Origin of the sequence: Blastococcus sp. TBT05-19, from assembly GCF_003319095.1 — a bacterium.
Classification (GTDB): Bacteria; Actinomycetota; Actinomycetes; order Mycobacteriales; family Geodermatophilaceae; genus Blastococcus.
Window position 1 is genome coordinate 228424 of record NZ_QOHI01000001.1, and the last position, 110380, is coordinate 338803.

Annotated in this window: 112 protein-coding genes, 3 tRNA genes, 1 other RNA gene and 2 pseudogenes (2 of these 118 running past the window's edge); 75 read left to right on the forward strand and 43 right to left on the reverse strand. The window is 74.2% G+C overall.

Features of this window, described 5'->3' with window-relative positions; translation table 11 throughout:
* Positions 1-45: transfer RNA gene (locus DQ244_RS01070), tRNA-Ser, on the forward strand; it begins 40 nt to the left of the window's first position.
* Positions 46-99: 54 nt separating this feature from the next.
* Here the strand turns inward: DQ244_RS01070 and DQ244_RS01075 are convergent.
* Positions 100-1026 carry a DMT family transporter gene (locus DQ244_RS01075; protein ID WP_113809640.1) on the reverse strand — a complete coding sequence of 309 codons (927 nt, stop codon included), beginning with the start codon at positions 1024-1026 and terminating at the stop codon, positions 100-102.
* A 97-nt stretch (positions 1027-1123) separates the two neighbouring features.
* Here DQ244_RS01075 and ffs point away from each other — a divergent pair.
* The 9 genes from ffs (at position 1124) to DQ244_RS01120 (ending at position 10929) form a co-directional block, all read left to right on the forward strand.
* Positions 1124-1219, forward strand: an RNA gene (gene ffs, locus DQ244_RS01080) — signal recognition particle sRNA small type.
* Positions 1220-1382: 163 nt separating this feature from the next.
* Positions 1383-3665 carry a DNA polymerase III subunit gamma and tau gene (locus DQ244_RS01085; protein ID WP_113809641.1) on the forward strand — a complete coding sequence of 761 codons (2283 nt, stop codon included), beginning with the start codon at positions 1383-1385 and terminating at the stop codon, positions 3663-3665.
* A gap of 100 nt (positions 3666-3765) precedes the next feature.
* A complete protein-coding gene (locus DQ244_RS01090) occupies positions 3766-4110 on the forward strand; it encodes a YbaB/EbfC family nucleoid-associated protein (RefSeq protein WP_113809642.1) in 345 nt (114 codons plus the stop codon).
* A gap of 43 nt (positions 4111-4153) precedes the next feature.
* The gene (gene recR, locus DQ244_RS01095; protein WP_113809643.1) at positions 4154-4753 is read left to right on the forward strand and encodes a recombination mediator RecR; all 600 of its coding nucleotides are present in this window, start codon (positions 4154-4156) and stop codon (positions 4751-4753) included.
* 241 nt (positions 4754-4994) lie between these two features.
* Entirely contained in the window at positions 4995-6701 is a 1707-nt protein-coding gene (locus tag DQ244_RS01100) for an ABC transporter substrate-binding protein (protein ID WP_113809644.1), read from the forward strand.
* 88 nt (positions 6702-6789) lie between these two features.
* A complete protein-coding gene (locus DQ244_RS01105) occupies positions 6790-7794 on the forward strand; it encodes an ABC transporter permease (protein WP_113809645.1) in 1005 nt (334 codons plus the stop codon).
* On the forward strand, positions 7791-8732 hold the full coding sequence (locus DQ244_RS01110) for an ABC transporter permease (protein WP_113809646.1): 942 nt from the start codon (positions 7791-7793) through the stop codon (positions 8730-8732). The genes DQ244_RS01105 and DQ244_RS01110 overlap by 4 nt, the downstream gene beginning before the upstream one ends.
* A gap of 5 nt (positions 8733-8737) precedes the next feature.
* Positions 8738-9790: an ABC transporter ATP-binding protein gene (locus DQ244_RS01115; protein ID WP_233491094.1), complete on the forward strand. Its 1053-nt coding sequence runs from the start codon at positions 8738-8740 to the stop codon at positions 9788-9790.
* Positions 9787-10929, forward strand: coding sequence for an ABC transporter ATP-binding protein (locus DQ244_RS01120; protein WP_113809648.1), 1143 nt, complete (start codon positions 9787-9789; stop codon positions 10927-10929). The genes DQ244_RS01115 and DQ244_RS01120 overlap by 4 nt, the downstream gene beginning before the upstream one ends.
* A 105-nt stretch (positions 10930-11034) precedes the next feature.
* On the opposite strand, the gene DQ244_RS01125 is transcribed toward DQ244_RS01120, so the two are convergent.
* Complete coding sequence (locus DQ244_RS01125; RefSeq protein WP_113809649.1) at positions 11035-11409, reverse strand: Rieske 2Fe-2S domain-containing protein; 375 nt, start codon at positions 11407-11409, stop codon at positions 11035-11037.
* 109 nt (positions 11410-11518) lie between these two features.
* Here DQ244_RS01125 and DQ244_RS20110 point away from each other — a divergent pair, with 109 nt between their 5' ends.
* Both DQ244_RS20110 and DQ244_RS01135 read left to right on the forward strand, forming a co-directional pair.
* Positions 11519-13549: a TPM domain-containing protein gene (locus DQ244_RS20110; RefSeq protein ID WP_304556507.1), complete on the forward strand. Its 2031-nt coding sequence runs from the start codon at positions 11519-11521 to the stop codon at positions 13547-13549.
* An 84-nt stretch (positions 13550-13633) separates the two neighbouring features.
* On the forward strand, positions 13634-14389 hold the full coding sequence (locus DQ244_RS01135; protein ID WP_113809651.1) for a VOC family protein: 756 nt from the start codon (positions 13634-13636) through the stop codon (positions 14387-14389).
* A gap of 7 nt (positions 14390-14396) precedes the next feature.
* On the opposite strand, the gene DQ244_RS01140 is transcribed toward DQ244_RS01135, so the two are convergent.
* From DQ244_RS01140 to DQ244_RS01150, 3 genes are read right to left on the reverse strand one after another with little or no spacing between them, the layout of a single operon-like run.
* Positions 14397-14819, reverse strand: coding sequence for a PPOX class F420-dependent oxidoreductase (locus DQ244_RS01140; protein WP_113809652.1), 423 nt, complete (start codon positions 14817-14819; stop codon positions 14397-14399).
* Entirely contained in the window at positions 14819-15787 is a 969-nt protein-coding gene (locus tag DQ244_RS01145) for a pirin family protein (RefSeq protein ID WP_113809653.1), read from the reverse strand. The genes DQ244_RS01140 and DQ244_RS01145 overlap by 1 nt, the downstream gene beginning before the upstream one ends.
* Before the next feature lie 39 nt (positions 15788-15826).
* A complete protein-coding gene (locus DQ244_RS01150) occupies positions 15827-16822 on the reverse strand; it encodes a pirin family protein (protein WP_113809654.1) in 996 nt (331 codons plus the stop codon).
* Between the two features lie 142 nt (positions 16823-16964).
* Between DQ244_RS01150 and DQ244_RS01155 the strand changes: the two genes are divergently transcribed.
* The 9 genes from DQ244_RS01155 (at position 16965) to mnhG (ending at position 27409) form a co-directional block, all read left to right on the forward strand.
* The gene (locus tag DQ244_RS01155; RefSeq protein WP_158544441.1) at positions 16965-17564 is read left to right on the forward strand and encodes a helix-turn-helix domain-containing protein; all 600 of its coding nucleotides are present in this window, start codon (positions 16965-16967) and stop codon (positions 17562-17564) included.
* Complete coding sequence (locus DQ244_RS01160; RefSeq protein ID WP_147251443.1) at positions 17561-18847, forward strand: MFS transporter; 1287 nt, start codon at positions 17561-17563, stop codon at positions 18845-18847. Before DQ244_RS01155 ends, DQ244_RS01160 begins: the two co-directional genes overlap by 4 nt.
* 27 nt (positions 18848-18874) lie before the next feature.
* Positions 18875-20692, forward strand: coding sequence for an ABC-F family ATP-binding cassette domain-containing protein (locus tag DQ244_RS01165; RefSeq protein ID WP_113809657.1), 1818 nt, complete (start codon positions 18875-18877; stop codon positions 20690-20692).
* A 200-nt stretch (positions 20693-20892) separates the two neighbouring features.
* Positions 20893-23778 (forward strand): Na+/H+ antiporter subunit A, encoded by a 2886-nt coding sequence (locus DQ244_RS01170; RefSeq protein ID WP_113809658.1) that lies wholly within the window; start codon positions 20893-20895, stop codon positions 23776-23778.
* Positions 23775-24302 carry a Na(+)/H(+) antiporter subunit C gene (locus tag DQ244_RS01175; RefSeq protein WP_113809659.1) on the forward strand — a complete coding sequence of 176 codons (528 nt, stop codon included), beginning with the start codon at positions 23775-23777 and terminating at the stop codon, positions 24300-24302. Before DQ244_RS01170 ends, DQ244_RS01175 begins: the two co-directional genes overlap by 4 nt.
* Positions 24299-26035 carry a Na+/H+ antiporter subunit D gene (locus DQ244_RS01180; protein ID WP_199580093.1) on the forward strand — a complete coding sequence of 579 codons (1737 nt, stop codon included), beginning with the start codon at positions 24299-24301 and terminating at the stop codon, positions 26033-26035. Before DQ244_RS01175 ends, DQ244_RS01180 begins: the two co-directional genes overlap by 4 nt.
* Positions 26032-26607: a Na+/H+ antiporter subunit E gene (locus DQ244_RS01185; RefSeq protein WP_113809660.1), complete on the forward strand. Its 576-nt coding sequence runs from the start codon at positions 26032-26034 to the stop codon at positions 26605-26607. Before DQ244_RS01180 ends, DQ244_RS01185 begins: the two co-directional genes overlap by 4 nt.
* Positions 26604-26945 (forward strand): monovalent cation/H+ antiporter complex subunit F, encoded by a 342-nt coding sequence (locus DQ244_RS01190; protein ID WP_113809661.1) that lies wholly within the window; start codon positions 26604-26606, stop codon positions 26943-26945. Before DQ244_RS01185 ends, DQ244_RS01190 begins: the two co-directional genes overlap by 4 nt.
* On the forward strand, positions 26942-27409 hold the full coding sequence (gene mnhG, locus DQ244_RS01195; protein WP_113809662.1) for a monovalent cation/H(+) antiporter subunit G: 468 nt from the start codon (positions 26942-26944) through the stop codon (positions 27407-27409). The genes DQ244_RS01190 and mnhG overlap by 4 nt, the downstream gene beginning before the upstream one ends.
* A gap of 16 nt (positions 27410-27425) precedes the next feature.
* On the opposite strand, the gene leuA is transcribed toward mnhG, so the two are convergent.
* On the reverse strand, positions 27426-29159 hold the full coding sequence (leuA, locus tag DQ244_RS01200; RefSeq protein WP_113809663.1) for a 2-isopropylmalate synthase: 1734 nt from the start codon (positions 29157-29159) through the stop codon (positions 27426-27428).
* A 171-nt stretch (positions 29160-29330) separates the two neighbouring features.
* Positions 29331-29972 carry a helix-turn-helix transcriptional regulator gene (locus DQ244_RS01205; RefSeq protein ID WP_113809664.1) on the reverse strand — a complete coding sequence of 214 codons (642 nt, stop codon included), beginning with the start codon at positions 29970-29972 and terminating at the stop codon, positions 29331-29333.
* 167 nt (positions 29973-30139) lie between these two features.
* Here DQ244_RS01205 and DQ244_RS01210 point away from each other — a divergent pair, with 167 nt between their 5' ends.
* Positions 30140-30781: a hypothetical protein gene (locus DQ244_RS01210; protein ID WP_113809665.1), complete on the forward strand. Its 642-nt coding sequence runs from the start codon at positions 30140-30142 to the stop codon at positions 30779-30781.
* Between the two features lie 12 nt (positions 30782-30793).
* Here DQ244_RS01210 and DQ244_RS01215 read toward each other — a convergent pair whose 3' ends face one another.
* The 3 genes from DQ244_RS01215 to DQ244_RS01225 all read right to left on the reverse strand — a co-directional run bounded on the left by DQ244_RS01215 (position 30794) and on the right by DQ244_RS01225 (position 34963).
* Positions 30794-31582 carry a carbon-nitrogen hydrolase family protein gene (locus DQ244_RS01215; RefSeq protein WP_199580094.1) on the reverse strand — a complete coding sequence of 263 codons (789 nt, stop codon included), beginning with the start codon at positions 31580-31582 and terminating at the stop codon, positions 30794-30796.
* Entirely contained in the window at positions 31579-33261 is a 1683-nt protein-coding gene (locus tag DQ244_RS01220) for an NAD(P)/FAD-dependent oxidoreductase (RefSeq protein ID WP_113809666.1), read from the reverse strand. The genes DQ244_RS01215 and DQ244_RS01220 overlap by 4 nt, the downstream gene beginning before the upstream one ends.
* Before the next feature lie 109 nt (positions 33262-33370).
* On the reverse strand, positions 33371-34963 hold the full coding sequence (locus DQ244_RS01225) for a phospholipase D-like domain-containing protein (RefSeq protein WP_113809667.1): 1593 nt from the start codon (positions 34961-34963) through the stop codon (positions 33371-33373).
* A gap of 75 nt (positions 34964-35038) precedes the next feature.
* Here DQ244_RS01225 and DQ244_RS01230 point away from each other — a divergent pair, with 75 nt between their 5' ends.
* The 3 genes from DQ244_RS01230 to DQ244_RS01240 are packed head-to-tail and all read left to right on the forward strand — an operon-like array spanning position 35039 to position 37843.
* On the forward strand, positions 35039-36304 hold the full coding sequence (locus tag DQ244_RS01230) for an aspartate kinase (protein ID WP_113809668.1): 1266 nt from the start codon (positions 35039-35041) through the stop codon (positions 36302-36304).
* On the forward strand, positions 36301-37332 hold the full coding sequence (locus DQ244_RS01235) for an aspartate-semialdehyde dehydrogenase (protein WP_113809669.1): 1032 nt from the start codon (positions 36301-36303) through the stop codon (positions 37330-37332). The genes DQ244_RS01230 and DQ244_RS01235 overlap by 4 nt, the downstream gene beginning before the upstream one ends.
* 22 nt (positions 37333-37354) lie before the next feature.
* Positions 37355-37843 (forward strand): hypothetical protein, encoded by a 489-nt coding sequence (locus DQ244_RS01240; RefSeq protein WP_113809670.1) that lies wholly within the window; start codon positions 37355-37357, stop codon positions 37841-37843.
* A 28-nt stretch (positions 37844-37871) separates the two neighbouring features.
* Here DQ244_RS01240 and DQ244_RS01245 read toward each other — a convergent pair whose 3' ends face one another.
* Positions 37872-39668: a prolyl oligopeptidase family serine peptidase gene (locus DQ244_RS01245; protein WP_233491095.1), complete on the reverse strand. Its 1797-nt coding sequence runs from the start codon at positions 39666-39668 to the stop codon at positions 37872-37874.
* A gap of 182 nt (positions 39669-39850) precedes the next feature.
* Between DQ244_RS01245 and DQ244_RS01250 the strand changes: the two genes are divergently transcribed.
* Positions 39851-41122 (forward strand): MFS transporter, encoded by a 1272-nt coding sequence (locus DQ244_RS01250; protein ID WP_113809672.1) that lies wholly within the window; start codon positions 39851-39853, stop codon positions 41120-41122.
* 40 nt (positions 41123-41162) lie between these two features.
* On the opposite strand, the gene DQ244_RS01255 is transcribed toward DQ244_RS01250, so the two are convergent.
* From DQ244_RS01255 to DQ244_RS01270, 4 genes are all read right to left on the reverse strand, one after another.
* Positions 41163-42257 (reverse strand): hemolysin family protein, encoded by a 1095-nt coding sequence (locus tag DQ244_RS01255; RefSeq protein WP_113809673.1) that lies wholly within the window; start codon positions 42255-42257, stop codon positions 41163-41165.
* A complete protein-coding gene (locus tag DQ244_RS01260; protein ID WP_113809674.1) occupies positions 42254-43603 on the reverse strand; it encodes a hemolysin family protein in 1350 nt (449 codons plus the stop codon). Before DQ244_RS01260 ends, DQ244_RS01255 begins: the two co-directional genes overlap by 4 nt.
* Positions 43604-43688: 85 nt before the next feature.
* A tRNA-Pro gene (locus DQ244_RS01265) sits at positions 43689-43762 on the reverse strand.
* Positions 43763-43810: 48 nt separating this feature from the next.
* Complete coding sequence (locus DQ244_RS01270; RefSeq protein ID WP_199580095.1) at positions 43811-44722, reverse strand: metallophosphoesterase; 912 nt, start codon at positions 44720-44722, stop codon at positions 43811-43813.
* A 53-nt stretch (positions 44723-44775) separates the two neighbouring features.
* Here DQ244_RS01270 and DQ244_RS01275 point away from each other — a divergent pair, with 53 nt between their 5' ends.
* Entirely contained in the window at positions 44776-45228 is a 453-nt protein-coding gene (locus DQ244_RS01275) for a GatB/YqeY domain-containing protein (RefSeq protein WP_113809676.1), read from the forward strand.
* Positions 45229-45273: 45 nt separating this feature from the next.
* Here the strand turns inward: DQ244_RS01275 and DQ244_RS01280 are convergent, their stop codons facing one another.
* From DQ244_RS01280 to DQ244_RS01290, 3 genes are read right to left on the reverse strand one after another with little or no spacing between them, the layout of a single operon-like run.
* On the reverse strand, positions 45274-47502 hold the full coding sequence (locus DQ244_RS01280) for a transglycosylase domain-containing protein (protein ID WP_113809677.1): 2229 nt from the start codon (positions 47500-47502) through the stop codon (positions 45274-45276).
* 40 nt (positions 47503-47542) lie between these two features.
* Complete coding sequence (locus DQ244_RS01285) at positions 47543-48757, reverse strand: ArsA family ATPase (RefSeq protein ID WP_199580096.1); 1215 nt, start codon at positions 48755-48757, stop codon at positions 47543-47545.
* Positions 48757-49827, reverse strand: coding sequence for an ArsA-related P-loop ATPase (locus DQ244_RS01290; protein WP_199580097.1), 1071 nt, complete (start codon positions 49825-49827; stop codon positions 48757-48759). Before DQ244_RS01290 ends, DQ244_RS01285 begins: the two co-directional genes overlap by 1 nt.
* 94 nt (positions 49828-49921) lie before the next feature.
* Here DQ244_RS01290 and DQ244_RS19520 point away from each other — a divergent pair, with 94 nt between their 5' ends.
* Genes DQ244_RS19520 through DQ244_RS01300 form a run of 3 tightly spaced genes read left to right on the forward strand, consistent with a single transcriptional unit; the run spans position 49922 to position 51374 of the window.
* A complete protein-coding gene (locus DQ244_RS19520) occupies positions 49922-50089 on the forward strand; it encodes a hypothetical protein (protein WP_199580098.1) in 168 nt (55 codons plus the stop codon).
* The gene (locus DQ244_RS01295; protein ID WP_113809679.1) at positions 50086-50565 is read left to right on the forward strand and encodes a RidA family protein; all 480 of its coding nucleotides are present in this window, start codon (positions 50086-50088) and stop codon (positions 50563-50565) included. Before DQ244_RS19520 ends, DQ244_RS01295 begins: the two co-directional genes overlap by 4 nt.
* On the forward strand, positions 50562-51374 hold the full coding sequence (locus DQ244_RS01300; RefSeq protein WP_113809680.1) for an NUDIX domain-containing protein: 813 nt from the start codon (positions 50562-50564) through the stop codon (positions 51372-51374). Before DQ244_RS01295 ends, DQ244_RS01300 begins: the two co-directional genes overlap by 4 nt.
* A gap of 65 nt (positions 51375-51439) precedes the next feature.
* On the opposite strand, the gene DQ244_RS01305 is transcribed toward DQ244_RS01300, so the two are convergent.
* On the reverse strand, positions 51440-52114 hold the full coding sequence (locus DQ244_RS01305; protein ID WP_113809681.1) for a Crp/Fnr family transcriptional regulator: 675 nt from the start codon (positions 52112-52114) through the stop codon (positions 51440-51442).
* A gap of 141 nt (positions 52115-52255) precedes the next feature.
* Complete coding sequence (locus DQ244_RS01310) at positions 52256-52495, reverse strand: hypothetical protein (RefSeq protein WP_113809682.1); 240 nt, start codon at positions 52493-52495, stop codon at positions 52256-52258.
* Positions 52496-52595: 100 nt separating this feature from the next.
* Between DQ244_RS01310 and nth the strand changes: the two genes are divergently transcribed.
* Genes nth through DQ244_RS01335 form a run of 5 tightly spaced genes read left to right on the forward strand, consistent with a single transcriptional unit; the run spans position 52596 to position 56336 of the window.
* A complete protein-coding gene (gene nth / locus DQ244_RS01315; protein ID WP_113809683.1) occupies positions 52596-53396 on the forward strand; it encodes an endonuclease III in 801 nt (266 codons plus the stop codon).
* Complete coding sequence (locus DQ244_RS01320; RefSeq protein WP_113810570.1) at positions 53396-53962, forward strand: TlpA disulfide reductase family protein; 567 nt, start codon at positions 53396-53398, stop codon at positions 53960-53962. The genes nth and DQ244_RS01320 overlap by 1 nt, the downstream gene beginning before the upstream one ends.
* The gene (locus DQ244_RS01325; protein ID WP_233491096.1) at positions 53959-54711 is read left to right on the forward strand and encodes a CoA pyrophosphatase; all 753 of its coding nucleotides are present in this window, start codon (positions 53959-53961) and stop codon (positions 54709-54711) included. The genes DQ244_RS01320 and DQ244_RS01325 overlap by 4 nt, the downstream gene beginning before the upstream one ends.
* Complete coding sequence (locus DQ244_RS01330; protein WP_233491097.1) at positions 54708-55151, forward strand: cupredoxin domain-containing protein; 444 nt, start codon at positions 54708-54710, stop codon at positions 55149-55151. The genes DQ244_RS01325 and DQ244_RS01330 overlap by 4 nt, the downstream gene beginning before the upstream one ends.
* 3 nt (positions 55152-55154) lie before the next feature.
* On the forward strand, positions 55155-56336 hold the full coding sequence (locus tag DQ244_RS01335; RefSeq protein WP_113809684.1) for a MarP family serine protease: 1182 nt from the start codon (positions 55155-55157) through the stop codon (positions 56334-56336).
* 75 nt (positions 56337-56411) lie between these two features.
* Here the strand turns inward: DQ244_RS01335 and DQ244_RS01340 are convergent, their stop codons facing one another.
* The 3 genes from DQ244_RS01340 to acs all read right to left on the reverse strand — a co-directional run bounded on the left by DQ244_RS01340 (position 56412) and on the right by acs (position 59919).
* Positions 56412-57356 (reverse strand): alpha/beta fold hydrolase, encoded by a 945-nt coding sequence (locus DQ244_RS01340; RefSeq protein WP_113809685.1) that lies wholly within the window; start codon positions 57354-57356, stop codon positions 56412-56414.
* A gap of 4 nt (positions 57357-57360) precedes the next feature.
* The gene (locus DQ244_RS01345; protein ID WP_113809686.1) at positions 57361-57861 is read right to left on the reverse strand and encodes a phage holin family protein; all 501 of its coding nucleotides are present in this window, start codon (positions 57859-57861) and stop codon (positions 57361-57363) included.
* A 108-nt stretch (positions 57862-57969) separates the two neighbouring features.
* Positions 57970-59919 (reverse strand): acetate--CoA ligase, encoded by a 1950-nt coding sequence (gene acs / locus DQ244_RS01350; RefSeq protein WP_113809687.1) that lies wholly within the window; start codon positions 59917-59919, stop codon positions 57970-57972.
* Positions 59920-60058: 139 nt separating this feature from the next.
* Here acs and DQ244_RS01355 point away from each other — a divergent pair, with 139 nt between their 5' ends.
* Both DQ244_RS01355 and ygiD read left to right on the forward strand, forming a co-directional pair.
* Positions 60059-60769 carry a (2Fe-2S)-binding protein gene (locus DQ244_RS01355; protein ID WP_233491098.1) on the forward strand — a complete coding sequence of 237 codons (711 nt, stop codon included), beginning with the start codon at positions 60059-60061 and terminating at the stop codon, positions 60767-60769.
* Between the two features lie 60 nt (positions 60770-60829).
* Positions 60830-61681, forward strand: a complete 852-nt coding sequence (gene ygiD, locus DQ244_RS01360) for a 4,5-DOPA dioxygenase extradiol (protein WP_113809689.1) — start codon at positions 60830-60832, stop codon at positions 61679-61681.
* Positions 61682-61694: 13 nt separating this feature from the next.
* Here the strand turns inward: ygiD and cobA are convergent, their stop codons facing one another.
* Both cobA and cobC read right to left on the reverse strand, forming a co-directional pair.
* A complete protein-coding gene (gene cobA / locus DQ244_RS01365; RefSeq protein ID WP_113809690.1) occupies positions 61695-62927 on the reverse strand; it encodes a uroporphyrinogen-III C-methyltransferase in 1233 nt (410 codons plus the stop codon).
* Entirely contained in the window at positions 62924-63988 is a 1065-nt protein-coding gene (cobC, locus tag DQ244_RS01370) for an Rv2231c family pyridoxal phosphate-dependent protein CobC (RefSeq protein ID WP_113809691.1), read from the reverse strand. The genes cobA and cobC overlap by 4 nt, the downstream gene beginning before the upstream one ends.
* 82 nt (positions 63989-64070) lie before the next feature.
* On the opposite strand from cobC, the gene DQ244_RS01375 reads away from it, so the two are divergent.
* From DQ244_RS01375 to DQ244_RS01385, 3 genes and pseudogenes are all read left to right on the forward strand, one after another.
* Positions 64071-64535 (forward strand): hypothetical protein, encoded by a 465-nt coding sequence (locus DQ244_RS01375; protein ID WP_113809692.1) that lies wholly within the window; start codon positions 64071-64073, stop codon positions 64533-64535.
* Positions 64532-64825: a transcriptional regulator gene (locus DQ244_RS01380; protein ID WP_113809693.1), complete on the forward strand. Its 294-nt coding sequence runs from the start codon at positions 64532-64534 to the stop codon at positions 64823-64825. The genes DQ244_RS01375 and DQ244_RS01380 overlap by 4 nt, the downstream gene beginning before the upstream one ends.
* Before the next feature lie 71 nt (positions 64826-64896).
* Positions 64897-65958: pseudogene (locus DQ244_RS01385) on the forward strand (AbrB family transcriptional regulator).
* Here the strand turns inward: DQ244_RS01385 and DQ244_RS01390 are convergent.
* Positions 65944-66474, reverse strand: a complete 531-nt coding sequence (locus tag DQ244_RS01390) for an AAA family ATPase (RefSeq protein WP_199580099.1) — start codon at positions 66472-66474, stop codon at positions 65944-65946. The pseudogene DQ244_RS01385 and the gene DQ244_RS01390 overlap by 15 nt on opposite strands.
* Before the next feature lie 56 nt (positions 66475-66530).
* Here DQ244_RS01390 and DQ244_RS01395 point away from each other — a divergent pair, with 56 nt between their 5' ends.
* Entirely contained in the window at positions 66531-66869 is a 339-nt protein-coding gene (locus DQ244_RS01395) for a hypothetical protein (protein ID WP_233491099.1), read from the forward strand.
* A 9-nt stretch (positions 66870-66878) separates the two neighbouring features.
* Here DQ244_RS01395 and DQ244_RS01400 read toward each other — a convergent pair whose 3' ends face one another.
* Positions 66879-67367 carry a type II toxin-antitoxin system PemK/MazF family toxin gene (locus tag DQ244_RS01400; RefSeq protein WP_113809694.1) on the reverse strand — a complete coding sequence of 163 codons (489 nt, stop codon included), beginning with the start codon at positions 67365-67367 and terminating at the stop codon, positions 66879-66881.
* A gap of 221 nt (positions 67368-67588) precedes the next feature.
* Here DQ244_RS01400 and DQ244_RS19250 point away from each other — a divergent pair, with 221 nt between their 5' ends.
* On the forward strand, positions 67589-67726 hold the full coding sequence (locus DQ244_RS19250; protein WP_158544442.1) for a hypothetical protein: 138 nt from the start codon (positions 67589-67591) through the stop codon (positions 67724-67726).
* Positions 67727-67778: 52 nt separating this feature from the next.
* Here the strand turns inward: DQ244_RS19250 and DQ244_RS01410 are convergent, their stop codons facing one another.
* Positions 67779-68387 (reverse strand): MSMEG_1061 family FMN-dependent PPOX-type flavoprotein, encoded by a 609-nt coding sequence (locus tag DQ244_RS01410; RefSeq protein WP_113809696.1) that lies wholly within the window; start codon positions 68385-68387, stop codon positions 67779-67781.
* Positions 68388-68427: 40 nt separating this feature from the next.
* Between DQ244_RS01410 and DQ244_RS01415 the strand changes: the two genes are divergently transcribed.
* A complete protein-coding gene (locus DQ244_RS01415) occupies positions 68428-68817 on the forward strand; it encodes a thioesterase family protein (RefSeq protein ID WP_113809697.1) in 390 nt (129 codons plus the stop codon).
* On the opposite strand, the gene DQ244_RS01420 is transcribed toward DQ244_RS01415, so the two are convergent.
* The 4 genes from DQ244_RS01420 to DQ244_RS01435 all read right to left on the reverse strand — a co-directional run bounded on the left by DQ244_RS01420 (position 68804) and on the right by DQ244_RS01435 (position 72838).
* The gene (locus DQ244_RS01420; RefSeq protein ID WP_113809698.1) at positions 68804-70309 is read right to left on the reverse strand and encodes a cobyric acid synthase; all 1506 of its coding nucleotides are present in this window, start codon (positions 70307-70309) and stop codon (positions 68804-68806) included. The two genes, DQ244_RS01415 and DQ244_RS01420, sit on opposite strands and share 14 nt — an antisense overlap.
* Positions 70306-70971, reverse strand: coding sequence for a 1-acyl-sn-glycerol-3-phosphate acyltransferase (locus DQ244_RS01425; protein ID WP_113809699.1), 666 nt, complete (start codon positions 70969-70971; stop codon positions 70306-70308). Before DQ244_RS01425 ends, DQ244_RS01420 begins: the two co-directional genes overlap by 4 nt.
* Before the next feature lie 98 nt (positions 70972-71069).
* Positions 71070-71759: a PAS and ANTAR domain-containing protein gene (locus tag DQ244_RS01430; protein WP_113809700.1), complete on the reverse strand. Its 690-nt coding sequence runs from the start codon at positions 71757-71759 to the stop codon at positions 71070-71072.
* A gap of 110 nt (positions 71760-71869) precedes the next feature.
* A complete protein-coding gene (locus tag DQ244_RS01435; protein ID WP_233491100.1) occupies positions 71870-72838 on the reverse strand; it encodes a cobalamin biosynthesis protein in 969 nt (322 codons plus the stop codon).
* Positions 72839-72887: 49 nt separating this feature from the next.
* On the opposite strand from DQ244_RS01435, the gene def reads away from it, so the two are divergent.
* Genes def through DQ244_RS01455 form a run of 4 tightly spaced genes read left to right on the forward strand, consistent with a single transcriptional unit; the run spans position 72888 to position 75579 of the window.
* A complete protein-coding gene (gene def / locus DQ244_RS01440; protein WP_113809702.1) occupies positions 72888-73445 on the forward strand; it encodes a peptide deformylase in 558 nt (185 codons plus the stop codon).
* 36 nt (positions 73446-73481) lie between these two features.
* Positions 73482-74657, forward strand: a complete 1176-nt coding sequence (locus DQ244_RS01445) for a glucose-1-phosphate adenylyltransferase family protein (protein ID WP_113809703.1) — start codon at positions 73482-73484, stop codon at positions 74655-74657.
* Between the two features lie 40 nt (positions 74658-74697).
* Complete coding sequence (locus DQ244_RS01450) at positions 74698-75027, forward strand: tetratricopeptide repeat protein (protein WP_113809704.1); 330 nt, start codon at positions 74698-74700, stop codon at positions 75025-75027.
* Positions 75028-75057: 30 nt separating this feature from the next.
* Positions 75058-75579: an FKBP-type peptidyl-prolyl cis-trans isomerase gene (locus DQ244_RS01455; protein WP_113809705.1), complete on the forward strand. Its 522-nt coding sequence runs from the start codon at positions 75058-75060 to the stop codon at positions 75577-75579.
* Between the two features lie 296 nt (positions 75580-75875).
* Here the strand turns inward: DQ244_RS01455 and DQ244_RS01465 are convergent, their stop codons facing one another.
* Complete coding sequence (locus tag DQ244_RS01465) at positions 75876-76427, reverse strand: histidine phosphatase family protein (protein WP_113809707.1); 552 nt, start codon at positions 76425-76427, stop codon at positions 75876-75878.
* Positions 76428-76490: 63 nt separating this feature from the next.
* Here DQ244_RS01465 and DQ244_RS01470 point away from each other — a divergent pair, with 63 nt between their 5' ends.
* Entirely contained in the window at positions 76491-77282 is a 792-nt protein-coding gene (locus DQ244_RS01470) for an oxidoreductase (protein ID WP_113809708.1), read from the forward strand.
* Between the two features lie 4 nt (positions 77283-77286).
* Here the strand turns inward: DQ244_RS01470 and DQ244_RS01475 are convergent, their stop codons facing one another.
* Both DQ244_RS01475 and DQ244_RS01480 read right to left on the reverse strand, forming a co-directional pair.
* Entirely contained in the window at positions 77287-77553 is a 267-nt protein-coding gene (locus DQ244_RS01475; protein WP_113809709.1) for a hypothetical protein, read from the reverse strand.
* A gap of 14 nt (positions 77554-77567) precedes the next feature.
* Entirely contained in the window at positions 77568-78416 is an 849-nt protein-coding gene (locus DQ244_RS01480) for an HAD family phosphatase (protein ID WP_113809710.1), read from the reverse strand.
* Between the two features lie 126 nt (positions 78417-78542).
* Here DQ244_RS01480 and ssd point away from each other — a divergent pair, with 126 nt between their 5' ends.
* The 7 genes from ssd to DQ244_RS01515 all read left to right on the forward strand — a co-directional run bounded on the left by ssd (position 78543) and on the right by DQ244_RS01515 (position 83337).
* The gene (gene ssd, locus DQ244_RS01485) at positions 78543-79604 is read left to right on the forward strand and encodes a septum site-determining protein Ssd (protein WP_113809711.1); all 1062 of its coding nucleotides are present in this window, start codon (positions 78543-78545) and stop codon (positions 79602-79604) included.
* Positions 79601-80740, forward strand: coding sequence for a TadA family conjugal transfer-associated ATPase (locus DQ244_RS01490; protein ID WP_113809712.1), 1140 nt, complete (start codon positions 79601-79603; stop codon positions 80738-80740). The genes ssd and DQ244_RS01490 overlap by 4 nt, the downstream gene beginning before the upstream one ends.
* On the forward strand, positions 80737-81528 hold the full coding sequence (locus DQ244_RS01495) for a type II secretion system F family protein (RefSeq protein ID WP_113809713.1): 792 nt from the start codon (positions 80737-80739) through the stop codon (positions 81526-81528). Before DQ244_RS01490 ends, DQ244_RS01495 begins: the two co-directional genes overlap by 4 nt.
* Complete coding sequence (locus tag DQ244_RS01500) at positions 81525-82244, forward strand: type II secretion system F family protein (RefSeq protein WP_113809714.1); 720 nt, start codon at positions 81525-81527, stop codon at positions 82242-82244. The genes DQ244_RS01495 and DQ244_RS01500 overlap by 4 nt, the downstream gene beginning before the upstream one ends.
* A 113-nt stretch (positions 82245-82357) precedes the next feature.
* Positions 82358-82597, forward strand: a complete 240-nt coding sequence (locus tag DQ244_RS01505; RefSeq protein WP_113809715.1) for a DUF4244 domain-containing protein — start codon at positions 82358-82360, stop codon at positions 82595-82597.
* 3 nt (positions 82598-82600) lie between these two features.
* Entirely contained in the window at positions 82601-82990 is a 390-nt protein-coding gene (locus tag DQ244_RS01510) for a TadE family type IV pilus minor pilin (RefSeq protein ID WP_233491101.1), read from the forward strand.
* Positions 82987-83337, forward strand: coding sequence for an Rv3654c family TadE-like protein (locus DQ244_RS01515; protein WP_113809716.1), 351 nt, complete (start codon positions 82987-82989; stop codon positions 83335-83337). The genes DQ244_RS01510 and DQ244_RS01515 overlap by 4 nt, the downstream gene beginning before the upstream one ends.
* Before the next feature lie 5 nt (positions 83338-83342).
* On the opposite strand, the gene DQ244_RS01520 is transcribed toward DQ244_RS01515, so the two are convergent.
* A complete protein-coding gene (locus DQ244_RS01520; protein ID WP_233491102.1) occupies positions 83343-85820 on the reverse strand; it encodes a DEAD/DEAH box helicase in 2478 nt (825 codons plus the stop codon).
* Between the two features lie 203 nt (positions 85821-86023).
* Between DQ244_RS01520 and DQ244_RS01525 the strand changes: the two genes are divergently transcribed.
* The 3 genes from DQ244_RS01525 (at position 86024) to topA (ending at position 91755) form a co-directional block, all read left to right on the forward strand.
* Positions 86024-88291 (forward strand): sodium-translocating pyrophosphatase, encoded by a 2268-nt coding sequence (locus tag DQ244_RS01525; protein ID WP_113809717.1) that lies wholly within the window; start codon positions 86024-86026, stop codon positions 88289-88291.
* Between the two features lie 22 nt (positions 88292-88313).
* Positions 88314-88592 carry a hypothetical protein gene (locus DQ244_RS19255; protein WP_158544443.1) on the forward strand — a complete coding sequence of 93 codons (279 nt, stop codon included), beginning with the start codon at positions 88314-88316 and terminating at the stop codon, positions 88590-88592.
* A gap of 325 nt (positions 88593-88917) precedes the next feature.
* Positions 88918-91755, forward strand: coding sequence for a type I DNA topoisomerase (gene topA, locus DQ244_RS01535; protein WP_113809719.1), 2838 nt, complete (start codon positions 88918-88920; stop codon positions 91753-91755).
* A gap of 54 nt (positions 91756-91809) precedes the next feature.
* Here the strand turns inward: topA and DQ244_RS01540 are convergent, their stop codons facing one another.
* Positions 91810-92610, reverse strand: a complete 801-nt coding sequence (locus DQ244_RS01540; RefSeq protein ID WP_113809720.1) for a trans-aconitate 2-methyltransferase — start codon at positions 92608-92610, stop codon at positions 91810-91812.
* A 218-nt stretch (positions 92611-92828) separates the two neighbouring features.
* On the opposite strand from DQ244_RS01540, the gene tmk reads away from it, so the two are divergent.
* The 3 genes from tmk (at position 92829) to DQ244_RS01555 (ending at position 96378) form a co-directional block, all read left to right on the forward strand.
* A complete protein-coding gene (tmk, locus tag DQ244_RS01545) occupies positions 92829-95072 on the forward strand; it encodes a dTMP kinase (RefSeq protein WP_113809721.1) in 2244 nt (747 codons plus the stop codon).
* Positions 95069-96247 carry a DNA polymerase III subunit delta' gene (locus tag DQ244_RS01550; RefSeq protein ID WP_113809722.1) on the forward strand — a complete coding sequence of 393 codons (1179 nt, stop codon included), beginning with the start codon at positions 95069-95071 and terminating at the stop codon, positions 96245-96247. The genes tmk and DQ244_RS01550 overlap by 4 nt, the downstream gene beginning before the upstream one ends.
* Positions 96248-96305: 58 nt before the next feature.
* A tRNA-Thr gene (locus DQ244_RS01555) sits at positions 96306-96378 on the forward strand.
* Between the two features lie 263 nt (positions 96379-96641).
* Here the strand turns inward: DQ244_RS01555 and DQ244_RS20190 are convergent.
* Both DQ244_RS20190 and DQ244_RS01570 read right to left on the reverse strand, forming a co-directional pair.
* Positions 96642-97712: pseudogene (locus tag DQ244_RS20190) on the reverse strand (tyrosine-type recombinase/integrase); the annotation flags it as partial.
* On the reverse strand, positions 97709-98374 hold the full coding sequence (locus tag DQ244_RS01570) for a helix-turn-helix transcriptional regulator (protein WP_113809723.1): 666 nt from the start codon (positions 98372-98374) through the stop codon (positions 97709-97711). The gene DQ244_RS01570 and the pseudogene DQ244_RS20190, both read right to left, overlap by 4 nt.
* An 85-nt stretch (positions 98375-98459) precedes the next feature.
* On the opposite strand from DQ244_RS01570, the gene DQ244_RS20195 reads away from it, so the two are divergent.
* The 14 genes from DQ244_RS20195 to DQ244_RS01640 all read left to right on the forward strand — a co-directional run bounded on the left by DQ244_RS20195 (position 98460) and on the right by DQ244_RS01640 (position 108159).
* Positions 98460-98648 (forward strand): AlpA family phage regulatory protein, encoded by a 189-nt coding sequence (locus DQ244_RS20195; protein ID WP_199580100.1) that lies wholly within the window; start codon positions 98460-98462, stop codon positions 98646-98648.
* Positions 98645-98905 carry a DNA-binding protein gene (locus DQ244_RS01580; RefSeq protein WP_113809724.1) on the forward strand — a complete coding sequence of 87 codons (261 nt, stop codon included), beginning with the start codon at positions 98645-98647 and terminating at the stop codon, positions 98903-98905. Before DQ244_RS20195 ends, DQ244_RS01580 begins: the two co-directional genes overlap by 4 nt.
* A 73-nt stretch (positions 98906-98978) precedes the next feature.
* A complete protein-coding gene (locus DQ244_RS01585; protein WP_147251444.1) occupies positions 98979-99401 on the forward strand; it encodes a hypothetical protein in 423 nt (140 codons plus the stop codon).
* Positions 99308-100549, forward strand: a complete 1242-nt coding sequence (locus DQ244_RS01590; RefSeq protein ID WP_113809726.1) for an AAA family ATPase — start codon at positions 99308-99310, stop codon at positions 100547-100549. The genes DQ244_RS01585 and DQ244_RS01590 overlap by 94 nt, the downstream gene beginning before the upstream one ends.
* 409 nt (positions 100550-100958) lie before the next feature.
* Complete coding sequence (locus DQ244_RS01595) at positions 100959-101405, forward strand: hypothetical protein (RefSeq protein WP_147251445.1); 447 nt, start codon at positions 100959-100961, stop codon at positions 101403-101405.
* Positions 101402-102157: a terminase large subunit domain-containing protein gene (locus DQ244_RS01600; protein WP_113809728.1), complete on the forward strand. Its 756-nt coding sequence runs from the start codon at positions 101402-101404 to the stop codon at positions 102155-102157. Before DQ244_RS01595 ends, DQ244_RS01600 begins: the two co-directional genes overlap by 4 nt.
* A 1-nt stretch (position 102158) precedes the next feature.
* Positions 102159-102875, forward strand: a complete 717-nt coding sequence (locus tag DQ244_RS01605) for a hypothetical protein (protein WP_113809729.1) — start codon at positions 102159-102161, stop codon at positions 102873-102875.
* Positions 102872-103156, forward strand: a complete 285-nt coding sequence (locus DQ244_RS01610) for a WhiB family transcriptional regulator (protein ID WP_369832082.1) — start codon at positions 102872-102874, stop codon at positions 103154-103156. The genes DQ244_RS01605 and DQ244_RS01610 overlap by 4 nt, the downstream gene beginning before the upstream one ends.
* Entirely contained in the window at positions 103153-103530 is a 378-nt protein-coding gene (locus DQ244_RS01615; RefSeq protein ID WP_113809730.1) for a hypothetical protein, read from the forward strand. Before DQ244_RS01610 ends, DQ244_RS01615 begins: the two co-directional genes overlap by 4 nt.
* Positions 103527-104012, forward strand: a complete 486-nt coding sequence (locus DQ244_RS01620; RefSeq protein ID WP_113809731.1) for a hypothetical protein — start codon at positions 103527-103529, stop codon at positions 104010-104012. The genes DQ244_RS01615 and DQ244_RS01620 overlap by 4 nt, the downstream gene beginning before the upstream one ends.
* Positions 104009-104782: a hypothetical protein gene (locus DQ244_RS01625; RefSeq protein ID WP_113809732.1), complete on the forward strand. Its 774-nt coding sequence runs from the start codon at positions 104009-104011 to the stop codon at positions 104780-104782. Before DQ244_RS01620 ends, DQ244_RS01625 begins: the two co-directional genes overlap by 4 nt.
* Positions 104782-105102 (forward strand): hypothetical protein, encoded by a 321-nt coding sequence (locus DQ244_RS01630; protein WP_113809733.1) that lies wholly within the window; start codon positions 104782-104784, stop codon positions 105100-105102. Before DQ244_RS01625 ends, DQ244_RS01630 begins: the two co-directional genes overlap by 1 nt.
* A gap of 4 nt (positions 105103-105106) precedes the next feature.
* Positions 105107-107359 (forward strand): phage tail tape measure protein, encoded by a 2253-nt coding sequence (locus DQ244_RS01635; RefSeq protein ID WP_113809734.1) that lies wholly within the window; start codon positions 105107-105109, stop codon positions 107357-107359.
* Between the two features lie 5 nt (positions 107360-107364).
* Positions 107365-108159 (forward strand): hypothetical protein, encoded by a 795-nt coding sequence (locus tag DQ244_RS01640; protein ID WP_158544445.1) that lies wholly within the window; start codon positions 107365-107367, stop codon positions 108157-108159.
* A 187-nt stretch (positions 108160-108346) separates the two neighbouring features.
* Here DQ244_RS01640 and DQ244_RS19260 read toward each other — a convergent pair whose 3' ends face one another.
* The 4 genes from DQ244_RS19260 to DQ244_RS01655 all read right to left on the reverse strand — a co-directional run.
* Positions 108347-108523 (reverse strand): hypothetical protein, encoded by a 177-nt coding sequence (locus tag DQ244_RS19260; protein ID WP_158544446.1) that lies wholly within the window; start codon positions 108521-108523, stop codon positions 108347-108349.
* 417 nt (positions 108524-108940) lie between these two features.
* Complete coding sequence (locus tag DQ244_RS01645) at positions 108941-109147, reverse strand: hypothetical protein (protein WP_113809736.1); 207 nt, start codon at positions 109145-109147, stop codon at positions 108941-108943.
* A gap of 795 nt (positions 109148-109942) precedes the next feature.
* Positions 109943-110215 (reverse strand): hypothetical protein, encoded by a 273-nt coding sequence (locus tag DQ244_RS01650; protein WP_113809737.1) that lies wholly within the window; start codon positions 110213-110215, stop codon positions 109943-109945.
* On the reverse strand, positions 110212-110380 hold the 3' portion of the coding sequence (locus DQ244_RS01655) for a hypothetical protein (protein ID WP_147251448.1). It continues 152 nt past the right edge of the window; the window shows 169 of its 321 coding nt (coding positions 153-321); the start codon falls outside the window, past its right edge — the gene reads right to left on this strand; the stop codon is at positions 110212-110214. Before DQ244_RS01655 ends, DQ244_RS01650 begins: the two co-directional genes overlap by 4 nt.

The following is a 110380-nucleotide window of genomic DNA, read 5'->3' on the forward strand; positions in this document are numbered from 1 at the left end:
CGGGTTGGGGGCAACCCCTCGGGAGTTCGAATCTCCCATCCTCCGCAGGTCGACGGGCCCCCGGCAGCACGCCGGGGGCCCGTCGCGTTCCCGGCGGGGTCAGGCGCCCGCGGTCGGGACCGGCTGCCGCAGCCGGTGCGCGTACAGCCCGGCGACGGCGGCCAGCACCAGCACGCCTCCGGCCAGCGCGCCGGGGGAGAGCCGCTCGCCCAGGAACGCCGTCGCCAGCACCGTGGCGGACAGCGGCTCCAGGAGCGTGACGATCGAGGCCACCGCACCCGGCACCGTCCGCAGCCCGGTGAAGAACATCGCGTACGCCAGCGCGCTGGGCACGACGCCCAGGTAGAGCAGCACCCCCAGGGCCACCGGGTCGGCGGTGAACCGGAGCCCGACGGCCAGTGCCACCGGGGTGAGCAGCAGCGCGCCGCCGGCGAAGCCGACCAGCGTCACCGGGATGCCGGCCGGCACGCCGCCGCCGGCCAGGGTGACGACCGCGTAGCCGAGCGCCGAGCCCACTGCGGTGAGGGCGCCGAGCACGACCGCCGTCCCGGTGTCGGCGCCGGCCGAGACGCCCACCAGCAGGACCAGCCCGACCAGGGCGGCGACGAGGGCGACGACGGTGGCGCGGTCGGGCCGACCGTGCCCGAGCGCGGTGGCGCCGAGGGCGATGAGCAGCGGGGCGAGGCCGAGGGCGACCAGCGTGGCGATGCTGACCCCGGCGGTGGCGACGGCGGCGAAGTAGGCGAGTTGGTAGGCAGCGAGGCCGGCGGCGACCAGCCCGAGACGCGCCGCCGTGCCCCGGGTGAGCGGCGGCACCGCGTCGCTTCGCCGTCGCCTGCTGAGGGCGAACCCGGCGAGCAGGACGACGGCGCCGATCGCCATGCGGTGCCAGGCGATGTCGAGGGGCCCGAGGTCGCTGTAGCGGGCCACGACGCTGCCGCTGAAGCCCGAGGTGCCCCAGCAGAGGGCGGCGAGGACCACGAGGGCGAAGCCGCGGCGCGAGGCAGCGGGGCTCGGGGTGGTCATGACGCTCCAGGTGCGGGTTTCCGGCGGCGCGAACGGAGCGCGGCGGGAGCCTAGCGGGGGAGTCGTCCGGGCCCCGAGGTGTTTCCTCTACAGTGGTGCCGACCCCTCGTGTGGCGTCATCCTGTGAACCTCCCCAGGGCCGGAAGGCAGCAAGGATAAGCGGGCTCTGGCGGGTGCGCGGGGGGTCCTCGTCTTCTGCGGGCCTCCGGCCGACACCGCGGCCAGGTGCCGTCCCCCTGGCGCGGTGAGCCGCTGCCCGTGTCTCCGTCGGGAGGCCGTCCGGGCCCCCGCAACGGGTGCACTTCGCCGTCGGCCGGGTGCACCTGCCTGTCACCGTTGCCACGTAACCTGCCGACGTGGCACTGGCTCTCTACCGCAAGTACCGCCCGGCGACCTTCGCCGAGGTGGTCGGGCAGGAGCACGTCACCGCGCCGCTGGTGAACGCGGTCGACGGCGGCCGGATCAACCACGCCTACCTGTTCAGCGGCCCGCGCGGCTGCGGCAAGACGTCGTCGGCGCGGATCCTCGCCCGCTCGCTGAACTGCGAGCAGGGGCCGACGTCCACGCCGTGCGGCGTCTGCGGCTCCTGCGTGGCGCTCGCGCCCGACGGCCCCGGCTCGCTCGACGTCATCGAGATCGACGCGGCCAGCCACGGCGGTGTCGACGACGCCCGCGACCTGCGCGAACGCGCCTTCTTCGCCCCGGTGAACAGCCGCTACAAGGTCTACATCGTCGACGAGGCGCACATGGTGACCACGCAGGGCTTCAACGCCCTGCTCAAGGTCGTCGAGGAGCCGCCGGAGTTCCTGGTCTTCGTCTTCGCGACGACGGAGCCGGAGAAGGTGCTGCCGACCATCCGGTCGCGCACGCACCACTACCCGTTCCGGCTGGTGCCGCCGACGACGCTGCGCTCGCTGCTGGAGAGGACCTGCGTCGCCGAGGGCGTCCAGGTCGAGGCGACCGTCTTCCCGCTGGTGGTGCGCGCCGGCGGCGGCTCGGTCCGCGACTCGCTGTCGATCCTCGACCAGCTGCTGGCCGGTGCCGGACCGGAGGGCGTCACCTACAAGAGCGCCGTCGGGCTGCTCGGCGTCACCGACGACGCCCTGCTCGACGAGACGATCGACGCGATGGCCGCGCACGACGCCCCGGGGGTGTTCCGCGCCGTCGACCGCGTGGTGGAGGCCGGGCACGACCCGCGCCGGTTCGCCACCGACCTGCTCGACCGGCTCCGCGACCTGATCGTCCTCGATGCCGTTCCCGACGCCGGCGGCAACGGGCTGCTGGACTGCCCGCCCGACCGGCTGGACCTGATGACCTCGCAGGCCCAGGCGCTCGGTTCGGCCACGCTCTCCCGGATGGCCGACACCGTGCACGAGGGCCTCACCGAGATGCGCGGGACGACGGCGCCGCGGCTGCTCCTCGAGCTGGTCTGCGCCCGCATGCTCCTGCCGGCCACCGACGGCTCGGCCGTGGCCACGCTGCAGCGGCTGGAGCGGCTCGAGCGCCGGATGTCGATCGCCGGTGAGCACGCGGGCCGGGACGTCGGGCACGCCGAGGCGCCCGTGCGCCAGGCCGCGCCCACGCAGGTCCGCGAGGCGCCGCGCCCCGCGGCGGCCGCTCCTGCGCCTGCCCCGGCGCCTGCCGCTACCCCGCCCGCGCCCGCCCAGCAGCAGCCCCCGGCAGCTGCGGGCGCGCGCAAGGAGTACGTGCGCCCGTCCCAGCGCAGCGAGGCCCCGCAGCGCGGTCCGGCACCCGCGGCGGCGCCGTCCGCACCCGCGCCGGCCGCCGACTGGCCGGAGACCGCCAGGCCGGGGGAGAAGCCGCGGCCCGCAGCCGACGACTGGCCGGAGACCGCCCAGCCGGGGAGCCGCCCGAGGCCTGCGCAGGCCCCGCAGCCCGCGCCGTCCGCCCCCGCCGCCGCGGCACCGGCCCGGCAGCCTCGGGTGGCCACGGGCGAGCCCGACATCCCGCTCCCGCCCGAGCCGACCGACGACGAGGACTGGCCGCACGCCGCCCAGCCGGCCGCGGTCCAGGCCGCCGCCGCGCGGGTCGAGCAGCCCCGCCCGCCGGCCTCCCCACCGCGGGCCGCGGCCGAGTCCGCGCCCGCGCCGCGCGGCGGCGAGCCGACTCCCGTGGTGTCGGCCAACCCGCCCGAGGCCGCGGGGGGCGACGGCGAGCTCACCACCGCCGACGTCCGCCGGGTGTGGCCCGAGCTGCTGTCGGTGGTCAAGAAGCACAAGCGCACGACCGAGGCGCTGCTCAAGAACGCCCAGGTGCACCAGCTGGCCAACGGCGTCCTGACCCTGTCGACCTCCTCGCCGGCGTTGGCACGGCGGCTGGGCGACGACCTGAACAAGGACGTCCTCCGGGAGGCGCTCAACGAGCTGCTGGGCGTGCGCTGGCGCGTCGACGCCGTCGTCGAGGGGGCCGGGGGCGGCTCCTCCGCCGGGCCGGCCGTCTCCCCCGAGGTGGCGCGCGAGGCGGCGCGCCAGGCGGAGGCCGCGGAGGCCGTCGAGCTCATGGCCGAGCGCGCCGCGGAGACCGGCGGCGAGCGCGAGCCCGAGCCGGCGGTCGACCAGGAGCAGGCCGCGCTGCAGCTGCTGAGGGCCCAGCTGGGCGCGCGTCCGGTCGACAGCTGAGGTCTGCGCTGCCGGGCATTTCCGGGCGTTGCGGACGCGATCGCGGCGGCATCGCCGGGAAACGACCGGCAAGGTCGGACCCGCGGCCTACTCTCGTGGCATGTTCCCCGGAGGCCAGCCCGACCTGTCGCAGCTGATGAAGCAGGCGCAGGAGATGCAGCAGCAGCTCGTCAGCGCCCAGGAGGAGCTGGCCGCCGCGGAGGTCACCGGCACCGCCGGCGGCGGCATGGTCTCCGCGACGATGACCGGCGACGGCGAGCTCACCGCGCTCACCATCGCCCCCGCCGCCGTCGACCCGAGCGACATCGAGACGCTGCAGGACCTCGTCGTCGCCGCGGTCCGCGACGCCAAGCGCGCGGCCGACGACCTGGCGGCCAGCCGCATGGGCCCGCTCGCCGGCGGCCTGGGTGGCCCCGGCGGCGGCCTGGGCCTGCCCGGCTTCTGACCGGCCGCACCGGCCCGAACCCCTACCCCTACCGAGGAGCCCCGTGTACGAGGGTGCCGTCCAGGACCTGATCGACGAGCTCGGTCGCCTGCCCGGCGTGGGCCCCAAGAGCGCCCAGCGCATCGCCTTCCACCTGCTGTCGTCCGAGTCCGCCGACGTCAGCCGGCTGGTGGCGGCGCTGACCCGCGTCCAGGAGTCGGTGCGCTTCTGCGTGACGTGCTTCAACGTCGCCGAGGCCGAGCAGTGCCGCATCTGCCGCGACCCGCGCCGGACCGAGGACGTGCTGTGCGTCGTCGAGGAGCCCAAGGACGTCGTCGCGATCGAGCGCACCCGTGAGTTCCGCGGCCGCTACCACGTGCTCGGCGGCGCGATCAGCCCGATCGACGGCGTCGGCCCCGACGACCTGCGGGTCAAGGAGCTCATGACGCGGCTGATGGACGGCTCCGTCAAGGAGATGATCATCGCCACCGACCCGAACCTCGAGGGCGAGGCGACGGCGGCGTACCTGGCCCGGCTGGTCGGTCCGATGGGGCTGGCGGTCTCCCGGCTGGCGAGCGGCCTGCCGGTGGGGGGCGACCTGGAGTACGCCGACGAGGTGACCCTGGGCCGGGCGTTCGAGGGCCGCCGCCGCATCGACGCCTGAAGGACCCCGCCGCCCGCCACTCGGAAGCGCGGCGGGCAACGAGCCCGGCGGGTCCGCACACGCCCGTGACCTGCGCGTCGTCGATCAAGGTCACGGGTTGGTGTCGATGGACGCGAGGGCCTCACCGCGAGCGACGACTGCCGCCTAGGGTCCGGGAACGTCTGTGGACTCTTTCCCGCCCGCAGCGCCCCCGTCCGGAACTCGTCCGGCTCGCGAGAGCCGGGAAGGCAGGTCTTCCGCGATGACACGTCGTCGTACCACCCGAGCGCTCGCCGCCTCCGCGGCCGCGCTCACCGCAGTCACTCTGTCGGCCTGCGCGTCCAGCGACCGGGACTCCGCTGAGGGCGGCGAGGGAGGCGGTGAGTCCGGCGGCACGCTGGTCTTCGGCGCCGCTGGTGACCCCGCCATGCTCGACCCCGCGTTCGGCAGCGACGGCGAGACGTTCCGCGTCTCCCGCCAGATCTTCGAGGGCCTCCTGGGCAACGAGCTCGGCGGCACGGACCCCGTGCCCGAGCTCGCCACCGACTGGGAGGTCAGCGAGGACGGCCTCGAGTACACCTTCTCGCTCCAGGAGGGCGTGAAGTTCCACGACGGCACCGACTTCAACGCCGACGCGGTCTGCTTCAACTTCGACCGCTGGTACAACTTCGAGGGCCTGGCCACCAGCCCGAGCGCCTCGTACTACTACCAGGCGGTCTTCGGCGGCTTCGCCAGCACGCCGGACACCCCCAGCATCTACGAGAGCTGCGAGGCGCCCGACGAGAACACCGCGGTCATCAACCTCACCCAGGTGACCTCGAAGTTCCCCTCCGCCCTCGCGCTGCCGTCCTTCTCCATCCAGAGCCCCACCGCCCTGGAGGAGTACGACGCGGACAACCTGAGCGGCAGCGAGGACTCGCTGACCTACTCCGAGTACGCGATGGAGCACCCGGTCGGCACCGGCCCCTTCAAGTTCGACAGCTGGGACCGGGGCAACGGCGAGGTCACCATCGTCCGCAACGACGACTACTGGGGCGAGAAGGCCAAGCTCGACGAGGTCATCTTCCGCACCATCTCCGACGGCAACACCCGCCGGCAGGAGCTGCAGGCCGGCTCGATCGACGGCTACGACTTCGTCGCTCCCGCCGACTACGACAGCCTCGAGGGCGAGGGTGCCCAGGTCCTGGTCCGCGACCCGTTCAACATCCTCTACCTGGGCATGAACGGCGGGAACGTCCCGGACTCGGGCGCCAACCCGGCCCTCAAGGACGTGCGGGTCCGCCAGGCGATCGCCCACGCGATCGACCGGGAGACCATCGTCAACTCGCTGCTCCCCGACGGTGCCGAGGCGGCCACGCAGTTCATGCCGCCGACGGTCGACGGCTGGGCCGACGACGTGACGACCTACGAGTACGACGTCGAGAAGGCCAAGTCGCTGCTCGCCGAGGCCGGGGCCACCGGCACGACGCTGCGGTTCTTCTACCCGACCGACGTCAGCCGGCCCTACCTGCCGGACCCGGCCGCGATGTTCCAGGTCATCAGCCAGAACCTGACCGACGCCGGCTTCACCGTCCAGCCCACGGCGCTGCCGTGGAACCCGGACTACCTGAACGCCGTCCAGGCCGGTGGCGCCGACATCCACCTGCTCGGCTGGACCGGTGACTACAACGACGCCTACAACTTCATCGGGACGTTCTTCGCCGAGGCGTCGAACAACCAGGCGTCCGCGGAGTTCGGTGCCTTCAGCGCTCCGGAGATCTTCGCCGCGCTGGCCGAGGCCGACCAGGAGCCGGACCCGGCCAACCGGACCGAGCAGTACCAGGAGGCGAACCGCCTGATCATGGACTACCTGCCGGGTGTCCCGATCTCGCACTCGCCGCCGGCCCTCGTCGTCTCCGAGCGGGTCGAGGGCCTCGAGCCCAGCCCCCTCACCGCCGAGGTCTTCTCGACGGTCTCGCTGAACGACTGATCCGGTTCCCGGCCGCGCCGGTGGTGGACAGCTGTCCACCGCCGGCGCGGCCGGCCCGCTTCCTCGCCAGGAAGGTTGACCCCCGCACGTGCTCCGCTTCATCGTCCGGCGGCTCCTGCAGCTGATCCCGATCCTGCTGGGCCTGTCGGTGCTGCTCTTCGCCTGGCTGCGCGCCCTGCCCGGCGGTCCGGCCCAGGCCGCGCTCGGCGAGCGCGCCACCCCCGAGGCCATCGCCCGCTACAACGAGCTCTTCGGCCTGGACGAGCCGATCCTCGTCCAGTACCTGCGCTTCCTCGGCCGCGCCGTCCGGCTCGACTTCGGCACCTCCGCCCGCACCGGCCGTGCCGTCACCACCGAGTTCTTCGAGCGGATGCCCGGCACGGTCGAGCTGACGGTCTTCGCGCTGATCTTCGCCGTCGGCGTGGGCATCCCGCTGGGCTACCTGGCCGCCCGCCGGCACGGCAGCTGGCTGGACTCGACGTCGGTCATCGGCTCGCTGCTGGGCGTAGCGATCCCGGTGTTCTTCCTCGCCTACCTGCTCCGGCTGCTGTTCGCCGTCGAGCTGGGCTGGCTGCCCGGGTCCGGGCGCCAGGACGTGCGCATGGACGCCACCCGCATCACGAACTTCTACGTGCTCGACGGGCTGATGACCCGGGAGTGGGACGCCGCCTGGGACGCCGTCCTGCACCTGATCCTGCCCGCGATCGCGCTCGGCACCATCCCGCTGGCGATCATCGTCCGCATCACCCGCGCGTCGGTCCTCGACGTCGTCAACGAGGACTACGTCCGGACGGCGAACGCCAAGGGGCTGGCCATGTCGACCGTGCGGCGCCGGCACATCATCCGCAACGCCCTGCTCCCGGTGTCGACGACGATCGGCCTGCAGGCCGGGCTGCTGCTGTCGGGCGCCGTCCTCACCGAGACGGTGTTCGCCTTCGGCGGCGTCGGCTCGGCGATCTACGACGCGCTCTTCGCGCGCGACTTCGCCCTGCTGCAGGGCTTCATCCTCATGCTCGCGGTGGTGTACGTGCTCGTGAACCTGCTGGTCGACATCTCCTACGGCCTCCTCGACCCGCGGGTGCGTGCCCGATGACCGCCATGGGCGACGTCCGCCGCCGGCGGATCGACGAGCTGGCCGCGCGCGCCGGTGCCGTGCCCGAGGGCGAGGGTGGGGTCTCGCTGACCCGCAGCGCCTTCCGCCGCCTCCGGCGCAACCCGGTGGCGATCATCGGCGCGGTCATCGTCGTGGTGTTCCTCGTGGTGGCGGCGTTCGCGCCGCTGCTGGCCCCGCGCGACCCGCTGGCGCAGTCGCTGCTGTCGCAGATCCGGCCGGGCTTCATCCCCGGCGCGCAGGAGGGCTTCCCGCTCGGCGTCGACAACCTCGGCCGCGACCTGCTGTCGCGGCTCATCTGGGGCTCGCGGCAGTCGCTGATGATCGGCGTGATCTCCACGGTGCTCGGCGTCGCCGTCGGCATGGCCCTCGGCGTGCTGGCGGGCGGTCTCGGCGGCTGGGTGGACACCGTCGTCATGCGCTTCGTGGACATCGTGCTGTCCATCCCGAGCCTGCTGATGGCGATCAGCATCTCGGTGCTGCTGGGCCAGAACCAGTACGCGCTGATGATCGCGATCGCGGTGACCCAGGTGCCGATCTTCGCCCGCCTGCTGCGCGGGTCGATGCTGGCCCAGCGCAACAGCGACTACGCCCTCGCCGCGACGGCGCTGGGGGTGAAGAAGGGCCGGATCGTCTTCGGGCACGTGCTGCCCAACTCGCTCTCCCCGGTGATCGTCCAGGGCACCCTGTCGCTGGCGACGGCGATCATCGAGGCCGCTGCCCTCTCGTTCCTGGGCCTGGGCGACCCCGACCTGGCCCGGCCCGAGTGGGGCGCCATGCTGGCCAACGCCCAGGCGTTCCTCTCCGTCCGGCCGGAGCTCGCCGTCTACCCGGCGCTGTGCATCATCGTCGTCGCGCTCGGCTTCACCCTGCTCGGTGAGTCGCTGCGCGAGGCCCTCGACCCGAAGTTCCGGAGGTGAGCACCGTGCAGCCCTTGAGCGCCATGCCGGCCGAGCCGGTGCTGGAGGTCGAGGAGCTCGCCGTGCGGTTCACCCGCCGCGGCGAGCAGCCCACCCGCGCCGTCGACGGCGTCAGCTTCACCGTCGCGCCGGGGGAGACCGTCGGCCTCGTCGGTGAGTCCGGCTGCGGCAAGTCGGTCACCTCGCTGGCCGTCATGGGCCTGCTGCCCCGGCGGGGCGTCGAGGTGAGCGGCTCGGTGCGCTTCCAGGGGCAGGAGCTGGTCGGCGCCCCGGACGCCACGCTGCGCCGCCTCCGCGGGGCGGACATGGCGATGGTGTTCCAGGACCCGCTCTCCTCGCTGAACCCCACCGTGCCGATCGGCACCCAGGTCACCGAGGTGCTCCTCGAGCACCGCGACCTGAGCCGCAAGGAGGCGACCGACGAGGCCACCGGGCTGCTGGACAAGGTCGGCATCCCCGACCCCCGCCGCCGGCTCAAGGAGTACCCGCACCAGCTCTCCGGCGGGATGCGCCAGCGCGCGCTCATCGCCATGGCGCTGGCGTGCTCCCCGCGGCTGCTCATCGCCGACGAGCCGACCACGGCCCTCGACGTCACCATCCAGGCGCAGATCCTCGAGCTGCTGCGCGAGCTCGTCGTCGACACCGGGACGGCGCTGGTGATGATCACCCACGACCTCGGCGTCGTCGCGGGGCTCTGCGACCGCGTGCACGTCATGTACGCCGGCAAGATCATCGAGACGGCGGACCGGCACGACCTGTTCGCCCGCCCGCGCCAGCCCTACACCGGCGGGCTGCTGGCCTCGGTGCCGCGTCTCGACGGCGGCCGCGGCGCACCGCTGACCCCGATCCGCGGCTCGGCCCGGGACACCATCCCGTGGGCCGAGGGCTGCGCCTTCGCGCCCCGCTGCGACAACGCCCAGGACGACTGCCTGACCGAGGTCGCCGGCAGCACGGTGTCGCTCGAGCCCGACGGCCCCGGCCGCGAGCTGCGCTGCCGGCACCCGATCCAGTACCCGCCGTCCCCGGCCGGCGCCACCGCTCTCGGAGCCGCCCGATGACCGCCGTCCCCGCCGCCGAGCCGCTGCTGCGCGTGCAGGGGCTCGAGGTCCACTTCCCGATCAAGCGGGGCGTCTTCTTCGACCGCACCGTCGGGCACGTGCGCGCCGTCGACGGCGTCGACCTCTCCATCGACCGCGGCACCACCTACGGGCTGGTGGGCGAGTCCGGCTGCGGCAAGTCCACGCTGGGCCGGGCGGTCCTGCGCCTGGTCGAGCCCACGGCCGGTCAGGTGGTCTTCGACGGCACCGACGTCGCCGCGCTCAAGGGCGAGCCGCTGCGGCAGATGCGCCGGCGCATGCAGATGGTCTTCCAGGACCCGCTGGGCAGCCTGGACCCGCGGCAGAACGTGGAGTCGCTGCTGTCCGAGCCGCTCAAGGCGCACGGGCTGGGCGGTGGGACGGCGGGCATCGCGGCCCGGATCCGGGAGCTGCTGGACTCCGTCGGCCTGCCGGCCGCGGCCCTGCGCCGGTACCCGCACGAGTTCTCCGGCGGTCAGCGGCAGCGCATCGGCATCGCGCGGGCGCTCACCCTGGAGCCGGACCTGCTGATCGCCGACGAGCCGGTCTCGGCGCTCGACGTCTCGGTGCAGGCGCAGGTCGTCAACCTGCTCGAGGAGCTGCAGGAGCGGCTCGGCCTCACCTACCTGGTCATCGCGCACGACCTCGCCGTCGTCCGGCACATCAGCGACGTCGTCGGCGTCATGTACCTCGGCTCGCTGGTGGAGCAGGCCCCGGCCGACGACCTCTACGAGCAGCCGCTGCACCCCTACACGCGGGCGCTGATGAGCGCGGTGCCGGTGCCCGACCCGGTGGTCGAGGCCGGCCGCGAGCGGATCCTGCTCGCCGGTGACCTGCCCTCGCCGGCGAACCCGCCCAGCGGCTGCCGCTTCCACACGCGGTGCCCGTGGCGGCAGGAGACCCGCTGCGACGACGAGGTGCCGGTGCTGCGCGAGCTGGCCCCCGGCCGGCTGGTGAGCTGCCACTGGGCCGAGGAGGTCCGCGACGGCGTGCTGCGACCCAAGTCGCCGGAGGAGGTCGCGGCCACCCAGGGCGTCTCGGTGGGCCGGACCGGGGTCGAGACGGCGCTGGAGAGCGACGCGCTCGTGCAGGGCGTGGACCAGCCCATCGAGCGCACGTAGCACCGCGATCCTCCGGATCGCACCGCGACCACGAGCCGCCCCCCGGTGGGCGGAGCGTGTCCCTCGCACCTGCGCGGACCCCTCGGGGGCCCGCTCGGTGCGACCTCAGTCGAGGACGACGTCGTCGCCCCGGCGGGTGGCCCGGCGCACGCGCAGCCGGGCCAGCGAGCCGACCAGCCGCACCAGCTGGGTGTAGAGCGGGGTCGGCCCGTGGTAGCCGAGGAAGCCCCGCGGCCCCTCCACCATCTCGCCGGTGCGGACGTCGTAGCGGCTCTGGTGCCACGGGCAGACGAGGCAGCCGTCGGCGTCCACGGTGCCCTCGGAGAGGTCGGCGAGCTGGTGCCGGCACACCCGGGACACCGCGAAGTAGCGGTCGTCGCCGTCGGGTCCGGGCCCGCGGTTGCCCACCGCCCAGTCGCCCACCCGGCGCACGGTCCCCTCGGGGAGATCGGCGGCGGGCACGGAGTCGCGGTCGGGCACAGATCCTCCTGGGTCGATGGGTCTCGCACCCCTACCCACGGCGACCGGGCCGGACCCCTCGGCCGTCGGTAGGGTCGTCGGGGTCCCACCCACCGTCGCGGAGGTCTTCGTGCGCCGCTCGTGCGTCGTCCTGGGCGTGCTCGCCCTGCTCCTCCTCACCGGCGGCCCGGCGTACGCGGTGCCGCCCTTCCGGCTCACCGACCAGGTCACCGACGAGGTGGGCGCGCTGCGCGGCCGCGAGGACGAGGTCGACGCCGCCGTCGACGAGCTGCGGCGGGCCAACGGGATCCAGCTGTTCGTGGTGTTCGTCGCGAGCTTCGACGGGGCGCAGGCCGAGGACTGGGCCAGCGCCACGGCGGAGCTCAGCCAGCTGGGCCGCAACGACGCCCTGCTGGCGGTCGCCGTCGAGGACCGGGCGTACGGCTTCTCCCGTCCGCCGGCCTCCCCGCTGTCGCAGGTCGAGCTGGAGGAGCGCGCGGCCGAGGAGGTCGAGCCCTACCTGGGCGAGGACGACTGGGCCGGCGGGGTGGGCGCGTTCGCCGAACTGCTGAGCGGAGGGGGGACCGCGGCTGGTGACCCGGGCGACGGCTCCTCCGGCGGCGGGGGCTCGGCGCTGCTGGTGCTGGGCGGCATCGCGGTCGTCGGCGGTGGTGCCTACCTGGTGAGCCGTTCGCGCCGGAACCGCCGCGGAGGTGCGCTGCCTCCCGGTGGGCGACGCGAGCGCGACCCGCACGAGGGGGTGCCGACCGACCAGCTGCAGGGACGCGCCAGCGAAGCGCTGCTGGAGCTCGACGAGGCGGTGAAGACCTCGCAGCTCGACCTCGACTTCGCCCGCGTGCAGTACGGGGAGCAGGCGGTGGCGGGCTTCGGTGCCGCGCTGGACCAGTCGAGGGCCGAGCTCGCCCGGGCCTTCACCCGCCGGCAGGAGCTGGACGACGAGATCCCGGAGGACGAGCCGACGACCCGCCGGATGCTGGCCGAGATCCTGTCGCTGACCAGCGCCGCCGATGCGCGCCTGGACGAGCAGAGCGCGGCCTTCCAGCAGCTGCGCGACCTGGAGAAGAACGCCCCGCAGGTGCTGGACGCGCTCGGGCCCCGGATCGCGGCCCTGCGCGCCCGGCTGCCGCAGGAGGACCAGCGGCTCGCCGGGCTGCGGCAGCGCTTCGCGGGCTCGGCCGTGGCGGCCGTCGTCGACAACGTGGCGCAGGCCGGGGCGCGCCTGGACGCGGCCGACCAGGAGATCCGGGAGGCCCGCGAGGCGCTCCAGGCCGGCAGGGGAGGGGACGCCGTCGGCGACCTCCGGGCCGCCGAGGACGCCGTGGCCCAGACGGAGACGCTGCTGGACGCCGTGGGCCGGCTGGCCGCCGACCTGGAGGCCGCCGCCGGCCGCGTCCCCGCCGCGCGCGCGGAGACCGAGAAGGACCTCGCCGAGGCCCGCGCCCTCGTGCGTGGAGGCGACCGGAGCGGGCTGGAGCCGCAGATCGCCCGTGCCGAGTCGGCGCTCGCGGCAGCCGACACCGCGCTGCGGCCGGCCGACGGATCGCCCGGTGACCCCCTCGCGGCGCTGCGGCAGCTGGAGGACGCCGACGAGGCGCTCGAGCAGGCGCTCGGCGCGGCGCGGGACGCGCAGACCCAGGCCCGCCGCGCGGCCGCCGCGCTGGACCAGGCGCTGCTCACCGCCCGCTCCACGGTGGCCGCGGCCACCGACTTCATCGACACCCGCCGCGGCGCGGTGGGCCCCGAGGCGCGCACCCGGCTCGCGGAGGCCAGGCGCCACCTGGAGGCCGCGGTCGACCGGAGCGCCACCGATCCGGTGCAGGCCCTGCGGTCGGCGCACCAGGCCGGCCTGCTCGCCCGGCACGCCCTCGACCTGGCGCAGGACGACGTCGGCCGCTGGAGCTCCGGCAGCGGCTACGGACCGGGGATGCCCGGCGGGTTCGGCGGCGGCTACCGCCGGGGCGGCGTCGACCTGGGCAGCCTGGTGCTCGGCGGCATCCTGCTGGGCGGCCGGTCCTCCGGCGGGTTCGGCGGTGGCTTCGGCGGCGGGTTCGGGGGCGGCGGTGGCTTCGGCGGCCGCAGCTCCGGGGGCGGCTCGTTCGGCGGCGGCGGTGGCCGCAGCTCGGGAGGCGGCCGCTTCTGATGCGGCGGTCGCGCGACGACCCCTGGGAACTGTCGGTGGCCGGTGCCACGGTGGTCCTCCCCGCACCTCGAGGAGGAGGACCCCATGCCCACTCGGAACACGGCCTGGCCGGCCGGGACGCCGTGCTGGATCGACTACGGCGCCGGTGACGTGCCGGCCGCCCAGGCCTTCTACGCCGACGTGTTCGGCTGGAGCTGGACCGATCCCGACCCCGAGTACGGCGGCTACCTCAACGCCCTGCTCGGCGGCGAGCCGGTCGCGGGCTTCGGGCCGAGCATGGAGGCCGACCCCAACGGCTGGACCACCTACTTCGCCACGGACGACGCGGCCGCCGCGGTCGCCGCGATCCGGGAGGCCGGCGGCACGGTCGTGGTCGAGCCCATGCAGATCGGGCCGCTGGGCAGCATGACGATCGCCCTCGACCCGCAGGGCAACGGCTTCGGGCTGTGGCAGTCCGGCGAGCACACCGGCGTGCGGCGGTACGGCGAGCCGGGCTCGCTCGCCTGGAACGAGGCCGCGGTGGAGGACACCGAGCGGGCCCGGGCGTTCTACACCGCGGTCTTCGGCTACCGCTGGGAGCCGATCGACGACGAGATGGACTACACCACCTTCGCCACCACCGGCGACCCGCTCGGCGGGCTCGGTGGGCTCGGGACCGGAGGGCCGAAGGGCTGGTCGGTCTGCTTCGCGGTCGCCTCGACCGACGACGCCGTCAGCCGGGTGGGACGCGGCGGGGGCACCGTGACGATGGCCCCCATGGACAGCCCCTACGGGCGGTTCGCCGTCGTCCAGGACCCCTGGGGCGCCGCGTTCTCGGTCATGGAGGTGACCGCCGGCTGACCGGCCGTCAGCCGGAGAGCTGCCCGTACGCGTGGTCGGGGCGGAAGCGGACGACCAGGCGGCGGTCGGCGACCATCGCCGCCCGGTACTCGTCCCAGTCCTCGTGCTCGCCGGACACCCCGCGGTAGTAGGCGACCAGCTCCTCGACGGTGGCGTCGTGCGGGTCCTGCGCGATCGGGGTGAGGTCTGCGGTGCCGTCCACGGCGACCCAGCTCCAGAAGTCCGGCGAGGAGACGTGCAGGGTCACCCGCGGGTCCCGCTGCAGGTTGCGGGTCTTGGCGCGGTCCGCGGTGACCGAGACGCGGATCAGGCCGTCGTCCCAGGCGTAGCCGACATTGGACAGCTGGGGCCGGCCGTCGCGCCGCAGGGTGGCCAGCACGCCCCAGCGCTGGCCGGCGACGAACCGGAGCAGGTCCGGGTCGGCGGTCATCAGCGGACCCGCCCGCGAGCCCGGAGCGGCACGGGGGGCAGCGGCGGTGCGGACAGCCGGTCGCCGTCGTACCCGACGACGACGCCGAACCTGTCGTCCTCGGCGTTCCACTGCTCGGCGTAGCTCGCGATCTCCTCGCCGGAGCGGCCCACGAAGTTCCACCACATGACCAGCCGCTCCTCGAAGGGCTCGCCGCCCAGCAGGAGCAGCCGTGCCGCCTCGGGCGCGCGCAGCCGCAGCGAGCGGCGCCCGGTGCCCAGGTAGAGCATCGCGCCGCGCTCGAGCACCACGTCCTCGACCGAGGCGGAGCCCGAGGAGGCCAGCAGGGCGTACTCGAAGTCCGGCTCGAGCGGGATCTCCACGTCGGCGCCGGCGGTCAGGTCGAGGTCGGCGCCCATCAGCGGGGTGTAGGCGCGGCCGGGCGAGGTGGTGCCGGCGAGGCCGCCCATCAGGACCGTGGCGCGCAGGCCGTCGGAGGTGAAGCCCGGCAGCGTGTCGTGGTGCTCGAAGTGCGGCGCCACCTCGCGGTCGGCGTCGGGCAGCGCGACCCAGAGCTGGGCGCCGTGCAGGAACCGGGGGTGGGTGGCGGGGGACTGCTCGGAGTGGGCGATGCCGTGGCCGGCGGTCATCAGGGCGAGCTCGCCGGGGCGCACCAGCACGTCGCTGCCCAGGGAGTCGCGGTGGTGCACCTCGCCGTCGAGCAGCCAGGAGACGGTCTGCAGGCCGGTGTGCGGGTGCGGCGCCACCTGCATGCCGGGGGCGGTGGCGATGTCGTCGGGGCCGTAGTGGTCGACGAACGCCCACGCGCCCACCATGCGCCGGCCCAGGGTCGGCAGCAGCCGGCGCACCCGCGTGGACTCGCCCAGCAGGACCTCCTTGGCCGGCAGCAGGTCCAGCGCCGGCCCGGTGGAGGTCTGCTGCAGGCCACCCAGCTCGCGGGCGGCCGGGCGGCGATCGAGGTTGCTCATGACAGCTCCTACCTCAGGGCCAATATGGCCATTTTGGCCCTATTCGGGCTGATCGGTGCCGCCCCGGACGTCGCTGTGCGGAACGTACTGGGCGGGGATGGATCCGAGGCGGCCCGCGGAGAAGTCGGCGAACGCGTCCTGGACCTCCTGCCGGGTGTTCATGACGAACGGCCCGTACATGGCGATCGGCTCGCGGATCGGCAGCCCGCCCAGGATGACGACGTCCAGCGCGGGCGTGCGCGACTCCTGGCGCACCGCTCCGTTGACCGTCACGGTGTCGCCGGGGCCGAGCACCGCCAGCTGGCCGGTGCTGACCGGTGCGCCGTCGATGCCGACCGACCCGGAGCCGGAGAGCACGTAGACCAGCGCGTTGAAGTCCGGCCGCCACGGCAGGTCGAGGGTGGCGCCGGGGGCGACGGTGGCGTGCACCATCGCCATGGGCGTGTAGGTGGAGCCCGGGCCGGTGTGGCCCGCCACGTCACCGGCGATCACCCGGAGGAAGGCACCGGCGTCCGGGCTGGCCAGCAGGACCGACGAGTCCGCCCGCAGGTCCTGGTAGCGCGGCTCGACCCACTTCTGCGCGCGGGGCAGGTTCACCCAGAGCTGCAACCCGTGGAACAGGCCGCCGCTGACGACGAGGTGCTCCGGCGGCCGCTCGATGTGCAGGACGCCGCCGCCGGCGGTCATCCACTGCGTGTCGCCGTTGCTGATCGTGCCGCCGCCACCGTGGGAGTCGGCGTGCTCGAAGACGCCGTCGATGATGTAGGTGACGGTCTCGAAGCCGCGGTGCGGGTGCCAGCTGGTGCCCTTGGGCTCGCCGGGCGCGTACTCGACCTCGCCCATCTGGTCCATGTGGATGAACGGGTCCAGGGCCCGCAGGTCGACGCCGGCGAACGCGCGGCGGACCGGGAAGCCCTCGCCCTCGAAGCCCGACGGCGCCGTCGTCACCGACCGGGTGCGACGGCGGACGGTGCGGGGAGCCGGCAGCGGGACCCGCGGCAGGGTGGTGGTGTCCTCGACGGTCACTGCAGGCATGCCGACCTCCTCGTTGAGAGTTCAACTACTGGCGACTGTAGCGCTGCTCGCCCCTCCGGTGTTCCTTCTGTACCGGACGCCCGAGCGGATGCATGCAAAGGGTCCGTTGCAAAGGAAGCTTTGCAGGCTCTACGGTGACCGCGTGCCCACCGATCCGATGCCGCCGGAACCCGCCGTCGAGGTGACCGATGTCCGCGCCCTGCGCGCGCTCGCCCACCCGCTGCGCACGCGGCTGCTGGGCCGGCTGCGGCTGCACGGCCCCGCCACGGCCAGCCGGCTGGGTCGGGACATCGGGGAGAGCAGCGGCTCGACCAGCTACCACCTGCGCCAGCTCGCGGCGTACGGCTTCGTCGAGGAGGTCGAGGGCGAGGGCACGGCGCGCGAGCGCTGGTGGCGCGCCCGGCACCGGCTGACCAGCTGGCGGCCCGGTGACCTCTTGGCCCAGGAGGGCGGCGCCGAGGTGCAGGAGGAGATCACCCGGCTGGAGATCGACCAGCACGCCCGGGTGCTCGACGCCTGGTTCGAGCAGAAAGGGCAGTTCGACCCGGAGTGGACCGACGCCGCCTCGCTCAGCGACTACCCGTTGCGGCTGACGCCCGGGCAGGCGCGCGAGCTGGCCGACGAGCTGCACGCGACCGTCGGGCGCTGGATGGCCGAGCACCCGGTCGAGGAGCCGGCCGACGGCACCGAGCAGGTCTGCGTGCTGGTCGACGTCGTCCCGCTGCGTGAGTGGCCGTCGTGAGCGCGCCGGTCACCGTCCGCGCCGCCACCCGCCGGCTGGTCGGGCTGACCGCCCTGCGCTGGCTCCCGGTGGGCCTGACGACGCCGATCATGGTGCTCCTGGCGCAGTCGCGCGGGCTGACCCTCGCCGAGATCGGTCTGCTGTTCACCGTGCACGGCGCGGTGGTGATCCTGCTCGAGCTGCCCACCGGCGGGCTCGCCGACGTCCTCGGCCGCCGCCCGGTCGTGATCGCCGGCGCCGTCCTGCACCTCGTCTCCTGCGTCGTCTACGCCACGGCCACGAGCACCGCCGGGTTCCTCGTCGGCGTCCTTCTCCTCGGCCTGGGTCGGGTGCTCGACTCCGGGCCGGTCGAGGCCTGGTACGTCGACACCGTCCACGCGCTCGACCCGGACGCCGACGTCGCGCCCGGGCTCGCGAAGCACTCCGCGGCCGACGGCGGGGGGCTCGCGCTCGGCGCCGTCGTCGGGGGGTTCCTCCCCGGCCTGCTCGGCGGGGGGAACGCCCTCGCGGTGCCCTACCTCGCCGCCGCCGTGCTGGACCTCGTGTTCATCGCCGCCGTCCTCCGGCTGCTGACCGAGGACCGGCCGCCGCGCGAGGGCAGCGCCCGCGCCGCGCTGGCCGGCGGGCTGCGCGCGCTGCCGTCGACCGTGGGCGGGGCCGTGCGGCTGTCGGTCACCGACGGCCCGATGCGGCTGGTGCTGCTGCTCACCGCCCTGGGCGGGGTCGGCCTGGTGGCGTGCGAGCTGCTCGGTCCGGTGCGGTTCAGCGAGCTGGCCGGCGACCGGGACGACGGGGCCGCGGTCTACGGCGTCGTCCTCGCCGTCTCGTTCGCCGCGGCCGCCGTCGGGGCGGTGGCCGCGCCGGCGATGCGCCGGCTGCTGCGCGGCTCCACCCGGGCCGCCTGCGCGGTGCTGTCGGTGCTGGGCGGTCTGTCCCTGGCCGTGCTGGCCGGCCCGGACCTGCTGCTGGTCGCCGCCACCGGGTTCGTCCTGCACTACGTGGCGCACGGGGCGGCGTGGCCGCTGCTCAGCGCGGTCCTGCACACGCGGGTGACCGCCGCCCACCGCGCGACCGCCGTCTCGGCGATGTCCCTGGCCATGGCGCTGGGCGGCATCATCGGCAACCTCGCCGTGCCGCCGCTGGTCGCGCACAGCGGGCTGGACGCCGGGTTCCTCGCCGTCGCGGTCGTCGTGGGGCTGGGCGCGATCGCCTGCCTGTGGCTGCCGCGGACGACCGTCCGCGAGCCCGCCGTCGTCACCGGCAGGGCGGAGGTCGGATACTGAAGCCCTCATGACGTATCCGAGCAGCCGATGAGCGCGCCCCTCAACCTGGTCAACCTCGAGCGGGTGCACAAGGCCCACGGGACGACCGTGATCCTCGACGACGTCTCCCTGGGCGTCGCCGCGGGCGAGCGGATCGGCGTCGTCGGGCGCAACGGCGGGGGCAAGAGCACGCTGCTGTCGCTGCTCACCGGTGCCGACGAGCCCGACTCCGGCCGGGTCACCCGCCGCGGCGACCTGGCGATGGGCGTCCTCGACCAGACCGGCACGCTGCCGACCGGGACGACGGTGCGCGACGTCGTCCTCCCCTCCTCGATGTTCGCCGCGGAGCACGAGTGGGCCGGTGACCCCGCCGTGCGCTCGGTGCTCACCGGGCTGGAGCTCGACCGCCTGGGCCTCGACGCCCCGGTCGCCCCGATGTCCGGTGGCGAGCGCCGCCGCGTCGCGCTGGCCGCCCAGCTCATCCGGCCGCTGGACCTGCTGATCCTCGACGAGCCGACCAACCACCTCGACGTCGAGGGCGTGGCCTGGCTCGCGGAGTACGTGAAGGCCCGCCAGGGCGGGATGGTCGTCGTCACCCACGACCGGTGGTTCCTCGACGAGGTCTGCACCACCACGTGGGAGGTCGCCGACGGAAGCGTGCACTCCTACGACGGCGGCTACTCGGCGTACACGCTGGCCCGGGCGGAGCGGGCCCGGATCGCCTCGGTCACCGAGGAGCGCCGGCTGAACCTGGTCCGCAAGGAGCTGGCCTGGCTGCGCCGGGGCCCGCCGGCGCGCACCAGCAAGCCGAAGTTCCGCATCGAGGCCGCGCAGGCGCTGATCGCCGACGAGCCCCCCGCCCGGGACTCGATGGCCCTCAAGGGCTTCGCCGCCAAGCGGCTCGGCAAGACCGTCTACGACGTCGAGGACGTCGACTACGCCGTCCCGACCGAGGACGGCCCGCGCACGCTGTTCAAGGACCTGACCTGGAACGTCGGGCCCGGCGACCGGATCGGCATCGTGGGCGTCAACGGCGCGGGCAAGACCTCGCTGCTGAAGCTGCTGGTGGGGGAGACGAAGCCGGACGCGGGCAGGATCGTCGTCGGCCAGACCGTGGCGCCGGCATACCTCTCGCAGCACGTCACCGAGCTGCCGCCGAAGGCGCGGGTGCTGGAGGCGGTGCAGGACGTCGCCCGGCTGGCCCGCATCGGCAACCAGGAGATCTCCGCCTCGACGCTCGCCGAGCGGTTCGGGTTCGCGGCCAACCGGCAGTGGACGCCGGTCGGTGACCTCTCCGGCGGCGAGCGCCGGCGGCTGCAGCTGCTGCGCCTGCTCATGGCCGAGCCGAACGTGCTGGTGCTCGACGAGCCCACCAACGACCTGGACATCGACACGCTCACCGCGCTGGAGGACCTGCTCGACGGGTTCCCCGGCACGGTGCTGGTGGTCAGCCACGACCGGTACTTCGTCGACCGGGTGTGCGACAAGGTGGTCGCGCTGCTCGGCGACGGCAGCCTGGCCGAGCTCCCGGGCGGGGTGGACGAGTACCTCCGGCGCCGGGCCGCGGGTGGCGCGCCGCTGACCTCGGCCGGCGACGGCGGCACCCGCGCAGTCGGAGCGCCGTCGACGGCGGCCCCGGCGGTCTCGGCCGCCGAGTCGCGGGCGGCCAAGAAGGAGGCGTCGAAGCTCGAGCGCCGGATGCTCAAGCTCGACGCCGACGAGAAGAAGCTGCACGACCAGCTCGCCGCGGCGGCCACCGACTACGCGAAGGCGGCCGAGCTCGACGCGCAGCTCAGGGCGCTGCAGACGGAGAAGGCCGAGGTGGAGGAGGCCTGGCTGGTGGCCTCCGAGCTCGCCGAGGGCTGACCGCCTCCCGCCGCGTCCTCCCTCACCGTTCGGGGTCCTCCCTCACCGTCGACCACGAGGGAGGACCCGGAACGATCAGGTCTCCTGATCGTCGTTCCGGCCGGTGGTGGGTGGCCGGGGGCCGGTAGTCTGGCTCTCAACCGCCGGCCGTCGACCGACGTCAGTGGTGTCCGAGAAGCCCTCTGACCTCCCGGAGACCCGTGCTCGCACTCCTGCTCCTCCACCTGCTCGCGGCCGTGCTCGCGCCGGTCCTCCTGCGCTGGTGGGGGCGGAACGCCTTCCTCGTGCTCGCCCTGGTGCCCGCGGCCGGCTTCGCGTGGGTCCTGACCCGGATCGGGCGCGTCAGCGACGGTGGCGACCTGCGCGAGACCGTGCCCTGGGTGCCGCAGCTGGACCTGGAGATCGCGCTCCGGCTCGACGCGCTGTCGCTGACGTTCGCGCTGCTGGTCACCGGCGTCGGCGCGCTGGTGCTCCTCTACTGCGCCCGCTACTTCGAGCCCGGGGACGAGGGCAGCGCCCGGTTCGCGGGCACGCTCACCGCGTTCGCCGGGTCGATGCTCGGCCTCGTCCTCGCCGACGACCTGTTCCTGCTCTACGTGTTCTGGGAGCTCACCACCGTCTTCTCCTACCTGCTCATCGGTGGCGCGGGCACCAAGCTGGCGGCCCGCCGCGCGGCCAGCCAGGCGCTGGTCCTCACCACCGCCGGCGGGCTGGCGATGCTCATCGGCCTGATCATGCTGGGCGAGACCAGCGGCAGCTACCTGCTGTCGGAGGTCGTCGCGGACCCGGGCAGCGGCCCGCTGCTGGTGGCCGGCACGGTGCTCGTGCTCGCCGGGGCCGTCACGAAGTCGGCGATGGTCCCGTTCCACTTCTGGCTGCCCGCCGCGATGGAGGCGCCGACGCCGGTCAGCGCCTACCTGCACGCCGCGGCGATGGTGAAGGCCGGCATCTACCTGGTCGCGCGGCTGGCCCCGGGGTTCGCCGACGTGCCGGGCTGGCGGCCGCTGGTGCTCGGTCTGGGCCTGGCCACGATGCTGGTCGGCGGCTACCGGGCGCTGCGGCAGAACGACCTCAAGCTGCTGCTGGCCTTCGGCACGGTGAGCCAGCTGGGCTTCCTGATGGTCCTGGTCGGCGGTGGCAGCCGGGAGCTGGCGGCCGCCGGTCTGGCGATGACGCTGGCGCACGCGCTGTTCAAGTCCACCCTCTTCCTCACCGTCGGCGTCATCGACCACTCGACCGGGGTGCGCGACCTGCGTCGGCTCTCGGGGCTGGGCCGACGGCTGCCCGCGCTGGCCGTGATCGGCACCCTGGCCGCGGCCTCGATGGCCGGCCTGCCCCCGCTGCTCGGCTTCGTGGGGAAGGAGGCCGCCTTCACGGCGCTGTGGGACGGCGGGCTGCCCGACCGACCGGCCGCCGTCGTCGTGCTGACCGGCCTGGTGCTGGGCTCGGTGCTCACCGCGGCCTACACGGCCCGCTTCGTGTGGGGTGCCTTCGCGCGCAAGCCCGATCTCCCGGAGACCGAGCCGGCCGAGCTGGTCCACCCGCCCAGCGCACTGTTCCTCGCCGCACCCGCTTCGCTCGCGCTGACCGGGCTGGTGCTCGGGCCGGCCAGCCCGCTGCTGGAGCCGCTGGTCGCCGGCTACGCCGACGAGCTCCCGCTGGTGGCGGAGAAGGCGGAGGAGCTGGCGCTGTGGCACGGCCTCCAGCCGGCGCTGCTGCTGTCCGCGGTCACCGTCGTGGGTGGTGCGCTGCTGTTCCTCGCCCGCAGCGCCGTCTTCCGCGCGCAGCGCCGGGTGGCCGTCGGGGCCTCGGCCGACGAGGGCTACTGGAACACCCTGCAGGCGGTCGACCGCGTCGCCGTCCTGGTCACCGGGACGACGCAGCGCGGCTCGCTGCCGGCCTACCTCGGCACCATCCTGGTCGTCGTCCTGGCCCTGCCCGGCTCGGTGCTGCTGTTCCGGGCGCCGTGGCCGGAGGAGTGGCGGGCCTGGGACACGCCCGTCCAGGCGCTGGTCGGGGCGGTCGTGGTCATCGCCGCCCTGCTGGCGCTGCGGATCCGGCAGCGGCTCTCGGCCGTCCTGGTCGTCGGCGTGACCGGCTACGGCCTCGCGGTGCTCTTCGCGCTGCAGGGCGCCCCGGACCTGGCGCTCACCCAGTTCCTGGTCGAGACGCTGACCCTGGTCGTCTTCGTGCTGGTGCTGCGCAAGCTCCCCAAGGACATCACCGAGCGGCACCGGCCCCGCGAGCGGCTCGGCCGCGGCGTGATCGCCGTCGGCATCGGCGCGCTGATGGCCGCGGCCGGCGCCGTGGTCATGAGCGCGCGCACCGCGACCCCGGTGTCGGTGGACTACCCGGAGGCCGCGTACGGGTTCGGCGGCGGGCAGAACATCGTCAACGTGACCCTGGTCGACATCCGCGCCTGGGACACCCTCGGCGAGATCTCGCTGCTCGTCGTCGCCGCCACCGGCGTGGCCAGCCTGGTGTTCCTCCGGCGACGCACCGGCGCCGTCGACCGGCTGGACCCGGTGGAGCTGGCCCGGCAGGAGCGCAGCTCCCGGCGGGCGCCCCGCGGCCAGTGGCTGGCCGCCACGGCGACCCTGGCGCCGGAGCGGCGCTCGGTCATCCTCGAGGTCATCACCCGGGTGCTCTTCCACCCGATCCTGGTCTTCTCCCTGTTCCTGCTGTTCAGCGGGCACAACGAGCCCGGCGGTGGCTTCGCGGGCGGGCTGGTCGCCGGGCTCGCGCTGGTGCTGCGCTACCTGGCCGGCGGCCGCTACGAGCTCGGCGAGGCCGCGCCGGTGGACCCGGGCCTGCTGCTCGGCGTGGGTCTGCTGTTCTCCGGCACGACCGGCGTCGTCGGGCTGATGCTGGGCGCCGACGTCCTGCAGACGGCGATCCTGGAGACGACGCTGCCGGTGCTCGGCGACGTCAAGCTCGTCACGTCGCTGTTCTTCGACATCGGCGTCTACCTGATCGTGGTGGGCCTGGTGCTCGACATCCTGCGCAGCCTCGGGGCGGAGCTCGACCGCCAGGTCGACGAGCACGACCCCATCGACGTCGTGCCCGGAGAGGTGATCCTGCGATGACCCCCACCGTCGTCCTGCCCGTCACGATCGGCGTCCTGTACGCGGCCGGCGTCTACCTGCTGCTCGACCGCAGCCTGACCCGCGTCCTCCTGGGCTTCCTGCTGCTGGGCAACGCCACCAACCTGCTGCTGCTCTCGACCGGCGGGCCGTCGGGCCTCGCGCCGATCCTCGGGTACGCCGAGCCCGAGGAGATGAGCGATCCGCTGCCGCAGGCCCTGATCCTGACCGCGATCGTGATCACCTTCGGCATCGCGGCGTTCGTGCTGGCGATCATCTACCGGTCCTGGCGCCTGGTGCGCCAGGAGGCGATCGAGGTCGACGAGGAGGACCGCCGGGTGGCCCGCCGGTCGGGCACCGACGCCGACGAGATCGACCCCGACGACCTCGCGCCCGAGGACCGGCCGGCCATGCACGCCGACACCTTCGCGGCGGACAACGAGGTGGAGGCGACGCTGGCCCGGCACTACGCCGGCATCGCCTCCGACGACGTCGACCTCCCGCCGACCGATCGGCACCTGCGGTGATCCGCGTCCTCACCCCGCTGCCGGTCCTGCTGCCGCTGCTGGGGGCCGCGGCCGCCCTGCTGGTCGGCGGCCGGCACCCGCGGATGCAGCGGACGCTGAGCGTCGCGGTGCTCACCGCCGTGCTCGCCGTCTCCGTCGCCCTGCTGCTGCTCGCCGACGCGGAAGGAGCCGCGGCGCTCTCGGTCGGCGGGTGGCCGGTGCCGCTGGGCGTCGTGCTCGTCGTCGACCGGCTCTCGGCCCTCATGCTCGTGGTCGCCGCGACCGTCGCCCTCGGGGTCCTCGTCTTCGCGGTCGGCCAGGGCGCGGCCGACGGCGACGAGGAGACGCCGATCTCGATCTTCCACCCGACGTTCCTGGTGCTGATCGCGGGCGTGGACAACGCCTTCCTGGCCGGTGACCTGTTCAACCTCTACGTCGGCTTCGAGATCCTGCTGACCGCCAGCTACGTGCTGCTGACCCTCGGCGGCTCGGCCGCGCGCATCCGGGCCGGCATCACCTACATCATCGTGAGCCTGCTGAGCTCGGTGCTGTTCCTGGCCGCGATCGCGCTGGTCTACGCGGCGACGGGCACGGTGAACATGGCCCAGCTCGCCGGGCGCCTGGCCGAGCTGCCCGAGGGCACCCAGCTGCTGCTGCAGTCGATGCTGCTGATCGCCTTCTGCATCAAGGCGGCGGTGTTCCCGCTGTCGGCCTGGCTGCCCGACAGCTACCCGACCGCGCCCGCACCGGTCACCGCGGTGTTCGCCGGGCTGCTGACCAAGGTCGGCGTCTACGCGGTCATCCGCACCCAGACGCTGCTGTTCCCCGGCGGCGCGCTGGACGAGGTGCTGATGTGGGCCGCCCTCGCCACGATGGTCGTCGGCATCCTCGGCGCGGTGGCGCAGACCGACATCCGCCGGATCCTGTCCTTCACGCTGGTCAGCCACATCGGCTACATGGTGTTCGGGATCTCGCTGGCGTCCACGGCGGGGCTGGCCGGCGCGATCTTCTACGTCGTCCACCACATCGCCATCCAGACGACGCTGTTCCTCGTCGCGGGGCTGATCGAGCGCCAGGGCGGCTCGACGGGCGTGGACCGGCTCGGCGGGCTGGCGACGGCGTCCCCGCTGCTGGCGATCCTGTACTTCGTCCCGGCGATGAACCTGGCCGGCATCCCGCCGTTCTCCGGATTCATCGGGAAGCTGGGGCTGCTCGAGGCGGGGATCGCCGACGGCGGGTGGCTGCCGATCGTCCTGGTCGCCGGCGGGGCCGTGACCAGCCTGCTGACCCTGCTGGCCATCTCGCGCGTGTGGAGCCGCGCCTTCTGGCGGCTCCCGGCGCAGTCGCCGGCGGCGGACACCTTCGACGCCGCGGCCGCCGACGCCGGCCCGGACCTCTCGCCGGACCCGCTGCCCGGCCCCGAGGAGGAGCAGGAGCCGGCGGGGGAGAAGCTGCCGGCCGCCTCCGCGCGCGCCGACCGGGCCGAGGCGCGGCGGGCCGCGTGGGAGCGGCACACGGCGGTGGCCACCGCGAGCGCGCCGGCCACGGACGGCCCTGGCGACGACGAGGGTCGGGAGCGGCCGCTGCGGCCGCTCCCGCAGGTGATGGTCGCCTCCACCGCGGCGATGGTCACGGTCACCGTCGCGCTCACCGCGCTGGCCGGTCCGCTCTACGGGATCGCCGACCGGGCGGCCGCGGACCTCCTCGACCGCACCCCCTACATCTCCTCGGTGTTCGGCGGGGACATGCCGTGACCACTGACACCACCGACACCGCCGGCCCGGTCGCGCACCGGTTCCGCCACCAGCTGCCCCTGCTCATCTGGCTGGTGCTGGTCTGGAACCTGCTGTGGGGCACCTGGTCCTGGGCGAACCTGCTCAGCGGGCTCGCGGTCGCCCTCGCGGTGACCGTCCTGCTGCCCCTGCCGCCGGTGACCGGCGGCTCCCGGCTGCGCCCGCTGCCGACGCTGTCGTTCCTGGGCTGGTTCGTCGTCGACCTGATCAGCTCCGGAGCCCTCGTGGCCTGGCAGACGATCCGGCCCAGCGGCATCGACCGGAGCGCGATCATCACCGTCCAGCTGCGGACCGACTCCGACCTGCTCCTCACCATCGTGGCCGAGTCGCTGTCCCTGGTGCCCGGCTCGATGGTCATCGACATGGACCGCGAGCGGCGCACGCTCGCGCTGCACGTCCTGCACGTGCGCGACGACGCCGACGTCGAGCGGCAACGGCAATCGGTGCTGACCCAGGAGCGCCGGGTGGTGCGCGCGTTCGGCTCCCCGGCGGAGGTCGCGGCGCTGGGTACTGCAGGGAGGAGCGCGGCGTGACGGTCGTGTACTGGGCCGCCTACGGGATGCTCGGCGTCGGAGCGCTGCTGGCGCTCGTCCGCCTGGGCCTGGGCCCCTCGCTGCTGGACCGCGTGGTCGCCACCGACACCCTGCTGGTCATCATCGCCGCGGGTCTGGCCGTGCACGCCGGGCTGGAGCGCGACCCCACCGTCGTGCCCGTTCTCGTCGTCGTCTCGCTGCTGGCCTTCGTCGGCTCGGTGTCGGTGGCCCGGTACATCGGCGGCATGCTGCTCAGCTCCGCCGACGACGGGCAGGACGTCGGCCTCCCGGAAGCCGCCGAGGAACGGGCCGCCCGGGCGGGGGAGGAGGCGCGGTGAGCGCCCTGGAGGTGGCGCGCGACGCGCTGGCGGTCGTCCTGCTGCTCTCGGGCGCTCTCCTGTGCCTGACCGCGGGGCTGGGGCTGCTGCGCTTCCCCGACGTCCTCACCCGGATGCACGCGGGCACGAAGCCGCAGGTGCTCGGCGTGCTGCTGATCATGGTGGGCGCGGCCATCCGGCTCCAGGGCTGGTCGGCGACCTGGATGCTGCTGCTGGTCGCGGTGTTCCAGATGCTCACCGCACCGGTCAGCGCGCACATGGTGAGCCGGGTGGCCTACCGCCGCCGGCACGTGCGGCGGGACCGCCTGCTGGTCGACGAGCTGCACACCGGCGCGGGCGTGGGCGACCGGGTCTACCGGGGTGACGAGCCCGCGGACGCGCCGCCGGAAGAGCCCGGTGCCGCGCTGCGGGAGAGCCGGCGGGAGGGCCGGCGGGAGGGCCGGCGCGAGGACGGGGCGGGTTGAGCCCGCCCCGCCCCGATCAGCGCTGAGCCCGGTTGACCGCGGAGACGACGGCGCGCAGCGAGGCGCTGACGATGTTCGGGTCGATCCCCACGCCCCAGAGCACGCGGTCACCCACGGCGCACTCCACGTAGGCCGCGGCCCGCGCGTCGCCGCCGGCGGACATCGCGTGCTCGGCGTAGTCGAGCACGCGGACGTCGACGTCCAGGCTGTGCAGCGCGTCGACGAACGCAGCGATCGGGCCGTTGCCCCGGCCCTCGACGGTCACCGGGACGCCGGAGTCGACCAGCTCCACGATCATCTCGTCGACCTGGTCGCCGTGCGCGGTGTGCCGGTGGCCGGTGAGCGAGAACCGGCCCCAGGGCGCCGCCGCGTCGGGCAGGTACTCGCTGCTGAAGGCGGTCCACATCTGCTCGGCGGTCACCTCGCCGCCCTCGTCGTCGGTGTGCCGCTGGATGACCGCGGAGAACTCGATCTGGAGCCGGCGGGGCAGGTCGAGGTGGTTCTCGGTCTTCATGATGTAGGCGACGCCGCCCTTGCCGGACTGGCTGTTCACCCGGATCACGGCCTCGTAGCTGCGCCCGACGTCCTTGGGGTCGATCGGCAGGTAGGGCACGGCCCAGGCCTGCTGCTCGACGGGGACCCCGGCGGCCTCGGCGTCGGCGGCCAGCGCCTTGAAGCCCTTGTTGATCGCGTCCTGGTGCGAGCCGGAGAACGCGGTGTAGACCAGGTCGCCGCCGTAGGGGTGCCGCTCGTGCACGCCCAGCTGGTTGCAGTACTCGACGGTGCGGCGGATCTCGTCGATGTCGGAGAAGTCGATCTCCGGGTCGATGCCCTGGCTGAAGAGGTTCAGCCCCAGGGTCACCAGGTCGACGTTGCCGGTGCGCTCGCCGTTGCCGAACAGGCAGCCCTCGATGCGGTCGGCGCCGGCGCGGTAGCCGAGCTCGGCGGCGGCGACGGCGGTGCCGCGGTCGTTGTGCGGGTGCAGGCTCAGGACCACCGAGTCGCGGCGGGCCAGGTTCCGGTGCACCCACTCGATCTGGTCGGCGTAGACGCTCGGCTCGGCCATCTCCACCGTCGCCGGGAGGTTCAGGATGGTCGGCCGGTCGGGGGTGGGCTCCCAGACGTCGGTGACGGCGTTGCAGACCTCGACGGCGAAGTCGAGCTCGGTGCCGGTGAAGGACTCGGGGGAGTACTCGAAGCGGATGTCGGTGTCGCCCATCTGCTCGGCCAGCTTGCGCACCACCTGCGCGCCGTGGACGGCGATGTCGACGATGCCGGCGCGGTCGGAGCCGAAGACGACCCGGCGCTGCAGCGTGCTGGTCGAGTTGTAGAGGTGCACGATCGCCTGCTTCGCGCCGCGCAGGGACTCGAAGGTGCGCTCGATCAGCTCGTCGCGGGCCTGGGTCAGCACCTGGATGGTGACGTCACCGGGGATGAGGTCGTCGTCGATCAGCTGCCGGACGAAGTCGTAGTCGGTCTGGCTCGCCGCGGGGAACCCGACCTCGATCTCCTTGTAGCCCATGCGGACCAGGAGCTCGAACATCCGCCGCTTGCGGTCGGGCGTCATTGGGTCGATCAGCGCCTGGTTGCCGTCGCGCAGGTCGACCGCGCACCAGCGCGGGGCCTTCGTCGTCACCGTCTCCGGCCACGTGCGGTCGGGCAGGGCTACGGGGGTGAACGGCGCGTAGCGGTGGATCGGCATCCCCGAGGGCTGCTGGGGATGGCGGGCGTGCGGATGGGTGTCGTTCATGAGGAGGCTCCTGGTGCGGGCTGCCGTGCGCGGAGTGCGCACGGGCTCCGGAACGGTCAGCGGACGCCGGGAGACGCCAGAACCCCGCGGCGAGGAAGCCGACCTAGGAGAGGGCCTCGCCGCGGCGGGTAAGCAGGAGGCTGCCGCGCACGTTCCCACGGTAGCAGCGGGTCAACCGATGTCGCAGGCGCACGCGCAGTCCTCGGCGTGGACGGGCTTGCCGGACCAGTCGTCCAGCTCGTCGCACCCAGGCGGGCAGCGGCAGCACCATCCGTCGTCCAGGGGGAGCAGCCGGCTCGCTTCCCACCGCCGCTGCCGGTCCTCTGCCGACCGGCGCCGGGCCTCCGCGCGCCTGGCGGCCGCACGTTCCCAGGGCGCGTCGCCGGGCTGCGGCAGGAGGTGGTCGTCGGGCCGGTCGCGAGTTCGCTCGGCCCTGTCGTCCCCCGGCCGCCGGCGGTCGAAGGTGTACGTCGGCCGGGGGAGGTGCGGCCGGATCTCCCACCGCCACGCGCGGTCATCGCTGAGCACCGTGTCGAGGTGGGCGGGAAGGTGGCGGCCGGCGCCGTCGCGCACGGTATCTGCCGCCATCCCGTGCACTTCGCGGCCGTCGGTGTCCAGGAGTGCCAGTCGGAGACCGGCCACCGCCGCGCACCCGGCCAGCGCTCGCGCGTCCAAACCCCGGGATCGGCTCTCCGCGGCGGCGATCACGGACTTGGGGAGGCCCGTGCGGTCAGCGAGCTCCCGCTGGGAGAGGTCGGCTCGCCGTCGGATGCGCCGCAGCAGCCCGGACAGATCGAAGAGGACATCGAGCACCGGGCGATGGTGGACCGACTCCCCTCGGGCCAGGCGGCAACGTGACCTCCTGTGGACAGTCGGCCTCTGCCCACAGAGGTGGGCAGAGACCGACTCTCGCGGGGGAGCAAGGTGCGCGGCTGGGTAGCGTGCCGTCGGCGGAGTCCGAGCGAGCAGGGAGGACGGTCATGGCCCGCGGAGGCGCCAAGGAACCCCGGGCCGAGCGGGTCCTGCGCGGCGTCTGCGTCGGGGCGGTCGTGCTCTCGCTGATGCTCGGCGTGTTCGTGATCCCGATCCAGTTCATCGACGGCCGGCTCACCCGCATGGTCGAGGCCATCGAGAGCTCCGATCCCGCTCCGCACCCGGCGCTGACGCTGCGGCAGCGGGTGGAGGAGGACCGGTACGGCTACGGCGTGGACGAGCTGCTGGCGACCTACCGGGGCGACGGCGGGGAGGTCCGCACCGCGCGGCTGCACTACTACGGCCAGCTCCGCGTCGTCCGCGAGCAGGAGGGCTGGCACGAGATGCCGGTCGGGGCCGGAGCGGAGATCCACCTGACCCCCGACGGCCGGGACGGCTTCCTCGCGGAGGACTACCGGGAGCGGCTGCGGAACGAGGACGACGTCCTCTACCGCGTCGCCGATGCGTGGATCGCGGGCTGGGCCGGGCTCGGCCTGGTCGCACTCGGCGCCCGCTCGGCCCTCCGGCTCCGCCGCGGCGTCGTCGGCACCCGCGGGGCGGTCCTGCCCGCGGTCCTCTACGGCGTCGGCGCCGTGGCGCTGGTGGCGGTGGGCTGGGCGGTCTCGTTCCCGCTCGGCGACGGCTTCTGACCCCGGCCCGACCTAGGGGGAGGCCTCGCCGAAGAGGTCCGGACGACGGTCGGCGAGGTAGCCCATGCTGCCGGTCCCGACCAGCTCGACGACGTCCAGCTGCTCGTCCCGCCCGGCCAGGGCCAGGACGGTGCCGTCCGGCGCGCAGACGGTGCTCAGACCGCCGTACTCGAGCCCGCCCTCGGTGCCGGTGTAGTTGGCGTACACGAGGAAGACGCCGTTCTCGAAGGCGCGCGCCCGCACCAGCACGGTGGGGACGAGGTCGTAGTCCGCCATGTTCGCCGTCGGCACGAGGACCGTCCCGGCTCCGGCCAGGGCCAGCGAACGCGTCGCCTCCGGGAACTCGACGTCGTAGCAGAGGAGCAGACCCACCGGGTGCCCGCGGAGGTCGGCGACCCGCGGCCGCTCCTGCCCGGGGGTGAACCGGTCGCGGTCGAGGTCGCCGAAGAGGTGCAGCTTGCGGTGGCTGCTCCGGACCGCGCCGTCGTCGACGAGCTGGGCGGCGTTGTAGACCTCCCCCGCGGACCCGAGCTCGGGATAGCCGTAGACCACCGCGACCCCGGTCCGCCGGGTCGTCTCCGCTACCGCCCGGGCGATCGGGCCGTCGGCGGGCTCGGCGAGGCGGAAGGTCTCGTCGCGGCCGATGTCGTAACCGGTCGTGAACATCTCCGGGGTCACCAGGACGTCCGCCCGGCCGGCCACTGAGCGGCAGGCTGCGTCGAGGCGTTCGAGGTTGCCCGCGACGTCCAACGGGGCGGAGGTGCACTGCAGCACCGCCACCCGCAGGGCGGCCGCGCTCATCCGGGCAGCTCGACCGGGGCGAGCTCGTCGAAGAGGTCGCCGGGGCCGGGGTTGTCGGGGTGGGTCGAGCCGCCGAGGTGGTGCATCACGCCCCACACCGCGTTCAGCGCGGTCTGCACCGCGCCCTCGGCCCAGGCCGGGGCGAACGACACGTCGTCGCCGGCGATGAAGATGCCGCGCTGCTCCGGCGGCAGGTCCCGCTGCACGAAGTGCGTGTACATCCGGTGGTTGTAGCGGTAGTGCCCCGGCAGCGCGCCCTTGAAGGCGCCCAGGAAGTAGGGGTCGTCCTCCCAGGAGACGGTGGCCGGGTCGCCCACGATGTGGCTCCGGATGTCGACGTCGGGATAGATCTTGGCCAGGGCGCCGAGCGCCAGCTCGACCCGGCGGTCCACCGAGTGCGGCAGCATCTTGAGCGAGTCCGACATCCACGAGTACGACAGGCAGATGACCGCCGGGACCCCGGGCCCGTTGTCGAACAGGTACGTGCCGCGGGTGAGCCGGTCGGTGAGCGTCATGCTCATCGTGTCGCGGCCGGTGTCGGTGCGGACGTCCTTCCAGAACGGCCGGTCGACCATGACGAAGGTCTTGGTCGACTGCATGTAGCGGGTGCGGTCCAGCGCCATCCACATGTCCTGCGAGAACAGGGCCTCGTCGCAGTCGATCTGCGTGGTGAGCAACCAGCTCTGGCAGGTCGCCACGACGGCGTCGTGCCGTCGGCTGACGCCCCAGCGGTCGCGGACGGAGAAGCTGCCGTCGTCGTTCCGGGCGATCGCCGAGACGGCCGGCCGGGTGGCACCGCCGTGCAGCGAGGCCAGCGTCGTCCCCTCCGGCCACGGGCTCCCCGCACGGACCGGCAGGGTCCACAGGCCACGGGGGAGCTGCTCGGCGCCGCCGACGACGAGGCGCTGGTCGGTGTCGCAGTCGGTCAGGACGACGCGCAGGATCTCCAGCATCGAGTTGGGGAAGTCCGAGTCCCAGCCGCCGGTGCCGAACCCGACGACGCCGAACAGCTCCCGGTAGCGGAACGGCAGCCCGGCGAAGGCCTTCGCGCCGGCGACGAAGTCGTAGAACGTGCGGTCGTCCCACGTCGCCACCAGCTCGTCCCACAGCGCCTTGATCCGCGGCACGTCCCGACGGCGGATCGCGTCCTGGAGCTCGGTGAAGCCGATCTCCTCCAGGGCCTCGTCCCAGGCCTGCGACATGGTCGAGAAGAGCTCGGGCAGGTCCTCGATCGAGCGGCCGTAGTACGTCTCACCACCGATGTCGATGACGGTGCTGCCGGCGGCCGGGGTCAGCGGGTTGGGGAAGGGGCGGTTCTCCAGGCCGACGGCGTCGGCGTAGTGGAAGAACGACGTGCCCGACACCGGGAAGCGCATGCCGCCCATCTCCGCTGTGACGCCGTCGGCGCCCTCGAACCGGTGGGTCCGCAACCGGCCACCGATGCGGGTGGCCTCGTAGATGACCGGCGTGAGCCCGAGGCTCATCAGCTCGTACGCCGCGACCATCCCGGACAGCCCGGCGCCCACGATCGCGACCTCCCGGCCGCGCGCCTCCTCCGGCACCGAGCCCAGACCCCGGGGGGAGGCGATCCAGTCGTCGAAGGCGAACGGGAAGTCCGGCCCGAAGATGGTCACCGGCCCCGCGGAGCGGTCCGTCTCGGGGGAGGGCAGGACGGTCATCGACAGGTGTTCCTCTCGGGTCGGTCGGGGTCGGCGGGGCGCGGTACCGGCACGGCCGAAGCATGCCGCCGCGCCTCGGCGCCGTGCGGGAGGTGCGGGGGGCGGGTGCTCAGAAGTCCTTCTTCAGCCGCATCCGCAGCGGGCGGCCGTCGGGGTCGTCGAGCAGGCGGTACACCGGCGTCGCCCACAGGCGGGTGAACCAGGGCAGCTTCTCCGCCTGGTGCCGGCGCACCCGGCCCGGCGGGCGCGGGCCCTGACGGCCGCCGGCGTGCCAGGCGTCCAGGGCGGCGGCCCGCTCCTCGAGGACCTCGACGAAGCGCCCCGGGTCGAGGACCAGCTCGTCCTCGCCGCCGTCGGGGTCCAGGTCCAGGTGCTCGCGGGCCAGGGCCAGCCGCAGGTCCCGGGCGAAGGTGCGGGCGCCGTCCCCGGTCCCCGCCGGGTCGCGGGGTTCCCGCGGGTCCAGCGTGCTGTCGAGGACCGTGCTGGACAGCTCGCTGTCGTGGGTCCAGGAGCGCCGGTTGAAGTTGTCGCTGCCGACGCTGGCCCAGGTGTCGTCGACGACGCAGACCTTCGCGTGCACGTACACCGGCGTCCCGGCGTGGTTCTCCACGTCGTAGACGTGCACCCGCCCCTGGCCGGCCCGCTGGCACATCTCGATCGCCTGCCAGCGGCCCACGTACTGCGGGCGCTCGGCGAACGCGCCGTCCTGGTCCGGGACCCGCGGCACGACGACCACCAGGTGCAGGTCGGGGTGGTCGGCCAGCGCCTCGGCGAACAGCCGGGCCACCTCCCCCGACCACATGTACTGGTCCTCGAGGTAGATCAGCCGGCGCGCCCGCTTGATCGCCTTGGTGTAGCCCCGGGCGACCGACCGCTCGCCCCGGGGCGCGAAGTCGTACGGCGGCCGGATCGCCGGATACGTCCGGAGGTTCTGCACGGCGTGCGGCCCGCACTCCGGGGGCGGCGGCAGCTGCGGCGGCAAGGGGTCGGCGTGCAGCCGGGCTCGGTGCAGCTTGTCGTGGACCCAGGCGAGGGGGTGGTCCTCGTCGGGGCTGTTCGGATCGTCCCAGCGCTCGCGGAAGATCGTGTCGAGCACGTGCACCGCCGGGCCGCGGACCTGCAGCTGGACGTCGTGCCACGGCGGGGTGTCCCCGTACGCGGCGGCCATGCGCAGGGCCTGCGGGTCCCCACCGTGGTCGGCGTCGTCGCGCCGGGAGTAGCAGAGGTCGATGCCGCCGACGAACGCGATGTCCTGGGACGGGTCCTCGTCGTGCCGGAGCACCACCATCTTCTGGTGGTGGCTGCCCATGCGGCGGATCCGCTGGTCCAGGATCACCTCGCCTCCGCCGTGCTCGATCTCCGCGTCGAGGGCACGGTTGGACTCCTTGTTCATCGTCAACTGCTCCGCGTGCGACCTCCAGACGAGCCCGCGCACGCAGACGCCGCGCTTCACCGCCTCGGTGAACAGCTCGGCCACCGTCGGCCCCCCGTCGCGCAGCAGCTCGTCGGGGTCACCGCGCCAGTCGGTGAAGAACAGGTGGTCGCCGGCGTCCAGCGCGCGGACCTCCTCGACCAGCCGCTCGAAGTAGGTCGCACCGTGCAGCAGCGGCTCGGCGAGGTTCCCCTCGGTCCAGCCAGGGATCGCGGTGGCGGCGTTCCCGCGCTCCTCGGCGCTGAGCAGCCACTGCTCCGGTGAGTCCATCCGTCGATCTCATCCTGCGGGAACGCGCGGACGCAACCGCCGGTCGCGCGCGGTACGTCGGTAGCCTTGTGCCTCGTGGCCCTCGTCGTCCAGAAGTACGGCGGTTCCTCCGTCGCCTCTCCCACGCACATGAAGCGCGTCGCGGAGCGGATCGTCGCCGCCAAGAAGAACGGTGACGACGTCGTCGTCGTCGTCTCCGCCATGGGCGACACGACCGACGAGCTGCTCGACCAGGCCAGCCAGATCACCGACGACCCGCCCGGTCGCGAGCTCGACATGCTGCTCACGGCCGGCGAGCGGATCTCGATGGCGCTGCTCGCGATCGCCATCTCCACGCACGGCTACGAGGCGCGGTCCTTCACCGGCTCGCAGGCCGGCGTCATCACCACCGGCAGCCACGGCAAGGCCCGGATCATCGACGTCACGCCCGGCCGGCTCCGGTCGGCGCTGGACGAGGGGTCCATCGTGATCGTCGCCGGCTTCCAGGGCGTCAGCCAGGACACCAAGGACATCACCACGCTGGGCCGCGGCGGGTCCGACACCACGGCCGTCGCCGTCGCCGCCGCGCTCCGGGCCGACGTCTGCGAGATCTACACCGACGTCGACGGCGTCTTCACCGCCGACCCGCGCATCGTCCCGAACGCCAAGCGGCTGGACACCGTCACCTACGAGGAGATGCTCGAGCTCGCCGCGTCCGGCGCCAAGGTGCTCATGCTCCGCTGCGTCGAGTACGCCCGCCGCTACGGCATCCCCGTGCACGTCCGCAGCTCCTACTCACAGCTCCCCGGCACGACGGTTGCCGGCTCGATGGAGGACCTCCCGGTGGAACAGGCGATCATCACGGGCGTCGCGCACGACCGCTCCGAAGGCAAGATCACCGTCTACGGGGTGCCGGACCGGCCCGGCGAGGCCGCGCAGCTCTTCCGCGTGCTGGCCGACGCCGAGGTCAACATCGACATGATCGTGCAGAACGTGTCGGCCGGGGCCAGCAAGCTCGCCGACATCTCGTTCACCCTCCCCAAGAGCGACGGGCCGACCGCCCTGGCCGCGCTGGAGAAGGTCAGGAACACCGTCGGCTACACCGACGTGCAGTTCGACCAGCACATCGGCAAGGTGTCGCTGGTGGGCGCCGGCATGCGCTCGCACCCGGGCGTCTCGGCCAAGTTCTTCGGCGCGCTCGCCGACGCCGGCGTGAACCTGGAGCTGATCAGCACCTCGGAGATCCGCATCTCCGTGGTCTGCCGCGACACCGAAGTCGACATCGCCGTCCGCGCGGTGCACGACGCCTTCGACCTCGGCTCCGACGTCGAGGCCGTCGTCTACGGAGGGACCGGACGATGAGCATGCGCCCGCTGAACGTCGGCATCGTCGGCGCCACCGGCCAGGTCGGGGCCGCGATGCGCTCGATCCTCGCCGAGCGCGACCTCCCGATCGCCTCGATCCGCTTCTTCGCCTCAGCCCGCTCGGCCGGCACCACGCTGCCGTGGGGCGACGGCGAGATCACCGTCGAGGACGCCGCCACCGCCGACCCCAGCGGGCTGGACGTGGCGCTCTTCTCCGCCGGCGCCACCACCTCGCGCGCGCAGGCGCCCCGGTACGCCGAGGCCGGCGTCATCGTGATCGACAACAGCTCCGCGTTCCGCCGCGACCCGGAGATCCCGCTGGTGTGCAGCGAGGTGAACCCGGGCGACATCGCCAAGGCATCGGGCCGGATCATCGCCAACCCGAACTGCACCACGATGGCCGCGATGCCGGTGCTCAAGCCGCTGCACGACGAGGCCGGGCTGGTCCGCATCGTCGCCAGCACCTACCAGGCCGTGTCGGGCTCGGGCATCGCCGGCGTCCAGGAGCTGCACTCGCAGGCGAAGGCCGTCGTCGACAAGGCCGACGAGCTCGCCTACGACGGGTCCGCCGTCGAGTTCCCCGCCCCGGCGAAGTACGTCGCGCCGATCGCCTTCAACGTGCTGCCGATGGCGGGTTCCGTCGTCGACGACGGCTCGTTCGAGACCGACGAGGAGCAGAAGCTCCGCAACGAGAGCCGCAAGATCCTGGGCATCCCCGACCTCCGGGTCTCGGGCACCTGCGTGCGGGTGCCGGTCTTCACCGGGCACTCGCTGTCGCTGAACGTCGAGTTCGACCGGCCGATCTCCGTCGAGCGCGCCACCGAGCTGCTGTCGTCGGCGCCCGGGGTCCAGCTGGTCGACGTGCCGACCCCGCTGCAGGCGGCCGGCAAGGACCCGAGCTACGTGGGCCGCATCCGCCAGGACGGCGAGAACGGCCTCGTGCTGTTCGTGAGCAACGACAACCTGCGCAAGGGTGCCGCGCTCAACACCGTCCAGATCGCGGAGCTCATCGCCGCCCAGGGGTGACCCGGCGGGGCATCATCACGCGGTGACGACCCACGAGCCGGAGCCCGACGAGCTGCCCGACGTCCCGCAGCCCGGCTGGCCCGGGCCCGACCGCTACACCCTGCTCGCCATGGTGGAGCTCGACGAGGCCCTGGACGCCGACGTGCGGGTGGACGCCGCCCACGCCGTCGTCAGCGACGGGGTCGTCCGGGCGTTCGGTCCGCGGTGGAACGAGTGGCTCGCCCAGGCGCTGGCGGCCGAGGGCGTGGACCCCGGGGACCTCGCCGCCCTGCTGCGCGACGACGAGCTCGCCGAGCGCGTGGTGCGGCGCATGCGGGACCGGATGCGTGCGGACGACGACGCGCCGGACCTGCCGGACGAGGAGTTCGGCTGGTACGCCTACGCACCCGGCGACCCGGCCGGCTCCCGGGAGGCGTTCCGCCGCGCGGTCAGGCGGCGGGCGCAGACCGCCCGGCACGCGCTGCTGGCGCCCCGCCGGCCGCGGGTGGCCGGCCGGCGGGACGAGCGCTGACCTCGACCGCTCACCCGAGCCGAGGGGGCTACGGCTGCACGTGGCGCAGGGCGAAGGAGAGCGCGACCTCGACCTGGCGGATGGTCTCCTCGATCACCAGCGAGCCGTGGCCGGCGTCGAACCGGTACACCTCGTGCGGCTTCTCCAGCCGCTCGAGCTCGCCCAGGTAGTTGTCGATCTGCCGGATGGGGCAGCGCGGGTCGTTCGCGCCCGCGACCACCAGCACCGGCGCGGCGACGGCGTCGACGTAGGTGATGGGGGAGGAGCGCACGTAGACGTCGCGCTTCTGCTCCGGTGAGCCGCCGAACAGCGCGCGGTCGTAGGCCCGCAGGCCCTCCATCTCGTCCTCGTAGGCGGCCAGGTAGTCCGCCACCGGCACCTCGGCGATGCCGGCCGCCCAGCGCTCGGGCTGCGTGCCGAGGCCGAGGAGCGTGAGGAAGCCGCCCCAGGAGCCACCGGTCAGGATCGCCCGCCGCGGGTCCACGACCCCCTCGGCGACCAGCGCGTCGTACACCGCGCCGATGTCCTCCAGCTCGGTGAGCCCCGGCCGGCCGGTCAGCGCGTCGCGCCAGGTCGAGCCGTAGCCGGTGGAGCCGCGGTAGTTCACGTGCACGACGGCGTAGCCCGCGTCGACGTAGGCGGCGCGACGGGCGCGGTAGGAGTCGTCGTCGGCAGCCTCCGGACCGCCGTGGACCAGGAAGGCGGTGGCGTGCGGCCCGTCGCCGGCCGGGCGCACCAGCAGCGCGTGCACGTCCCCGCCCGGGCCGGGCACCCAGCGGTCCTCGACCGGGTAGGCCGGAGGCGGCTCCTCGTCGGACGCCGAGAGCACCACCGGGCCGTCGGCGCGGCGGATCACCGGGGGCAGCTCGGAGTTCGACCAGGCCAGCTCGACGGTGCCGTCGGGGCGGGCGGTGGCGCCGCGGACCACACCCGGCGGGGTGTCCAGCTTCTCCAGCGTGCCGGTGGCCAGGTCGTAGCGGTAGACCTCGCTGCGCGCGGCGTGGTCGTGGCCCACCAGCAGCGCGGAGCCGTCGGGGTACCAGCCGGCGGTCACGTCACCGGGCAGGTCGAGCACGAGCTCGGTCTCGGTGCCGGCCTCGACGTCCCAGATCAGGAGCTCCTCGCGGCCGCGGCGCTCGTGCCCGACCAGCAGGCGCCGGTCGCCGGGCAGCGGCGCGAACTCCAGCGCGTGCAGGCCCAGGCCCTCGCCGTCCCACTTCTCGGCCACCACCGAGTCGTCGGCGGTGCGGAGCACGCGGAGGGCCGGGTAGCGCGGGTCGCCGTTCTCCGAGTGCGAGAGGACGAGCAGCTCGTCGTCGTGGGTCAGGGCGTCGACCGACGCCGGGTCGGCGTGCCGGTAGACGACCCGCGGCGTCCCGCCGTGCGGCGCCAGCCAGAGCTCGCTGCCGTCGTCGGTGCTGCGGCCGATGGCGACCAGCGAGCGGCCGACCTCCAGGCCCGCCGGGTAGGCGGCCCCGACCTCGGCGACGGCCACCGTGTCCTCGCCGCCGGCGAACGGCTGGGTCATCCAGACGCCGAACTCGTCGCCGTCGGTGTCGGCGAACCACCAGATCGTCTCGCCGTCGGGGCTCAGCGTGCCGATGAGCGTGCCGTTGGGCCGGTCGGTGGCCTGCCGGTGGGTGTCGGTCTCCCGGTCCCAGGCATACTGCTCGACGACGCCGCTGACGTCGGAGGAGTACAGGTTGCGGTGCGGCGCGTCCTCGGCCCAGTCCGGGAGCGAGACCCGCGGTGCCCGGAACCGGGCCTGCCAGCGGGCGGTGACCTCGGGGGACAGGGCAGGGACGGTGCTGGGCTCGACGCTCACCGCTCCATCTTGCCTCGCGGGCCGGCCAGAGCCCTCCAGAACGGCGTGCGCGGCCATGCGTCCGCCGTCATTTGACGCACGAACAGGCCTTGACGGCGCTTTGTGTGATCCGGACCATACGTACACCGGACTTCTGTCCGCTTGACGGACACCCCACTCGATCGACCACGTCAGGAGCGGCCATGTCAGTACCCACCACGAGCGCACCCGAGCCGGTGCGCGTCGACCAGGACGCGCGGAAGGGCGCCGCGGCCGTGGCGATCGGCTTCGCCGTGCTCTGCCTCTCCTACATGCTCAACGCGATGGACCGGCAGGTCTTCTACCCGCTCCTGCCGCAGATCCGCGAGGAGTACGGGTTCTCGCTCGACCAGTCGGGTCTCCTGGCCACCGGGTTCACGCTCGGCATCGCGCTGACCGGGCTCCCGGCCGGGTACCTGCTCGACCGGCTCTCCCGCAAGATGATCATCGTCGTCAGCGTCGTCGTGTACTCGCTCGGCACGCTGGCGATCCCGCTCTCCGCGGGCTTCGGCGACATGGCGGTCTACCGGCTGGTCTCCGGCGTCGGCGAGGGCGTGCAGGCCACCGCGATCTACGCCGTGATCGGCGCCTACTTCTTCCACAAGCGCGCACTGGCCGCGGGCTTCATCGGCGTCGCGTTCGGTCTCGGTGTCTTCCTCGGCCCGATCATCGGGCAGGCCTTCGCCGAGTCGGCCGACTCGTGGCGGGCGCCGTTCGTCGTCTTCGGCGTCGCCGGGCTGGTCATGGCCGTCATCCTGTTCGTCACCGTGCCCCGCTGGATGAGCGAGGCGGTCGCCGGACGCTCCGGGACGGCCGACACGGCGTCCTACGAGCACATCCCCGCCAGCCCCTGGAACCGCGGCACCCTCGGCATCGGGATCGCCTCGGCCATCTCCGGGCTGGTCTTCTACGGGTTCCTCGGGCTCTACCCGACGTTCCTGCGCGAGGAGCTGGCCTTCGAGCCGGCCCAGATCGCGCTGGCCGCCTCGCTCGTGGGCTTCGGTGCGATGACCGCCCTCCCGGTGGGCTACCTGGCCGACCGCTACGACCAGCGGCTGCTGCTGGCGGTGGGCTTCGTCGGCTCGTCGCTGACCGCGCTGGCGGCCTACCGGTTCGCCGACGGTGTGACGGCGCAGTACCTGCTTGCCTTCCTGATGGGCGCCTTCGCCAGCGGCGTGCTGTTCACCAACTGCACGACGGCGATGCAGCGCGCGGTCCGTCCCGAGCAGGTCGGGCGGGGCGCGGGCCTCTTCATGCTCACGTACTACGTGGCGGCGGCCTTCTCCGGGCTGCTGTTCGCCCGGCTGGTCGGGAGCATGGGCTGGGACGGCGCGGGCCTGGTCCAGCTGACGCTGCTGCCGCTCGTCGGCATCGCGGCCCTGGCGCTGGTCGACCCGCGGCGGATGAACGTGCCGCCCAAGGTCGCCCGCGCCTGACGCGGCACCCCGGCGGTGACCGGCCCTCGCCGAGGGCCGGTCACCGCCCTCCCGCGCCCGCGCCGGACACCGCGGCGGAGGTGCGGTCCTGGCGCTCGTCCACCCGGCGGCGCTCGGCGGCGGCGTCGCGGACGTCGCCGATCAGCTGCTCCAGCACGTCCTCGAGCGCCACCACCCCGCCGGCCCCGCCCTCCACCAGGCCCAGGTGCGCCCCGGCCTTGCGCATGGCGGCCAGCACCTCCGGCAGGGCCTCGTCGGCACGCAGCTCGACGAAGGGCAGCACGTCCCGGTCGGGGACCGGTGAGTCGCGGCGGTCGGCCGGCACGTCGAGCACGTCCTTCACGTGCACGAAGCCCACCAGCGCGCCGTCCTCCGCGCGCACCGGGTACCGGCTGAAGCCGAACTCGGCCACCGTGGCCTCGAGCTCCCGCGGCGTGATGCTGCGGGGCACGGTGACCAGCTTGTCCACCGGCAGCAGCACCGACGACAGGTCGGTCTGCTCGAAGGAGAGCGCCCCGGCGGCCAGCTCGCCCATCTCCGTCCCGAGGATCCCCTCGCGCTGGGACTGCGTGACCATCGAGCGGATCTCGGTCTCGTCGAAGCTGGCCGCGACCTCGTCGGTCGGCTGCACCCCGAACAGCCGCACGAAGCCGTTCGCGATGGTGTTGAAGAACCAGATGAACGGCTTGAGCAGGCGCACCATCACCGCCAGCGGGGGGCCGAGGACCAACGCCGCCCGGTCGGGACCGGCGAGCGTGATGTTCTTGGGCACCATCTCGCCGAGCACCATGTGCAGCACGGTGACCAGCGAGAGCGCGATCGCCAGCGAGATCGGGTGCAGCAGCGCGTCGGGCACGTGCGCAGCGTGCAGCGGGACCTCGATCAGGTGGGCCACGGCGGGCTCGCCGACGGCGCCCAGACCCAGCGAGCACAGCGTGATGCCCAGCTGGGCGCCGGCCATCATCTGCGAGACGTTCCGCATCGCGGCGAGCGTCTTGACCGCCCGCGGCGACCCGTCCGCGGCCCGCGCCTCGATCTGGGCGGCGCGGGCGGAGACCAGGGCGAACTCCGCGGCCACGAAGAAGGCGTTGCCCAGCAGCAGGACGACCAGGATCAGCAGGCTCACGACGTTCATGCCGCCACCTCCTCGCGGGTGGCAGGGGCGTCGGCGGCGTCGTCGTCCGGCGGATCGGGCACCCGGCGGGCCACGACGCGGGCGACCCGGCGTCCCTGCACCGTCTCGACGGTGAGCTCGACGCCGTCGACGGGGACGACGTCCCCTTCCTGCGGCAGCCGCTGGAGCCGGTCGGTGAGGAAGCCGGCCAGCGTCTCGTACCGGCCCTCGGGAACGGCGATGCCCGTTCGTTCCTGCACCTCGTCGGGGCGCAGCAGCCCGGAGAGCACCCAGGTGTCGGCGTCCACCCGCCGCAGCGCGCGCAGCGGCCGGTCGGTCTCGTCCGCGATCTCCCCGACGAGCTCCTCCACGATGTCCTCCAGGGTGACCACGCCGTGGGTGGCGCCCCACTCGTCGACCACCAGGGCCAGCTGGAGGCCCTGGTCCCGCAGCAGGTCCAGCAGCCGCTCCAGCTGCATCGACGACGGGACGGCGAGCACCGGCGCGGCCAGCTCGCCGGCGGTGCGCACGCCCCGCTCGGCCTCCGGGACGGCGACCGCGTGCTTCACGTGCACGACGCCGGTGACCTCGTCCAGGTCGGAGCCGTAGACCGGGAAGCGGGAGTTGCCCGACTCCACCGCGGCGGCGATGACGTCGGCCGCGGTGGCGCTGGCCCGCAGCGTCCACAGCTGCGTGCGCGGCGTCATCACGTCGGTGGCGAACTTGGCGCCGAGCTTGAGCGAGCGCTGCAGCAGGCGGGCGGCCACGGGGGAGAGGTCGCCCTCCTCCGCCGAGCGGCGGGCGACGGCGGCGAGCTCGTCGGCGTCGCGTGCGGTGTCCAGCTCCTCGCGCGGCTCGAAGCCCAGCCGCCGGACGATCGCGTTGGCCAGCCGCTGCAGCGACCCCACCACCGGCCGGGTGACCCGGGTGAACGCCCGCATCCCGGGCGCGATGACGCCGGCGACGGCCAGCGGGTTGGCGATCGCCAGGTTCTTGGGCCCCAGCTCGCCCAGCAGCATCTGCAGGGTGGTCGCCAGCGCGATGGCCAGCCCGTAGGAGACCGCGGTGACCGACCCGCCGGTGAGACCCGCCGACTCCAGCGGTCCGCGCAGCAGCTGGCCGATGGCCGGCTCGGCGAGGTAGCCCACGACCAGGGTGGTGATCGTGATGCCGAACTGCGCGGCGGACAGCTGGGTGGACAGCGACGACAGCGCGCGGACGACGCTGCGGCCCCGGCGGTCACCGGAGGCGGCGGCCTGCTCGGCCCGCCCCCGGTCCACGGTCGTGAGGGAGAACTCCGCCGCGACGAAGAACCCGGTGAACACCGTCAGGAGGACGGCGGCGAGGAGGAGCAGCCATTCGGTCATCGCGGCAGACGGTGCCCCTGCCGCGACCTGTCCAACCCCGGGAACGACTCAGGGGCCGCCTTCCGGCGGCCCCTGAGTGCGAGGGTCGGGGTGACAGGATTTGAACCTGCGGCCTCGTCGTCCCGAACGACGCGCGCTACCAAGCTGCGCCACACCCCGAGGTGCCCGACGAGTCTAGCGCTCCTCCCACCGCCGCCCGGCGGCGGGTCAGGACGGTCGCGGCGTCAGCGTGAGCAGCGTCGCCTCGGGCGGGCAGGCGAAGCGCACCGGGGCATAGGGGCTGGTGCCGAGGCCGGCCGAGATGTGCAGCCAGGTGCCGGCCGGACGGGCCGGGGTCGGCGCGCTCCACCGGTGCAGCCAGCGGACCCGGGCGCGGTCGATGCCGCAGTTGGTCACGAGCGCGCCGTAGAACGGGATGCGCAGCTGGCCGCCGTGCGTGTGCCCGCAGAGCAGCAGGTCGTAGCCGTCGGCGGCGAACCGGTCGAGCACCCGGGGCTCCGGCGAGTGCGCCAGCCCCAGCCGGAGGTCCGCCGCCGGATCGGCCGGCCCCGCGACCACGTCGTAGCGGTCCCGCTTCAGGTGCGAGTCGTCCACACCGGCGAGCACGATCCGCCGTCCGCCGACGGTCAGCTCCCCGGCGGCGTTGGTGAGGTCGAGCCAGCCGCGCGCCGCCATCCCGTCGCGCAGGTCGCGCCACGGCAGCTCGTCGCCGTGCACCCGCTTGTGCTCGGTGCGGAAGTACTTCAGGGGGTTCTTCGGCCGCGGGGCGTAGTAGTCGTTGCTGGCCAGCACGAAGGCCCCGGGCAGGTCCATGAGCGGGTCCAGCGCGCGCAGCGTCCCCGGGACGGCGTCGTGGCCGGCCAGGTTGTCGCCGGTGTTGATCACCAGGTCCGGCTCGAGCCCGGCGAGGCCGGCGACCCACTCCTGCTTGCTGCGCTGCCCGGCGGTCATGTGCAGGTCGGAGATCTGGAGGATCCGCAGCGGTGCGGAGCCCGGGGCGAGCACCGGGACGTCGAACCGGCGCAGCGTCCAGCGGGTGCGCTCGTACAGGCTCGCGTAGGCGGTCACGGCCGCGCCGGAGGCGACGGCGGCGGTGGGGACGGCGGTGTACCAGCGCACGCGGGAGAGCCTACGGGCGCGGGGCGCGGCGGCGGCGTGCAAGGCTGGAGCACGTGTCCGACCTGAAGGTGAAGCTGCGCGCCGACCTGACCACCGCCATGAAGGCCCGTGACGAGCTGCGCACCGCCACGCTGCGCATGGTGCTCGCCGCGGTCAGCGCCGAGGAGGTGGCGGGCAAGGAGGCCCGCGAGCTCAGCGACGACGAGGTGCAGGCGGTGCTCCGCCGGGAGGCGAAGAAGCGCCGCGAGGCCGCCGAGGCGTTCGGCTCCGCGGGCCGGGCCGAGCAGGCCGCCCGCGAGCAGGCGGAGGGGGAGGTCCTCGCGGCCTACCTCCCGGCCCAGCTCGAGGACGCCGACCTGGCCGCGATCGTGGCCGACGTCATCACCCGCACCGGCGCCTCCGGCATGAAGGACATGGGCAAGGTCATGGGCGCGGCCAACGGGGCCGTCGCCGGCCGGGCCGAGGGCTCACGGGTGGCGGCGGAGGTGCGCCGCCAGCTGGGCTGAGCCCGCTCGCCGCCGGCGGACGGCCCCGGCTCCCGGGACGGGCCGTCAGCCCCCGGGCGCGGGCGTCGGGGGCGGCGCGGGTGCCGGCTCAGGCGCGGGCACCGGCTCCGGCGCGGGGACCGGTTCCGGCGCGGGTGCCGGCTCCGGCGCGGTGCCCGTGTCCGGGGCGGGCCTCGGCTCCGGTTGCGGGGCCGGACGCGGGGCGGGTCGGCCGCCGTTCAGCAGCCCCGGGTCGGCGGGCGGGAACGCGGACGTCTGCTTGTCGGCCAGGAAGGGCGCCATGGCGTTCCGCCAGATCGTGGCCGGGATGTTGCCGCCGAAGCCCCGGACCGTCTCCTTCTCCTTCGGGTTGAACACCATCACGCTGGCCGCGTACTCGGGCATGAACCCGACGAAGGCGACCGACTGGTTCTCCTGGGCGGTGCCGGTCTTGCCGGCGATCTGGTGGCCCGCGATCGCCGCGCGGGTACCGGTTCCGGCCGGCGTGGAGATGTCACCCACCAGGATCTGGCTCAGCGTGTTCGCGATGTCCGGGGACACGGCCTCCGGGGTGCAGTTGTCACCCGGGCTCACCGGCTGACCGTCCGGACCCGGGAGCGGCTGACCCGTGCGGTCGAGCACCTGCACCACCGGCAGGGGGGTGCAACGGGTGCCCTCGGCGCCGAGCGTGGCGTAGGCGTTGGCCAGGTCCAGCGGGCTGGTGGCCTCCGAGCCGAGGGTGAACGAGCCGAAGTTCCCCTCGACGATCTCGTCCGCCGACTTCTGGGTGGGGCGGTCGAACCTCATGCCGAGCCGTTCGGCCATCCGCACGGGTCCCTCCACGCTCCCGAGCCGGTCCTCCAGGGCGACGAAGTACGTGTTCGAGGAGCGGACCAGCGCGCCGACCATGTCGAGCGTGTCGGGGTAGTCGCCGACGTTCTCCACGCAGTACATGCCGCGCTCGTTGGTGCCGTTGCGGTCGGAGGCGCCGCAGGACGGGCCCCGGAACACCCGGGACGTGTAGCGGTCGCCCGGCGTGGTGATCGTGGTCCCGGCGCCGATGCCCGCCTCGAGCGCCGCGGCCGCGGTGAACGTCTTGTAGGTGGATCCGGCGCCCTTGCTCGCCGCGTCGTTGAGCACGACGGACTCGCACTCCGGGCCGTCGCAGCCGTAGCGGCGGTTCACGCTCATCGCCAGCACGTGGCCGGTGCCCGGCTCGATCGCGGTGAACATGCCGGCGAGGCTGTCCCCGAGCGGCAACGAGTCGAGCACCGCCTGGTCGCCGGTCAGCTGGAGCTGGGGGTTCAGCGTCGTCTGGATGGTCAGGCCACCGTTGTCGATGTCGTACTGCGACACCTTCAGCGTCCCGGTGACGTACTGCATCGCGTAGGCGCAGAAGAAGCCGCCCAGGGCGGCGTCGATGCAGCCGTTGGCCGGCGCCAGGCCCGGAGCGACCTGGACCGGCTGGGCGGAGATCTCGGTGAACTCCTGCTCGCTGATGTGGCCGAGGTCGAACATCCGCTGCAGGACCTGGTTGCGCCGGATCTGCGCGTTCTCCGGGTTGTTGATCGGCTCGTCGTAGAACGGGCTCTGCACCAGTCCGGCCAGCATGGCGGCCTGCGGCAGCGTCAGGTCCGCCGCGTTCACGCTGAAGTACCGCTGCGCCGCGGCCTGGATCCCGTAGGCGCCCTGGCCGAAGTACACGAGGTTCAGGTAGCGGGTGAGGATCTCGTCCTTGTCGTAGGTCTCCTCGAGCGCCATCGCCAGGCGGGCCTCGCGCAGCTTGCGCGCCACGCCCTCGACGCCCTCCTGCTCGACCGCCGCGTCGCGCTCGGCCTGGGTGTCGGCGGTCTCGAGCAGGGTCTGCTTCACCAGCTGCTGGGTGATCGTCGAGCCGCCCTCGCGCACGCTGCCCGCCGCCAGGTTCGTCACCAGCGCGCGCATCGTGCCCTGGACGTCGAGGCCGTTGTGGTCGTAGAAGCGGGAGTCCTCGATGTCGACCAGCGCCTGCTTCATGACGTCGGCGATCTGCTCCGAGGTGACCGGGGTGCGGTTCTGCTCGTAGAAGTTCGTGATCAGCGAACCGTCGGCCGCGAGCACGCGGGTGGGGCCGGTCGGCGCCTGGTCGGTGAGGGCGACGGGCAGCTCGTCGAGCAGCGACGCGGAGTTGCGGGCGATGACGCCCGTCCCCCCGACCCAGGGCAGCAGGAGGCCCGCCAGGAGCACGCCTGCGACGACGATCGTCATGGCGAGCTTGGCGAGCACACGGGTCCGGACGCGCGCGTTCTCCGACATCGCGGCCAGGGTATTACGCGCGCGCCCGTCGCCGGTGCGGTCAGCCGCGGCGCGCGGGGAGGATCCGCGTCCGGGGGGTCCCCGTCGGCGTGTCGTCGTCCGCACCGGTCAGCGCCTCGGCCATCACGCGGAGCCCGTCCAGGTCGTGGACGTCGCCCGCGGCCGCCGGCACGGTGCGCACGGCGACCTCCGGGTGGGCGCTGGTGAAGCGGTCGGCGAGGTGCTGCTCGCGGGCGGCCACCTGCATCCGGCCGGCGTGCACGCGCAGCGCCGCGGCGGTGAGCTCGGCGGCCTCCCCGCCGGTCTCGGCGACCGCCTCGGCGGCGCCCTCGGCCCGGGTCGCCGACAGCGCCGTCGTCGCCGGCGGGTGCGTGCGGTTGACCACGAGACCGGCCAGGGGCATGCCCTCGGCGGAGAGCCGGTCGACGAAGTAGGAGGCCTCCCGCAGCGCGTCGGGCTCGGGCGCGGCCACCACGAGGAACCAGGTGCCGGGGCGGCGCAGCAGCTCGTAGGTCGCCGTCGCGCGCTCGCGGAACCCGCCGAACATCGTGTCCAGGGCGGCCACGAACGCGGAGATGTCGCGCAGCAGCTGGCCGCCGAGGATCTTGCTGACGATCCGGCTGAAGAGCAGGAAGCCGGCGCTGGCGAACTTGAAGCCGGCCCGGCTCGGGGCCATCAGCAGCCGGATCATCGTGCCGTCGAGGAAGCGGCCCATCCGGTTGGGGGCGTCCAGGAAGTCCAGCGCGGACCGCGACGGCGGGGTGTCCACGATGATCAGGTCCCACTGGTCGCTGGCCCGCAGCTGGCCCAGCTTCTCCATCGCCATGTACTCCTGCGTGCCGGAGAAGGACGACGACAGCGCCTGGTAGAAGGGGTTCTCCAGGATCTGCTCCGCCCGCTCGGGCGTGGAGTGCGCGGACACGACGTCGTCGAACGTCCGCTTCATGTCCAGCATCATCGCGTGCAGCTCGCCCGGTGCCCCGGGGACGTCGACCCGCCGCGGCTCGTTGTCCAGCTCCTCCAGCCCGAGCGACTGGGCCAGCCGCCGGGCGGGGTCGATGGTGAGGACGACGACGGTGCGGCCGGCCTCCGCGGCGGCCAGGGCGAGGGCAGCGGAGCTGGTCGTCTTGCCCACGCCGCCGGCGCCGCAGCACACGACGATGCGGGTCGCGGGATCGGTGATGAGCTGCTGGAGGTCCATGGCCGGCGCCTGGCGCGGCGGCCGCGCCCCGTTCGGCGAGGTCTGAGCGGCCATCAGCGGGCCACGTCCCCGGTCGCTCCCGCGGGGCGCTCCGCTCCTCGCTCGTCCCTCGCTGCGATGCTCACGCCCCTGTCCGCTCCCACCGCCGGGGCGAGGTGGTCCTCGAGCCGGCCGGCCAGCTCGAACAGGCAGCCGACGTCGACGGCTCCGGGGAGCAGCGGCAGCTCCAGCGTCGGGCGGCCCAGCGCCTCCACCTCGGCCCGCAGCGCGTCCTGCGAGGCCCACCGCCGGGCGTGCTCGACCACCTCGGCGGCCAGCGCGTCGGCGATCTGCTCGGCGCCGGACAGGTGGGCGGCGGTCAGCGCGGGCGCGAGGTCCGCGCCGGTCAGCTCGCCGGCCGCGGCCCGGGACAGCGCGGCGGGGGGCAGCACCGGCTCGGCGGCCATGTTCACGACCACGGAGCCCACCGGCATCCCGGCCGCGGTCAGCTCGGCGATCGCGTCGGCGGTCTCCTGCACGGGCATGTCCTCGAGCAGCGTCACCAGGTGGACCGCGGTCTGCGGCGAGCGGAGGACGGCCATCACGCCGTCGCTCTGGGTCTTGATGGGCCCGGACCGGGCCAGCTGCGACATCTCGCCGGTGACGCCGAGGAACCGGGTGATCCGGCCGGTCGGCGGGGCGTCGACGACGACGGCGTCGTAGACCTGGCGGCCGTCGTGCCGGCGGGTGACCGCCTCCTTGATCTTCCCCGTGATCAGCACGTCGCGGAGGCCCGGCGCGATGGCGGTGGCGAAGTCGATGGCGCCCATCTTGCGCAGCGCCCGCCCGGCCCGGCGCAGGTTGTAGAACATGTCGAGGTAGTCCAGGAGCGCCTCCTCGACGTCGATCGCCAGCGCCTTGACCTCGCCGCCGCCGCGGGCCACGGCCACGCGCCGCTCCTCGTAGGGCAGCGGCGGGGTTTCGAAGAGCTGGGCGATGCCCTGCCGCCCCTCGGTCTCGACCAGGAGCACCGAGCGGCCGTCGGCGGCCAGCGCCAGCGCGAGGGCGGCCGCGACGGTGGTCTTGCCCGTCCCGCCCTTGCCGGTGACCACGTGCAGGCGCGGGGAGGAGGGATCGGGGCTCACCCGCACCAGCGTAGGAGCTGGTGAGCGGGTCGGCCCGCCCGCAGCGGGCGGCGTGACCGTGATCGCAGCCGACCGCTGCAGTAGCGTCGCGCCCATGAGCGACACGGCACGCCAGAAGTGGGAGTACGCGACCATCCCGCTGCTCATCCACAACACCAAGGCCATCCTCGACTCCTGGGGTGTCGACGGGTGGGAACTCGTGACCGTGCTCCCGGGGCCGAACGGCGACCAGCTGGTGGCCTACCTCAAGCGCCCGGCATGACCACCCCCGCCGCTCCGGCGCAGAGCTGGCACGCGCGGCTGGCCGAGCTCGGCATCCGGCTGCCCGCCGTCGCCTCGCCGGTCGCCGCCTACGTCCCGGCCGTGCGCGCCGGCTCGCTGGTCTTCACCTCGGGCCAGCTGCCGTTCGTCGACGGCGGGCTGCGCCGCACCGGCAAGGTCGGCGGCTCGGTCGACGTCGAGGCCGCCGCGGCCGACGCCAAGCTGTGCGCGCTGAACGCGCTCGCCGCGATCGACGAGCTGGTGGGTCTGGACTCGGTCGCCCGCGTCGTCCGGGTGGTGGGTTACGTGGCCAGCGCCGAGGGCTTCACCGGTCAGCCGCGGGTCGTCAACGGCGCCAGCGAGCTGCTCGGCCGGATCTTCGGCGAGGCGGGTCAGCACGCCCGCAGCGCCGTCGGCGTGGCCGAGCTGCCGCTCGGCGCTCCCGTCGAGGTCGAGCTCACCGTCGAACTCCGGTGAGCGGAGCCGCGGGCGGCGCACCGGCCGAGCCGAAGCAGGCCGCCACCGTGCTGCTGCTCCGCGACTCCGCCCACGGGCTCGAGGTCTACCTGCTGCGGCGCACCAAGGGGATGCCGTTCGCCGGAGGGATGACCGCCTACCCGGGCGGGGGCGTCGACCCGCGGGACGGCGACACCGAGATCGGCTGGTCCGGTCCGTCCCCGGCGGACTGGGCGGCGGCCTTCGGCTGCGACGAGCGGACCGCCCGGCAACTGGTCTGCGCCGCCGTCCGGGAGACCTTCGAGGAGGCCGGCGTCCTGCTCGCCGGGCTGCCCGACGGCTCGGTCGTGCCCGACGTCTCCGGGGACGACTGGGAGGCGCAGCGGCAGGCGCTCCTGTCGCGGGAGCTGTCGCTGGCCGAGCTGCTGGCCGGCCGCGGCCTGGTGCTCCGCTCGGACCTGCTGCGCCCGTTCGCGCACTGGATCACCCCGCCGGTCGAGCCGCGCCGCTACGACACCAAGTTCTTCGCGGCGGCGCTGCCGGTCGGCCAGGAGGCGCGCGACGTCTCCGGCGAGGCGGACGAGGCGTCCTGGCTGACACCGGAGGACGCGCTGGCCGAGATGCACGCGGGCAGCCGGCCGATGCTGCCGCCGACCTCGCACACCCTGGACCAGCTGCGGGCCTTCGCGGACGTCGCGGGGGCGGTCGCGGGATCGCCCCCGGCGCCGCTGGAGCCGATCAGCCCCACGTTCGAGGAGACCCCCGAGGGCAAGTGGGCGGTGCTCCCCGACGGCACCCGCGTCAGGCTCGTGGTCCCGCTCCCCTCCTGATGCGGTGAACGCGAGAGGCCCAGGACCATCCCGGTCCTGGGCCTCTCGCGTTCAACGGACGGGCGTCACCGCGCGCGGCGGCGCAGGCGCTCCTCGTCGAGGACGACGACCGACTTGCCCTGCAGCTGGATCCAGCCGCGGTGCACGAAGTCGGCGAGCGCCTTGTTCACCGTCTCGCGGGAGGCGCCGACCAGCTGGGCCAGCTCCTCCTGCGTGAGGTCGTGCTTCACGCGCAGGCCGTCGCTGTCGCGGCTGCCGAAGCGGTCGGCCATCTGCAGCAGCGCCTTGGCCACGCGGCCGGGCACGTCGGTGAAGATCAGGTCGGCGACCGAGTCGTTGGTGCGCCGCAGGCGGCGGGCCAGCACGCGGAGCAGCTGCTCGCCGATCTCCGGGTGCGCCTCGATCCACGGCAGCAGGACGCTCTGCGGCATCCGCGCCAGCTTCACGTCGGTGACGGCGGTCGCCGTCGCGGTGCGCGGGCCCGGGTCGAAGACGGACAGCTCGCCGAACTGGTCGGAGGGGCCCATGACCGCGAGCACGTTCTCCCGGCCGTCGGGCGACCGACGGGAGAGCTTGATCTTGCCGGTCATGACGATGTAGAGGCTGTCGCCGGGCTCGCCCTCGTTGAAGACCACCCGGCCCCGGGGCAGGGTCAGCGTCTCGAGACGGCTGATGACGGGGTCCACCGCGTCCTCGGAGAGCCCCTGGAAGAGCCCCGACTGGGCCAGCACCTCGTCCACTGCACGTCCTCTCACACTGTCTGCGGACACAGGGATGCCCGTGTCAGCAGCGAGTCTAGGCGGCTGTGCACTCCGTCACCCGTTCGGTGCCCGTCCGGATACCCCGATGGGGCGAGAGACCGCCGACACACCGTTTCGCCGTCAGACGAGCGGCGGGTTCGTGCTGCCGCGGTTCCGCCGGCGGCGGCGCCGCCAGCGGAAGAGCGCGCGGCGGATGCCGGAGGTGGCCAGCGTGTCGACCTCACCCGGGGTCGCCGTGTTGAGGAACTCGTCGACCTCGCGCGGACCGGCCGGCCGGCGGAGGGGCTCCTCGACGCGTTCCATGACCAGCAGGAAGGCGATGAGCAGCGGCGGGAAGAGGATCACGCTGAGGGCGACCATCCCGTCCTCCTCTGCGTCGACGTCGGTCCGGGGGGAAGCGGTCCGTCCTCGATGATGGCACGGCAGGAGAGCGTCGGCAGGGCCGCCTACGCTCGACCGCGTGTCCGCACCCGCGTCCTCCCCGGCCTACGCGCGCCCGGCCCGTGCCCGCCGCCCGACCCGCGCCGCCCTGACCGGGGCGTCGCCGTTCGACCCGGACGAGTCGCCGCTGGGCCGCACGCGGCGGGCGCGCCGGATGGCCCGCGAGCTCGCCGTCATCCATCCCGACGCGCACTGCGAGCTCGACTTCACCACCGCCTTCGAGCTGCTCGTCGCCACCGTCCTGTCCGCGCAGACGACGGACAAGACGGTGAACAAGGTGACGCCGGTCCTCTTCGCGCGCTACCCGGACGCGGTGGCGCTGGCCGCGGCCGACCGGGCCGACCTCGAGGAGATCCTCAAGCCCACCGGGTTCTTCCGGGCCAAGGCGAACTCGGCGCTGGGCCTGGCCCAGGCGCTCGTCGAGCGCTTCGACGGCGAGGTGCCCGGGCGCATGGCGGACCTGGTGACCCTGCCGGGCGTGGGCCGCAAGACCGCCAACGTCGTCCTGGGCAACGCGTTCGGCGTCCCCGGGCTGACCGTCGACACGCACTTCGGGCGGCTGGTCCGCCGGTTCGGCTGGACCGAGGAGGAGGACCCGGTCAAGGTCGAGGCCGAGATCGCGCAGCTGGTCCCGAAGAAGGAGTGGACCGACTTCAGCCACCGGGTGATCTTCCACGGGCGGCGGGTCTGCCACGCCAAGAAGGCGGCCTGCGGGGCCTGCGGTCTGGCGCAGTGGTGCCCGTCGTTCGGCATCGGCCCGGTCGACCCCGAGGTGGCGGGCAAGCTCGTGAAGACCCCGGCCGCGTCGGACACCGAGTGATGCGCCGCCTCGCCCTGGCCGCCACCGCACTGCTCGCCCTGGCCGCCTGCAGCTCCGAGGAGCCCGACGCCGGCGCGGCCCCGCCCGAGCCGGCCGCCGTGGAGACCGACCTGCCGCCCTGCCCGGACCAGGAGGGCGCCGCCGCGGCCGCCGGCACCATCGACCTCGCCTTCGACTGCCTCGGCGGCGGGACGCTCGACCTCGCGCTGGCGCCCGGGGTGCCGACGGTCCTCAACCTCTGGGCCAGCTGGTGCGGGCCCTGCCGCGAGGAGCTGCCGCTGTTCCAGCAGCTGTCCGAGAGCGCCGGTGAGCAGCTGCGCGTGCTCGGCGTCGACTCGCAGGACGGCCGGCCGCAGGGCGTCTCCTTCGCCGCCGACGCCGGCCTGACGTTCCCGAGCGCCTTCGACGGCGAGGGGGAGCTGGCCGCCGAGCTCGGCCTGCGCGGGCTGCCGCAGTCGGTGTTCCTCGCCGCCGACGGGTCGATCGCGCACATCGAGGCCGGTGAGATCAGCTCCTACGACGAGCTGCGCGGACTGGTGGCCGAGCACCTGGGAGTGCAGCTGTGACCGGCACGGACGGGCTGCCGGACTACCTCCGGCGGTTGGTGGACCGGGCCGATGCGCTCCCGCTGCGCCACCGGATGCCGCAGGCCACCGCCACCGCCCGCCGCTCCGCCGTCCTCATCCTGTTCGGCGAGGGTCCCGAGGGCCCCGACGTCCTCCTGATCGAGAAGTCCCCGCACCTGCGCAGCCACGCCGGGCAGCCGGCGTTCCCCGGCGGCGGCGTGGACCCCGGCGACGACTTCCCGGTCGGGACGGCGCTGCGCGAGGCGCAGGAGGAGGCCGGGGTCGACCCGGACAGCGTGCGGGTGCTGACCACCCTGCAGGAGCTCTTCCTCCCGCCGTCGAACCGGCTGGTCGTCCCGGTCGTCGGGTGGTGGGACGACGGCGACGAGGTCAGCGTGGGCGACCCGGCCGAGGTGGCGCGCGTGGCCCGCGTGCCGCTCGCCGAGCTCGCCGACCCGGCCAACCGGTACCGGCTGCGCCATCCGGTGGGCTACGTCGGACCGGCCTTCTGCGTCGCCGACATGGAGGTGTGGGGCTTCACCGCGGGCCTTCTCGACGCCATCCTCGAGGCGGCCGGCCTGGCCCGGCCCTGGGACCGCGACGACGTGCGGCCGCTCCCGGACTCGGCCATCCGGCCCTACACGCTGCCCGGCTCCGGCGACGACGACCCCGCGGGCGACGCCGCCGCGCCGACGGTCGCCGATCCCGCGCCGGACGGGCCTCCGACGCGTACGGTTCGGCCCCGATGACGGAAAGGACCTCCTCGCCCCCCGCCAAGAAGGCCGCGGTGATCGCCGCTGCGATGGTCGTGCTGGTGGGTTGTGAGGGCGAGGAACCGCCGCCACCGGCGTCGACGCCCGAGGGGCTGGGCGAGGTGACCATCGGTGCCGACGGCGTCCAGGAGGTCACCCTGCAGACCCAGGACGACTACCTGTTCACCCCGGCCACGTTCACCGTGGCGCCCGGGCCGGTCCGCCTCACCCTGGTCAACGTCGCCGAGCAGATGACGCACAACCTCGAGTTCACCGACGACGAGCTCCCGCAGCCCGTCGACGCCGGCATCCCCGTGCTGGCCCCCGGGGAGGAGAAGACCATCGAGTTCGAGGCGACCGCGCCGGGCGACTACCCCTTCACCTGCACGTTCCACCTCCAGCTGGGCCAGGTGGGCACGATGACGGTCAGCGGGTAGGCCGTGTCCCTCGTCGACCTCGTCCTGATCGCACTCGCACTGCTGTTCGCGCTCTCCGGCTTCCGGCAGGGGCTGCTCGTCTCGGCGACGTCGATCCTCGGCTTCCTGGGCGGCGCCGTCCTCGGCGCCCAGCTCTCGGGCCCGGTCGCCGACCGGATCGACGGATCGAGCGTCACGCGGGTGTTCGCCGCGCTCGTCGTCGTCCTCGCGGGCGCCCTGCTCGGCCAGATCCTCTTCGGCGCCATCGGGCGGGCGCTCCGCTCCCGGGTCACCTGGGAACCGGCCAAGATGGTCGACTCGGTGGCCGGCGCGGTGGTCTCCGCGGCCTCGGTGCTGCTGGTCGCCTGGATGGTCGCCTCGCCGCTGGCCAGCTCGCCGTTCCCGCAGGTCGCGAGCCAGGTGCGGCAGTCCGCGCTGGTGCAGGCCGTCGACGTCGCCGTCCCCGACGGGGTGCGCCAGGTCTACCAGAACCTCCGCGAGGCGATCGACCGGCGCGGGCTGCCCGACGTGCTCGACCCGCTCACCCCGACCGAGGCCCGCGAGGTCCCCGCGCCCGACCCGGCGCTGGAGGCCAGCCAGGTCGTCGAGTCGGTGAGGGGATCGGTCGTCCGGATCCGCGGTGTCGCGCCCTCCTGCTCGCGGCAGATCGACGGCTCCGGCTTCGTCTACGCCCCCGAACGCGTCATGACCAACGCGCACGTGCTGGCCGGCGTCACCGACCCCGTCGTCCTGGCCGAGGGCGAGGAGTACGACGCGGTGCCGGTCTACGTCGACGAAGAGGTCGACGTCGCCGTCCTGGCGGTGCCGGGCCTGCCGCAGGTGCCGCTGGCGTTCACGCCCGAGGCCGCCGACACCGGCGACGACGCGATCATCATGGGCTATCCCGGCGGCGGTCCCTTCTTCGTCGGACCGGCGCGCGTCCGCGACCGCGGCGAGATCAGCGGACCCGACTTCCGCAACACCCGGACCGTGGTGCGCGACGTCTACGCGCTGTTCGGCCAGGTGCGGGCCGGCAACTCCGGTGGTCCGCTCTTCGCCCCCGACGGCAGCGTGCTCGGCGTCGTCTTCGCCTCGGCGATCGACGACCCGCAGACCGGCTACGCGCTCACCGGCCCGCAGGTCGCCGAGGCCGCGACGCAGGGCAGCCAGGCCCGCGCCGAGGTCGACACCGGCCCCTGCGAGTAGAAGGACCCCTTCGCCCCCCGACCTTCGCTGCGCTCAGGCCGGGTCCCTGCGAAGGGGCCGTTCCATCGGGTCGCCTCAGGCGGCTCCGCTGCGCTCCGCCGCCCATTCGACGATGGCGCGGGTGACGAGGTCGGGGGCCTCTTCCTGGGGGAAGTGGCCGATGCCGGGGAGCTCGCGCCACTCGTAGGCGCCGGCGACGTAGCGGCCCGAGCCGCGGGCGGTCCCGGGCAGCACGCAGGTGTCCAGCGCACCGTGCAGCTGGAGGGTCGGCGCGGTGACGGGCGCGGCCATCCGGCGGGCGTAGCGCAGGCCGTCGGGGCGCAGCTGGGACCGCCCGGCCCAGCGGTAGTACTCCATCGCCCCGTACGCGGCCTGCGGGATGCGGGCCGCCGACCGGTACCGGTCGACGGCCGACGCGAAGTCCGACGTCCGCGCCCACTCGGGCCCGGCCCAGCGCTGCATGAGGTCGGCGACCGGGTCGTCGTCCACCCGGGTCAGCCGGCGTTCGGGCAGCCGCGGCACCTGGAAGGTGAGGGCGTGGCGGAAGGCGCGGCGCTGGTCCCGGTCGGTCATCCCCGCGCGCAGCAGGCGCGGGTGCGCCATCGACAGCACCACCAGCCCACGCACCGCGCGCGGGTGCAGGGCGGCCATCGTCCAGCCGAGCAGGCCGCCCCAGTCGTGGCCGACGACGACGGCGTCCCGCTCACCGAGCGCCCGCACCAGCGCCGCGACGTCGGCCGAGAGCGTCGGCAGGTCGTAGCCGCGCGGCGGTTTGTCGCTGGCCCCGTAGCCCCGCAGGTCGGGGGCGACCGCGCGGAACCCGGCGTCGGCCAGCGCGGTCAGCTGCGAGCGCCAGGTCCACCAGAACTGCGGGAACCCGTGCAGCAGCAGGACCAGCGGACCCTCACCGGCCTCGGCCGCGTGCAGGCGCACGCCGTTGGCCGAGATGTCGCGATGGGTCCACGGCCCGGGGAGCAGGACGCTGGTCGCGTCGGGGCGGCCGTCCGGGGGGACGGTCACGCGGTCAGACCGAGTACGGCTGCTTGCCGTGCAGCTCGACCTTGCCGCCGCTGACCACCGGGACGTCGCGGTGGCGGGCGCCGGGCGCCTCGCGGTGCATCACGTCGGGCAGCTCGCGCAGCGACTCGATCGTGCGCTCCGGCTTCTCGATCTTCTTGATCATCTTCTTGCCGACGAGGGCCGCGATCACGGCGACGACGACGAGGAGCGCCCACACGATCAGGTAGGACACCCAGCGCGGCAGCCCCAGCGCGGTCAGCGCCTCGGCGATCGCGATGAACAGGAAGAACGAGGAGAAGCCGAGGACGACGGCGGCGGCGCCGAACGCCCCACCACCGATGGCGGCCTTCTTCGCCGAGCCGGTGATCTCGGTCTTGGCGAGCTCGATCTCGCTGCGCACGAGCGTCGAGACGTCGGCCATCGCGCTCTGCACGAGGGTTCCGATGGAGGGCTCGGCGGCTCCGGTGGACCGGTCGTCCCGGCCGGTCGTCACGCTGTGGGCCACGTGGGCAACTCCTTCGCGATGTGCACTGCTGGTCAGGGGAATCGTGCCCCATCCAGCGCGGCGGCGCCCCCTCGGCTCCCCGGAAGGGGTGCCGAGGGGGTCCTTCCATCAGTCCTCGGAGGGGGCTGCGGGCAGCTTGTCCTTGATCATGTTCATCACCGACGAGTCGGTGAGCGTGGTGACGTCGCCCAGCTCGCGGTTCTCGGCGATGTCGCGCAGCAGCCGGCGCATGATCTTGCCCGAGCGGGTCTTCGGCAGCTCCTGCACGACCATGATCTGCCGCGGCTTGGCGATCGGGCCGATGTCCTTGGCCACGTGCGTCTTCAGCGTCTGCACCAGCTCGTCGCCGGAGTCCTCCGCGTTCCCGCGCAGGATGACGAAGGCGACGATGCCCTGGCCCGTGGTCGGGTCGCTGGCACCCACGACGGCGGCCTCGGCGACCGTCGGGTGGCCCACCAGCGAGGACTCCACCTCGGTGGTCGAGATCCGGTGACCGGAGACGTTCATGACGTCGTCCACCCGGCCGAGCAGCCAGATGTTGCCGTCGGCATCCTTCTTGGCGCCGTCACCGGCGAAGTAGACCTCCGTGCCGAAGCGCGACCAGTAGGTGTCGACGTAGCGGTCGTCGTCGCCCCAGATCGTGCGGAGCATCGCCGGCCACGGCTCGGTGAGCACCAGCAGCCCGGTGGAGTCGTCGCCGAGCTCGTTGCCCTCGTCGTCGACCACCTTGGCCGAGATGCCGGGGAACGGGTGCTGGGCGGAGCCGGGCTGCAGCTTCGTGACGCCGGGGAGCGGGGTGAGCATGTGCGCCCCGGTCTCGGTCTGCCACCAGGTGTCCATGATCGGGCAGCGGCCGCCACCGATGTGCTCGTGGTACCAGAGCCACGCCTCGGGGTTGATCGGCTCGCCGACCGAACCGAGCAGCCGCAGCGAGGACAGGTCGAACCCGGCCGGGACGTCCTCGCCCCACTTCATGAAGGTCCGGATCACCGTGGGCGCGGTGTAGAGGATCGTCACGCCGTACTTCTGGATCAGCTCGAACCAGCGGCCCCGGTGCGGCGTCTCCGGCGTCCCCTCGTACATGACGCTCGTCGCCCGGTTGGCCAGCGGCCCGTAGACGATGTAGCTGTGGCCGGTCACCCAGCCGACGTCGGCGGCGGTCCAGTAGATGTCGGTCTCGGGCTTGAGGTCGAAGGTCGCCCAGTGCGTGTAGGCGACCTGGGTCAGGTAGCCGCCGCTGGTGTGCAGGATGCCCTTGGGCTTCGCCGTCGTGCCCGACGTGTACATGATGTAGAGCGGGTGCTCGGCGTCGAAGAACTCGCAGCTGTGCTCGGCCGACTGCCGGTCCACGACGTCGTGCCACCACACGTCGCGGTCCTCGGACCACTCGACGTCCTGCTCGGTGCGCTTCACGACCAGGACGTGGCGCACGCCCTCGGTGCGGGACACGGCGTCGTCGACGGCGGGCTTCAGGGCGCTGGCGGCGCCGCGGCGGTAGCCGCCGTCGGCGGTGATGACCACCTGGGCGCCGGCGTCGGTGATCCGGCTGGCCAGCGCGTCGGCGGAGAAGCCGCCGAAGACGACCATGTGCACCGCGCCGATGCGGGCGCAGGCCAGCATCGAGATGATCGCCTCGGGGATCATCGGCAGGTAGATGGCCACCCGGTCGCCGGCCTGCACGCCGAGCTCGGTGAGCGCGTTCGCGGCCTTGCAGACCTCGTCCTTGAGCTGGGCGTAGGTGAGCGTGCGGGTGTCGCCCGGCTCGCCCTCCCAGTGGTAGGCGACCTGCTCGCCGTGGCCGGCCTCGACGTGCCGGTCCAGGCAGTTGTAGGCGACGTTCAGCTTGCCGCCGACGAACCACTTGGCGAAGGGGGGATTCGTCCAGTCCAGGACGGTGTCCCACTCCTGGTCCCAGCTGAGCCGGCGGGCGGCGGACTCCCAGAACGCGAGGCGGTCGCGCGCGGCCTCGTCGTAGACCTCGGGACCGACGTTCGCCTGCGCGGTGAGGGCCTCCGGGGGCGGGAAGCTCCGGCCGTGCGCCTGGGTCGTCTCGCTCATCCGCTACCTCCAAGGTCCGGCGTCGCTCGGAGCGGGCGACGCGAGTGGCTCGGACCACACCGTAGGAGTTCCGGGCGCCGTCGTCTGCCCCTGGACGGCGGGCGGCCGGTTACGTGCGATGGCCGGTCAGACTGACCCGGTGAACGTCCCGGACCAGGCCGCCGTGGCCAGGCGGATCCCCGGTGCCGGGGCGCTCGGACTGGTCGCGCCGGCGAGCGCCGTCGCGGTGCCGGCCGTCCGGCTGGCCGATCCGGCGTGGACCGCGGAGGTGCTCGCCCTCCGGTCCCGCGTGCTGCGGACGACGGACCGCCGGGTGCTGGCCACGGTCTGGTGGTACTCGGTGTCCTCGGTGCTGCTCATGCCGCCGCTGGCCGGCGTGGTCGCCGGCATCCCGCTGTCGGCCCGTCTCGCCGACCTGTCGGTCTCGCTGCTGCCGGGCCTCCAGCCGATCGCCGCGCTGGCCGCGGGGCCCGGGTCCGGGGACCTGCCCGGCGACCTGCGGGCCTCGATCGGCGCCGTGACGGCCGCGGTGGCCGAGGCGGGGAGCATGGGGGAGCGGTCGCTGTGGGCCATCGCCACCGACAGCCTCGCCGACCGGCTGCTCCTGCTCGGGCAGGCGACCGGCGACGTCGAGCGGGTGACGGCCCTGGCGGCGCCGCTGGCCGCGGCCGTCGGGCCGTCGCTGCCGGTGCCGCGGTACCTCGACGTCGCGGGGCGCCGGTTCGTGCGGCGGGCGTCCTGCTGCCTGGTCGACCGGGTGCCGCACGGCAGCACCTGCATCTCCTGCCCGCGCCGCCACCCGGACGAGCGCCGGGTCCTGCTGGAGGACGCCGCCGGCCGGTTCGGCTGACCGCGCCGCGCCGGGGCCGGCGGGAGATGATCGGCGGGGACGACGAGGGGGAGGTCAGCCATGCCGGTCATGCCCGCTGCGTTCTTCGGCCACGGCAACCCGATGAACGCCCTCGAGCGGAACCGCTACACCGAGGCCTGGCGGGCGTTCGGGCGCTCCGTGCCCCGTCCCCGGGCGGTGCTCGTGGTGTCCGCGCACTGGTACGTGCAGGCCACGGCGCTCACCGCGATGCCCCGGCCGCGCACGATCCACGACTTCTACGGCTTCCCGAGGGAGCTCTTCGACGTCCGGTACGAGCCACCGGGCCTGCCGGAGCTGTACGACGAGGTGGCCGACGTCGTGCACCCCACGTGGGTCGGCGCCGACGTGGACAGCTGGGGCATCGACCACGGCACCTGGTCGGTCCTGCGGCACGCGTTCCCCGACGCCGACATCCCGGTCGTGCAGCTGTCGATCAACGCGCTCAAGTCCTTCGACTACCACCTGCAGCTGGGCGCGGCGCTCGCTCCGCTGCGGGAGCGCGGCGTGCTGGTGATCGGCAGCGGCAACGTGGTGCACAACCTCGGCGGGGTGAGCCGCGCGCTGCCCGACGCCGGCTTCGACTGGGCGCAGCGGTTCGACGAGGCGGCCAAGGAGTGCATGCTCACCGACCCGGGGAACGCCGGCCGGCTCGACGGGCACCGCGACTTCGACCTCGCCGTCCCGACCCCGGACCACTTCCTGCCGCTGCTCTACGTGGCGGGGTTGGCGGGCGCGACCGGCACACCGGTGGACGTGCTCGTCGGCGGCTACGCGTACGGCTCGCTGTCGATGACGGCCTACACGGTCGGCATGGACGCGCCCGAACCGTCGGGCAGCGGGATGGCCCCGCAGCTGCCCGAGGGCCCGCCGCCGGACGGCGCCAACATCTGAGCGGCTCCGCCGCTCAGCCCGAGAGCCCCACCACCTCGCCGACGACCCAGACGGCGGGCGGCCGGACGTCGTGCTCGGTGAGTGTGCGGGGCAGGTCGGCGAGGGTGGTGCGGACGGTGCGCTGGGTGGGGGTGGAGCCGTCGCTGACGATCGCGACGGGGGTCTCGGGTGCGCGGCCGTGCTCGACGAGGGTGGCGGCGATGGCCGGTGCGGTGTCGACGCCCATGAGGACGACGACCGTGCCGCGGAGCCGGGCCAGGGCGGTCCAGTCGACGAGGGACTGGGGGTGGCCGGGGGGCAGGTGGCCGGAGACGACGACGAATTCGTGGGTGAGGCCGCGGTGGGTGACCGGGATGCCGGCGAGGGCGGGGACGGCGATGGCGCTGGTGATGCCGGGGACGACCTCGACGGGGATGCCGGCTTCCGCGCAGGCCTGGAGCTCTTCCATGCCGCGGCCGTAGACGAAGGGGTCGCCGCCCTTGAGCCGGACGACGCGGCGGCCGGCGCGGGCGTGGGTGACCAGGAGGTCGTTGATCTGCTCCTGTGCCATGGAGCGGCCGCGGGGGAGCTTGGAGGCGTCGATGACCTCGACCTCGGGGGGCAGCGAGGCGAGCAGCGACTGCGGGGCGAGGTGGTCGGCCACGACGACCTCGGCGTGGGCGAGCGCCTGACGGCCGCGCACGGTGATCAGCCCGGGGTCGCCGGGGCCCCCGCCCACGAGGACGACGCTGCCGCCGGGGGTGGGCCGGGCGGCGCGGTCGCGGATGCTGCCGTCGGTCAGCCCGGCGACGACGGCGTCGCGCACCCCGATCGCCCGCTGCGGATCGCCGCCGCCGTGCACGCCGATGACGAGGTCGCCCTGCCGTCCGATCGCCGGCGTCCAGACGCTGGAGGCGGCCCGGTCGTCGGCGCGGGCGCAGAAGATCCGGGCGCGCTCGGCCTCCTCGGCGACGGCGGCGTTCACGGCCGGGTCGTCGGTGGCCGCCACCGCGTACCAGGCGCCCTCGAGGTCGCCGGGCTCGTAGCGGCGGGGCTGCCAGGTGAGCGCGCCGGGGCCGACCAGCGCCTCCAGGGCGGGCGTCACCTCGGGGCTGACGACGGTGACCCGGGCGCGGGCCTCCAGCAGCCCGGCCACCCGGCGGTGGGCGACCTTCCCGCCGCCGACGACGACGACGAGCCGGTCGCGCAGCCGCAGGCCCACGGGGTAGACCGCGCCGGACTCCGGCGGGACCGGGGTCGGGGTCATCCGGTCTCCTCGCGGGTCGGGGCGGTCGACGCCGGGACCGGCGCGGCAGCCAGGATCTCAGCCAGTGCCGCGGCGAACGCGCGCGAGGTGCCCGGATCGCGCACGGCGATCCGCAGGTGGTCGGGGGACAGCCCCGGGAACGTGTCGCCCCGCCGCACCGCCCAGCCGTGGTCGCGCAGGGCCCTCCGCACCCGCTCGCCGTCGGGCACGCGGACCAGCACGAACGAGGAACGGGGTTCGCCGAGCACCACGGCACCCGGCGGGAGCGCGTCCAGCAGCGCCGCCCGGGAGGCGACGAGCTCGGTCGCCGCCGCGTCCGCCTCGGCCCGCGCCCCGGGGGTGGTGCAGGCGGCCAGCGCCGCCAGCGCCGGCGTCGACACCGGCCAGTGCGGCTGCTGCTCGGCCAGGGCGGCGATCAGCTCGGCCGGGCCCAGGGCGTAGCCGACCCGCAGCCCGGCCAGCCCCCACGTCTTGGTCAGGCTGCGCACGACCAGCAGGCCGGGCAGGTCCGTGCGCCCGGCGAGCGACTCGGGCTCGCCGGGCACGGTGTCGGCGAACGCCTCGTCCACGAGCAGCACCCGCCCGGGCCGGGCCAGCGCGGCGAGGGCGCCGGCGGGGTGCAGCACCGACGTCGGGTTCGTCGGGTTCCCGATCACCACCAGGTCGGCGTCGTGCGGCACGGCGGCCGGGTCCAGCCGGTAGCCGTCGGCGGCGTCGAGGAGCAGCCGGGTGACCGGCCGGCCGGCGGCGCGCAGCGCGGCCTCCGGCTCGGTGAAGGAGGGGTGCACGACGACGGCGTGCCGGGCGGTGACGGCGCGGGCCAGCAGCGTGAACGCCTCCGCGGCGCCTGCGGTGAGCAGCACCTCCGCGGGGTCCCGCCCGTGCGCGGCGGCCACCGCGGCGTGCGCGGCCCTCGGGTCGGGGTAGCCGGCGCTGGCGTCCACGGCCTCGTGCAGCACGGCCCGCAGCCAGGCCGGCGGGGTGCCGGCGCGCACGTTCACGGCGAGGTCGACCAGACCCGGCGCCAGCTCGGCGTCGCCGTGGTGGCGCAGATCGGTCACGTTCCCACTCTGGCAGGCGTCGGTGACGCGCAGGTTTCGCGGTCACTTGACGGATCGGAAAGCGACGGCCACTCTTTCCGGCATGGAAAGCGACGCGGCCGAGGCCCGCGCCCAGCTCGCCGCCCTGCAGACCGACCGCGCGGCGCTGGCGGGGCGGCTCGTGCAGCCCTGGTGGTGGGACGTCGCCTTCGGCGTGCTCGTCGCCGCGTTCTTCAGCAGCTACTCGTCGCACAGCATCTGGGTGATCGGGGCGGCGCTGCTGGTCTTCTCGCTCGGCGTGCGGTGGCTGATGGCCGTCTACCAGCGGATCACCGGCACCTGGTGGGACGCGAGCAAGGTCGGCCCGGTCCAGGACCGCGTCCGGCGGGCGCTGCGCCGGCTGGTCGTCGGCTACGTCGTGCTGCTCGCGCTGGGTGGCGCGCTCGAGTTCCTGCTCGACGTGCGCGGCGCCATGGTCGGGGTCGGCGTGGTCATGGGCACCGCGGCCGGGCTGAGCTCCCGGTGGGTGACCCGGATCTACGTCGCCGGGCTGCGCGCCGGGTCGTGACCGCCGTCCAACCGCGGTTCGACCCGGTCGTGCACGCGCCGCCCCGGCTGCAGGTCTGCGGTCTGCTCGCCGTCGTCGACACCATGGACTTCTCGGCGGTGCGCGAGCAGGTCGGCGTCAGCGACTCGGTGCTCTCCAAGCACGTCAAGCAGCTCGAGGAGGCCGGCTACGTCCGGGTGCACAAGGCCACGCGCGCGTCCCGGCTGCGCACCAGCCTCTCCCTGACCGCCGCCGGGCGGGCCGCCTTCGACGCGCACGTGGCCGAGCTGCGCCGGATCACCGGCGGCTGACCCCTCGCGCCCGGCCTCCCGCGGCACCGGCAGAGTGCTCGGGAACGGCCGGACGGCGGAGCGGGGGACGGGTGCGGGGCAGGCGAGGCGCGCAGCTGCTCGACGCCGCGGTCGTCGTCGCCGGCGGGGTCGCCCTGAGCCTGCTGGTCGCGTTGGCCGGGCTGCCGTCGCCGGCGCTCTTCGGTGGGCTGATCGCCGGGCTGGTGCGCGCGCTGGCCGGCCGCACCGGAGCGCGCGTCCCCGAGGCCGGGAGCACCGCGGGCCAGGCCGTCATCGGGGTCGCCATGGGCGCGCTGGTCGACCTGGACACGCTCCGGGCCGTGGGGGCCGACTGGCTCCCGGTCCTGCTGACGACGGTGGCGACGCTCGTCCTCAGCCTGGTCGCGGGTGCCGCGTTCCGGCTGCACCGCGGGATCAGCCCGGTCACCGGTGCCTTCGCGATGATCGCCGGGGGCGCCAGCGGCATCGTGGTCATGGCCCGCGACCTCGGCGCCGACGAGCGCATGGTCGCGGTGCTGCAGTACCTGCGCGTCCTGTTGATCGTGCTGCTGATGCCGGTGGCGGCCACCGCCGTCTACGGCGCCACGGCCGGATCGGGGGCGGCTCCTTCGGCGGCGGGACCCGGCTGGCCGGCGGGGCTCGCGTTCACGGTCGGCTGCTCCGTGGTCGGGGTGGTCGCGGGCCGGCTGGTCCGCCTGCCGGTCGCGGCGCTGCTGGGGCCGCTGGTCGCCGCGGCCGTCGCCGACCTCACCGGGCTCTCGCGGGGCGCGTAGGTGCCCGGCCTGGTCGAGAGCGCCGCCTTCCTCGTGATCGGGCTGCAGGTCGGCGTCAGCTTCACCCGCGACACCCTGCGGGTCATCGGACGGGCGCTGCCGCTGGCGCTGGCGATCATGGCGGCACTGGTCCTGGCCTGCGCCGGGCTGGGCGCCGTCCTCGCCGGCGTCACCGGCGCCAGCGCGCTCGACGGCTACCTGGCGACCACACCCGGCGGTCTCTACGCGGTGCTGGCCACCGCCCGCGACGCCGGGGCCGACACGACCTTCGTCCTCGCGGTCCAGGTGCTGCGGCTGTTCGTCATGCTGTTCAGCGCCCCGTTGATCGCCCGCTGGCTGCGGCGGTCACGGCCGAGCTGACCGTGCGTGGTCCGGGGCGAAGCGGGCCAGCAGCGCACCCACGATCTCGTCGACCGGGCGGGCGGCGTCGACGCGCAGGACGTCCCCGCCGGGCCACGGTTCGTACGTCCGGCTCCGTTCGGTCACCTCCGCCCACGTGGGCTCCGGGACGTCCGTCAGCGTCCGTCGACGTCCCTCCAGCCGCCGGCGGTGCTCCCTCTCGTCCTCGAGCACCAGGAGCACGAACGCGAGCCCGGACCCGTCGCGAGCCGCGGCCCGCCACGTGTCGCGCGCGGGCTCGCTGTCGTTCACCGCGTCCACGACGACGGATCGCCCGAGGTCGAGGTTCTGCTCGACCACGGCCCGCGCCACCTCGTAGGCGGCCACACCCGTCTGCTCGGAGGCCGGGAACCCGCCACGGAGCAGGGCGTCCTCGATCGGGTCGACCGAGACGGAGGTCCAGCCCGATCGGGTGGCGAACGCGCCGGCCACGGCCGACTTGCCGGTGCCGGGGAGTCCCGAGATGACGACGAGCACCCGGCCACGATGCCGGGCGCCGGGCCTGGGGCGCCGACCGGGCCCCGGCGGAATAGGTGAGCGGGCACCTGACGATCGGCGTTCCCCGGCCTACTCTCGTGGGCCGGCGCACGAGCGGGAGGAGACCGGAGCTGTCCGAGGAGAACGCGGCTGCCGCGACGAGCGACACCGAGGACTCGGTGCTGCTGTTCGTCGGCGGGCCCCTCGACGGGAGGGTGCAGATCCGGGAGGCCCGGCACGGCGAGCCGCTGCCGACGGTGACGCACGTCCACCTGCACGGCGGGCCCAAGGTGGTGCACCGCTACGACCTCGAGCCGCTCAGCGACGGCGTCGGCGTCTACAACCTCCGGCGCCCCGCTCGGCGCCCCGCCCACGACGAGTCCGTCGCCGACTGACCGCGGGGCTCACCAGCCCTGCACCCGCCGCGCCTCGGCGACCACGCGGTCGAACCGGGCCCGGTCGAGCGCGGCGCCCTCCCGCCGCACCGTCGAGGGGTCCAGCAGCAGCAGCCGGTCCAGCCGGACCTCGCTCGGGCGCCCGCGGGAGTCCCAGGCGCCGCTGCCGACCTCGGTCCACACGCGCCCGCGCCGGGCCTCGTCCGCGGCGTCGCGGTCGTGGTCCTGGCTGCTCAGCATCAGGCCCAGGAGCTGCTCGCCGCGGCGGCCGATGACCAGCACCGGGCGGTCCTTGCCCCGGCCGTCGCCCTCGTCGTAGGGCACCCAGGCCCACACGACCTCACCCGGATCGGGCCGGCCGTCGTCCCGCGGGCGGTAGTCGAGATCGGGGGCCGGCGACGCCGCTCGCGGCCGGGGCCGCGGGGAGCTCCGGACGAGCCCCAGCAACCGGCCCGCCGTGCGGGCCATCGACCGACCGAGCCGCCCCGGGTTCGCCATGGGAGGCACGGTACGACGGCCGTCCCGGGTCACACATCCATCACCGGATGTCACACGTGACACATCGACACCAAATGGTCACGCTGAGGGTTGAGAAAGCCGAAAGGGGGGCACCATGGATTCACGGCAGCGCGTGGCGCCGCCAGGAGAAGGGGGTCTCCATGACGTCGGCCGAGCCCGTGCGCCCCGCTGTGCCGCGAGCGCGTGAGGTCAAGGCGAGCGTGCTCGCTGCATTCCAGCTGGTCGAGGACGCCCGCTACCTCGGGCACGACCGCAGACCCCGCCGGGAACGCGTACGCCTGATGGCCGAGCGGGCCGTCCTGGACCGGAAGCTCGCTCGGGACCTCCGCGCCAGCTAGACCCGTCGTCTACCGGGTCGGCGTCCGCCGGGACCGATCAGCCCGGCGGTCCTCAGAGCTCCTCGGCCAGCGCTGCCCGCATCACCACGTCGTCGGTCGTGATCGTGGTGTCCCGGCAGTGCTCGCGCAGGACCGTGCCGAACGAGGGGTAGGTCGAGCGGTCCACCCGGCGCTCCGGGTCCCACAGCCCCGACCGCATGACCGACTTGGGGCACTGGAAGTAGGCCTTCGACACCTGGAGCACCAGGACCGACAGCGGCTTCTTGCCGAACTCGGTGAGGTCGACGTCCAGGTCGTCCGGGCCCACGACGGAGGTCGTGCCGTACACCCGCAGCGTCTCGTCGAAGCCCGGGACGAAGAACATGATCGCCGCCCGCGGGTTGTCGGCCAGGTTGCGCAGGCTGTCGATCCGGTTGTTGCCCAGCCGGTCGGGCAGCGCGAGCCGGTGCTCGTCGAGCACGTGCACGAAACCCGGCGCGCCGCCGCGCGGCGACACCTCGGGCCAGCCGTCCGCCGACGCCGTCGCCAGGGTCGCGAACGGCGAGAGCGCGATGAAGTCTCGGCAGTAGGTGTCGAGGGAGCCGATCTCCTTGTCGAGCACCCGCTGGGACGGCGACCGGTAGGCCTCCAGCGCGTCCGGGCCGGCGGTGTCGGGATCCACGCCCCGACCGTAGTGGGCGCCCCCGCTACCGTTCCTCCTCGTGCCTGAGGTCTGGAGCTCACCCGTCCGCTACGTCGAGTGCGATCAGCAGGGCGTCGTCTTCAACGCCCACTACCTGACGTGGGCCGACGAGGCGTCCAACGGCTGGTGGGCGTCCCTCGGGCTCGACTGGGACGAGCTGGTGGCCCGGGGCGCGGACCCGGTGGTCAAGGCCAGCTCCCTGGAGTGGACCTCGTCCGCCCGCTGGGGCGACACCGTCGCCGTGGATGCCGAGATCGAGAAGGTGGGCCGCACCAGCGTGACGGTGCGCTTCACCGTGCGCGTCGGCGAGCGGGTGTGCTGCGTCGTCCGCAACACCTACGTCTCGGTCGCCGACGGCCGCGCCAACCCGTGGCCGGACGACGTGCGGGCGCGGCTCAGCGAGGGCTGAGGCCCGAGCCCGGGGGCAGCAGCGGCAGGCCGGCCGGCGGCCCGCCCTCGATCAGCCGCCACAGGGCGTCGGTGTCGGCGTGCTCGGCCACCAGGTCGCCCAGGCGGTCGAGCCGCGCCTCGCGCAGCGCCGCGAAGTCGGTGTCCGGCGCGGGCACGAACCGTCGTCCGGTGAGGCGGGCGACCTCGCCGAGGAAGGCCCGCCGGAAGCCGTCGTTCTCCAGTGCGCCGTGCCAGGTGGTGCCGAAGACGGCGCCGGACCGGGCGCCGTCCAGGAAGCGCTCGGCGCCGTCGTCCACGGTGACGGTGCCGTGGTGGATCTCGTAGCCGGCCACCCGCTCACCCAGCGCCGTCCCCACCGGCCGGGCCAGCGTCTTCTCCCGCGCGAACCGGACGTCGGCGGGCAGCAGCCCGAGGCCGGGCACCGTGCCGGCCCGGGACTCGACGTCGTCGGTGATCGTGCGGGCCAGCATCTGGTGCCCACCGCAGATGCCCAGGACCGGGGCGCCCTCGGCGGCGCGGCGGGCGACCGCGTCCGCGAGCCCCGTCGAGCGCAACCAGCCCAGGTCGGCGACGGTCGACCGGGTGCCGGGCAGGACCACCAGGTCGGCGTCGGCGAGCTCCTCGGGGCGGGTGGCGTACCGGACCAGGACGCCGGGCTCGGCGGCCAGCGCGTCGAGGTCGGTGAAGTTCGACAGCCGCGGCACCCGGGCCACCGAGATCCGCAGCACCTCCTCGCCGTGCGGGGGACCGGCCGGCCCGCGGTCGGCGCCGATGCCCAGGGAGTCCTCGACGTCGAGCTCCAGGCCGCCGAGCCAGGGGAGGACGCCGAGCACCGGGCGGCCGGTCAGGGCCGAGATCCGGTCCAGGCCGGGGCGCAGCAGCCGCACGTCACCGCGGAACTTGTTCACCAGGAAGCCCGCGACCAGCCGCTGGTCCTCCGGGGGCATGAGCGCGACCGTGCCGTGCAGGGCGGCGAACACCCCGCCGCGGTCGATGTCGCCGACGACCACCACCGGCAGGTCCGCCGCCGTGGCCAGGCCCATGTTGGCGATGTCGTCGGCGCGCAGGTTGATCTCGGTGGGGGAGCCGGCGCCCTCGCAGACGACGACGTCGAACCGGGAGCGCAGGTCGGCGAGGGAGGCCAGCACCTGCTCCAGCAGCGCCGCCTTCATCGGCCGGTAGGACAGCGCGGTGACGTCGGCGACCGGCCGGCCCAGCAGGACCACCTGGGAGGAGTTCTCGCCGCCGGGCTTGAGCAGCACCGGGTTCATGTGCGCCTCGGGCTCCACCCGCGCCGCCGCGGCCTGCATCACCTGCGCGCGGCCGATCTCGGCGCCGTCGGCGGTGACCATGGAGTTGTTGCTCATGTTCTGCGCCTTGAACGGCGCGACCGACACGCCCTGGCGCACCAGCCAGCGGCAGATGCCCGCCGTCACCACCGACTTGCCGGCGTCGGAGGTGGTGCCGGCGACCAGCAGCGCGCCGCTCACGCCACCTCGCGCGGGGCGTCCCAGCCCGCCTTCTCCTGCCCGGAGAGCTCGGCGATCGCCACCATGATCCGGTCGGTGACCTCGCGGCGGGCGCGGCCGTTCCCGGCCTTGCCGCGGTGCTCGGGGAAGGTCAGCGGAGCGCCGAAGGTGACCGACACCCGCGCCGGCCGGGGCCAGCTGGCGCCGACCGGCTGTGCCCGGTCGGTCCCGGCGACGGCCACCGGGACGACGGGGCAGTCCGCGGTCAGCGCCAGCCAGGCGACGCCGGTCTTCCCGCGGGCGAGCCGCCCGTCGCGGGAGCGGGTGCCCTCGGGGTAGATGCCGAACCCGCCGCCGGACTGCAGCACGCCGAGCGCGGTGTCCAGGGCGGCCTGGGCGGCGCGATGGGTCTCCCGTTCCACGGGCAGGGCGCCCAGCGTGGTGAACAGCGTGCGGGTGAACCACCCGGAGAGGCCCGAGCCGGTGAAGTACTCGGCCTTGGCGAGGTAGCCGACGCGGCGCGGGGCCATCGTCGGGATCACGATGCTGTCGATGAACGACAGGTGGTTGCTGGCGAAGATCACCGGGCCGTCCAGCGGCACGTTCTCCTTGCCGGTCACGGTCGGGCGGAACATCAGCCAGAACAGCGGCCGGAGGACGAACCTCAGGAGGACGTAGAACATCGGGGCTCCCTCCTCGGTGGTCCGTGCGCGGCCCGCCGCACGACTGCCCCGATCCTGCCGGAGAGGAACCGTGGCCTGCGCGGCGGGCCGCGGCGGCGTCAGCCCACCGGCTGCCCGGGCGGGCAGGCGTCCCGCAGGATCGCGCCGAGGTCGTCGGGCAGCCGGGTGCGCCCGGCGGCGGACCCGGTGAGGAGCTGGGCCACGTCGCGGACCTTCCGGTGCGTGTGGCTGGAGATGTGCGCCAGCAGGTCGAAGGCCGCCTGCTCGCCGCAGTTGGTCAGGAGCATCAGGACGCCCTTGGCCTGCTCGATGACCGCCCGGCTGGCCATCGCGGTGCGCATCTGGGCGACCTCCGCCTCGAGGGCGCGCACGGCGTCGGCGCCTTGAGCGCGCGACCCGGTGATGTCGGAGACCTGGCCCTCGACGCCGCACACCGCCCCGGTCGCGTCGCGCACCGGCTCGCCGGTCAGGACGACCGAGCGCTGGGCGCGGGTGGGGTGCAGGACCCGCGTCTCCAGGGCGAACGGCCGGCCGCTGTCGCAGGCGGAGGTGACCGCCTCGATGACCCGCGGGGCGTCGCCCGGGTGGTGGACGGCGAGGAAGGACTCGGTGCCCGGTTCGCGCAGCGGGTCGAGGCCGAGCAGGTCGTGCATCCCGGGGGACCACCACCAGCTCCCGGCGACGGAGTCGTAGCGGTAGCTCGCGGTGGGCGAGGGGACCGCGGCGCCGGAGGTCTGGCGGCCGGCAGCCGGGCGGACGCGGTGGCGGGACAGCGCGGGGGACGACATGGCCGGGCTCCTCGGAGGAGGCGTGCCGTGCGACGGCAGGCAGCTCCCGCCGGCTTCTCGACGGGGGCGACCCCCGGCCCCGTGGGACCGGTCGCTCCGATGCGCGGACCCTACGTCCGGGAACTGGGGCGCGCAGCATCTGCCGGGCGGGACGTCGCGGCGACCGCCAGGGCGCCCGCGAGGACCCAGACCCACCGCGACAACCGGACGGCGCGGACGACGTCCGCGCGGGCGGGCGCCGGCCCGTCGCCGAGGGGAGGACGGTCCTCGACCCGGCCGCCGTAGACGTTGCGGCCCCCCAGCCGGATGCCGAGCGCGCCGGCCAGCGCGGCCTCGCACCGGCCGGCGTTCGGGCTCGGGTGCGCGGCGCCGTCCCGTCGCCACGTCCGCCAGGCGCCGGCCGCCGAGCCGCCGGCCAGCGGGGCGACCGCGACGGTGAGCGCCGCCGTCAGCCGGGCCGGCACCCAGTTGGCGACGTCGTCGGCGCGCGCGGCGGCCCAGCCGAACCGTGCGTAGCGGGCCGACCGGTACCCGACCATCGCGTCGAGGGTGTTCACCGCGCGGTAGCCGAGCAATCCGGGCAGCCCGGCGACCGCGCCCCAGAACAGCGGTGCGACGGCGGCATCGGAGGTGTTCTCGGCGACCGACTCGACGGTGGCCCGCACGAGTCCGGCCTCGTCCAGCGTGCTCGGGTCGCGCCCGGCGAGGCTGGGCAGGACCGCCCGGGCGGCGGCCAGGTCCCCGGCCGCGAGCGCCTCGTGCATCCGGTCGGCCGCCTGGCCCAGCGACGTGCCGCCGAGCACGGCCCAGGTCGCCGCCGCGGTGAGGGCGGTGCGCAGCGCGGGGCGACCCCGGGTGGCGCGGTCGGCCGCCGTCCCTCCCGCCACCGTCCCCCCGACGAGGACCAGCCAGAAGACCGCACCGGCCGGGCGCGAGTCCTGCCAGAGCCGGCGCTCCAGTGCCGCGGCCGCCGTCCCGAAGCCCGCGACCGGGTGGTGCGACCGCGGATCGGCGAGGAGCAGGTCGGCGAGCACGCCGACGGCCAGGCCGGCGGCGGTGCCGGGGACGGGACGGCGCACCCCGTCATCCTGCCAAGCCCCCCGGGGCCGGTCCCTAGGATCTGCGGGCATGCGTCTGTTCGGCCGTTACGACGGCGTCGCCCGGCCGATCGTCACCTACGGCAGCAACCCGGTCCTGCACCGGCGCTGCGCCGAGGTCACCGCCTTCGACGACGGGCTGCGCCGGCTGGTCCTCGACATGTTCGCCAGCATGGAGGCCGCCGACGGCGTGGGGCTCGCGGCCAACCAGATCGGCGTCGACGCGCGGGTGTTCGTCATCGACTGCCCGGACGCCGCCGGCGAGGACGTCGTCGGCTACGTGGTGAACCCGGTGCTGACCGTCCTCGACCCGGTGGGCGACGACCCCGCGGAGGAGGTCACGGAGGAGGGCTGCCTCTCGGTGCCCGGTCCCTACGCCGAGCTGCCGCGCGCGTTCCGGGCGCGGGTCGACGGCGTGGACCTGCAGGGCGGCCCGATGTCGATCGAGGCCACCGGCATGGCCGCCCGCTGCCTGCAGCACGAGGTCGACCACCTCGACGGCACCGTCTACGTCGACCGGCTCCCCGCCGACCTGCGCGAGAAGCTGCTCGCCGAGGCCGCCGGCCCCGGCGGAGATCTGCCCGCCTGAGGGTGTGGCCCGCCGGGGGCGGGTAGCGGGGGAGCCATGGCGCTCCCGAAGGTCCTCGTGCTCGTGCTCGCCGGTGGCAAGGGCAAGCGGCTGGAACTGCTCACCGAGCAGCGGGCCAAGCCCGCCGTCCCGTTCGCCGGCGTCTACCGGCTGATCGACTTCCCGCTGTCGAACTGCCAGCACTCCTCGATCGCCGACGTGTGGGTGTCGGAGCAGTACCAGCCGCAGTCGGTCAACGAGCACCTCGCCAACGGCCGGCCGTGGGACCTCGACCGCACCACCGGCGGGCTGATGATGCTTCCGCCGTTCCAGGGCAGCGAGCGCGGCGGCTTCACCGAGGGCACGGCCGACGGCCTGTGGCGGCAGAGCGAGCTCATCCGCCAGTTCGCCCCCGACGCGCTCGTCGTCGTCAGCGCCGACGCCGTCTACAAGCTGGACTACCGCGACGTCGTCGACGCCCACCTGGGCTCCGGCGCCGAGGTGACGATGGTGACCACGGAGGTCGAGGCCGATGACGCCGCCCGCTACGGCATCGTCGAGGTCGACGGCGACCGGGTGACCGGCTACGCCTACAAGCCCGACGAGCCGGCGACGACGACGGCGACCAACGAGGTGTTCGTCTTCGCGCCCGGGCCCACGCTGGACCGGCTGGAGGCGCTCAGCCGCGACGTCGGCGAGGACGGCCTGGAGGACCTCGGCGACCACCTGCTGCCGGCCCAGACCCAGGAGGGCCTGGCTCGCGCCCATCCGCTGAACGGCTACTGGCGCGACGTCGGCACCATCGAGTCCTACTGGCGCACGCACCGCGAGTTCCTCGACGAGGAGCCGCCGCTGGACCTCGACGACCCGCAGTGGCCGGTGCACACCCGCGGTGGGCGGCACAGCGCCGCCCGCGTGCTGGACGACGGGCAGATCGAGAACAGCCTGCTCTCCGGTGGCACCCGGGTGTCGGGCAACGTACGTGGGTCGGTGCTCTCCCCGGGCGTAGTCGTCGAGCGGGGGGCGACGGTCCTCGACTCGGTGCTGCTGCCCGGCGTGCGGGTGCGGGCGGGGGCCACGGTGACCCGCGCGGTGCTGGACGACGGCGTGGACGTCGGCCCCGGAGCCTCGGTGGGTGGCGACGGTGAGATCGCGCTGGTCGGCCGGCGTGCGCGGATCGCGGAGGGGACCGAGCTCGCCGCGGGCGCGAGGTATCCCGAGCCGGAGGACTGAGCCCGGGAAGCCCGCGCGGGTCCGCTGCGTTGCAGGCGCCATGACGCAGCCGTTCGAGCTCGACATGCACTCGGAGTTCCTCCGGGCGGACCTGTTCTTCAGCATGGGCCAGCCCGTCGAGGCCGCCCGCATCCTGCAGACGGTCGTCGACGCCGAGCCGCGCAACGAGGCGGCGCTGGAGCTGCTGGCTCGCGCGTACTACGGGTCGGCGCAACTGGTGCGGGCCGAGGAGTCGCTCACCCGGCTGGTCGAGCTCGCGCCGTCCAACGGCTGGGCCCGGCGGGCGCTGGCCCGCACCCTGGAGCGGCTGAGCCGCCCGGACGAGGCCGTGGCGCACCACCGGATGGCCGACGCGCTCGGGGCCGCCTGACCTCTGCCGGGCCTCTGGGACGATGGGCCCATGACCCGCCGCACCGTGCCCGGGGCGCTCCTCGCGCTCTCCCTGCTCCTCCCGCTCAGCGCCTGTGGGGAGGGCGAGGGCTCGTCCTCCGGCTCCGGCTCTGGCTCGGGCTCGGCGAGCTCGTCGGGCGAGATCACCACCGACCTCCAGACGGCGCCGGAGGTCCCGGCGTCGGACGAGGAGCCGCCCACGGAGCTGGTGATCGAGGACGTCGTGGTCGGGGACGGCGCCGAGGCCGAGGTGGGCAGCACGGTGGCGGTGAAGTACGTCGGCGCGTTCTACGAGACCGGCGAGGAGTTCGACTCCTCGTGGAGCCGGGGGAACGACGAGACGCTGCCCGTGCAGCTCGGTTCCGGCATGGTCATCGAGGGCTTCGACCAGGGCATCACCGGGATGAAGGAGGGCGGCCGGCGCTCGGTCACCATCCCCAGCGAGCTCGGCTACGGCCCGCGCGGCCAGGGCCCCATCCCGGGCGACGCCACCCTCGTGTTCGTCATCGACCTGGTCGAGGTCGGCAGCTGACCTGTGCTGGCTGAGCGGCAGCGCGGAGGACCGCACCGTCACGGCACGCCGCGCTGCACCCGGCCGGCCGGGTGGTCCCCGTGATCAGGGGCACACAGTTCCCATGAGCATCCTCGGACGACTGATGGGCACGGCGGAGAGCACCGCACGGAACGCAGCGAGGGGCGGCCGCGGGGTCGCCCGCCCGGGCCGGGCGGTACCGCGCGGCGGCATGCGACGGGGCCGCGGCGTTCCTGCGCCGGCGGCCGGCGGCCTGGGCCGCATCGTCGGCGGGCTGCTGCGCCGCCGCTGACGCCTCAGTCGCAGATCTCCAGGCGGGTCACCGATCCGTTGTGCGGCGTGACCGCGGGCATGGCGTCGGCGCCGAGCCCGGCGACCACGGCCTGCGCGGCGCGGATCGTGTCGCCGTGGGTGACCAGCGCGACCACGTCGGCCGGGGGGTCGGCGCAGAGCTGACCGAGGAACGCCGCCACCCGGGCGTGCAGCTCGGCCAGGCTCTCGCCGCCCTCGGCCGCCCAGGACGGGTCGGTCCAGTCGACGACGTCCCACAGCTCCCGGGACGGGCGGCCCTCCAGCACGCCGTACCCCTGCTCCCGCAGCGCGGGTGTCGTAGCGATCGGCAGACCGGTCGCCCGGGCGCAGTGCTCGGCGGTCTGCACGGCGCGCAGCAGGTCGCTGGAGATGAGGACGCCGGGCGCCAGCCCGGCCAGCTCGGCGGCGGCGAGCTCGGCCTGGGAGTGGCCGAAGGCGGTGAGCGGCACGTGTGCCGTCTGCCCCTGCATGAGGCCCTGCGCGTTCCACTCGCTCTGCCCGTGGCGGACCAGGAGCAACGTGATGGGGGAGGCCATGGCAGGAGGCACTGTAGGACAGGGCCCTGACGCCGGGCAGCGGGCGCCTCGTACCGTCGTCGCGTGAGCATCCCCGTCCGTCCCGGCGCCGCCCGTCCCGCCGCCCGCCCGGCCACGCCGGACCCGCTGGCCCCGCTGCTGGACCTCCCCGGTGTGCGCGACGCCGCCCACGACGCCCGGCACGGCGTGGACCGGCTGCTGGGTCACAAGGTGCTGCGGCGCGAGTCGGCCGGGGTGAGCATCGAGTCGGCGCTCCGCGGGGCGCGCGCCTCCGCGGCCCTGGACGGGGTCGACGTCCCCCTGGGCGAGCTGCGCGCCGGTTCGGTGACCGACCCGGTCGTGCAGGGGGCGCTGCGGGTCTCGGCCGGCCTGGGCTCGATGATGGAGACCTGGCCCAAGGCGCCGGGGCAGGTGCTCGCCCGGCTGCACGTGCTGGCCGCCGCCGACCTCGCCGACCCGGCCGCGCTCGGCCGCCCCGGTGCGCACGCCGGGCCGCGGCTGTCGGGACTGTTCTCGCTGGTCACCGGCACCTCGACCGCCGTCCCGGCCGTGATCGTGGCCGCCCTCGTGCACGGCGAGATCGCCGCGCTGGCGCCCTTCGGCGTGGCCGACGGCGTCGTCGCGCGGGCCGCCGCCCGGCTCACCCTCATCACCCGCGGGCTGGACCCGAAGGCGGTCTCGGTTCCGGAGGTCGGGTTCACCCACCTCGGTCGCGAGGCCTACGACGAGGCGCTCGCCGGCTACGCGGCGGGGACGCCCGAGGGCCTGGCCGCGTGGCTGGTGCACTGCTGCCGGGCCACCGAGCACGGCGCCCTCGAGGGCCTGGCGATCTGCGAGAGCAAGCTCCGCGGCTGACCCGTCAGTGCGGCGCCAGGCCCAGGCCAAGGACGGCCACCACGGTCACCGCGACAGCGCCGAGCGCCGCGGCGGGCAGCCACGCGCCGGTCGCCGCGCCTCCGCCGACAGCAGCGAGGCCGGCGAGCCACGGCCCGCCGCGGGAGAGGAAGAGACCGGCCCGCTGCACGGCCGCGGAACGGGAGTCGCTGACGCGGGCGCTGTGGCCGAACAGCGCCGCGGCGGCGCAGACGGCCAGCACGGCGAGCCACGCCGCGACGACGGTGAGCACGTCGGGGGAAGGGTTCAGGCGCCGCGGCGGCGACGGCGGCCGGGAACCGGCGCCGGACCGGCGGGACCCAGCAGACCGGCGCGTGTCGCGCGGTGCCGGGCGTACCAGGCCAGCCCGACGACGGCGGCACCGACGCCCATCGCCGCACCGGTGACCACCGGCGTGGAGGGCGTGGAGAAGCGGGACCGGATGCTCACCGGGCGCTCGAAGCGCAGCACCGGCCAGCCCCGCTGCAGGGCGGCCTTGCGCAGCCCCCGGTCGGGGTTTACGGCGGTGGGGTGGCCGACGACGGCCAGCAGCGGCAGATCGGTGACGGAGTCGCTGTAGGCGTAGCAGTCGGCGAGGTCGTAGCCGCCCTCGGCGGCCAGCCGGCGCACGGCCTCGGCCTTGTTCTCGCCGTAGGCGTAGAACTCGATGTCGCCGGTGTACCGGCCGTCCTCGACGACCAGCCGGGTGGCGACGACGCGGTCGACGCCGAGCATCTCGCCGATCGGCTCGACCATCTCGGCTCCGCTGCTGGAGACGATGACGATCTCGCGGCCGGCGGCCCGGTGCTCCTCGATGAGGTCGGCGGCCTCGGCGTAGACCAGCGGCTCGACGATCTCGTGCAGCGTCTCTCGGACGATCTCGTGCACGACGGCGGCGTTCCAGCCGGTGACCATGGCGGTGAGCTGCGCGCGCAGCCGCTCCATCTGCTGCTCGTCGGCGCCCGCGAGGGAGAAGACGAACTGGGCGTACGCGGACTTGAGGACGGCGCGGCGGTTGATCAGCCCGCCCTGGAAGAAGGGGCGGCCGAACGCGAGCGCGCTGGACTTGGCGATGACCGTCTTGTCCAGGTCGAAGAACGCAGCTGAGCGCGTCACAGCAGTCACGGTAGCTGGATCGGCAGGCCGGCGATCTTTCTGGACCGCTTTCCACACCCGACGGGGTGATCCACAGTTGCGCCGCGGCCGTGGCGGTGCTCGGTCGTCCCGCGGTGGGCTCGGGAAGTGCTCTCACCACCGCCGTCCCGCCCGCTGGTCGTCAGCTCCGACGAGGACCTGCTCGACGACCTGCTGAGGGTGCTGGCGGCGGCCGGCACCGAGGCCGAGCGCGCCGCCGGTGGCCCGGCGCTGCGGCGGGCCTACCGGGACGCGCCGCTGGTCCTCGTCGGTGCCGATGCGCTGGCCACCGGCGTGCTGCGGGCGCTGCCGCGCCGCCCGGGGGTCGTCGTCGTCACCGCCGGGGAGCTGCCGGCCGCCGAGTGGGCCGCCGCCGTCGAGGTGGGCGCCGAGCGGGTGGCCGTGCTGCCGGCCGACGAGTCGTGGCTTCTGGCCCGCTCCGCTGCGGCGGTCCGCACGCCCGTCGCGCGCGGGCCGCTGGTGGCCGTCGGCGCCGCGTGCGGTGGGGCGGGTGCCAGCACCGTGGCCGGCGCGGTGGCGCTGGCCGCCTCCGACGGCGCCGTGCTGGTCGACGCCGACGTGTGGGGCGGCGGGCTGGACCTGCTGGTCGGTGCCGAGCGGGCCGAAGGGCTGCGCTGGCCGGATCTGCTCGGGCTGCGCGGGCGCGTGGCGGGGGAGGCGCTGCTCGCCGCCCTGCCCGAGGTGGCGGGGGTGCACCTGCTCACCGCGGACCGCGAGCACCCCGCACCCGTGCCCGCCGAGGCGCTCACCGCGGTCGTGGACGCCGCCCGCGGCACCGGGCGTCCGGTCGTCGTCGACCTCCCGCGGCCGGGGCCCGAGGGCCCAGGGGAGGGCACCCGCACGGTGCTGGCCGACGCCGATCTCGCGCTGCTGGTGGTGCCGGCCCGCCTGCGCGCGGCGTCCGCGGCGCGGCTGCTGGTCACCGCGGGCGGGACGCCCTGGTCGGCGGCCCGGCTGGTCGTGCGGACCTTCCCCGGTGGCCTCGGTCCCGACGACGTCGCGGAGGTGGTCGGCTGCCCGGTGGTGGGGGAGCTCCCGCACGACCGGGCGGTGATGGTGCGGGGAGAACGCGGGCAGCCACCGGGAACGGGACCGCGGTCGGTCCTGGGGGCGCTGGCGCGCCGGGTGCTCGACGAGGTCGCCGGGTGAGCGCGCCCTCGCTGCTCGACCGGGTGCGGGCCCGGCTCGCCGTCGAGGAGGGATCCCTCTCCCGGGCGGGGGTCGCGGCGCTGGTGCGCGAGGAAGCCGGTGGTCTGCTCGGGGACGCCGACGTGCTGCTGGCCGTGCGCGACGCGGTCGACGAGCTCGCCGGTGCCGGGCCGCTCGAGGCGCTGCTGCGGCTGCCCGGCGTGACCGACGTCCTCGTCAACGGCCCGGACCAGGTGTGGGTCGACCGCGGAGCCGGGCTCGAACGGGTGCCGGACGTCGGCTTCCCCGACGACGAGGCGGTGCGCCGGCTGGCGGTCCGGCTGGCCGGCTCCGCGGGGCGCCGGCTCGACGACGCCGCCCCGTGGGTCGACGTCGGGCTCCCGGACGGGACCCGGCTGCACGCGGTCCTGCCGCCGGTCTCCGGTGGAGGGACCTGCCTCTCGCTGCGCGTGCTCCGGCGCTGCTCGCGGTCGCTCGCCGAGCTGGAGGAGCACGGCACGCTGCCCGGCGGGAGCGGAGCGCTGCTGCGGGCCGTGGTCGATCGCCGGCTCGCCTTCCTGGTCACCGGGGGCACCGGCTCGGGCAAGACGACGTTGCTGTCGGCGCTGCTCGGCGAGGTCGGTCCGGGCGAGCGGTTGCTGCTGTGCGAGGACGCCGCCGAGCTGACCCCTCAGCACCCGCATGTGGTGCGGCTGCTGACCCGGCCGGCCAACGTCGAGGGCGCGGGCGCGGTGGGCCTGCGCGACCTGGTGCGGCAGGCCCTGCGCATGCGGCCCGACCGGCTGGTGGTGGGCGAGGTGCGCGGCGCGGAGGTGGTCGACCTCCTCGCCGCGCTCAACACCGGGCACGACGGCGGGTGCGGCACGCTGCACGCCAACCGCTCGTCGGAGGTGCCCGCCCGGCTGGAGGCGCTCGGGGTGGCCGCCGGCCTGGGCCGGGCAGCGGTGCACAGCCAGGCCGCCGCGGCCCTCGACGTGGTCGTGCACCTGCGCCGGGGGCCGACCGGACGGCGGGTGGAGGAGATCGGGCTGCTGCGCCGCCGGGGCGACCCCGTGGTCGTGGAGCCGGGTTGGCGGGCCGACGGGAGCCCGTGCCCGGCGGCCGACGCCCTCATGCGCCTGCTGGCCGGTCCGTGACCCCGGCACTGCTGGCGGTGGCCGGAGCGGTCCTGCTGTGGCCGGACGGTCGCACGGTCCTCCGCCGGCGGATGCGGCGCGTGGTGCCCGGTCCTGACCGTCCGGAGACGCGGTCGGTGCCGTTGCCGGTCGCTGCCGCGGCGCTCGCCGGAGGCGCGGCGGCGCTGCTGAGCACCGGCCTCGTGGCGCTGCTGGCCGCCGGCTGCGCGGCCCTCGCGGCGAGCGGGTGGCGGACCCGCCGCGCGGCCGCGGTCGCCGACGCCCGGCTGCTCACCCTCACCGAGGTCCTGGCTGCGCTCGCCGCCGAGCTGCGGGCGGGCCGGACGCTGGAGGAAGCGGTGCGCGGTGCGGTCGCCGACTGCTCGGACCGGGCCGTCGCCGATGCGCTGGTCCGGGCCGTCCGCGTCCCGGGAACGGCCGTCGACGGGATCGAGGCCCCCGCCGACGGGATGGCGGCGGCGCTGGACCGGCTGTCGGCGGCGGTCGCGTTGAGCGCCCGCACCGGCTGCTCCCTGGCCGCCGTCGTGTCGGCGGTCGAGGACGACCTGCGCGCCCGGCAACGGCGTCGCCGGGAGCTCCTGGTGGCCACGGCCGGACCGCGGGCCAGCGCACGCCTGCTGGCCGGGCTGCCGCTGCTGGGGCTGGCGATGGGCAGCGGGGTCGGCGCGGACCCGTGGCAGGTGCTCACCGGCACCGGCACCGGGCAGGTGCTGCTGGTGGTCGGGGTCGTGCTCGAGGCCGCCGGGATCGCCTGGACCGGCCGGCTGGTCCGCAGGATCGGGCGATGAGCGCGGCGCTGCCGGTGCTGCTGCTCGCCGTCGCCGTGGTGGTGTGGGTGCCGGGCTCCGTCGTCGTGCGGGCGCGGGTCCACGGCCTAGCCCGCTCCCGCGAGCCCGCCGTCCCCGGAAGCGCCGGTCCTCGTCGGCGGTGGCTGCTGGCCGGGGCGGCGGGGCTCGCGGCCGGCCTCCTGCTCGGTGGCGCGGCGGGCGCGAGCGCCGCCGTCGTCGTCACCGTGGCGGGGGAGCGGCTGCTGCGGGCGGCCACCCCCGACGAGGCCGCCGCGGAGCGGGCGGACCTGCTGCGGGAGCTGCCCGCCGCGTGCGAGCTCCTGGCCGCCTGCCTGACCGCCGGTCTGCCGGTCGCCGGAGCGCTGTCCGCGGTGGCCGGCGCGGTGCCCGGCCCGCTCGGACGGCGATTGCGCGGCGTGGCCGGGCTGCACCGGATGGGGGCGGAACTCCGCCGGGCGTGGGCGGACCAGCCGGCCGAGCTCGCCGGTCTCGCCCGCGCGCTCGTACGGGCGGGGGAGTCAGGCGCCGCCGCGGTGCCGGCGCTGCGGGCGCTGGCGGAGGAGACGCGCTCGGCGGCCCGGGCGCAGGCGCAGGCAGAGGTCCAGCGGGCCGGGGTGTGGGTGCTGGCGCCGCTCGGGCTCTGCTTCCTCCCCGCCTTCGTCTGCCTCGGTGTCGTGCCGCTCGTCCTCGGCATCGCCGGCGACGTCCTCGGGTGAGGCGTCCACAGCCTGCGGCCCGCTCCACAGATGCCGCCCAGCCCTGGGACCCGGCCAGCTCCGCGCCGAGGCTCGGTGCACCGCCCCACCGGGGCCCGATCGAGGAGGACTCCATGACCGCAGACCCGACCGTTCCCGACACCGACCCGGCCGAGCCCGAGCACGCACCCCCGACCGGCCGGTGGGCGCGGCTGCGGGCCGCGGGAGAGGCGGGCATGAGCACCGCGGAGTACGCCGTCGGCACGGTGGCGGCGTGCGCCTTCGCCGCCGTGCTCTACCGGGTCGTCTCCGGCGACTCCATCGTCACCGGGCTGACCGACCTGGTCGACCGGGCGCTCGCGACGCTGTCCTGAGCCGTGGGCCGTCGAGCGGGGCACCGCCCCTCGGTGCGGCGCGGCGAGGCCGGGATGGTCACCGCCGAGACCGCGGTCGTCCTGCCCGTCCTGATGCTGGTGCTCGTCGGCGCGGTCGCGGCCGTGACGGTGGTGGGCGCCCAGCTCCGCTGCGTCGACGCCGCCCGGGAGGGGGCCCGGGCGGCGGCACGCGGCGAGGAGGTGGCGACGGTCGTCGACCGGGCCGGGCGCGCGGCCCCGGCGGGTGCCCGCACGGAGGTCACGAGCACCGACGGCGACGTCTGGGTGACGGTGACGGCCGACATCTCGCCGCTGGGACCGCTGCCCTGGCGGATCACGGTCGAGGCCGACGCGGTGGCCGCGCGCGAGCCGGGGGCGGTGCCGGGCGGATGAGGAGCGAGCGGGGATCGGCGACGGTGTGGGTGCTCGCCCTGTCGGTTGTGCTGGTCACGGTCGCCGCGGCGGCGGTCGTGGTCGGCCTCGCCGTGGTCGCCCGGCACCGTGCGGGCACGGCCGCGGACCTGGCCGCGCTGGCGGCGGCGGGGCGCGCGGTCGTCGGCGATCCGGAACCGTGCGCCACCGCGGCGGAGATCGCCGGAGCCAACGGCGCCGAGCTGACCCGCTGCCGCGTGGAGCCCGGATCGGTCGTCGCCGTGGAGGTCCGCGTCGCCGTTCCGCTGGGGCGGCTGGGCGAGCACGAGGCCGTCGGCCTGGCCCGGGCCGGACCGGTTCCGCCGTGAGCGGCTCAGAAGACCAGCTCGTCCTCGTCCTCGTCGACGTCGGCGGTTTCCGCGTCCGGGGCAGCGGGGGCGTCCTCGATCTCGGCGACCACGTTCGGCCCGGCCGCCTCGGCGGCGGCGAGCTCGTCCAGGACGACGTCGAGCACCCGCACGGCGCCGGCCTTGTCCAGCGGGTCGTTGCCGTTGCCGCACTTGGGCGACTGCACGCACGACGGGCACCCGCTCTCGCACTCGCAGCTGGCCACCGTCGCCCGGGTCGCCTGCAGCCACCGGCGGAGTGCGGCGTACCCGCGCTCGGAGAAGCCGGCCCCGCCTGGGTGCCCGTCGTAGACGAAGATCGCCGCCGTCCCGGTGTCGGGGTGCACCGCGGTCGAGAGCCCGCCGAGGTCCCAGCGGTCGCAGGTGGCCAGCAGCGGCAGGATGCCGATCGCCGCGTGCTCGGCGGCGTGCAGCGAGCCGGGGAGCTCCGCGTCGCCCACGTCGGCCCGCTGGACCGCGCGGGAGTCCAGGGTCAGCCACACGGCCTTGGTGCGCAGCTGGCGCGGCGGCAGGTCGAGCGGGAACTCGGCCAGCACCTCGCCGGAGCCCAGCCGCCGCCGCTGGTAGGCGACGACCTGGTTGGTCACGTCGACCACCCCGGTGTGCGCGGTGACGGCGCCCAGGCCGCGGGTCTGCTCGATCGAGACGATCGCGAGGTCGGTGATGTCGCGCGCCACCGTCGTCCAGTCGGGGCTGTCGGGGTGCACGACGGCGCAGGCGTCCTCGACGTCGAACTCGTCGACGACGAAGGTGTCCCCGCGGTGCACGTAGAGGGCGCCCTCGTGCACGGTCGAGTGCGCGGCCCCGCCGTCGACGGTGCCCAGCAGCCGGCCGGTGTCGGCCTCGATGATCGCCACCGGCTCGTCGCCGCTGCCGCGGATGTCCACGTCGGGCCGGCCCCGCCCGGCCCAGTACCAGCCGGTCGGGCGCCGGCGCAGCTGCCCGGCGGCCACCAGCTCCTCGATCTGCGCCTCGGCCACCGGTCCGCCGAAGTCGGCCAGGTCGGCAGGGACCAGCGGCATCTCGGCGGCGGCGCAGCACAGCTGGGGGCCCAGCACGTACGGGTTCGCCGGATCGGTGACCGTGGCCTCGATCGGGCGGCCGAACACCGCCCGCGGGTGGTGGGCGAGGTAGTGGTCCAGCGGGTCGTCGCGGGCGACGAAGACGACCAGGGACTCCCGCTGCGCCCGCCCGGCCCGGCCGGCCTGCTGCCACAGCGAGGCCAGCGTGCCCGGGTAGCCGGCGAGGACCACGGCGTCGAGACCGGCGATGTCGATGCCCAGCTCGAGCGCGTTGGTGGTGGCCACGCCGAGCAGGGCGCCCGACGACAGCGCCCGCTCCAGCTCGCGGCGCTCCTCGGGCAGGTAGCCGCCCCGGTAGGAGTCCACCCGGCGGGCCAGGTCGCCCCGGCCACGGTCGGCCAGCAACCGGCGGGCCTGGTCGGCGACCGACTCCGCGCTGCGGCGCGAGCGGACGAACGCCAGCGTGCGGGCGCCCCGCTCCACCAGGTCGGCGAGCAGCCCGGCGGCGTCGGCGGCGGCCGAGCGGCGCAGCGGCGCCCCGTGCTCACCGGTCCGCTCGGTCAGCGGCGGCTCCCACAGCGCGAAGGTGGCGCCCGGGCGCGGCGACCCGTCCTCGGTGACGGCGACGACGTCCTCGCCGACCAGCCGGGTGGCGGCCGCGGCAGGGTCGGCGACGGTGGCCGAGGCCAGGACGAACACCGGCTCGGCGCCGTAGCGGCGGCAGATCCGCCGCAGCCGGCGCAGCACGTGGCCGACGTGCGAGCCGAAGACCCCGCGGTAGGCGTGGCACTCGTCGATCACGACGTAGGCGACCCGGCGCAGCGTGCTCGACCAGCGCTGGTGGGCCGGCAGGATCCCGCGGTGCAGCATGTCGGGGTTGGTGACGATCCAGCGCGAGTGCCGCCGGACCCAGTCGCGCTCCTCGGCCGGGGTGTCGCCGTCGTAGGCGGCCGGCCGCACCGAGGGATCGGCCAGCTCGGCGACCGAGGCGAGCTGGTCGCGGGCCAGCGCTTTGGTCGGTGCCAGGTAGAGCACGCAGGCGCGCGGGTCCTCGGCCAGCCTCGTCAGCGCCGGGAGCTGGTAGGCCAGCGACTTCCCCGACGCCGTCCCGGTGGCGACGACGACGTGCCGCCCCTCGCGGGCGGTCTGCGCCGCGGCGATCTGGTGGGAGTACGGGGCGCGGACGCCGCGGGCGACCAGGCGCTCGCGCAGCCCGTCCTCGACCCACTCCGGCCAGCCGGCGGTGCGGCTCTCGCGCACCGGCAGGTGGTGCACGTGGGTGACCGGCTGCTCGTCCTCCGCCGCTCCCGCGAGCAGGGCCTCCAGCAGCTCCCCGCCGGGCGGGACCGCGATCGCGCCGCCCTCGGACCGGTCGTCCGTGCCGGGAGGGGGAGCCGACCGGACCGGGTGGAGCGTGGTCACCTCCCCACTGTCACACCCCCGCGCAAGGCGCCGTCGACCCGGCCCGCGAAGGGAGCGCGCGAGACGGACACCGCAGGTGTGATCTCGCTTACACTTCGCGCCGTTCCGGACCCGGCCCGTACTGGTCGGGGACGGGACGCCGACCTCCGCCGCACCGGGGAGCACCGGCGCCTCCCGGGCGGCCGCCGACGCCTGGAGGACCCATGCCCGACAGCTCCCTGTCCGGCGGGGAGATGGCGCTGGTCGCCGTCATCCTCGTCATCTCCCTCGCGGCCCTGGTCTTCGCCGCCTACCTGGTGCGGGCCGTCACGGCCGCCGGCCAGGGCACGGAGAAGATGCGGGACATCGCCCGCGCGGTGCAGGAGGGGGCGGCGGCCTACCTGAGACGGCAGTTCCGGACGCTGGCGGTCTTCGCCGTCATCGTGTTCCTGCTGCTGCTCGTCCTCCCGGTCGCCGACGGCGGCTGGGGGACCCGGGTGGGCCGGGCGGTGTTCTTCCTCGTCGGCGCGACCTTCTCCGCGCTCGTCGGCTTCATCGGGATGACCCTGGCCACCCGCGGCAACGTCCGGGTGGCGGCCGCGGCCAACGCCGGTGGGTACCTGCCGTCGTTCCGCATCGCCTACCGCACCGGCGGGGTCGTCGGGATGATCACCGTCGGGCTCGGCCTGTTCGGAGCAGCGCTGGCGCTGCTGCTCTTCGACGAGACCGCCCCGGTGGTGCTCGAGGGCTTCGGCTTCGGCGGCGCGCTGCTGGCCATGTTCATGCGCGTCGGCGGCGGCATCTTCACCAAGGCCGCCGACGTCGGCGCCGACCTCGTGGGCAAGGTCGAGGCCGGCATCCCCGAGGACGATCCGCGCAACGCTGCCACGATCGCCGACAACGTGGGCGACAACGTCGGCGACTGCGCGGGCATGGCCGCCGACCTCTTCGAGTCCTACGCGGTCACCCTGGTCGCCGCGCTGATCCTGGGGCAGGTCTTCTTCGGCCCGGTCGGCATGGTCTTCCCCCTGGTGGTGGCCGCGATCGGGGTGGTCGCCTCGGTCGCCGGCATCCTGGCGACCCGGCCCTCGGCGGACGACGGCAGCGGCCTGGCGCCGATCAACCGCGGCTTCTTCGTCTCCGCCGTCGTCTCCCTGGTGCTGGTGGCCGTCGCCTCCTTCAGCGTGCTGCCCGGTGTGGGCGACGACGTGGACGACCTGCCGGTCAGCCCGCAGGTGCTCGGCTTCGTCTCGGTGCTGGTCGGGGTCGTGCTCGCCGCGGCCATCCAGCAGCTCACCGGCTACTTCACCGAGACCACCCGCAAGCCGGTGAAGGACGTCGGCCGCAGCTCGCTGACCGGCCCGGCGACGGTGATCCTGTCGGGCATCTCGCTCGGCCTGGAGTCCGCCGTCTACGCCGCGCTGCTCATCGGCGGTGCGGTCTACGGGGCCTTCCTGATCGGCGGCGGGGCTGCTCTCTACGCCGTGGCGCTGGCCGGCTGCGGTCTGCTCACCACCGCCGGCGTCATCGTCTCCATGGACACCTTCGGCCCGGTCAGCGACAACGCCCAGGGCATCGCGGAGATGTCGGGCGACATCGACGAGAACGGCGCCCGGGTGCTCACCGACCTCGACGCCGTCGGCAACACCACCAAGGCGATCACCAAGGGCATCGCGATCGCGACCGCGGTGCTCGCCGCCACCGCGCTCTTCGGGTCCTACAACGCGCAGATCGCCGTCGCCCTCGACGACGCCGGCGCCTCGCTCGGCGACGCCTTCAGCCTGGTCAACCCGAACAACGTGGTGGGCGCGATCCTCGGCGCCGCCGTGGTCTTCCTCTTCTCCGGGCTGGCGATCAGCGCGGTGTCCCGGGCAGCCGGCCGGGTCGTGTTCGAGGTGCGGGAGCAGTTCCGCACCCGCCCCGGGATCATGACGTTCGCCGAGCGCCCGGACTACGGCGCCGTCGTCGACATCTGCACGAAGGACTCGCTGCGCGAGCTGGCGACCCCGGGGCTCCTGGCGGTGCTGGCCCCCGTGGCGGTCGGGTTCGGCCTGGGCATCGGCCCGCTGGCCGCGTACCTGGTGGGCGCCATCGCCGCCGGCACGCTGATGGCGGTCTTCCTCGCCAACTCCGGCGGCGCCTGGGACAACGCCAAGAAGATGGTGGAGGACGGCGAGCACGGCGGGAAGGGCAGCGAGGCGCACGCGGCGACCGTCATCGGCGACACCGTGGGCGACCCGTTCAAGGACACCGCCGGCCCGGCCATCAACCCCCTGATCAAGGTGATGAACCTGGTCGCGCTGCTCATCGCGCCGGCCATCGTCTCGTTGTCGGTGGGGGAGGACGCGAACACCGGGCTGCGCGTGGGGCTCGCCGTCGCCGCGCTGGCCGTCATCGTCGCGGCGGTCGTCGTCTCCAAGCGGCGGTCGGTCGTCGTCGGCGAGGTGGCCGCGGCGCCGGACCAGGCGTCCCTGGCCGGACGGGTCGGCTGATCCGCCGGCCTAGCCTGCCGTCGTGGGTTCCCCGGGGCCGGAGCTGTCCATCGTGTCGACGTTCGTCCTGGGCGGCATGGAGCCGGTCCGGCTGGTGGTGCACCACGCCGACGGGTCGTGGGACTTCCTCTGCAACACCATCGACGACGCCGGCTCGATGGTGACCGTGCACACCGAGCACGTCTTCGAGCGGTTCCCCGACCTGCTGCCCCTGCGCAGCCTGCCGCGCGGGTTCCTCGCCGAGCGCGGGGACGTGTCGGACGAGTGGGTGACCGAGCCGTTCACCGAGGAGCCGCAGTGAGCGCCCGACACGTCGCGGTCGCCCGCGGATCGGATCGCCGCGGCCCGGGAGGAACTCCGCAGGTCGGTGAGTCTGACCCCTTGGCGGGACGCGCTCTTGGCGCCCCGGGAACACGGGCGCAGCATCCACGTTTGTCGGGGTGACGGCGCGCCCACGGAGGGTCGCCCCCGGCGCCCCGGCGCGGGGGTGGCTTACCGTGGCCCGCCGAGGGGCGTTCCGCGGTGGCGTCCGACCGGCCCCGGCCCCGGGACCGGTGCACCCGGGTCGCCAGGCCCGGGCGCGAGCGCCGCGCCCGCACCACCTCAGCACCACCGACAGGAGTCACGTGCCTACGAAGACCACGCAGACCGGAACCGAGAGCGACCCGACCACCGACGGCGCGGCCAAGAAGCCGACCCGCCGGAGCGCGGCCGCGCCCGGGGGACGGCCGCTGGTCATCGTCGAGTCGCCGACCAAGGCGAACAAGATCGCCGGCTACCTGGGCAGCGGCTACGTCGTCGAGGCCAGCGTCGGGCACATCCGCGACCTGCCGCGCAACGCCGCCGACGTCCCGGCCGAGCACAAGGGCGCCGCGTGGGCCCGCCTCGGTGTCGACGTCGACAACTCCTTCGAGCCGCTGTACGTGGTCAGCCCCGACCGCAAGCAGCAGGTGACCCGCCTCAAGCAGCTGGTGAAGCAGGCCAGCGAGATCTACCTCGCGACAGATGAGGACCGCGAGGGCGAGGCCATCGCCTGGCACCTGATCGACACCCTCAAGCCGCGCGTCCCGGTGCGCCGGATGGTCTTCCACGAGATCACCCCCGAGGCCATCGCCCGCGCCGTCGCCAACCCCCGCGAGCTCGACACGCACCTGGTCGACGCGCAGGAGACCCGCCGCATCCTCGACCGGCTCTACGGCTACGAGGTCAGCCCGGTCCTGTGGAAGAAGGTCCTGCCGAAGCTGTCGGCCGGCCGCGTCCAGTCCGTGGCCACGCGCATCGTCGTGGAGCGCGAGCGCGAGCGGATGAACTTCCACTCCGCCGACTACTGGTCGCTGGAGGGCACCTTCGCCGTCCCCGGCAAGTCCGCCGGCGCCGACGAGGGCGAGCCGACGACGGTCCGCGCCAAGCTGGTCAGCGTGGACGACAGCCGGGTCGCCACCGGCAAGGACTTCGACGCCTCCACCGGTCGCGTCACCGGCGACGTCGTGCACCTCGACGAGGCCGGCGCCCGGGGCCTGGCCGCCCGGCTCGAGGGCCGCCAGGTCAGCGTCAGCCGCGTCGACGAGAAGCCCTACCGCCGTCGTCCGTACGCCCCCTTCACCACCTCCACGCTGCAGATGGAGGCCGGCCGCAAGCTCGGCTGGTCCTCGGCGCAGACGATGCGGGTGGCCCAGCGGCTGTACGAGAACGGCCACATCACCTACATGCGCACCGACTCGACGAACCTGTCGCAGGAGGCGATCAACGCCGCCCGCCAGCAGGCCCGCGAGCTCTACGGCGACGCCTACGTGCCGGCCGAGGCGCGCCGCTACGCGAAGAAGTCCAAGGGCGCCCAGGAGGCGCACGAGGCCATCCGCCCCGCCGGCGACAGCTTCCGCACCCCCGGCCAGCTCGCCGCCGGCCTGGCCCGCGACGAGTTCCGGCTCTACGAGCTGATCTGGCAGCGGACGGTCGCTTCGCAGATGGCCGACGCCGTCGGCCAGACCGTGAGCGTCCGCCTCGCCGGCCGCAGCGCGACCGACGAGGCCGTCGAGTTCACCGCGTCGGGGCGCACGATCACCTTCCCCGGGTTCCTCCGCGCCTACGTCGAGTCCCGCGACGAGGGTGCGCAGAAGGACGGCGACGACGACCACGGCAGCGACGACGCCGAGCGCCGGCTGCCCCGCCTGGAGCGCGGGCAGCAGCTCGACACCCAGGCGCTGGACGCCAAGGGCCACACCACCCAGCCGCCGTCGCGCTACACCGAGCCGAGCCTCGTGGCGCGGCTGGAGGAGCTGGGCATCGGCCGTCCGTCGACGTTCGCCTCGATCATGCAGACGATCCAGGACCGCGGGTACGTCTGGAAGAAGGGCAACGCGATGGTGCCCTCCTTCATCGCGTTCGCCGTCACGAACCTGCTGGAGCAGCACTTCGCCCAGCTGGTCGACTACGACTTCACCGCTTCCCTGGAGGCCGAGCTCGACGAGATCGCCGGCGGCACGCTGGGCCGGGTCGACTGGCTCACCGAGTTCTACTTCGGTGGCGAGGGCCGGCACGCCGGCGCCATCGCCGAGTCCGGCGGCCTCAAGCAGGTCATCGGCCAGCGCCTCGAGGAGATCGACGCCCGCGGGGTGAACTCGATCCCGCTGCGCGCCACCAGCCCCGACGGTCAGCCCGTCGTGGCCCGGGTCGGCCGCTACGGCCCCTACCTGCAGGCCGGTGAGGACGGCGGACGCGTCAGCATCCCCGAGGACATCGCGCCCGACGAGCTCACCGAGGAGAAGGTGCGCGAGCTGCTGGAGGCGCCGTCCGGCGACCGCGAGCTCGGCACCGACCCGGAGTCCGGCCACCCGATCGTGGTCAAGGCCGGCCGCTACGGCCCCTACGTCACCACGGTCGTGCCCGAGGACAGCAAGGAGTCCCCGCGCACCGCGAGCCTGTTCTCCTCGATGAAGCCGGAGACGCTCACGATCGAGGACGCCCTCAAGCTCCTCACCCTGCCGCGCACCATCGGTGCCACGCCGGACGGCGAGGAGATCCAGGCGCTGAACGGCCGGTACGGGCCCTACATCAAGAAGGGCACCGACTCGCGCTCGCTGGAGAGCGAGGACCGGCTGTTCACGGTGACCCTCGACGAGGCGCTGGCGATCTTCGCCCAGCCCAAGCAGCGCGGGCGGGCCGCGGCCAAGGCCCCGCTCAAGGAGCTGGGTCCCGACCCGGTCACCCAGGGCGTGGTCACCGTGCGCGAGGGCCGGTTCGGGCCCTACGTGACCGACGGCGAGACCAACGCCAGCCTGCGCAAGGGTGACGACGTCGAGTCGATCACCATCGAGCGCGCGGCCGAGCTGCTGGCCGACCGCCGGGCCGCGGGTCCGGCGAAGAAGAAGAAGGCCGCGAAGAAGACGACGGCCAAGAAGACCGCCGCGAAGAAGACCACCGCGAAGAAGACGGCGGCGAAGGCCGCCCCGGTCACCGCCGGCTGATCGCCGTGACCGGCTCGGAGGACGCGCTGCGCGCCCGGACGCACGCCTACCGGCTCACCCCGCGCTGAGCGGGCGGCTGCCGACGGCGAAGACCCGCCGGAAGGGCAGCAGCGTCGTGCCGTCGGGCCGCGCCGGGTAGGCGTTCCGCAGCGCCGCCGCGTACGCCTCGGTGAAGCGCGCCGCGTCGTCGTCGTCCAGCCGGGCCAGCACCGGGCGCAGCACCGTCGAGCGCACCCACGCCAGGACGGGGTCGGTGCCGGTCAGCACGTGCAGGTACGTCGTCTCCCAGACGTCGGCCGCGAGCCCGGCCCCGGTGAGCACCTCGGCGTACCCGGCCGGCTCCAGCACGGTGTCCGGGGCGGGGCCGGCGTCGGCCAGCCGGTCGGCCCACCCGGGGGAGCGGCACAGCTCGGCCAGCAGCGCGTGGGTGGGGTTCCGGAAGTTGCCGGGCACCTGGACGGCGAGCCAGCCGCCCGGGGGCAGGGCGCCGGCCCAGCGCGCCATGAGCTCCGCGTGGCCGGGCACCCAGTGCAGGACGGCGTTGCTGACGACGACGTCGACCGGTTCGCTCGGCGCCCAGTCGGCGACGTCGCCCAGCTCGAACGAGACCCGGTCGGAGGCGGACGCCGACGCCGCGGCCAGCATCTCGGGGGAGGAGTCGACGCCGGTGACGCGGGCCCCCGGCCAGCGCCGGGCCAGCGAGGCGGTGAGCGAGCCCTCGCCGCACCCCAGGTCGACGACCACCCGCGGTTCCTCGGCGGCGACCCGTGCCACCAGCTCGACGAAGGGCCGCGCCCGCTCCCCGGCGAAGCGGAGGTAGCTGCCGGGATGCCACGCGCCGTCGCTGCTGGTCACGGGAGGGACCCTAGGGGGATCGGCGGACGGGAGCGGAACAGCAGGCGACCGTTTGACCCGACCGGGCGTCGAGGGGCCGAAATCGTCACGCCGGCCCGGTACCGTGGCCCGGCCGGGGCCCGCTCCGTCCCGGTGCCCACCGACCTGGGGAGCTCGTGATTCCGGCCGATCCGACGCCACCGGTACCCCCGTCCGACGGGTCGGCGGGTGCTGCCGACGTGGGCGGGACGACGTCTCCCGCCGACGGCCTGCCGCCGGCCGGTACCCCGGTGCCCCAGGACGCCGCACCGCCGCTGACCGAGCACGACGGCGCCGCGGCCGAGGACCACCCGGACGGCGCCGGCGCCGTCGGCCTGGTCGCCAAGCTGCGCTCGGTCCTGCGGATCCGCGACTTCCGCCGGCTCTGGTACTCCACGAGCCTGTCCAGCTTCGGTGACTGGCTCGGGCTGCTCGCCATCACCGCGACCGCCACCGCGCAGTTCGACGAGTTCGCCGCCCAGAACTTCGCCCTCGGCGCGGTGCTGCTGTTCCGCCTGCTGCCGGCGATCGTGCTCGGTCCGGTGGCCGGCGCCTTCGCCGACCGCTTCGACCGCCGCAAGACGATGGTGATCACCCACGTCGTCCGCTTCCTGCTGTTCGCGTCGATCCCGGTGGTCGACGACATCGTCTGGCTGTTCATCGCCCAGTTCGTGATCGAGGCGGTCAGCCTCTTCTTCATCCCCGCCAAGGACGCCGCCGTCCCGAACATGGTCCGGCGGGACCAGCTGGAGCCGGCCAACCAGCTCTCGCTGGTGACCACGTACGGGTTCACCCCCGTGCTGGCCGCGATCATGTTCTCGCTGCTCGCGGTCATCGGGGGTCCGCTGAGCGGGGCGGTGCGCGGGCTGGACGAGATCGACCTCGCGCTCTACCTCAACGCGCTGACCTACCTGGTCGCGGCGGTGATCATCTGGAACCTCACGTCGATCAGCGGCAGCCGGCGCTCGGGTCCGGCCGACCAGAAGGGGGAGAGCTTCTTCGGCTCCCTGGTCAGCGGCTTCTCCTTCGCCGGCCACACGCCCCTGGTCCGGGGCCTGGTCGTCGGGATCAGCGGGGCCTTCATGGCCGCGGGCGTCGTCATCGCCACCGCCCAGGCCTTCGCCCGCTCCCTGGACGCCGGACCGGCCGCCTACGGCCTGCTGTTCGGTGCGGTCTTCGTCGGCCTGGGCATCGGCATCTCCGTGGGCCCGAGCGTGGCCCGCGACCTCTCCCGCCAACGTCTCTTCGGCATCGCCATCGTCGGCGCCGGGGTGATGGTGCTGCTGCTGGTGTGGAGCGTCGCGCTGTGGATGGCGCTGGCCTTCGTCGTCGGCATGGGCTTCTTCGCCGGGATCGCCTACCTCGCCGGCTTCACGCTGCTGGGCAGCGAGGTCGAGGACTCGGTGCGCGGCCGCACGTTCGCGCTGGTCAACTCCCTCGTCCGGGCGGCGCTGATCATCAGCCTCGCCGTCGCGCCCTTCGCCGTCGGCCTCTTCGAGCGGCGCACCGTCGACCTGGGCGTTCTCGCCTTGTCCGTCACCGGGGAGCGGGTGGCGCTCTTCGTCGCTGGGCTCATCGCCGTGGGGGTCGGGGTGCTGGCCTACCGGCAGATGGACGACGGCCGCCCGGTCCCGCTGCTCGCCGACGTCGTCACCGCGCTGCGCCGCGACACGACGGCCCGCCGCCGGCTGGCCGGGGGCGGGGTGCTCATCGCCTTCGAGGGCGGGGAGGGTGCGGGCAAGTCCACCCAGGTGCGCCGGCTGCAGGCGTGGCTGACCGACGAGGGCCTCGTTGCCCGCTCGACCTTCGAGCCGGGCGCCACGCCGTCGGGAGGGAGCATCCGGGCCATCCTGCTCGACCGGGCGAACACCGGCATCGCGCCCCGGTCGGAGGCCCTGCTCTACGCCGCGGACCGCGCGCAGCACGTCCACGACGTCCTGCGGCCGGCGCTCGACGCGGGCGAGGTCGTCATCACCGACCGGTTCATCGACAGCTCGCTGGCCTACCAGGGCGCCGGCCGCACGATCCCTCTCGACGACGTCCGCATGCTGTCCCGCTGGGCCACCCAGGGCCTGCAGCCCGACCTGACGATCCTGCTCGACCTGCCGCCCGAGGTGGGGCTGGCCCGGGCGCGGGGCCGTGCGGTCGCCGACCGGCTGGAGTCGGAGTCGCTGGACTTCCACCAGCGGGTCCGGCAGACCTTCCGCACGCTGGCCGAGTCCGCGCCCGACCGGTACCTGGTGCTCGACGCCCGCCAGAGCCCCGACGAGACCGCCGCGGCCATCCGGGTGCGCGTGGCCGAGCTGCTGTCGGGCCTGCCGCTGCAGACGCTCAGCCAGTCCGTCGCCTCCGTCGCGGCCGAGCCCCGGCAGGACGCCGAGCTGGCGACCGCCTCCCGGCACCCGCACGCGCAGACCGGCTCGACCCCCCAGCTCCACCCGTGACCGCCACCGTGAGCGCCGAGGGCGTCTGGGCGCAGGTGATCGGGCAACCGGCCGTGGTGGCCGAGCTGCGGGCCGCGGTGGCCGATCCGGGGGCGATGACGCACTCGTGGCTCTTCACCGGCCCGCCCGGCTCCGGCCGCTCGGTCGCCGCGCGCGCCTTCGCGGCCGCCCTGCAGTGCCCGGACGGCGGCGACGGCACCTGCCACGAGTGCCGCACCGTGCTGGCCGGCACCCACGCCGACGTGCACGTGATCGTCCCGGACGGGCTCTCCATCGGTGCCGCCGAGGCGCGCGGGCTGATCCGGGTGGCCGGCCGGGCGCCGTCGGGCGGCCGCTGGCAGGTGGTCCTGGTCGAGGACGCGGACCGGATGACCGAGTCGGCGTCTAACGCCGTCCTCAAGATGATCGAAGAGCCGCCGCCGCGCACGGTCTTCCTGCTCTGCGCGCCGAGCCTGCACCCCGACGACGTGCCGGTGACGATCCGGTCCCGCTGCCGCGTCGTGGGCTTGCGGACGCCGCGGGTCGACGACATCGCCGACGTGCTCGTGCGCCGCGATGGCGTGGACCCCGCGCTCGCCGCCTGGTCGGCCGCCGCGTCCGGGGGGCACGTCGGCCGGGCTCGCCGGCTCGCCCGCGACGAGGACGCCCGCATGGCCCGCAAGGCGGTGCTGGACGTGCCGCTGCGGCTGGTCTCGCTGGCCGCCTGCCTCGACGCCGCCGACGACCTGGTGGGTGCCGCGCAGGAGGAGACCGACGCGGCCACCGGCGCCCTCGACGGCGCCGAGACCGAGGCGCTGAAGAACAGCCTCGGCGTGGGTGCCCGGGGCCCGGGCGTCGCCGCCTCCCGGGGTGGGGCCGGGCAGCTCAAGGACCTGGAGAAGCGGCAGAAGTCCCGCGCCACCCGGATCGGCCGGGACTCGCTGGACCGCGCGCTGGTCGACCTGGCCGGGCTCTACCGGGACGCGCTGGTGCTGAACGCGGCCGGCCCCGAGGCGCCGCAGCTGAACCACCCCGACCGGCGGTCCGACGCCGAGGAGCTGGCCCGTCGGATCGGTGCCGAGGGGGCGCTGCGCCGCATCGACGCGATCCTCGCCTGCCGCCGGGCGCTGGAGCAGAACGTGAAGCCGCAGGTGGCCCTGGAGGCGCTCACCGTGGCGCTGCGCCTGCCCGCCTGACACCCGCTGCCCCTGCGCAGCCGCCGCGACCCGGTGTCGTAGGCTGTGCGGGCAGTTCGCCGCCTTAGCTCAGTCGGTAGAGCATCTCACTCGTAATGAGAAGGTCGTCGGTTCGATTCCGACAGGCGGCTCGCCTCTGACCAGCGGTCTTGCCCCTCGCGGGCAGGGCCGCTGAGTCGTTTCCGGGGGCCTGTGGGCGCAATGTGGGCGCATCCGGCGCCGGAGTGGTCGCCGCGGTGACGTGCGTGGGCGCCTCCGTGGGCGCAGGGGTGGTCGCCCGGGGCGGCACCAGCGACTCCGCGGCGTCGGCGGCCTGGCGCCCGATCCCGCCGAGCAGGTGGCTGTAGATGTCGGTCGTCACGCGGATCGAGGAGTGCCCGAGGCGCTTGGAGACCACGGCGACGTCGACGCCGCCGGCGAGCATCAGAGACGCGGCGCCGTGCCGGAGGTCGTGCAGCCGGACCTGGCGTAGGCCCGCGCTCGCGGTGAGCCGGGCGAATACCTTGGTGACCTGGCCGGGGGAGAGGTCGGTGCCGTCCTCCCGGGCGAACACCCGGTCGTTGTCGGTGTAGCCCTCGCCCCACTGCAGGCGCTCGGTGTCCTGGGTCAGCCGGTGGGCGAGCAGGGCGCCGATGGTGCGCTGCCCGATGTCGACGCGGCGGTCCTCGCCGGACTTCGTCTTCGGCTTGCCCTCGACGACCTGGCCGCCGACCTCGACGAGCTGCGTGCGGACGTGGATCACGCCCTGCTCGAGGTCGATGTCGGCCCAGCGGAGCGCGCACGCCTCGCCGCGGCGCAGGCCGGTGAACGCCAGCACCTCGAAGAGGGCGCCGAGGCGGTGGCTGGCGGCGTGGTCGAGGAAGGCGCCGAGCTCGGCCGGTTCCCACGGGCGAACGTTCGCGGGGCGGTCGCCGGGGAGGGCGACGTCGGTGGCGGCGTTGTAGGACACCAGCCGGGCCCGACGGGCGGAGGTGAGCGCGGAGCGCAGCACGGCGTGGATGCGGCGGATCGTCGCCACCCCGCGGCCGGCGGAGCGCAGGTCGCGGACCAGCTTCTCGACGTGCCCCGGGCGGAGGTCGCCGAGCCGCACGTGACCGATGGCGGGGACGATGTCCAGCTCGACGTAGCGGCGGTACATCAGGGCGGAGGAGGGGCGGAGGCCGTCGCTGATGCGGTCCTCGAGCCAGGTGGCCAGGAAGGTGCCGACGGTCTGCCGGCCGTCGTGGCGGTGCTCGCCGGTGTTCGCGGCGTGCAGGACGGCGGCGAGCGCGGCGTCGGCCTCGGTCTTGGTGACGAATCCGCCCTTGCGCGCTTCGCGGCGGCGGCCGGTCTGCGCGTCGCGGCCGACGTCGGCCCGGTAGTACCAGGAGCCGTGACCGCGCTCCTTGCCGAGCCGCGGGCAGGCGGTGAGCAGCTTGCCGGCCTCGTCGCGGCAACCGCAGCGGCGGAACGTCGAGCCCTTCACGACTGCCCCTCATCGATGTAGTGCATGTACTCCGGCAGCGCTGGCGGCTGGAGGCCCCGTCGGCGCATCTCTGCCCGGGTGCGCTGGATGGCGTCCTCGGCACGTCCGCGGCGCTGGTCAAGCGCCTCGGTGAAGGCCATCTCGTCGTCTCGGGGGATCGTCCGGCGGACAGCCGAAGGCGCGCTCTCCCAGTCGAAGACAGCGCGGGCGTGCTCTCCGAACAGTCGCAGGGCAGCCGCTCCCTCCTCCCACCCTTCTTCCGGGTCGACCTCCCACTGGTGCAGGCCCGTCGCCGGATCGCGGTCCCCTTCGCCGATGTACGGCGACGGGAATCGCCCCTGGCCGATGAACCAGTCCAGCGCCTCTAGGGTGTCGGCAGGCCCGCCGGGAAGCGTGTCCACCGTCTCCCGGCGGCCGACCGGGAAGACGAGCAACAGCGGGGGAACGCCGAGCGCGCGCGCCAAGACGAACAGCTCCGGCAGCGTGACGGTCTCTCGGCGCCCGGACTCCAGGTTGGCGATGACCGAGCGAGCCATCGGCAAGCCGAGCTCGGCGGTGGCGTCGGCGAGCTTCTGGGCGCTCATGCGGCGCTCGCCGCGGACGCGCTGAACCTCCTGTGCGACCACGCGCACCAGCTCTCCCGGCCAGTCGCTTTGTGTCATGGCAACACAATAGCGGGCCGTCTTGACACCGCGCAAGACTGTCCGCACTCTTGTGCCACCACGTCACCGGAAGGGGTGAAGTTGTGTGCTGAGCGCACAGACGGAACTCATCGATCGTCGGGAGCTCGAAGCCCGCACAGGAGCCAGCCTGTCCACGCTGAAGCGCTGGGCACGGCTCGGAATCGGTCCACGCCCCATCAAAGTGGGCCCGCGGATGGTCCGGTACCGACGCGACGAAGTCGATGCCTGGCTTGCTGGACGGCCAGCGGCATGAACCGCGCATGGACCGCCGACGAGGTGCTCGCCCTGCCGGTCGTCGTCGACCTGGTCACCGCCGGCTCCGTGCTCGGCATGGGCCGCAGCGCCTCGTACGAGATGGCACGCCGTGGGGAGTTCCCCGTCCCGGTGCTGAAGGTCGGCCACCGCTACCGCGTGGTGTCTGCGCGACTCCGGGAGCTGGTCGGCATCCACGACCAGCCGACGCCGGTCACCCGACCGGCCACGCCGTTCCGCCCGGCATCCGGGCTCTGACAGCAGCGAGGCCCCGGGTGCCCGCCCGAGGCCATCGCCCACCACGCCACCAGACCTGACCTCTGGAGACACCATGAGCGTATCGCCCCCAGCGGGCCCGTCCTTCGAGTTGCCCGCCGTCCGGCCGCAGCACGCGAACACCCCTCGCACCTGGCCACCGCCCAGCCCCACGGCGCTCGCCGCGCCGGCCGGGCTGAGGCGCCGCCAGGACGCCGCCCGCCGCCTGCCCCCGCTGCACGACGGGCGCCGCGACCCCATCGCCCGCACTCCTGCCCGCCCTCAGACGCTGCTGCAGGTCCAGGTCGGGAAACGCACCTGCTGGTACCTCGGCATCACCCGCGCCCAGGCCAAGGCCCTGTTCAAGCGAGCCGGCGTCACCCGGCACATGCACGACGGTCGCGGATGGTGCACCCCGATCGAGGACGCCGACGACGTCCTCACCGTCGCCGAGCACGCCCTGCGCTGGCACGTCGCCGTGGAGGCCGTGGACCGGTGACCGCCTCCGCACCCCGCCTCGTCCAACCCGACGAGCCGGTTCCCCCGCCCAGCCATCCGCCGGGCGAGAAGCCGCCGTCAGGCCCCGCGCTGCAGTTTCGGAGCCTCGCCCAGCTGTGCCGCGACGTCGACGCCGCCGGCCCCCGCCGCTGGCTCATCCGCGGCATCTGGCCCGCAGGCGCCTACGGCGTGCACGCCGCCGAACCCAAGGCCGGGAAGACGTGGAACGCCCTCGACCTCGCAGTCTCGGTAGCCTCCGGCACCCCATGGCTCGGCCAACACCAGGTCGACACCAGCGGACACGTCGTGGTGTTCGCTGGTGAAGGCGGGGACGGCAACGTCGTGCGCCGCCTGCGCGCCATCGCCAACGGCCGCGGCGTACCAGCCGATGACCTGCCGATCAGCATCTGCACCCGGGCGCCACACCTGGCTGACGACGCCCACCTGCAGGCCATGGAAGCCCACCTGGCCGCCGTCCGACCGGTGCTGGTGATCCTCGACCCCTTCTACCTGGCGGCTGGTGGAGCAGACGGCAAAGACCTCTACGCCATGGGCCGGCTCCTCGAACGCCCGCAGCACCTGTGCGAGCGCGCCGGAGCCTCCCTCGTCGTCGTCACCCACTTCAACCGCTCACGCGACCTCCGCGGCGCCGCCCGAATCACCGGTGCCGGCCCTGCCGAGTGGGGGCGGGTCCTTATCTCCGCCGCCGTCATCAGCCGAGGCACAGACCCGGCCACCGAAGCCACCACCGTGTTGACCGAGCTGGACGTCCAGGGTGGCGAGGTCCCAGACCGCACCGTCCGTCTACGCCGAGTGGTCCGCGCCCTGGACCCCGACGACCTCGACAGCCCGCTCGAGTACCGCGTCGACGAGCCAACCGCCGCCGACCCGGTACCCGCCGGCTCCGGCAGCGACCTCTCCCAGGCCGCAGCCAAGCTCCTCGCCGCCCTCGACGCCCAGACCACCCCCGAGCCGTCCAGCGTCCTCGTCGACCACGTCGTCGCCACCCACGGCCACGGACTCACCCGACAGACCTGCTCCACCGAACTCAACAAGCTCCGCGCCACAGGCCTCGCCGACTACCTCGACACCGGAGCCGGACGACAGCGCCTCTGGTACCGCGTACGAACGGAGACCCCCGCAGCATGAGCCCTCCGAACCTGTCGGACCTGTCACCCGACACGTCTCCCGACGCCTACCCGACAGAGGTGTCGGCGTCAGCCGACACCCTTATAGAGCCGACACCCCCAGCCGACAGGTCCCAGCCGACACCCCCCACCTCCGCGCTGGACCGGTCGAGTGCCGGTCAGGCGTCGGGCTGCGGGATCCCCCGCGCGCACAGGAGCCGGGTGCCTGTTCCGCTTCGGGTCCTGGGCATCCGCTCCGCGATGGGGCTGACGCCGGTTGTCGACCGTGCGCCCACGTTGCGCCCACACGCTGTGTTTCTGCTGGTCAAGGGTGCGTCCGCTGATAGCGGATCAGATGGGCGCGTGGCCTGATGCCTATGCCCTGCACTGTCTGCGGTCACGCTGACCGCCAGGCCATCGATGAGGCCGTGGTGACCGGCCAGTCCATGCGCAGCATCGCGAGCCGTCACGGCGTCAGTAAGGACGCGATCGGGCGCCATAGGGCGCACATCAGCCCGGCGCTGGCGCGGTTGGTCGCGGAACGCGAGGAGGCCGGGCCGGCGTCGGCGCTGCAGCGGCTTGAGTCGCTGTACGGGAAGGCGTCCGCGGTGCTGGACGCGGCGCAGTCGGAGGGCAAGGCGCAGCTGTCGCTCTCCGCCATTCGTGAGCTGCGCGGCCTGGTGGAGACGCTGGCGAAGATCACCGGCGAGCTGGACGAGCGGCCAACCACCAACGTGGTCAACCTGCAGTCCTCTGGCGAGTGGCACCAGCTGCGCACCGTCGTCCTCGAGGAGCTCGCCCCCTACCCGGAGGTGCAGCAGCGGGTAGCGGGCCGGCTGCTGGCGCTGGTGGCCGAGCAGCGGGGGCTGGCCTCGTGACGGCGCTGGCGGGTGACCTGGCCCAGGCCCTGGACCCGGTGGTGTTCGCGAAACGGCTGGGGTTCGCAGCGGAGCCATGGCAGTCCCGGCTGCTGCGGTCGCGTGCCCGACGTCAGTTGGTGGCCAGCTCCCGGCAGGTCGGGAAGACGCAGACGGTGTCGATCCGTGCGGTTCACACGGCGGTGTACGACCCGGGGTCGCTGGTGCTGCTGATCTCCCCGTCGCAACGGCAGTCGGACGAGATGCTGCGGCGCTGCCGGGCGGTGTACCGGGCGTGTGGCCGGCCAGTGCCGACGGTGGCGGAGTCGGCGACGGCGTTGGAGCTGGAGAACGGGTCGCGGCTGGTCAGCTTGCCGGGAACGGAGGGCACGTCGCGTGGGTTCGCCGGCGCGAAGCTGCTGGTGATCGATGAGGCGGCGCGGGTGGAGGACGACATCTTCGCCGCGGTGCTGCCCATGGTGGCCTCAGATGGCGTGCTGGCCTGCCTGTCTACGCCGTGGGGCCAGCGCGGGTTCTTCCACGCCTTGTGGGCTGACGGCGGCTCGGGCTGGGAGCGCCACAAGGTGAGCGTCTACGAGTCGGCGCAGTACACCCCCGAGCGGATCGCTGAGGTGCGGGCGTCGGTCGGGAGCTTCGTCTTCGCGAGCGACTACGAGTGCTCGTTCACCGACACCGATAGCCAGCTGTTCGGGACCGAGTCGGTGCGTGCCGCGTTCACGGCCGACGTCAAGCCGTTGTTCGGAGGGATGTGACGTGGCGTCGATCGCTGTGGGGCTGGACCTGGGGAAGGCGCAGGACTTCTCGGCACTGGCCGTGGTGGAGCGCGTGGAGGTGTTGCCGGTGGGCTGGTCCCCGCTGGCCTACTCACGTGCCCTGGAGTCCCTGGACCGCTACCGGCAGGCGCAGGACCGGCATGGGTGGGAGCGCACTCGGCAGCGGCTTCCGGAGTTGGTCGCGGAGTGGCATGTGAGGCATCTGCAGCGGTGGCAGATCGGCACCCCGTATCACTCGGTCGTCGAGGACGTGGGCGCGCTGATGGGCTCTGACGCCTTGGCGGACGCGGTGCTGTACGTGGATGGCACCGGGGTCGGTAGCGGGGTAATGGAAATGTTCGCGCAGGCCTACCAGCGGGGGCGGCTGGGTCGGCAGTGGCCGGTGGGCGTGACGATCACCGGCGGGCAGGCCGCGTCTGGGTGGAACGTTCCGAAGCGGGACCTGATCTCAGCGGTGCAGGTGCCGCTGCAGCAGGGCCGGTTGCGGATCGCGGCGGGTCTGGCGCTCGGTGAGGTGCTAGAGCGGGAGCTGACGTCGTTCCGGATGAAGCTGTCGGCGTCGGGCCACGACACCTACGACGTGCAGCGCCGGGAGGGCGAGGGGCACGGGGACCTGACGCTCGCGCTCGCGCTCGCGACGTACTGCAACACCTCGGGTGGGTTCCCAGAGGTCGTCGAAGCGTCGGTGACGGCGTGACCGACCGGCCTGTCGTGGCGGTGCCCGCAGTCGCTCACGGCGCGTGGGGCGCGCTGTCGATGGCGCTGGCGGAGCGCGGGCCGGCGCCGTGCGAGGAGTCGGCGGTGCCGGAAGCGTGGTGGGCGTTCGACGGTGAGCTGCTGAGGTTGGCCAAGGGGGGCTGCGCCCGCTGCCCGGTGCGCCCGGAGTGCCTGGCGTACGCGGAAGCTGCCGGCGAGCGGTGGGGGTGCTGGGGCGGCCTGTCGGAGCGTGAGCGCGCGCGGGTAAGGCGGGCCGCGTGACCGCCCTGGAGGAGCTGTGCGGGCGGCGCGCGCAGGAGACCGCTGACGGGCTGCTGTCGGTGCTGTCGCCGCTGGTGACGTCGCCAGGTGGCCGGGCGCGGGTCCCGGGGGTGGTTGTGGAGCTGCTGGCGGCGTTGATGGAGCAGGCGCACGTTTCCGAGTTCGGAAGCGCTGCCGGTGGGGCCGGAAGCATGGACGGTGTGAGGGAAACCGGGTCGCCCGCGGACGCCGGCGCTGCTGTCGGACTCAGCGCCAGGCGCGTCCGGCAGCTGTGCGAGCAGGGCATGGTCGCGCATCGCCGCGTCGGCGTCCGCGGGTACCTGGTCGACATCGACGATCTCCGCCGCTACATGCGGCGTGAGGACGCGGCGTGACGTCCCCGGCCCGGGTGGCCGCTGATGTGGCCGCGGTGCTCCCTCTCGACGACCCCCTGGGCCAACTGGCCCGCCGACGCCTGGCCGACGCGGCCAGAGAGCAGGAGAGCTACATGCCGATCGACTCCCGGGACGTGCTCCCGGTCCACTCCAACCGCACGGGCATCTTCGAGACCCTCGACGAGCAGCGGGTCGAGCAGGTCGGCGCCCCGCTGCGGGACGCCGCCGTGGACCCGCAGCCCGGTGACTTCCTGCCGCCGACGAACGCCGGCGCCGCCGATCCGCACGGTCCGGCGGTGCTCGCCATCGAGGTCGGGTCGCTGGAGTACCAGCGTCGCGTCGCCGAGCGGCGCGCAGCGGAGCTGCCGGACGCCGCCGCGGGCGTCGAGGAGTGGCGGACCTACGCGATCGGCCGGGGGGCCGACCGTCACTGGGCCGAAGCGCAGACGGTCCCGCAGCTGCGGGAGGTGTTCGGTCGATGAGCCACGTCCTCGACCGGCTGAAGGTGCAGGAGTCCCGAGCCGCGCTGCCGGGCCTGGCCAAGCGGATGCAGACGCTTCAGATGGAACTGACCCGCGAGATCACCGCGGCGCGGGCCTTCACCGACCCCGACCTGTCGCCGGAGGGGCTCGGGAAGCGTCGAGAGCAGCTCGCCGAAACGGCGCGGAAGCGCGCCGACCAGGAGCTCACTGCGCTCACCGCCGAGATGCGGCAGCACATCGGCCGGGTGCGGGAGTGGGCGGAATCCCGCCGGCCGCGGGTGGTCGACGACCCGGTGCAGCTGCAGAAGATGTCGCTGGCGTGGGATCGGGCGCGGGCGATGCTCGACAACGGGCGTTCGATCCGGCAGGTTCTGGCGGAGTCCTCCGACCCTGCCATGGTGCTCGCCGTCAGGGAGTGGGGTCCTGACTACCTGCGGGCCAACGAGCCGCGGGATAGCGGCCTCGCGGGCTACGCGCAGCGGCCGGAGCCGGTCGACTACTCCGGCCTCATCCGGTCCGCGGACGAGCGACTTGGCGAGCTGCTCCGCGGCGAGGTCGCCACCGCGGTGGCGGCGCTCCGTGAGCTGGACGTCATGGAGGCCGGCTGGCAGTCCCGTTCGGCGAACGTCGGCCAGCAGATCGTGGGCGGGGCGCATGATCCGCTGCAAGCGGCCATCGAAGCGCACTACGCCGAGCAGATGGCCGGTGCTGGCTACCAGGACAGCGGGGACGACACCGGCGACAGCCCTCCGACCGGGGACGCCGCCTAATGTTCTCGAGCGCGCGAATGAAGCACCTGTCGGTCATGCGGCTACTGCTGCGTGGGTTGCTGGTGCCGGCCGCTGAGGGAATCCGCCGCGGTGACACGACAAGCCTGCGCACCGCCTTGAACGTTCGCCTGCCGGCACTCAGCAAGCACGGCCGCTTCGATCTCGTGGCCACGCTGGTGCTGCTGGTGGTGAGGCTCGCGGCGGAGCTGACCCCGGGCCAGCGTGCGGCACTCCGAGCAAGTGCCGCTACGGACGGCCTCGACGCGCTCCTCCGCGACGTGTTGTGCGCCCTGGACCTGTACGCGAAGTGGGAGGGGTGAGCGCGTGAACATCGGTTCCCTCGTCGGCTACCTGGGCCTCGACTCCTCCGCCTTCGACCAGGGCCTGCAGGACGCGCAGACCGACCTGGAGGGGTTCGGCGCCAAGGGCAAGGTGCTCGCCGCCGCCGCCGGGGCCCTGATCGCCGGAGGCCTCGCCGCCGGTGTCGTCGGCGCGATGAACGTCGAGGCCGCCAACGACAAGCTGACGGCTCAGCTCGGCCTCTCGGCGCAGGAGTCCGAGCGGGTCGGCAAGTCTGCGGGAGAGCTGTACGCGAAGGGCTACGGCGACTCCTTGACCGGGGTGAACGACGCCGCTGCGGCCGTGATCGGCTCGATCCAGGGGATGCGGGAGGCGTCCTCGGCTGACCTGCAGCTGGCGACCCGGGACGCGCTGAACTTCGCCACCGCGATGAACATCGACGTGACCGCCGCCGCACGCAGCGCCGGGAACCTCGTGAAGACCGGGCTGGCCGCTGACGCTGGCGCCGCCTTCGACCTGCTCACCGTCACGGCTCAGAAGGCCGGCCCGGCGATGGTCGAGCCGGTCATGGAAGCGGCCAACGAGTACTCCACCTACTTCGCCGCCATGGGCCTGTCCGGCGAACAGGCCATGGGGCTGCTGGTGCGGGCATCCGCCGACGGCGAGATCGCCATCGACAAGGCCGGTGACGCGGTCAAGGAGTTCTCGATCCGGGCCACCGACGGGTCGAAGCTCACCAGCGAGGCCTACCAGGCCATCGGCTTGGACGCCGACAAGATGGCCAACCGGCTGCTTGCCGGTGGCGACACGGCCGCGATCGCCACCACGGAGATCGTCGACGGCCTGCTGTCGATCAAGGACCCGGCGACGCAGGCGAACACCGCGATCGCCCTCTTCGGCACTCCGCTGGAAGACATCGGGGTCACGAAGATCCCCGAGTTCCTGTCGGCGCTGCAGTCGAGCAACGAGGTGATGGGCGACACCGCCGGCGCCGCCGAGCACCTCGACCGGACCCTCAGCGGCAACGCCTCCACGGCGTGGACGGAGCTGAAGCGCGGAGTCGAGACGACTGCGATCGCGCTGGCGGATCGGCTGCTGCCCGCGGTGCTGACCGTCTTCACGTGGCTGGGCGACAATCTCGGCCCGGCAGTCGAGGAGGTGACCGGGTTCCTCGGCGACCACGAGACCGTCGTCAAGGCCATCGCCATCGCCATCGCCGCCGCCCTCGTCGTCTACGGCACCTACGCCGCCACCACCCGCACCATCAGCGCGGTGACGAAGGGGTGGGCCGCCGCGCAGGCCGCGCTGAACTTCGTGATGGGGATGAACCCCATCCTGTTGGTCGCCATGGCCGTCGCCGCCCTGGCCGCCGGCCTGATCTACGCGTACCAGAACTCGGAGACCTTCCGGGACATCGTCAACGGGGCCTTCGACGCGGTGAAGCGCGGGGTGGGCAACGCCGTCGGGTTCCTGATCGACGGCTTCCGGCTGCTCCTCATGGTGTTCCTGACCGTCGCGGACGGCATCGTCTCCGGGGCCGCCACCGCCCTGAGCTGGGTGCCCGGCCTGGGCGAGAAGCTGCAGGCCGCGAACACCGCCTTCGACAACATGAAGGACGGGGTCCTCGCCACTCTCGACGAGGCGGCACAGAAGGCCTACGGGTTCGGCGAGCAGTCCGGCAACAACCTCGCCCGTGGTGTCGGCGGCACCGCTGGCCGGGTGTTCGGGGCGACCCGTGGGGTGGCCGACGGCATCGGCCAGGCCGTGGCGGCGGCCAGTGGAGGCGCGTACGGGGCCGGCTACGGAGTCGGGTCGAACGCCGGGCAGGGCGTCATCGACGGCGTCAACGCGAAGCGCGCCGCCGCGGCCCGCGCAGCGGCGGCGCTGTCGGACGCGGTCATCGCCAACATGAACCGGGTCATGGAGATCAATTCGCCGTCTCGGAAGACGACGTGGATGGGCCACATGCTCGGCGAGGGCCTGATTGTCGGTATGCAGCAGATCCGACCGGCCGTGGCTGCGGAGCTCGCGAACCTCGGCAGGATGGAGGCGCTCACCGCGCTCCCAGTGCAGTCCCCGGTCTATGCCCGGCAGCTGGCGGCGCCTGGCCGGGCGGCGGCGCCCACCGCGGGCGGGCCGATGACGGCCCGCCCGCAGGGTGGCTATGGCTCACTGGTGAACATCGAAGGCGACTGGATCACGCAGGAGACGTCCCCGCAGGGGATGGCGCAGGCGCTGCTGATCGAGGCTCGCACCAGCGCTGGGTGGACCTCCTGATGGGTGTGGACGCCGGGACACCTCCGGGTCTGGGAGAGCGGATCCGCCAGATCGCGGCGGACGAGGTCGCGAAGTTCATGCGCTCCGGTCTGCTGCGCAACGCCTCCATCTCGGGCGGTAAGGGGCTGACGGTCAAGGGCGGCGGCGGTATCACCGTCGACGGTGGTGCGCTGCGGGTCCGCGGCCTGCCCGCGGCTCAGCCGGGCGCAACCGGCGACTCGACGGTCTACATGGGCGGCATCACCCCGGCGCTGCCCGACGGCACTCTGCAGCCGGGGCTGGTGCTTCGCCGCGAAGACGGCACGATCGCTCTCGCGCTCTACGACCCCACCCCGGACAACACCGGTGACGGCTTCAACCAGTTCCTCGCACTCTACGACCGCGCGCAGGTGATCGTCGTGTCCGACGACACTGCCTCAGGTCAGGGACTTTCGCGGCCCTACGTGCCGATCCCCGTCACGAGAGCCCGGTACACCGACATGGTCGCGGTCACCGACAGCGCCTTCGTCGACGTCTTCCGGACCCCTGGGGCGTTCCACAAGGTCAACGCCAGAGCCCGGGCGGACATTCGGTGCACCACCGACGTGGCCGGGACCACCGGAGAGGTCCGTGTCCTCGTCGACGGCGTCCAAGTCGGCGATGTGCAGCCGGTGGGGTTCACCGTGGAGACGAAGTACGTGGGCCCGTTCGCCATCCCCGGCGACGCGTACACGACCCACTCGATCGTCGTGCAGGCGCGACGGACAGCCGGGACCGGCGCCGTGCGGCTGGATGCCGCGGTGTGGGGGGTGCAGTCGTGAGCGAGCTCGAGTCCGACGTCGCGGACCAGGGGCCGGCGGGTCCACCGGTGCTGCCACCGCCGGACTTGCCGCCGGCGCCCGGTCCGCGACAGACCTGGGCCGACGCCGACCCGGGCCGGGTCGCCCCGCTGCCCGAGGAGCCGACCGGGCCAGCTGCTCCGAGCTGAACGGTCGCCCTCGGCGCGCGCTAACCCTTCTCGACGACGCTGCCGCCGGGTTGCGTACCACCAGCGGCCAGACGGTAGGCGAGCGCGGCCTTCCGCAGGATCTCCGCCCGGTGGGCGGGGAGCGTGTCCTTCGAGGCCTCGATGATCGCCTTCACCTCGGTGAACACGGCCAGCTGTGCATCGTCCTTGGCCGACATGGCCCACCTCCCGTTCGTCCGCGACCCGGGTGGTCGCGGTCCTGCCGCTGACCGTAGCGGCGCCCCCCGACAGCCCAGGAGGCTTGCGCGCACTGCAACACGCTCACCCGTCACCGCGTCGCCCGCACGTCCGTCGATGCGGTGACAGATGGTGGCCGGGCGCGGCTTCAGTGTGGCTGGGCTCTGGGCTCGAAGGCAGCGAAGAGCCCCCGCCGGCGTCTCCTGATGGAGAGCCGACGGGGGCCTTCTTCCGCGTTGAGCAACCTGCGGCACACGCGCACCGACCATCTCGTCCGACTCACAGCGCGCAGGGGCGCCTTGGGGGGACTAGAACTGTTGGTGCACGATGTGCACTCCTGGGACCCGACGTCCTCGACGGCGTTCGGCCTGCCAGCTCTGGCCGCCGAGAAGTCGGACCTAGGTGGTGAGGGGCCGGGGAGCGCCCACGAAGGTCCGGAAAGCGCACTCGCCCTTCCGCCCAATGCAGGGCGGGAAGGTGGTGTGCTTGGAGAAGAACGTCACGTCGCCGTACTGGTCGCGCCAGTGGCCGGTCTGCGGCGTCCTCTGCCCGGTCTTCCAGGTGCTCCCCGGACCGAGCGGGGAGCCGAGGCTGCGTCGAGCCATGGCTTCCTCCTCTTCCGTCCGAGAGTGAAGGAGGGACGATCGTGCGAACCAGCATGTGCCGGGGGTCCGCGACACCTCTGCTCGCGTGCTCGTGCGGAAGTCAGTGGTGGACCCTGGACGGTCCCGACGCCACGACACCGCCGCAGGTCACGCTGGAGCGCGACGGCACGATCGGCGGCTACATGGGCGTCGCTCGGTGCGGGGACTGCGGACGGCCGGCTCCGGTGAGCTGACCGCTGCGGTCGAGCATCGAGTCGCCCGGCATGTCCGGGCATCCAGGGGTCCTTGGGTCGTGGAGGTCGTCAGGTTGGGGGGCTAGTCCAACCTCGGGGCAGCAGAACCCTATACGAACAAGCGTGCGATCCGGAGCCGACACGCCGACTTGTCGACACGAAAAGCAAGCAGAGCAGGGTCTCGGTGCGATCACGAGCCCTGCTCTGCTGCGGAGCGGGGGCCAACCCGCTCAAGACGTCCTCCACGGGACGTCGTTAAGTGTGCCCTTTCGAGGGCTGCTTGTCACGTTATTCGAGAGTGTCGCGTACACCACTATCCACCACTTATGCACATCCTTTTGCACAGCGGCCTTTCCTGAAAGCGGTGGATAACTTCACCGCCTGTGGACGACGACGTCTTCATCCGGACTGCGATCGTCATGATGACGGCGTCGGCGAGGTCACCCGCCGCCCGGCTACGTCACCCCGCACCCCGGTCCGGTAGCCGCCGGTCGAAGGCCACCGACAGGCGCCCCGCCCGCTAGCCAGGCGGGCGGGGCGCTTCGTCACTGTGACGCTTCGGTCAGTCGACCTCCGCCAGCAGGTCGAGGAACCAAGCCGGCGGCGCTTGCACCACGTGCCACCCGCGGTCCGCCGTGAAGGCGATCGCCGCCCGCTCCGGCGACACGTCCAGCGGGATAGGCGCTGACCTCTCCCTCAGCCGAACCAAGTCCGCGTAGACGGTCGAGCAAGCAACGCCGAGCAGTTCGGCAACCTCCGCTCTCGACCAGCCCTCGGCGGTCAGTTCAGCAACCTGCCGGCTGCGCTCATCCCGTGTGAGTTCCCCGATGCTCACCGGTCCTCCTCAGCCTGGGCGCCGCGCTCCATCTCGAACTGCGCCGTCAGGATGAGGCCAAGGAGGTCGTCGGGCGTACCTCCAACAGCCGACAGAGCGTCCTCGACGACCTGCAGGTCGCGCAGGCTGGGCTCCCAGTTGCCGCTACTCGCGACGTCGACGCAG

Excerpts from the sequence above, each read along its gene's own strand:
- DQ244_RS01645 (WP_113809736.1), bottom strand. The coding sequence starts at position 109,147 with ATGGCTCGACGCAGCCTCGGCTCCCCGCTCGGTCCGGGGAGCACCTGG.
- DQ244_RS01450 (WP_113809704.1), top strand. The coding sequence starts at position 74,698 with ATGACGCAGCCGTTCGAGCTCGACATGCACTCGGAGTTCCTCCGGGCG.
- DQ244_RS01590 (WP_113809726.1), top strand. The coding sequence starts at position 99,308 with ATGGTGCACCCCGATCGAGGACGCCGACGACGTCCTCACCGTCGCCGA.
- DQ244_RS01500 (WP_113809714.1), top strand. The coding sequence starts at position 81,525 with ATGAGCGCGGCGCTGCCGGTGCTGCTGCTCGCCGTCGCCGTGGTGGTG.
- DQ244_RS01140 (WP_113809652.1), bottom strand. The coding sequence starts at position 14,819 with ATGACCGCCGACCCGGACCTGCTCCGGTTCGTCGCCGGCCAGCGCTGG.
- DQ244_RS01285 (WP_199580096.1), bottom strand. The coding sequence starts at position 48,757 with ATGGCCGCTCAGACCTCGCCGAACGGGGCGCGGCCGCCGCGCCAGGCG.
- DQ244_RS01445 (WP_113809703.1), top strand. The coding sequence starts at position 73,482 with ATGGCGCTCCCGAAGGTCCTCGTGCTCGTGCTCGCCGGTGGCAAGGGC.
- DQ244_RS01220 (WP_113809666.1), bottom strand. The coding sequence starts at position 33,261 with ATGACCGTCCTGCCCTCCCCCGAGACGGACCGCTCCGCGGGGCCGGTG.
- DQ244_RS01210 (WP_113809665.1), top strand. The coding sequence starts at position 30,140 with ATGGCCCGCGGAGGCGCCAAGGAACCCCGGGCCGAGCGGGTCCTGCGC.
- DQ244_RS01100 (WP_113809644.1), top strand. The coding sequence starts at position 4,995 with ATGACACGTCGTCGTACCACCCGAGCGCTCGCCGCCTCCGCGGCCGCG.
- DQ244_RS01110 (WP_113809646.1), top strand. The coding sequence starts at position 7,791 with ATGACCGCCATGGGCGACGTCCGCCGCCGGCGGATCGACGAGCTGGCC.
- DQ244_RS01430 (WP_113809700.1), bottom strand. The coding sequence starts at position 71,759 with ATGTCGTCCCCCGCGCTGTCCCGCCACCGCGTCCGCCCGGCTGCCGGC.
- DQ244_RS01400 (WP_113809694.1), bottom strand. The coding sequence starts at position 67,367 with ATGGCGAACCCGGGGCGGCTCGGTCGGTCGATGGCCCGCACGGCGGGC.
- DQ244_RS01570 (WP_113809723.1), bottom strand. The coding sequence starts at position 98,374 with ATGACACAAAGCGACTGGCCGGGAGAGCTGGTGCGCGTGGTCGCACAG.
- DQ244_RS01215 (WP_199580094.1), bottom strand. The coding sequence starts at position 31,582 with ATGAGCGCGGCCGCCCTGCGGGTGGCGGTGCTGCAGTGCACCTCCGCC.
- DQ244_RS19520 (WP_199580098.1), top strand. The coding sequence starts at position 49,922 with ATGAGCGACACGGCACGCCAGAAGTGGGAGTACGCGACCATCCCGCTG.
- DQ244_RS01585 (WP_147251444.1), top strand. The coding sequence starts at position 98,979 with ATGAGCGTATCGCCCCCAGCGGGCCCGTCCTTCGAGTTGCCCGCCGTC.
- leuA (WP_113809663.1), bottom strand. The coding sequence starts at position 29,159 with ATGAACGACACCCATCCGCACGCCCGCCATCCCCAGCAGCCCTCGGGG.
- acs (WP_113809687.1), bottom strand. The coding sequence starts at position 59,919 with ATGAGCGAGACGACCCAGGCGCACGGCCGGAGCTTCCCGCCCCCGGAG.
- cobA (WP_113809690.1), bottom strand. The coding sequence starts at position 62,927 with ATGACCCCGACCCCGGTCCCGCCGGAGTCCGGCGCGGTCTACCCCGTG.
- DQ244_RS01090 (WP_113809642.1), top strand. The coding sequence starts at position 3,766 with ATGTTCCCCGGAGGCCAGCCCGACCTGTCGCAGCTGATGAAGCAGGCG.
- def (WP_113809702.1), top strand. The coding sequence starts at position 72,888 with ATGCGTCTGTTCGGCCGTTACGACGGCGTCGCCCGGCCGATCGTCACC.
- DQ244_RS01525 (WP_113809717.1), top strand. The coding sequence starts at position 86,024 with ATGCCCGACAGCTCCCTGTCCGGCGGGGAGATGGCGCTGGTCGCCGTC.
- DQ244_RS01425 (WP_113809699.1), bottom strand. The coding sequence starts at position 70,971 with ATGTTCTACGTCCTCCTGAGGTTCGTCCTCCGGCCGCTGTTCTGGCTG.
- DQ244_RS01580 (WP_113809724.1), top strand. The coding sequence starts at position 98,645 with ATGAACCGCGCATGGACCGCCGACGAGGTGCTCGCCCTGCCGGTCGTC.
- DQ244_RS01320 (WP_113810570.1), top strand. The coding sequence starts at position 53,396 with ATGCGCCGCCTCGCCCTGGCCGCCACCGCACTGCTCGCCCTGGCCGCC.
- DQ244_RS01625 (WP_113809732.1), top strand. The coding sequence starts at position 104,009 with ATGAGCCACGTCCTCGACCGGCTGAAGGTGCAGGAGTCCCGAGCCGCG.
- DQ244_RS01310 (WP_113809682.1), bottom strand. The coding sequence starts at position 52,495 with ATGGTCGCCCTCAGCGTGATCCTCTTCCCGCCGCTGCTCATCGCCTTC.
- DQ244_RS01455 (WP_113809705.1), top strand. The coding sequence starts at position 75,058 with ATGACCCGCCGCACCGTGCCCGGGGCGCTCCTCGCGCTCTCCCTGCTC.
- DQ244_RS01330 (WP_233491097.1), top strand. The coding sequence starts at position 54,708 with ATGACGGAAAGGACCTCCTCGCCCCCCGCCAAGAAGGCCGCGGTGATC.
- DQ244_RS01505 (WP_113809715.1), top strand. The coding sequence starts at position 82,358 with ATGACCGCAGACCCGACCGTTCCCGACACCGACCCGGCCGAGCCCGAG.
- ygiD (WP_113809689.1), top strand. The coding sequence starts at position 60,830 with ATGCCGGTCATGCCCGCTGCGTTCTTCGGCCACGGCAACCCGATGAAC.
- DQ244_RS01120 (WP_113809648.1), top strand. The coding sequence starts at position 9,787 with ATGACCGCCGTCCCCGCCGCCGAGCCGCTGCTGCGCGTGCAGGGGCTC.
- DQ244_RS01175 (WP_113809659.1), top strand. The coding sequence starts at position 23,775 with ATGACCCCCACCGTCGTCCTGCCCGTCACGATCGGCGTCCTGTACGCG.
- DQ244_RS01465 (WP_113809707.1), bottom strand. The coding sequence starts at position 76,427 with ATGGCCTCCCCCATCACGTTGCTCCTGGTCCGCCACGGGCAGAGCGAG.
- DQ244_RS01630 (WP_113809733.1), top strand. The coding sequence starts at position 104,782 with ATGTTCTCGAGCGCGCGAATGAAGCACCTGTCGGTCATGCGGCTACTG.
- DQ244_RS01515 (WP_113809716.1), top strand. The coding sequence starts at position 82,987 with ATGAGGAGCGAGCGGGGATCGGCGACGGTGTGGGTGCTCGCCCTGTCG.
- DQ244_RS01150 (WP_113809654.1), bottom strand. The coding sequence starts at position 16,822 with ATGCCTGCAGTGACCGTCGAGGACACCACCACCCTGCCGCGGGTCCCG.
- DQ244_RS01295 (WP_113809679.1), top strand. The coding sequence starts at position 50,086 with ATGACCACCCCCGCCGCTCCGGCGCAGAGCTGGCACGCGCGGCTGGCC.
- DQ244_RS01280 (WP_113809677.1), bottom strand. The coding sequence starts at position 47,502 with ATGTCGGAGAACGCGCGCGTCCGGACCCGTGTGCTCGCCAAGCTCGCC.
- DQ244_RS01260 (WP_113809674.1), bottom strand. The coding sequence starts at position 43,603 with ATGACCGAATGGCTGCTCCTCCTCGCCGCCGTCCTCCTGACGGTGTTC.
- DQ244_RS01075 (WP_113809640.1), bottom strand. The coding sequence starts at position 1,026 with ATGACCACCCCGAGCCCCGCTGCCTCGCGCCGCGGCTTCGCCCTCGTG.
- DQ244_RS01135 (WP_113809651.1), top strand. The coding sequence starts at position 13,634 with ATGCCCACTCGGAACACGGCCTGGCCGGCCGGGACGCCGTGCTGGATC.
- DQ244_RS01145 (WP_113809653.1), bottom strand. The coding sequence starts at position 15,787 with ATGAGCAACCTCGATCGCCGCCCGGCCGCCCGCGAGCTGGGTGGCCTG.
- DQ244_RS01250 (WP_113809672.1), top strand. The coding sequence starts at position 39,851 with ATGTCAGTACCCACCACGAGCGCACCCGAGCCGGTGCGCGTCGACCAG.
- DQ244_RS01255 (WP_113809673.1), bottom strand. The coding sequence starts at position 42,257 with ATGAACGTCGTGAGCCTGCTGATCCTGGTCGTCCTGCTGCTGGGCAAC.
- DQ244_RS01235 (WP_113809669.1), top strand. The coding sequence starts at position 36,301 with ATGAGCATGCGCCCGCTGAACGTCGGCATCGTCGGCGCCACCGGCCAG.
- DQ244_RS01165 (WP_113809657.1), top strand. The coding sequence starts at position 18,875 with ATGAGCGCGCCCCTCAACCTGGTCAACCTCGAGCGGGTGCACAAGGCC.
- DQ244_RS01225 (WP_113809667.1), bottom strand. The coding sequence starts at position 34,963 with ATGGACTCACCGGAGCAGTGGCTGCTCAGCGCCGAGGAGCGCGGGAAC.
- DQ244_RS19260 (WP_158544446.1), bottom strand. The coding sequence starts at position 108,523 with ATGTCGGCCAAGGACGATGCACAGCTGGCCGTGTTCACCGAGGTGAAG.
- DQ244_RS01375 (WP_113809692.1), top strand. The coding sequence starts at position 64,071 with ATGGAAAGCGACGCGGCCGAGGCCCGCGCCCAGCTCGCCGCCCTGCAG.